The organism is Thermococcus kodakarensis KOD1 (assembly GCF_000009965.1).
Taxonomy (GTDB): Archaea; Methanobacteriota_B; Thermococci; order Thermococcales; family Thermococcaceae; genus Thermococcus; species Thermococcus kodakarensis.
On the sequence record NC_006624.1, the window covers coordinates 385,888 to 498,444 of the forward strand.

General features: G+C 51.4%; 117 protein-coding genes, 2 tRNA genes, 1 CRISPR repeat array and 1 riboswitch (2 of these 121 cut by a window edge). Of the genes, 73 read left to right on the top strand and 46 right to left on the bottom strand.

The annotated features are described in order from the left end of the window. From TK_RS02265 to TK_RS02295, 7 genes are all read right to left on the bottom strand, one after another. Positions 1-258 carry the 5' end (the start) of an AAA family ATPase gene (locus TK_RS02265; protein WP_011249414.1) on the bottom strand. Its footprint begins 852 nt before the window's first position, so only the first 258 of its 1,110 coding nucleotides appear in the window; the start codon lies at positions 256-258; the stop codon falls past the left edge of the window. Positions 259-318: 60 nt separating this feature from the next. Next, on the bottom strand, positions 319-2,541 hold the full coding sequence (locus tag TK_RS02270; protein ID WP_011249415.1) for a CRISPR-associated helicase/endonuclease Cas3: 2,223 nt from the start codon (positions 2,539-2,541) through the stop codon (positions 319-321). After that, complete coding sequence (cas5b, locus tag TK_RS02275) at positions 2,538-3,170, bottom strand: type I-B CRISPR-associated protein Cas5b (protein ID WP_011249416.1); 633 nt, start codon at positions 3,168-3,170, stop codon at positions 2,538-2,540. Before cas5b ends, TK_RS02270 begins: the two co-directional genes overlap by 4 nt. A 4-nt stretch (positions 3,171-3,174) precedes the next feature. Beyond that, a complete protein-coding gene (gene cas7i, locus TK_RS02280; RefSeq protein ID WP_011249417.1) occupies positions 3,175-4,251 on the bottom strand; it encodes a type I-B CRISPR-associated protein Cas7/Cst2/DevR in 1,077 nt (358 codons plus the stop codon). After that, entirely contained in the window at positions 4,248-5,720 is a 1,473-nt protein-coding gene (gene cas8a1, locus TK_RS02285; protein WP_011249418.1) for a type I-B CRISPR-associated protein Cas8b1/Cst1, read from the bottom strand. Before cas8a1 ends, cas7i begins: the two co-directional genes overlap by 4 nt. Next, positions 5,689-6,480 (bottom strand): CRISPR-associated endoribonuclease Cas6, encoded by a 792-nt coding sequence (gene cas6 / locus TK_RS02290; protein ID WP_011249419.1) that lies wholly within the window; start codon positions 6,478-6,480, stop codon positions 5,689-5,691. Before cas6 ends, cas8a1 begins: the two co-directional genes overlap by 32 nt. 252 nt (positions 6,481-6,732) lie before the next feature. After that, positions 6,733-7,431: an acetate--CoA ligase family protein gene (locus TK_RS02295; protein ID WP_011249420.1), complete on the bottom strand. Its 699-nt coding sequence runs from the start codon at positions 7,429-7,431 to the stop codon at positions 6,733-6,735. A gap of 145 nt (positions 7,432-7,576) precedes the next feature. Between TK_RS02295 and TK_RS02300 the strand changes: the two genes are divergently transcribed. Continuing rightward, positions 7,577-8,869 (top strand): DUF4139 domain-containing protein, encoded by a 1,293-nt coding sequence (locus TK_RS02300; RefSeq protein ID WP_048053663.1) that lies wholly within the window; start codon positions 7,577-7,579, stop codon positions 8,867-8,869. Positions 8,870-9,021: 152 nt separating this feature from the next. After that, positions 9,022-12,228 carry a lectin-like domain-containing protein gene (locus tag TK_RS02305; protein ID WP_011249422.1) on the top strand — a complete coding sequence of 1,069 codons (3,207 nt, stop codon included), beginning with the start codon at positions 9,022-9,024 and terminating at the stop codon, positions 12,226-12,228. 68 nt (positions 12,229-12,296) lie between these two features. Here TK_RS02305 and TK_RS02310 read toward each other — a convergent pair whose 3' ends face one another. Continuing rightward, positions 12,297-12,530 carry a hypothetical protein gene (locus tag TK_RS02310; protein WP_048053807.1) on the bottom strand — a complete coding sequence of 78 codons (234 nt, stop codon included), beginning with the start codon at positions 12,528-12,530 and terminating at the stop codon, positions 12,297-12,299. A 99-nt stretch (positions 12,531-12,629) separates the two neighbouring features. Between TK_RS02310 and TK_RS02315 the strand changes: the two genes are divergently transcribed. The 3 genes from TK_RS02315 to trmBL2 all read left to right on the top strand — a co-directional run bounded on the left by TK_RS02315 (position 12,630) and on the right by trmBL2 (position 19,409). Then, positions 12,630-13,130, top strand: a complete 501-nt coding sequence (locus tag TK_RS02315; RefSeq protein ID WP_048053664.1) for a hypothetical protein — start codon at positions 12,630-12,632, stop codon at positions 13,128-13,130. Positions 13,131-13,168: 38 nt separating this feature from the next. Next, the gene (gene rgy, locus TK_RS02320; RefSeq protein ID WP_011249425.1) at positions 13,169-18,304 is read left to right on the top strand and encodes a reverse gyrase; all 5,136 of its coding nucleotides are present in this window, start codon (positions 13,169-13,171) and stop codon (positions 18,302-18,304) included. Between the two features lie 310 nt (positions 18,305-18,614). After that, positions 18,615-19,409 carry an HTH-type transcriptional regulator TrmBL2 gene (gene trmBL2 / locus TK_RS02325; RefSeq protein ID WP_011249426.1) on the top strand — a complete coding sequence of 265 codons (795 nt, stop codon included), beginning with the start codon at positions 18,615-18,617 and terminating at the stop codon, positions 19,407-19,409. A gap of 128 nt (positions 19,410-19,537) precedes the next feature. Here the strand turns inward: trmBL2 and TK_RS02330 are convergent, their stop codons facing one another. The 3 genes from TK_RS02330 to TK_RS02340 are packed head-to-tail and all read right to left on the bottom strand — an operon-like array spanning position 19,538 to position 20,813. Beyond that, positions 19,538-19,750, bottom strand: coding sequence for a helix-turn-helix domain-containing protein (locus tag TK_RS02330; protein WP_011249427.1), 213 nt, complete (start codon positions 19,748-19,750; stop codon positions 19,538-19,540). Further along, positions 19,747-20,082, bottom strand: a complete 336-nt coding sequence (locus TK_RS02335) for an Sjogren's syndrome/scleroderma autoantigen 1 family protein (protein ID WP_011249428.1) — start codon at positions 20,080-20,082, stop codon at positions 19,747-19,749. Before TK_RS02335 ends, TK_RS02330 begins: the two co-directional genes overlap by 4 nt. Then, on the bottom strand, positions 20,079-20,813 hold the full coding sequence (locus TK_RS02340; protein WP_011249429.1) for an arginase family protein: 735 nt from the start codon (positions 20,811-20,813) through the stop codon (positions 20,079-20,081). The genes TK_RS02335 and TK_RS02340 overlap by 4 nt, the downstream gene beginning before the upstream one ends. 140 nt (positions 20,814-20,953) lie before the next feature. Between TK_RS02340 and hxlAB the strand changes: the two genes are divergently transcribed. The 19 genes from hxlAB to TK_RS02435 all read left to right on the top strand — a co-directional run bounded on the left by hxlAB (position 20,954) and on the right by TK_RS02435 (position 36,839). After that, complete coding sequence (gene hxlAB / locus TK_RS02345; protein WP_011249430.1) at positions 20,954-22,174, top strand: bifunctional 3-hexulose-6-phosphate synthase/6-phospho-3-hexuloisomerase; 1,221 nt, start codon at positions 20,954-20,956, stop codon at positions 22,172-22,174. Positions 22,175-22,182: 8 nt separating this feature from the next. Continuing rightward, positions 22,183-22,926, top strand: a complete 744-nt coding sequence (locus TK_RS02350; protein WP_011249431.1) for a hypothetical protein — start codon at positions 22,183-22,185, stop codon at positions 22,924-22,926. 1 nt (position 22,927) lies between these two features. Then, positions 22,928-23,581, top strand: a complete 654-nt coding sequence (locus TK_RS02355; protein ID WP_011249432.1) for an HAD family hydrolase — start codon at positions 22,928-22,930, stop codon at positions 23,579-23,581. Then, on the top strand, positions 23,578-23,766 hold the full coding sequence (locus TK_RS02360; RefSeq protein WP_011249433.1) for a hypothetical protein: 189 nt from the start codon (positions 23,578-23,580) through the stop codon (positions 23,764-23,766). The genes TK_RS02355 and TK_RS02360 overlap by 4 nt, the downstream gene beginning before the upstream one ends. Further along, positions 23,766-24,578 carry a DUF4392 domain-containing protein gene (locus TK_RS02365; protein ID WP_011249434.1) on the top strand — a complete coding sequence of 271 codons (813 nt, stop codon included), beginning with the start codon at positions 23,766-23,768 and terminating at the stop codon, positions 24,576-24,578. The genes TK_RS02360 and TK_RS02365 overlap by 1 nt, the downstream gene beginning before the upstream one ends. Next, on the top strand, positions 24,579-25,199 hold the full coding sequence (locus tag TK_RS02370; protein ID WP_011249435.1) for an HD domain-containing protein: 621 nt from the start codon (positions 24,579-24,581) through the stop codon (positions 25,197-25,199). It abuts the gene before it with no gap. 95 nt (positions 25,200-25,294) lie between these two features. After that, positions 25,295-25,807 carry a KH domain-containing protein gene (locus tag TK_RS02375; protein WP_011249436.1) on the top strand — a complete coding sequence of 171 codons (513 nt, stop codon included), beginning with the start codon at positions 25,295-25,297 and terminating at the stop codon, positions 25,805-25,807. A 189-nt stretch (positions 25,808-25,996) separates the two neighbouring features. After that, positions 25,997-27,412, top strand: a complete 1,416-nt coding sequence (locus tag TK_RS12190; protein ID WP_011249437.1) for a hypothetical protein — start codon at positions 25,997-25,999, stop codon at positions 27,410-27,412. A gap of 10 nt (positions 27,413-27,422) precedes the next feature. Continuing rightward, on the top strand, positions 27,423-28,034 hold the full coding sequence (locus tag TK_RS02385; protein ID WP_011249438.1) for a hypothetical protein: 612 nt from the start codon (positions 27,423-27,425) through the stop codon (positions 28,032-28,034). Positions 28,035-28,044: 10 nt separating this feature from the next. Beyond that, positions 28,045-28,371, top strand: a complete 327-nt coding sequence (locus TK_RS02390) for a hypothetical protein (protein WP_232500601.1) — start codon at positions 28,045-28,047, stop codon at positions 28,369-28,371. 5 nt (positions 28,372-28,376) lie between these two features. Then, positions 28,377-28,973: a hypothetical protein gene (locus TK_RS02395; RefSeq protein ID WP_011249440.1), complete on the top strand. Its 597-nt coding sequence runs from the start codon at positions 28,377-28,379 to the stop codon at positions 28,971-28,973. Positions 28,974-28,995: 22 nt separating this feature from the next. Further along, positions 28,996-29,328: a hypothetical protein gene (locus tag TK_RS02400; RefSeq protein ID WP_011249441.1), complete on the top strand. Its 333-nt coding sequence runs from the start codon at positions 28,996-28,998 to the stop codon at positions 29,326-29,328. Positions 29,329-29,338: 10 nt separating this feature from the next. Next, a complete protein-coding gene (locus TK_RS02405; RefSeq protein ID WP_011249442.1) occupies positions 29,339-29,989 on the top strand; it encodes a hypothetical protein in 651 nt (216 codons plus the stop codon). Positions 29,990-29,993: 4 nt separating this feature from the next. Then, entirely contained in the window at positions 29,994-30,614 is a 621-nt protein-coding gene (locus TK_RS02410; protein ID WP_011249443.1) for a hypothetical protein, read from the top strand. A 166-nt stretch (positions 30,615-30,780) separates the two neighbouring features. Continuing rightward, on the top strand, positions 30,781-31,389 hold the full coding sequence (locus tag TK_RS02415; RefSeq protein ID WP_011249444.1) for a hypothetical protein: 609 nt from the start codon (positions 30,781-30,783) through the stop codon (positions 31,387-31,389). Between the two features lie 20 nt (positions 31,390-31,409). Continuing rightward, positions 31,410-32,048: a hypothetical protein gene (locus TK_RS02420; RefSeq protein ID WP_011249445.1), complete on the top strand. Its 639-nt coding sequence runs from the start codon at positions 31,410-31,412 to the stop codon at positions 32,046-32,048. Between the two features lie 100 nt (positions 32,049-32,148). Then, positions 32,149-33,294: a hypothetical protein gene (locus TK_RS11625; RefSeq protein ID WP_143598664.1), complete on the top strand. Its 1,146-nt coding sequence runs from the start codon at positions 32,149-32,151 to the stop codon at positions 33,292-33,294. A 71-nt stretch (positions 33,295-33,365) separates the two neighbouring features. Beyond that, complete coding sequence (aspS, locus tag TK_RS02430) at positions 33,366-34,682, top strand: aspartate--tRNA(Asn) ligase (protein WP_011249447.1); 1,317 nt, start codon at positions 33,366-33,368, stop codon at positions 34,680-34,682. A 63-nt stretch (positions 34,683-34,745) separates the two neighbouring features. After that, positions 34,746-36,839, top strand: a complete 2,094-nt coding sequence (locus TK_RS02435; protein ID WP_011249448.1) for a BatD family protein — start codon at positions 34,746-34,748, stop codon at positions 36,837-36,839. A gap of 156 nt (positions 36,840-36,995) precedes the next feature. Here the strand turns inward: TK_RS02435 and TK_RS02440 are convergent, their stop codons facing one another. Continuing rightward, complete coding sequence (locus tag TK_RS02440) at positions 36,996-38,150, bottom strand: M20 metallopeptidase family protein (RefSeq protein WP_011249449.1); 1,155 nt, start codon at positions 38,148-38,150, stop codon at positions 36,996-36,998. A gap of 115 nt (positions 38,151-38,265) precedes the next feature. Here TK_RS02440 and TK_RS02445 point away from each other — a divergent pair. After that, positions 38,266-38,343 (top strand) — tRNA-Ala (locus TK_RS02445). A gap of 10 nt (positions 38,344-38,353) precedes the next feature. Next, positions 38,354-38,431: transfer RNA gene (locus TK_RS02450), tRNA-Val, on the top strand. Positions 38,432-39,112: 681 nt separating this feature from the next. On the opposite strand, the gene TK_RS02455 is transcribed toward TK_RS02450, so the two are convergent. Beyond that, entirely contained in the window at positions 39,113-40,375 is a 1,263-nt protein-coding gene (locus TK_RS02455; protein WP_011249450.1) for an RNA-guided endonuclease InsQ/TnpB family protein, read from the bottom strand. Between the two features lie 300 nt (positions 40,376-40,675). On the opposite strand from TK_RS02455, the gene TK_RS12000 reads away from it, so the two are divergent. Genes TK_RS12000 through TK_RS02465 form a run of 3 tightly spaced genes read left to right on the top strand, consistent with a single transcriptional unit; the run spans position 40,676 to position 43,184 of the window. Then, the gene (locus TK_RS12000) at positions 40,676-40,831 is read left to right on the top strand and encodes a hypothetical protein (protein ID WP_158298049.1); all 156 of its coding nucleotides are present in this window, start codon (positions 40,676-40,678) and stop codon (positions 40,829-40,831) included. A 35-nt stretch (positions 40,832-40,866) separates the two neighbouring features. Further along, on the top strand, positions 40,867-41,862 hold the full coding sequence (locus TK_RS02460) for a tRNA (guanine(37)-N1)-methyltransferase Trm5b (RefSeq protein WP_011249452.1): 996 nt from the start codon (positions 40,867-40,869) through the stop codon (positions 41,860-41,862). Between the two features lie 56 nt (positions 41,863-41,918). Further along, positions 41,919-43,184, top strand: a complete 1,266-nt coding sequence (locus TK_RS02465; RefSeq protein WP_011249453.1) for an ATP-binding protein — start codon at positions 41,919-41,921, stop codon at positions 43,182-43,184. Here TK_RS02465 and TK_RS02470 read toward each other — a convergent pair whose 3' ends face one another. From TK_RS02470 to TK_RS02485, 4 genes are read right to left on the bottom strand one after another with little or no spacing between them, the layout of a single operon-like run. Beyond that, positions 43,185-44,510 (bottom strand): TldD/PmbA family protein, encoded by a 1,326-nt coding sequence (locus TK_RS02470; protein WP_011249454.1) that lies wholly within the window; start codon positions 44,508-44,510, stop codon positions 43,185-43,187. Positions 44,511-44,513: 3 nt separating this feature from the next. Beyond that, positions 44,514-44,741 carry a DUF2283 domain-containing protein gene (locus tag TK_RS02475; protein WP_011249455.1) on the bottom strand — a complete coding sequence of 76 codons (228 nt, stop codon included), beginning with the start codon at positions 44,739-44,741 and terminating at the stop codon, positions 44,514-44,516. Then, positions 44,738-45,010: a DUF4258 domain-containing protein gene (locus TK_RS02480; RefSeq protein ID WP_011249456.1), complete on the bottom strand. Its 273-nt coding sequence runs from the start codon at positions 45,008-45,010 to the stop codon at positions 44,738-44,740. Before TK_RS02480 ends, TK_RS02475 begins: the two co-directional genes overlap by 4 nt. Further along, positions 45,003-46,370: a TldD/PmbA family protein gene (locus TK_RS02485; protein ID WP_011249457.1), complete on the bottom strand. Its 1,368-nt coding sequence runs from the start codon at positions 46,368-46,370 to the stop codon at positions 45,003-45,005. Before TK_RS02485 ends, TK_RS02480 begins: the two co-directional genes overlap by 8 nt. A gap of 146 nt (positions 46,371-46,516) precedes the next feature. Between TK_RS02485 and TK_RS02490 the strand changes: the two genes are divergently transcribed. Together TK_RS02490 and TK_RS02495 are read left to right on the top strand one after the other, a co-directional pair. Next, on the top strand, positions 46,517-46,858 hold the full coding sequence (locus tag TK_RS02490; RefSeq protein WP_011249458.1) for a cupin domain-containing protein: 342 nt from the start codon (positions 46,517-46,519) through the stop codon (positions 46,856-46,858). 12 nt (positions 46,859-46,870) lie between these two features. Next, entirely contained in the window at positions 46,871-47,569 is a 699-nt protein-coding gene (locus TK_RS02495; RefSeq protein WP_011249459.1) for an aspartate racemase, read from the top strand. Here TK_RS02495 and corA read toward each other — a convergent pair. Then, positions 47,566-48,543: a magnesium/cobalt transporter CorA gene (gene corA / locus TK_RS02500; protein ID WP_011249460.1), complete on the bottom strand. Its 978-nt coding sequence runs from the start codon at positions 48,541-48,543 to the stop codon at positions 47,566-47,568. The genes TK_RS02495 and corA overlap by 4 nt on opposite strands. Before the next feature lie 118 nt (positions 48,544-48,661). Between corA and TK_RS02505 the strand changes: the two genes are divergently transcribed. After that, positions 48,662-49,855, top strand: coding sequence for a redox-regulated ATPase YchF (locus TK_RS02505; RefSeq protein ID WP_011249461.1), 1,194 nt, complete (start codon positions 48,662-48,664; stop codon positions 49,853-49,855). 43 nt (positions 49,856-49,898) lie between these two features. Here TK_RS02505 and cyaB read toward each other — a convergent pair whose 3' ends face one another. The 3 genes from cyaB to TK_RS02520 are packed head-to-tail and all read right to left on the bottom strand — an operon-like array spanning position 49,899 to position 51,437. Beyond that, the gene (gene cyaB, locus TK_RS02510) at positions 49,899-50,420 is read right to left on the bottom strand and encodes a class IV adenylate cyclase (RefSeq protein ID WP_011249462.1); all 522 of its coding nucleotides are present in this window, start codon (positions 50,418-50,420) and stop codon (positions 49,899-49,901) included. After that, complete coding sequence (locus TK_RS02515) at positions 50,420-50,902, bottom strand: Lrp/AsnC family transcriptional regulator (protein ID WP_011249463.1); 483 nt, start codon at positions 50,900-50,902, stop codon at positions 50,420-50,422. The genes cyaB and TK_RS02515 overlap by 1 nt, the downstream gene beginning before the upstream one ends. Beyond that, positions 50,880-51,437: a UbiX family flavin prenyltransferase gene (locus TK_RS02520; protein ID WP_011249464.1), complete on the bottom strand. Its 558-nt coding sequence runs from the start codon at positions 51,435-51,437 to the stop codon at positions 50,880-50,882. The genes TK_RS02515 and TK_RS02520 overlap by 23 nt, the downstream gene beginning before the upstream one ends. Positions 51,438-51,528: 91 nt before the next feature. Between TK_RS02520 and TK_RS02525 the strand changes: the two genes are divergently transcribed. Continuing rightward, positions 51,529-52,329 (top strand): DNA integrity scanning protein DisA nucleotide-binding domain protein, encoded by an 801-nt coding sequence (locus TK_RS02525; protein WP_011249465.1) that lies wholly within the window; start codon positions 51,529-51,531, stop codon positions 52,327-52,329. A 12-nt stretch (positions 52,330-52,341) separates the two neighbouring features. Here the strand turns inward: TK_RS02525 and pyk are convergent, their stop codons facing one another. Together pyk and TK_RS02535 are read right to left on the bottom strand one after the other, a co-directional pair. Continuing rightward, complete coding sequence (pyk, locus tag TK_RS02530) at positions 52,342-53,778, bottom strand: pyruvate kinase (protein WP_011249466.1); 1,437 nt, start codon at positions 53,776-53,778, stop codon at positions 52,342-52,344. Between the two features lie 37 nt (positions 53,779-53,815). Continuing rightward, positions 53,816-54,523 (bottom strand): archaemetzincin, encoded by a 708-nt coding sequence (locus TK_RS02535; RefSeq protein WP_011249467.1) that lies wholly within the window; start codon positions 54,521-54,523, stop codon positions 53,816-53,818. 81 nt (positions 54,524-54,604) lie between these two features. Next, positions 54,605-54,680, top strand: a riboswitch (Fluoride riboswitch). Between the two features lie 17 nt (positions 54,681-54,697). Between TK_RS02535 and TK_RS02540 the strand changes: the two genes are divergently transcribed. From TK_RS02540 to TK_RS02570, 7 genes are all read left to right on the top strand, one after another. Beyond that, the gene (locus tag TK_RS02540; protein WP_011249468.1) at positions 54,698-55,564 is read left to right on the top strand and encodes a prenyltransferase/squalene oxidase repeat-containing protein; all 867 of its coding nucleotides are present in this window, start codon (positions 54,698-54,700) and stop codon (positions 55,562-55,564) included. 66 nt (positions 55,565-55,630) lie between these two features. Then, positions 55,631-56,002 carry a fluoride efflux transporter CrcB gene (gene crcB, locus TK_RS02545; RefSeq protein ID WP_011249469.1) on the top strand — a complete coding sequence of 124 codons (372 nt, stop codon included), beginning with the start codon at positions 55,631-55,633 and terminating at the stop codon, positions 56,000-56,002. Between the two features lie 4 nt (positions 56,003-56,006). Continuing rightward, the gene (locus TK_RS02550) at positions 56,007-56,387 is read left to right on the top strand and encodes a DUF190 domain-containing protein (protein ID WP_011249470.1); all 381 of its coding nucleotides are present in this window, start codon (positions 56,007-56,009) and stop codon (positions 56,385-56,387) included. Positions 56,388-56,477: 90 nt separating this feature from the next. Continuing rightward, positions 56,478-56,993: a hypothetical protein gene (locus tag TK_RS02555; protein ID WP_011249471.1), complete on the top strand. Its 516-nt coding sequence runs from the start codon at positions 56,478-56,480 to the stop codon at positions 56,991-56,993. 57 nt (positions 56,994-57,050) lie between these two features. Continuing rightward, the gene (gene coaBC / locus TK_RS02560; protein ID WP_011249472.1) at positions 57,051-58,262 is read left to right on the top strand and encodes a bifunctional phosphopantothenoylcysteine decarboxylase/phosphopantothenate--cysteine ligase CoaBC; all 1,212 of its coding nucleotides are present in this window, start codon (positions 57,051-57,053) and stop codon (positions 58,260-58,262) included. An 86-nt stretch (positions 58,263-58,348) separates the two neighbouring features. Beyond that, the gene (locus tag TK_RS02565) at positions 58,349-58,801 is read left to right on the top strand and encodes an HAD family hydrolase (protein WP_011249473.1); all 453 of its coding nucleotides are present in this window, start codon (positions 58,349-58,351) and stop codon (positions 58,799-58,801) included. Positions 58,802-58,812: 11 nt separating this feature from the next. Next, positions 58,813-59,430, top strand: a complete 618-nt coding sequence (locus TK_RS02570; RefSeq protein WP_011249474.1) for a YigZ family protein — start codon at positions 58,813-58,815, stop codon at positions 59,428-59,430. On the opposite strand, the gene TK_RS02575 is transcribed toward TK_RS02570, so the two are convergent. From TK_RS02575 to TK_RS02585, 3 genes are read right to left on the bottom strand one after another with little or no spacing between them, the layout of a single operon-like run. Further along, on the bottom strand, positions 59,414-60,265 hold the full coding sequence (locus TK_RS02575) for a hypothetical protein (protein WP_011249475.1): 852 nt from the start codon (positions 60,263-60,265) through the stop codon (positions 59,414-59,416). The genes TK_RS02570 and TK_RS02575 overlap by 17 nt on opposite strands. A 51-nt stretch (positions 60,266-60,316) precedes the next feature. After that, on the bottom strand, positions 60,317-63,019 hold the full coding sequence (locus TK_RS02580; RefSeq protein WP_011249476.1) for a DEAD/DEAH box helicase: 2,703 nt from the start codon (positions 63,017-63,019) through the stop codon (positions 60,317-60,319). Positions 63,020-63,064: 45 nt separating this feature from the next. Beyond that, positions 63,065-64,414: an alpha/beta hydrolase-fold protein gene (locus TK_RS02585; protein WP_011249477.1), complete on the bottom strand. Its 1,350-nt coding sequence runs from the start codon at positions 64,412-64,414 to the stop codon at positions 63,065-63,067. A 186-nt stretch (positions 64,415-64,600) separates the two neighbouring features. On the opposite strand from TK_RS02585, the gene TK_RS02590 reads away from it, so the two are divergent. The 3 genes from TK_RS02590 (at position 64,601) to TK_RS02600 (ending at position 65,717) form a co-directional block, all read left to right on the top strand. Then, positions 64,601-65,116, top strand: a complete 516-nt coding sequence (locus tag TK_RS02590; protein WP_011249478.1) for a rubrerythrin family protein — start codon at positions 64,601-64,603, stop codon at positions 65,114-65,116. Positions 65,117-65,196: 80 nt separating this feature from the next. After that, positions 65,197-65,358, top strand: coding sequence for a rubredoxin (rd, locus tag TK_RS02595; protein WP_011249479.1), 162 nt, complete (start codon positions 65,197-65,199; stop codon positions 65,356-65,358). 11 nt (positions 65,359-65,369) lie between these two features. Further along, complete coding sequence (locus tag TK_RS02600) at positions 65,370-65,717, top strand: class II SORL domain-containing protein (protein WP_011249480.1); 348 nt, start codon at positions 65,370-65,372, stop codon at positions 65,715-65,717. Between the two features lie 18 nt (positions 65,718-65,735). Here TK_RS02600 and TK_RS02605 read toward each other — a convergent pair whose 3' ends face one another. After that, the gene (locus TK_RS02605) at positions 65,736-66,731 is read right to left on the bottom strand and encodes a hypothetical protein (RefSeq protein WP_011249481.1); all 996 of its coding nucleotides are present in this window, start codon (positions 66,729-66,731) and stop codon (positions 65,736-65,738) included. A gap of 158 nt (positions 66,732-66,889) precedes the next feature. Here TK_RS02605 and TK_RS02610 point away from each other — a divergent pair, with 158 nt between their 5' ends. From TK_RS02610 to TK_RS02645, 11 genes are all read left to right on the top strand, one after another. Further along, positions 66,890-67,243: an iron-sulfur cluster assembly protein gene (locus TK_RS02610; RefSeq protein WP_011249482.1), complete on the top strand. Its 354-nt coding sequence runs from the start codon at positions 66,890-66,892 to the stop codon at positions 67,241-67,243. Positions 67,244-67,425: 182 nt separating this feature from the next. After that, on the top strand, positions 67,426-68,721 hold the full coding sequence (gene glyA, locus TK_RS02615) for a serine hydroxymethyltransferase (RefSeq protein ID WP_011249483.1): 1,296 nt from the start codon (positions 67,426-67,428) through the stop codon (positions 68,719-68,721). A gap of 284 nt (positions 68,722-69,005) precedes the next feature. Then, positions 69,006-69,461 (top strand): immunoglobulin-like domain-containing protein, encoded by a 456-nt coding sequence (locus TK_RS02620; RefSeq protein WP_048053666.1) that lies wholly within the window; start codon positions 69,006-69,008, stop codon positions 69,459-69,461. Further along, on the top strand, positions 69,458-69,622 hold the full coding sequence (locus TK_RS12005) for a hypothetical protein (protein ID WP_011249485.1): 165 nt from the start codon (positions 69,458-69,460) through the stop codon (positions 69,620-69,622). The genes TK_RS02620 and TK_RS12005 overlap by 4 nt, the downstream gene beginning before the upstream one ends. A 48-nt stretch (positions 69,623-69,670) precedes the next feature. Further along, on the top strand, positions 69,671-69,952 hold the full coding sequence (locus TK_RS11880; RefSeq protein WP_011249486.1) for an immunoglobulin-like domain-containing protein: 282 nt from the start codon (positions 69,671-69,673) through the stop codon (positions 69,950-69,952). Between the two features lie 5 nt (positions 69,953-69,957). Further along, a complete protein-coding gene (locus tag TK_RS02625; protein ID WP_011249487.1) occupies positions 69,958-70,386 on the top strand; it encodes an immunoglobulin-like domain-containing protein in 429 nt (142 codons plus the stop codon). A gap of 63 nt (positions 70,387-70,449) precedes the next feature. After that, the gene (locus TK_RS02630; protein WP_011249488.1) at positions 70,450-70,782 is read left to right on the top strand and encodes a transcription factor S; all 333 of its coding nucleotides are present in this window, start codon (positions 70,450-70,452) and stop codon (positions 70,780-70,782) included. Beyond that, the gene (locus TK_RS12105; RefSeq protein WP_011249489.1) at positions 70,779-70,955 is read left to right on the top strand and encodes a hypothetical protein; all 177 of its coding nucleotides are present in this window, start codon (positions 70,779-70,781) and stop codon (positions 70,953-70,955) included. Before TK_RS02630 ends, TK_RS12105 begins: the two co-directional genes overlap by 4 nt. 2 nt (positions 70,956-70,957) lie before the next feature. Beyond that, positions 70,958-71,707, top strand: a complete 750-nt coding sequence (locus TK_RS02635; RefSeq protein WP_011249490.1) for a DNA polymerase sliding clamp — start codon at positions 70,958-70,960, stop codon at positions 71,705-71,707. 30 nt (positions 71,708-71,737) lie between these two features. Beyond that, positions 71,738-72,304 (top strand): hypothetical protein, encoded by a 567-nt coding sequence (locus TK_RS02640; RefSeq protein WP_011249491.1) that lies wholly within the window; start codon positions 71,738-71,740, stop codon positions 72,302-72,304. A 291-nt stretch (positions 72,305-72,595) separates the two neighbouring features. Continuing rightward, entirely contained in the window at positions 72,596-73,246 is a 651-nt protein-coding gene (locus tag TK_RS02645; RefSeq protein ID WP_011249492.1) for a peroxiredoxin, read from the top strand. Between the two features lie 11 nt (positions 73,247-73,257). On the opposite strand, the gene TK_RS02650 is transcribed toward TK_RS02645, so the two are convergent. Continuing rightward, complete coding sequence (locus TK_RS02650; protein ID WP_011249493.1) at positions 73,258-73,791, bottom strand: GNAT family N-acetyltransferase; 534 nt, start codon at positions 73,789-73,791, stop codon at positions 73,258-73,260. Positions 73,792-73,837: 46 nt separating this feature from the next. Here TK_RS02650 and TK_RS02655 point away from each other — a divergent pair, with 46 nt between their 5' ends. Then, positions 73,838-74,794, top strand: coding sequence for a transcriptional regulator (locus TK_RS02655; protein WP_011249494.1), 957 nt, complete (start codon positions 73,838-73,840; stop codon positions 74,792-74,794). Here TK_RS02655 and TK_RS02660 read toward each other — a convergent pair. After that, a complete protein-coding gene (locus TK_RS02660) occupies positions 74,787-76,046 on the bottom strand; it encodes an HD domain-containing protein (protein WP_011249495.1) in 1,260 nt (419 codons plus the stop codon). The two genes, TK_RS02655 and TK_RS02660, sit on opposite strands and share 8 nt — an antisense overlap. Before the next feature lie 462 nt (positions 76,047-76,508). On the opposite strand from TK_RS02660, the gene TK_RS02665 reads away from it, so the two are divergent. Further along, a complete protein-coding gene (locus tag TK_RS02665) occupies positions 76,509-76,727 on the top strand; it encodes a hypothetical protein (protein ID WP_143598665.1) in 219 nt (72 codons plus the stop codon). A gap of 10 nt (positions 76,728-76,737) precedes the next feature. Here the strand turns inward: TK_RS02665 and glp are convergent, their stop codons facing one another. The 4 genes from glp to TK_RS02680 are packed head-to-tail and all read right to left on the bottom strand — an operon-like array spanning position 76,738 to position 79,092. Beyond that, a complete protein-coding gene (glp, locus tag TK_RS02670; protein ID WP_011249496.1) occupies positions 76,738-77,928 on the bottom strand; it encodes a molybdopterin molybdotransferase MoeA in 1,191 nt (396 codons plus the stop codon). A gap of 2 nt (positions 77,929-77,930) precedes the next feature. Continuing rightward, complete coding sequence (locus TK_RS02675) at positions 77,931-78,389, bottom strand: PIN domain-containing protein (RefSeq protein WP_011249497.1); 459 nt, start codon at positions 78,387-78,389, stop codon at positions 77,931-77,933. Beyond that, entirely contained in the window at positions 78,386-78,541 is a 156-nt protein-coding gene (locus TK_RS12010) for a hypothetical protein (protein ID WP_158298050.1), read from the bottom strand. Before TK_RS12010 ends, TK_RS02675 begins: the two co-directional genes overlap by 4 nt. Positions 78,542-78,579: 38 nt before the next feature. Then, positions 78,580-79,092 carry a MogA/MoaB family molybdenum cofactor biosynthesis protein gene (locus tag TK_RS02680; RefSeq protein ID WP_011249499.1) on the bottom strand — a complete coding sequence of 171 codons (513 nt, stop codon included), beginning with the start codon at positions 79,090-79,092 and terminating at the stop codon, positions 78,580-78,582. Positions 79,093-79,464: 372 nt separating this feature from the next. On the opposite strand from TK_RS02680, the gene TK_RS02685 reads away from it, so the two are divergent. Next, entirely contained in the window at positions 79,465-80,682 is a 1,218-nt protein-coding gene (locus TK_RS02685; protein ID WP_011249500.1) for a methionine adenosyltransferase, read from the top strand. Between the two features lie 69 nt (positions 80,683-80,751). Here the strand turns inward: TK_RS02685 and TK_RS02690 are convergent, their stop codons facing one another. Next, positions 80,752-80,967, bottom strand: coding sequence for a hypothetical protein (locus TK_RS02690; RefSeq protein ID WP_011249501.1), 216 nt, complete (start codon positions 80,965-80,967; stop codon positions 80,752-80,754). A gap of 127 nt (positions 80,968-81,094) precedes the next feature. On the opposite strand from TK_RS02690, the gene TK_RS02695 reads away from it, so the two are divergent. Then, complete coding sequence (locus TK_RS02695; protein WP_011249502.1) at positions 81,095-81,751, top strand: metallophosphoesterase; 657 nt, start codon at positions 81,095-81,097, stop codon at positions 81,749-81,751. On the opposite strand, the gene TK_RS02700 is transcribed toward TK_RS02695, so the two are convergent. The 3 genes from TK_RS02700 to proS all read right to left on the bottom strand — a co-directional run bounded on the left by TK_RS02700 (position 81,748) and on the right by proS (position 88,256). Further along, on the bottom strand, positions 81,748-82,917 hold the full coding sequence (locus TK_RS02700; RefSeq protein WP_011249503.1) for a pyridoxal phosphate-dependent aminotransferase: 1,170 nt from the start codon (positions 82,915-82,917) through the stop codon (positions 81,748-81,750). The genes TK_RS02695 and TK_RS02700 overlap by 4 nt on opposite strands. A 176-nt stretch (positions 82,918-83,093) precedes the next feature. Then, positions 83,094-84,679: a CRISPR direct-repeat array (repeat unit 29 nt; unit sequence TTTCAATTCTCTTAGAGTCTTATTGCAAC). Between the two features lie 458 nt (positions 84,680-85,137). Further along, positions 85,138-86,748: a carbamoyltransferase family protein gene (locus TK_RS02705; RefSeq protein WP_011249504.1), complete on the bottom strand. Its 1,611-nt coding sequence runs from the start codon at positions 86,746-86,748 to the stop codon at positions 85,138-85,140. A 62-nt stretch (positions 86,749-86,810) separates the two neighbouring features. Continuing rightward, the gene (gene proS, locus TK_RS02710; protein WP_011249505.1) at positions 86,811-88,256 is read right to left on the bottom strand and encodes a proline--tRNA ligase; all 1,446 of its coding nucleotides are present in this window, start codon (positions 88,254-88,256) and stop codon (positions 86,811-86,813) included. A 102-nt stretch (positions 88,257-88,358) separates the two neighbouring features. Here proS and TK_RS02715 point away from each other — a divergent pair, with 102 nt between their 5' ends. The 5 genes from TK_RS02715 to TK_RS02735 all read left to right on the top strand — a co-directional run bounded on the left by TK_RS02715 (position 88,359) and on the right by TK_RS02735 (position 92,151). Then, positions 88,359-89,360, top strand: a complete 1,002-nt coding sequence (locus tag TK_RS02715; RefSeq protein ID WP_011249506.1) for a 2-hydroxyacid dehydrogenase — start codon at positions 88,359-88,361, stop codon at positions 89,358-89,360. A 9-nt stretch (positions 89,361-89,369) separates the two neighbouring features. After that, on the top strand, positions 89,370-89,828 hold the full coding sequence (locus TK_RS02720; RefSeq protein WP_011249507.1) for a hypothetical protein: 459 nt from the start codon (positions 89,370-89,372) through the stop codon (positions 89,826-89,828). Positions 89,829-89,887: 59 nt separating this feature from the next. Then, on the top strand, positions 89,888-91,162 hold the full coding sequence (gene tiaS, locus TK_RS02725; protein ID WP_011249508.1) for a tRNA(Ile2) 2-agmatinylcytidine synthetase TiaS: 1,275 nt from the start codon (positions 89,888-89,890) through the stop codon (positions 91,160-91,162). Between the two features lie 18 nt (positions 91,163-91,180). Next, complete coding sequence (gene trmY / locus TK_RS02730; protein ID WP_011249509.1) at positions 91,181-91,777, top strand: tRNA (pseudouridine(54)-N(1))-methyltransferase TrmY; 597 nt, start codon at positions 91,181-91,183, stop codon at positions 91,775-91,777. Positions 91,778-91,857: 80 nt separating this feature from the next. After that, a complete protein-coding gene (locus TK_RS02735; RefSeq protein ID WP_011249510.1) occupies positions 91,858-92,151 on the top strand; it encodes a hypothetical protein in 294 nt (97 codons plus the stop codon). Here the strand turns inward: TK_RS02735 and mtnA are convergent. After that, positions 92,091-93,161, bottom strand: a complete 1,071-nt coding sequence (gene mtnA / locus TK_RS02740; RefSeq protein ID WP_011249511.1) for an S-methyl-5-thioribose-1-phosphate isomerase — start codon at positions 93,159-93,161, stop codon at positions 92,091-92,093. The genes TK_RS02735 and mtnA overlap by 61 nt on opposite strands. Positions 93,162-93,216: 55 nt before the next feature. Here mtnA and TK_RS02745 point away from each other — a divergent pair, with 55 nt between their 5' ends. Further along, complete coding sequence (locus TK_RS02745; RefSeq protein ID WP_011249512.1) at positions 93,217-93,759, top strand: NTPase; 543 nt, start codon at positions 93,217-93,219, stop codon at positions 93,757-93,759. On the opposite strand, the gene TK_RS02750 is transcribed toward TK_RS02745, so the two are convergent. The 3 genes from TK_RS02750 to albA all read right to left on the bottom strand — a co-directional run bounded on the left by TK_RS02750 (position 93,749) and on the right by albA (position 95,238). Further along, a complete protein-coding gene (locus TK_RS02750) occupies positions 93,749-94,282 on the bottom strand; it encodes a CBS domain-containing protein (RefSeq protein ID WP_011249513.1) in 534 nt (177 codons plus the stop codon). The two genes, TK_RS02745 and TK_RS02750, sit on opposite strands and share 11 nt — an antisense overlap. Positions 94,283-94,317: 35 nt before the next feature. Continuing rightward, positions 94,318-94,875 carry an ArsR/SmtB family transcription factor gene (locus TK_RS02755; protein WP_332370037.1) on the bottom strand — a complete coding sequence of 186 codons (558 nt, stop codon included), beginning with the start codon at positions 94,873-94,875 and terminating at the stop codon, positions 94,318-94,320. Between the two features lie 87 nt (positions 94,876-94,962). After that, complete coding sequence (albA, locus tag TK_RS02760) at positions 94,963-95,238, bottom strand: DNA-binding protein Alba (RefSeq protein ID WP_011249515.1); 276 nt, start codon at positions 95,236-95,238, stop codon at positions 94,963-94,965. Positions 95,239-95,434: 196 nt separating this feature from the next. On the opposite strand from albA, the gene purB reads away from it, so the two are divergent. Continuing rightward, positions 95,435-96,799, top strand: a complete 1,365-nt coding sequence (purB, locus tag TK_RS02765; RefSeq protein WP_011249516.1) for an adenylosuccinate lyase — start codon at positions 95,435-95,437, stop codon at positions 96,797-96,799. Positions 96,800-98,688: 1,889 nt separating this feature from the next. Here the strand turns inward: purB and TK_RS02770 are convergent. Then, positions 98,689-99,030, bottom strand: coding sequence for a DUF134 domain-containing protein (locus TK_RS02770; protein WP_011249517.1), 342 nt, complete (start codon positions 99,028-99,030; stop codon positions 98,689-98,691). Between the two features lie 70 nt (positions 99,031-99,100). On the opposite strand from TK_RS02770, the gene TK_RS02775 reads away from it, so the two are divergent. Further along, positions 99,101-99,565: a 6-carboxytetrahydropterin synthase gene (locus TK_RS02775; RefSeq protein ID WP_011249518.1), complete on the top strand. Its 465-nt coding sequence runs from the start codon at positions 99,101-99,103 to the stop codon at positions 99,563-99,565. Here the strand turns inward: TK_RS02775 and TK_RS02780 are convergent. Further along, positions 99,562-100,128: a hypothetical protein gene (locus TK_RS02780; protein ID WP_011249519.1), complete on the bottom strand. Its 567-nt coding sequence runs from the start codon at positions 100,126-100,128 to the stop codon at positions 99,562-99,564. The genes TK_RS02775 and TK_RS02780 overlap by 4 nt on opposite strands. Positions 100,129-100,184: 56 nt before the next feature. On the opposite strand from TK_RS02780, the gene TK_RS02785 reads away from it, so the two are divergent. After that, on the top strand, positions 100,185-100,604 hold the full coding sequence (locus TK_RS02785) for a PPC domain-containing DNA-binding protein (RefSeq protein ID WP_011249520.1): 420 nt from the start codon (positions 100,185-100,187) through the stop codon (positions 100,602-100,604). Here the strand turns inward: TK_RS02785 and TK_RS02790 are convergent. From TK_RS02790 to TK_RS02800, 3 genes are read right to left on the bottom strand one after another with little or no spacing between them, the layout of a single operon-like run. Further along, positions 100,601-103,099 (bottom strand): DEAD/DEAH box helicase, encoded by a 2,499-nt coding sequence (locus tag TK_RS02790; protein ID WP_011249521.1) that lies wholly within the window; start codon positions 103,097-103,099, stop codon positions 100,601-100,603. The two genes, TK_RS02785 and TK_RS02790, sit on opposite strands and share 4 nt — an antisense overlap. Before the next feature lie 3 nt (positions 103,100-103,102). Then, entirely contained in the window at positions 103,103-103,603 is a 501-nt protein-coding gene (locus tag TK_RS02795; RefSeq protein ID WP_011249522.1) for an Lrp/AsnC family transcriptional regulator, read from the bottom strand. Positions 103,604-103,636: 33 nt separating this feature from the next. Next, positions 103,637-104,764 (bottom strand): tyrosine--tRNA ligase, encoded by a 1,128-nt coding sequence (locus tag TK_RS02800; protein ID WP_011249523.1) that lies wholly within the window; start codon positions 104,762-104,764, stop codon positions 103,637-103,639. A 99-nt stretch (positions 104,765-104,863) separates the two neighbouring features. Between TK_RS02800 and TK_RS02805 the strand changes: the two genes are divergently transcribed. The 6 genes from TK_RS02805 to TK_RS02830 all read left to right on the top strand — a co-directional run. Next, entirely contained in the window at positions 104,864-105,964 is a 1,101-nt protein-coding gene (locus tag TK_RS02805) for a CGP-CTERM sorting domain-containing protein (RefSeq protein ID WP_232500602.1), read from the top strand. 77 nt (positions 105,965-106,041) lie between these two features. Continuing rightward, entirely contained in the window at positions 106,042-107,496 is a 1,455-nt protein-coding gene (locus tag TK_RS02810; protein ID WP_011249525.1) for an ABC transporter substrate-binding protein, read from the top strand. Positions 107,497-107,680: 184 nt separating this feature from the next. Beyond that, the gene (locus TK_RS02815) at positions 107,681-109,528 is read left to right on the top strand and encodes an ABC transporter permease (RefSeq protein ID WP_011249526.1); all 1,848 of its coding nucleotides are present in this window, start codon (positions 107,681-107,683) and stop codon (positions 109,526-109,528) included. A 10-nt stretch (positions 109,529-109,538) separates the two neighbouring features. Next, entirely contained in the window at positions 109,539-110,600 is a 1,062-nt protein-coding gene (locus tag TK_RS02820) for an ABC transporter ATP-binding protein (RefSeq protein WP_011249527.1), read from the top strand. 31 nt (positions 110,601-110,631) lie between these two features. After that, entirely contained in the window at positions 110,632-111,189 is a 558-nt protein-coding gene (locus tag TK_RS02825; protein ID WP_011249528.1) for a DUF447 domain-containing protein, read from the top strand. Positions 111,190-111,293: 104 nt separating this feature from the next. Beyond that, on the top strand, positions 111,294-112,557 hold the 5' portion of the coding sequence (locus TK_RS02830) for a CGP-CTERM sorting domain-containing protein (RefSeq protein ID WP_011249529.1). 749 nt of this gene lie beyond the right edge of the window; only the first 1,264 of its 2,013 coding nucleotides appear in the window; its start codon is at positions 111,294-111,296; its stop codon lies off the right edge, out of view.

Consider the following 112,557-nt stretch of genomic DNA (forward strand, 5'->3'; position numbering starts at 1 on the left):
CAGGGATTCAGAGGCTATCTTCTCCGCAAACTCCTTCTTTGTCAGCACGCCGTAGCAGTCTATCCAGAGGGGAACAATCCGGTCTCCTAGGGAGAGAATGGCGTTGTAAACGAGTGAGCTCTTCCCGAAACGCCTTGGGGAGTAAATTATCACGTTCTGGCCGCTCAGCATTTCCATTTTCAGCTCTTCAAGCTCCTTTTTTCTGTCCGCAAAGTCCTTACCGACGACCGGTTCGCCGTATCTGAAGGGGTTCTCCATTACAGTCTCACCTGTAACAGTTTATACTGTAATGATTTTTATAGTTTTGGCTGTAATCACTCAAATAATATCGCCCTCACTCAACGGGACTCTCTGGAGTCCTTTATTGGGATCGTACTCAAGCTCCGCAACAAGAATGTATTTCCCATAGCCCTTATCGGAGAGCCTGTGGAAGTTTTTCCGCTCAGCGTGATAGAACCACATAGGGATTGGAATAAGATATCTGTACAATTCCATACCCATTTTCTTATCAAGCAGTTCGCTGACCCTCCCTTGATAAACCCCAGGAACAGCTTCGAGACCGTTAAACATCTGATAGAACTTTTGTTCATCTTCACCTGTCCTCATAGGTTTCACATTGTTGAAGACATCTTGAGCTGTGTTTTGATAGTCGCGAACCTTTTCTACAAGCTCGTCGGAAACGGGTGCGTAAGCCTCACTTACTAGCTCAGGGATTAAGGATTCTCTTAGTTCTTTACCATCGAAGTCTTGGAGTATCTTTAAGCTCTCCTCAACAACATCATAGGGATTGTAAATCTTTCTATCAGCGTCTGCGCCTTTGGTTAGGACGTAGACGTCCTCAATCCGCCCCTCCTTCCAACCTTGCCTATTCACGCGTCCAAAGCGCTGTATTAACGCGTCTAGAGGTGCCGGCTCAGTTAGTATCGTCGAGAAGCTGAGGTCAAGGGAAACTTCCACAACCTGGGTGGCAACAACAAAGTCGTACTCGGACATCTTCTCAAGGAGTAACTTCTCCTTAGTCTCTCTATCGCCGTATGTAAACCGGCTGTGAAGAAGCAGAACTCTATAATCTTCACTCAGCTCTTTGTAGACTCTAACCGCTTGATCTACGCTATTGCATGCTACCAATCCAGGCCTTGAAGTTTCCTCGACCTTTTTGTGAATTCCAAGATCAGCTATTAGCTCCCCTACAGACTCCATTCCCCCATCGATAACATGAACCCTATGGCGGGTAAACTTGTCCGCTTCTTCTGCAGAGGTCTTGAGCTCTCTAAAATCAGCAGTATCCGTGATAAGTTCTTCAAGGAAGTCCGGTAAGGTAGCTGTCATTACCATTGTCTTTGCTTTCAGACCTTCGAGTTCTTTAAGCATTGCAAGGATTATGCCGAGAACGTTGGGCTCATAGGCGTGGATCTCGTCGAATATGATGAGGGATCCTGAAAGCTCGGTTTTCAGCATCTCGTGGAATCCAACCCCAAAGAAGGCCTTCATAAGCTGAAATGGCGTGGTGACCTTTAGCGGAGTGTAAATTTTATGGTACAGCGAGCTCAGTCGCTTGTACTCAAGGGCAGATGTGTAAAGATAAAAGCTCGCAGAGCTGTGTAGAACCCCCACCAAGGATGGGTCGGAAAATATATCCATCATTCTCTGGTGCATCGCGTTTATGCTGGCTTTGTAGGGCAGGACATAAAAAATTCTGCTCGTTATACCTTCCTTGTTTCTGAAAGCGTTCCTGTTAGCCCACAGGAGAGCCGCTTCGGTTTTTCCGTATCCTGTAGGTGCTCTTAGGAGCAGGTTTCCCTCCGAATTGGAAGCCGCAACCTGAAGAGGCCTGAGCTTCCTCATTGGGATTTTTAATTCAAGCCGCTCGACAATGTCGGGGAGGAGGAGTATTTCTGTTTCGCCCGCAGATGCAAGATGGTCTGACGCATTAAGGAGGCCGCGCATGAACGTCAATGTTCCTCTTTCAGCTTCGAGGTTGTTCTCATACCATTCAGTCAGCTTTTGGAAATCGAAATCTCTAAGCCGTTCTTTCCAGTCTGGCGGAAGGTTAAACCTTTTTGGCAGTTTTGTCGTACCAAAATAGTAAGCCTCAATGTTCGGAATCCGTGATATGAACGTCTTCTCTATGTACTCAGCTCGTTCAAGGAGTTCATCAAGCTTTTCGTCGAACTCGAGGGGACCTATGTTGTCAATACGAACTGGGAGAATCTCTTCAAGTTCATCCAGAGTTTTATGGTGGGTTAATATGGCGAGCGCTATCAGGTTGCGTTCCCTCTCCGAAAAGTCCAGAAACTGCACAAACGGAACCGAGAGTATCTCATGGCGGTAACCCCACTTGTTTTTCTTTTTCTGAAAGCCTGAAGCACACTTCCCGATATCATGGAGGAGAACGGCATAAAATGAACGTTCAAAGATGCCAGGCGAGAGCTCCTCAAGCCAGGGAAAGGAGTTCTTTATGCTCTTCAGCACGTTGATTGCATCGAGTGTGTGGCACTCAAGGTACTGGTGCGGATTGAATTTGGCGTAGCAGAGCTTCATCTGCTCCACCTGTGTAGGTAGACTCCAATCCCAAGCTCGCTGTCATAGAAACCTCTTGTGGTCTGTCTCCTTTTTTCTGCCGCTGTTTTTGGATACGGTAGTACTACAAATGGCTTCACGAGCTTTGCTCTTCGTGGAACTGTGGAGTAGTCGTATTCAACAACGAGCGCATGAACCATTCCAGGGACTCCAAGCTCGATAGGCACTACGGTTCCTCCAAGGGGTGCCTCTTTTTCGTCGAGTGAAATGTTTTCTTTGATCTCCTCGACAATCGCCAGGTCACTTGATCTGCCAAGCAGAAGCTGATAGCGAGGTCTTTTGAAATATTGCTTCCACTCATCTGGAAGATAAAGGTAGAGCTCCGCGTTGTAGTGAAACTCGCGCTTCATGATATCGGTCTCGACCTTTCCAAGGGCATAGATCTTTTCAAGATCCACTCCCTTTCCACTGCTTTTGAAGATATAGCCAACATATGGAAGCTGGGTGAGGTAGACTGGTTCCCCTTTTGCGGCCGAGAGTATGCCCTGAATAGTTGATGGCGGCGGAACTGGCAGAGTTGGCTGGTACCCCGACTGAAATGTTGGGAAGCGGAAAGATGCCGTCCACGCCCTTAGTTTCACCCGTATCATGGGCTCACCCGTAGTACGCCTCGACTTCTTTCACGAACTCCTCTATAGCTTCCTTCACTGTTCCGAGGAACACTTCAATACCGCTCTCCTCAAGCTTCTGGACGATATCGTTCATATCCCAGCCAAGGGACTTAACGAAGCCCTCGTCATAGCCAAGGTAGAGCTTTGCTCCCTCTGGAATGACATCCCTAAGGTCGCCCAGCCTCTTCGATAGAGCTTCTGCGTCAAACTTGATGTCTCCTTTGTCCTCGAAGACTACGTCGCTTATGAACGGATTTATTCCTGCTTCAACATTAAGGAGGAGCACAAACTTGGGTGTTATGTCCGTGTGGTACTGCGTCTGCTTAGCTCCACCCGAGAGGAGGCGAAGGGCTTTTATGGCTTCACTCGCGCGTTTCTTCCTTATCTCAGAGGGCATAACCCATTCTTTTTCGTTCATCTGGACTCCAAGCTCTTTAGCAAGCTTTTCCATTTCCTCGACTTCCTGGAATATCTCTTCGTTGTTTTTGTTTCTGTTCTTAGGGAGATCTTCTCTCGTGAGAAGGTTCTTGAAGCCCGCCTTGCTTATGATTGTGAAGCGCCCAACTGCATCTAAGTCTAATGAGAATGCACCCTTGAAGACCGTGGAATAGAACTCTTGGCTATAGGGAACGGGATCGCCCTCGTGTCTTGAAGCATAGCCTTCGTCAACTGTTAGGGAGTTCCTGTCAGGGAGAACCGAAATGAGTGGGGTGTTCTTAAGCGGAGAGACTCTTGTGACTGTTACGTTAACGCCGCCTTTCTTGAAGGCCCTCATATAGCCAAAAACGTCATCGTCAGGGTACTTGAGTGGGTTTGCTGCCGTAAACACCTGCTTCTGCTCCCTGTAAAGCGGTGAAAGCTCCCAGTTGAAGTGCTCTTTCAGAGTGGAACGCCACCAGTAGCGCCAGGCCTGCGAGGAGACGTAGGGATAGCGCTTTCCGCCGCGTTTAAAGGTTTTGACCCTCGTAACGTTCCTGTCCGCGAGGCTTTCATCTATGCCAAGCATGTTCAGCGCCGAGTGGGGTGCGTCTATCAAAACCAGCCCTGTTGCGAACCTCATTCTTCACCACCCTCCTCAAATTCTTCTTCGTTCTCTTCGGCTTCGACCTCCTCAGCGGAGGCCTTCATGAGCCTGTCATGGAGCTTTTCATAGATGCGGAAAAGGAGAAGATTCTTAACGGTCTTCCAGGAGACGTTCAGATCTTCGCCGTAGCTGGTCAATATTCTTGCAAAGTCATCAAAGCTCATCAGAGCCTCGGGAATGCCAAGCTCCTGCCGATCTTTTTCGACTCTTATGAAGAAGCTTTCGAACTGGTAGAGCTTCTCTGCCCTCTCAAGCTCCCTGATGCGCCTTGAGAGCTTGTTATCGGGTAATTTCTCGACAGTTTCCACAATCCTGTCGGCAATCCCTTTAATAAACTCCAAGGCTTCTCTATCCAAACCCAACACCTCCGAGCAGTAAAATGAGAGGAGCCTCCAACTTGCATTGACCTTGCGGTTTTGGAAATCGATGAAGTAGGGTAGAATGCTCCCGCCTGAAAGAAGTTTTGAGTAGACATCATTAGAACAAGACTTAGGAATTTCCTCTGGTTTCTTAGAGAGCCTTTTGGCACATCCTTTGTTCCATCCCATTGAGACTATCTTCTTCCATCCTGCCCTGTCCACTCTGGCCGCAAAGGCGACGAAGCGGAGAACTGGGTTGGGGATGTATATTACTTCCATTTCTTGGCTCTGATTGTTGTTAACGAAGTAGTAGAGCGTAATCGAGGCATTTTCGAGTTTACCGATTTCGAACTTCGTTCCTATCTCTGTGAGTTTCTCAAACAGGAAGTTTTCAGGCCTCTTGAAGTCCCGGGCAGTAGAAGCAAGTTCGCTCTTTTTGATGTCTTCTATAGCCTCCTTGTGGAACTCAAGCATCAGCTGGTATGGATATGCATGAATTATAAGAACCCTAGAGAGCCTATATGCAACTAATGGCATCATCTGGGCTAGGAATAAGCAGTGGGAGCAGATGTTTGCCCCATCTTTCCCAGAGGGGAAATAGTTCGGAACTCCTCCAGTGCCTACAAGTGGAAAGTCGGAGCGATATACGGGCTTAATCCTAGCGTGCCTTCTTCCACAAATCTCACATATTGGGGCTCTTGGGTCTTCTTTCTCATTGAGCAAACTGAGGAGATTCTTTTTAATTGCTTCTGGTGTTCTTTTCTTGGCCATACTGGGGTTTGCCATAAGAATTCCACTGTTTGGGAGCATCATTGCGTGTATGTACCCTGAACTCCATTCTTTTCGAGCATATAACCTAGAAGCAAAATTTACAACATTTTCAATGTCCTCTTTACTCAGCTCTTCGGGCTTTTTCTTCCCACTTAAAAGCAACAGTGCAACAAGTCCTGCGTCAGTAAATGGATGTCCTGTCCACGTGAAAAGCGATGATGTAGTTGTCGTATCTGTATCTTTGCTCTGAGTTTTTTGCTCCTCGGATTTTGTCAGGAACTTATCAAGCCTCTTTTCCTTTCTGATGGTCCGCACCTCCTTTCCATTTCTTCTTCACCCTCTCCTTCCGCGCATCAACCTTCACCATCCCAAACCCTATCGAGTTCTTCTCGCCGAAGCCAGCAAGATAGCCCGTCCTCAACAAGCCTTCGTCCCCGTAGGCCCTGAACACGAGATGCCACGCTATCTGGAAGATTCCCGGCTTGACCTCGAAGCGCTTCGGCTTGGCGTTGAGGACTCTCATTTCAAAGTCTTCAGGCGGTTTCGACCCATAGATGAGGACGTACTTCTCCCGCAGGTTTTCCCTGACAAGTTCGTAGAACTCGGGTTCTCTGGGTGATAGGTCGTAGCTCCTCGGCTTCCCGAACTGGATTCTCTTCGTCGTCACGGCTATCGGCGAGAGAGTCACGAACTTCTTCCCGCTCAGCCTCTCGGGCTCAGCCAAGGCCTTGACCTCTTCCACCGTGAACTTCTCCCGCCACAGCTCGACCTCAGGGTTTTGAAGGAGCCCCCCTATGAATGCCTCCGCAATTTCTGGAACGACGGTAGAGAAGTAGAAGAAGCCCTTTCCGCGGCCGAGCAGAGAACTCTTATCCTCGGCAAGCTCTCTCCTCTCCCCCATGAAGAGAGAGTACGTAAATAGTTTTGGAACTTTAGGGTTGTGTAATCTCAGGCTCAGGTCGGGATTAACGCGCTGAATGCGGCGGTATATCAGCCCTTGTAAGTAGTGCTGGTGGCTGAATGGTATGCGGAACGGCTCATTCTCAGGATGAAGTCTTATTAGGAACCTGACCATTGCTACCCCTCGGAGAGCTTTAATGGCACAGGAGGTACATTCTCGAACCTTATAAGCTTTTCTCTGGTATGAAGTAGAAAACGTAATGAGCATTATGTTTAATGTCGGCTGAGTTATTGTCGGTAATCCTGGAATTTGGATGTACATATTTGTCATGACCGTAGCATCGTCGTAAACTATGAGATAGCGCAGAAAAGAATCTTCCACGGGAACAGCACAATAAGATGGGAAGTAGAAAAGGGCCAAAAGCCCTCAGAGAAGCATCCTCGCGTCAACGGCAACGGCGCCGTCCTCGTAGGCGAAGATCGGGTTGATGTCGAGCTCTCTGATCTCCGGAAGCTCGAGGGCGAGCTCGCCGACCTTGACGATGATGTCAGCGAGGGCCTCGATGTCGACGGGCTTCTCGCCACGCGCTCCGGCGAGGATCGGGTAGGCCTTGATCTCCTTTATCATCTCAAGGGCCTCGTCCTTGCTTATCGGGGCAACGCGGAAGCTGACGTCCTTGAGTATCTCGACGAAGATTCCACCGAGACCAAACATAATGGCCGGGCCGAACTGCGGGTCGCGGATCATACCGACTATAACTTCTTTGCCGAGCGGGAGCATCCTGTAGATGATGACGCCCCAGAGGTCAGCATCGGGCTTGTAGTTCCTCGCGTTCTCCATGATGGTCCTGAAGGCCTGTCTAGCTTCTTCATCGTTCTTGATGTTGACCTTGACACCACCGGCGTCGCTCTTGTGGATGATCTGCGGAGAAACGATCTTCATAACGACCGGGTAGCCGATTTCGCGAGCGAACTTTACAGCTTCTTCCTCGTTGGTGGCGACCTTGAAGTCCGGAACCGGGACGCCGTAGAGCCTGAGAATTTCCTTCGCCTCCGGCTCAACGAGCGGCCTGTTTTCGGCCTTGGCCTTCTCAATTATCTCCCTAGCCTTTGCGATCCTGTCCATACCAATCACCTCATCAGCTTGACATTCCTCAATCAGAGCGGACGGTTAAAAGGGTTTCCATTTGCAAACCTTTGGGTTCGGCCTGGATTGAACCGATGGTGGGGGTATAAATAGTTTGAAGACGATTCCTATTGAGGTGAAAATTATGGAGAAAAAGTGGGTTCTTGCCGCTGGCGCCGTTGTGATTCTTCTGCTGGCAGTCTTCTCGTTTCAGGGTGAAAGGGCAGTCGAGGGCACGACAGCGGTCGCCCTTTACAACTCCGTGGGTATAGGAGTCGTTGAAAAAACGCTGACCCTTGAGTTGAACGAGGGCCTAAACAACGTTCCCCTAAAGGAGCTGGAAGGGCTCAACGTTGCGGAAGTCACGATTATGCCCCCTGAGGGGGTTGAAGTCCTCGGAATATTCAGCAGGGGAACAAACGAAGATGCCTACAGCGCCAACGTTGGAATGGACGTTGAGGTAAAGCTGGACACCGGGGAAACAATCCAGGGAAAGTTCTACGGCCTCAAAGACGGAAAGCTGGTGGTCGAGGGTGAGGACTACTACCTGATCGACCCGGCAAAGGTCGTTTACTTTAAGGCCTCAACCCTTGACGAGTCAAGTGTCTACGCCGTTCTCCGTGCCGAGAAAAAGGGCGAGTACAACGTCACCTTAATCTACCGCGTTGAGGGGATGAACTGGAAGAGCAGGTACAAGCTTTACATAGGAGAGAGAGCGAAACTCCAGGGATACGTCGTCATAACCAACCCGACGGCGGTTGGGCTTGAAAGCGCGGACGTTCTCCTCGTTGCGGGCGATGTTCAGCTCTACCAGACCCTACCAGGGCCGAGGGTAGTTTACTCCCTCGACGAAAAGGCATCCCAGGCCACCGTCGGAGAACCTCAGAAGCTCGAAGCGTTCTACGTCTATGCACTTGGAACGGCCAACATAAACCCGTCGAGCACGATGGTTTATCCCTACGTATCAATGGAAGTCCCGTTCCAGAGGGAGTACCTCTACGAGAGCTGGGTAGCCGACGGAGAGCGGCCGGTTTACGAGTCGATCTCCTTCAAAACGGACAAAGTCCTCCCGGCGGGCATCGTGGAAGTCTACCGCGAAAGCGAAGGAAGAGCCCTACTGATCGGTGAGATGAGCATAGAGCACACGCCGAGGGATGACGTTGTGAGAATAGGCATCGGCAGGGACTACGACCTGAAGGGAAGGACGACCGTGCTGGACGTCCAGCGGAGTGATGACAGGACGTATTACAAGATAAAGATAGAGGTCGAGAACTTTGGAAACGATACGAAAACCGTTATTATTAGACACCACAAGAGCGGGAATCTCCTAAGCTCGAGCGTTGAACCCATTGACGAAACTGCCAGCTACGTGGAGTTCAGCCTCACCGTGAACCCTGGAGAAAAGAAGGAAGTAGTCTTTGAGTACAGTTATAAATGAGATTTTTTTCTCTCTGTTTTTAGATTTAGGTATTCTTAATCCCTAGCACTTAAACATTATTTACAACTTAATGATTTTCAATATGACAGATCATAAACTTTAAATTGATACCTAGATTTATAGAGTGCCGACAAACTCCGGAGGTGGCTACAATGACCACAAGAAAACGTGCTAGCGTTCTGTTAGTGATGATGTTGTTCTTGGCAATTGTGCCATATAAAGCATCCGCAGGCAACAGCATCCAAGGTTACTTTACTACAATAAAGAGTACGGTGAAAACATTCTTCGGGGGAGATTACAACGGGTGGAACCCACAACTTAAGATAGTTCCCGGGTCAGAGGTCAGGATTTCAAGAGACGAGATACGAGTCGGTGCAGACTTCTTCAAAGAAGAGTATTCTGGCGTTAAAGGTGGTAAAGGATATTACCTAATCGCTTATGGCACCGTGAAGAGCTATCTAGACAGTATTGCCACAAACTGGCCCGGAGATGACAGAAGTCCTCTCTGGCACATGAACATCCAGACATACGACTCGGACTATTCAACAGATCTGTTCAGTGAGATCCTTGCAATCGAGATTCTAAGAACTCTGCTCCCGGAATACAACGGAGTTGATCTAAAGGCCGTGGCCAATGGTAGGTTTGAAGATATAAACTCGAAGTACTCAACCCTCGGCAAATCTGATGTCATGAAATGGATTCAGAAAATATCAAACCCCCAAGTTATGCAAGTGATCGCCCGCAGGATGAATGATTTTGCTGGCGGGATACCTAATAGGAATCTATCTACAATCCCCGACATCTATGGTGCTCCATACAGAACGGCAGTTTTGGTGGCTCTAGTTGAAGAAGTAGATCCTCAGCTTTCAGAAGAGGTTCCATTTGATATTCCCGGGGAAATTCTCGAACTAGCCAGAGTGTATGTTGGACAGAATCGGGGCTGGGACTACCTTAATCGTGCAACCATGGCACTTCCCATACTTCCCATAAAGCACCTAAGCATTACTATCCTTGGCACCAATTACACCATAGGAAACGGGATCGATGTTCTCATGATAGACACCACAAATAGAGAATACCTTCTTGGCCTCTGGAACGGGACTGACTACTCGGTTATCCTGAAGATAAAATACCTGAACGCAACTAACCTAGCAATAACACCCGTAAAATATGCAGAAAGAGCTGGGGCTATTCTCCATGCAGGAGAATACCCTGTCACACTAACTCCAAGTTCAATTGGCAGGACTATAAAGACCCCCCTCGCAGGATTCCCCTGGGAATTAAGTGAAGTTGTTATGTACTGGACAGGTAACCCAACCAGTTATCTGAACTACAACATCAAGAAAGAGGGGAACTCCTACGTTTATGAAGGCGATCCAGGAGGTCTCAGGATAACACCCCTTGCAGAAGGCTCGTTCCTTGTGACATTCACGAACAGGGATGGCTTTACATTCATATTTGGAAACGCCGCAATTAACGTAACAGGGGACATGAAAGGAAAGACGTACCTTGTATATCCAAGAGAAGGGGCCATAATCCAGTGGAACTCTATTCAGATGCCCACAACGGCTTTGATAAGTGCAAACTCCTTTGATAACTGGCATGTTGTGGGCAACGCATATGTGGATCCAACCATTAACGCCATCGTGTTAACTCCAGATCAGGGATACAAAGCGGGAGCAACGTGGTATCTGATCCCAGTAGATCTAACGATGACCTTCCAAGCTAGGGCAAAGTTCTATTCAGGTCGCTGTGGAGGGGGAGATGGCATTTGGGTTGGATTCCAGAACGCTGGTACTAATGTTGTTGGCGGAACCGGCAGTGGTGTTGGTATTAGTGGTATTTGGCCAGCAGTAGGATTTAGAATATGGGAAATCGGAAGAAGCGTTGATCTCTATCTAAACGGCAACTTCCAAGAGATTACAAGCGGTGTTTGCTTCGCAGACGAAAAAGAACATGATATGTTGTTCTATTGGGACCCCGATACAGAGACACTTGGCATCAAAATTGATAACACTTATGAATACACTAAGAACATAGACCTGATATCCGAACTGGGACAGACCGCATACTTTGGATTCACCGGTGGTACTGGCGGTGCCCGTAATCTGCACTACGTAAAGCCAATATTCGTTGGAGTATCTCTGGAAGACCTCAAAGACCTCATTGAAAGCACTCGCGAATTCCTTCAGAATGTCTCCTCCCTTGGTGTTGATGTCAGCGATCTCATGACAACGCTCAGCTCAGCGGAGGAATCTCTTCAAGGTGTTGATCCTTCAGACACACGTACGATTTCAAAGATTTCTAAAGAAGTAGCAGGAATACAGACCGAAGCTATAACAAGGCTCGCCAACAAAGTTGCAGATCTGTATTACAAAGTCTCTCTCGCCAGATCAGTTGGTCTGAGCGATATCTCATTGGATGTTAACTTTGAGTCAGGTAAGAATTCAATGATATCCGGTGACTTAACCAATGCATTAAAGTACCTTAACGATGCATTTAATGAAGCAAATTCAATGGCCAAAGAGTCCCTCGATGAGATAGAGCAGAACATAACATCGTTGATGTCAGAGGCCATCAAGTACGGAGTAGCTATAGGCGACCTTAAGGATAGACAAAAAATCATTGAGGCTTCGAAGTCTCAAGGAGACTACGTATCCGCGTACGTCGAAGCAATGAAAATATATAAGCAACTCTCAAAGAAAGTTGAAATTGCAAAGCAGAAGACCACAGAACAAACAACCACAACACAATCGAATAATAAAACTCTAGAACAGAAAACAGAAGAGACAACAACCACTCAAAGAACCTCTGAGAGTTCTCCTGAAAGCGCTACCACCGAGTATCCACTTAAAGTTGGAGACTGGGCAAAGTACAAACTCAAGTTCGAAGCATCAGGAGACAACGAGAAGATCTCGGGATCAATAGAGTACAAAGTCGTCGTCATAAATGTGGATGATCAGGGGTTCACCATTAGGTTTGAAGACGTCAAAGGAGATCTGGACAAATACAAGAAGTTATGGGGCGATGAAGGAAAAATCAAAGAAGGTGATACCCTAACCATTCCGTGGGATGTGGAACCAGGAGATAACAACATTTACGCAGACCCCAAAAAATTGCCAGAGGACGGAAAAGTTAAGAATATGATAGAAACATGGGAATATGATACGAGAACAGGCTTGCTAAAGAGTTACAAGGGATCAGTAGATCTATTCGGTGTAAAGATCAGCGAGGAGATTCATCTGGAATCATCCAACGCTGTCAAAGGTGGCAGTTCCGGCAGTGGAGGAATATGTGGGCCCGCAATGTTCATTACTCTAGCGCTAGTTCCTCTAATCCTCAGAAAAAAGCGATTTTGAATTTTTTCTCTTATTGCCTTTTTTCTCGATCCTCTTAACTAAAGGTATAGGGGTTAAGTAAATAGAGGTTAGCTCTTCCTCAGTATTATCTCAAAGCTCCTGTCTCCTTTCGTTATTTCCATTACAAGGCTCTTGTCGTAGTCTATGAACTTGGTGCTCACGATAGAATAGCCGTTCTGCTTGAGGAAGTCCGCCATCTGGAGGCCGAGATCTTCGAACATCTCAGCCGCCATTGTGGCGAGACTCGGTTCCTTTACCCCAAGTTCGTCGTGATAGCGCCGGGCGAGTTCAAAAACGTCCACCATGTTCACCACCAGGAATAATAAGTCATCAGAGCCTATAAACCTTCCCTCCGAAACCATTTTAAACGCCCTCTCCAATAACCAGCCTCAGTGGTAAAAATGGGAAGCGTCCTGTGGGTTCTGAAGAGCGGGAAAAAGATCCACGGCAAGGTGCTGGGCCTGTACCCGTACTACGTCGAGATTGACCTGTCCACCGGTGAAGGCCTCTGCACCTGTTCGAAGGGCGGCAACTGCGAACACGTTGAAGCCGTTAGGAGGGCGTACGAAAACGGTGCATACTTTTCAGAGAACTCCAAACTGGCCGAGGTTAACCCTGAGGCCGTTGTCTGGGAATTTCTAATTGAAGTGCCGACTCTCGCCGTCGAAGTTTCGGTGAAGGAGCTGATATCAGCCCTGAAGCGCGACGAGAGTGGAAGCGAAACGGCGAGGCTTTTCTTCAGGACTATGAAACTCATTGAGCTTTCCGGGCGGGAGGAATACCTCCACGTTTTGGAAGAGGCCTTTGAGGAGTTCGCGCGGGTGTTCCCTGATTACCCCCTGACTGAAAAGATCGAGAAAGAACTTGAAGCCCTGAAAGGCAGAACCAGAAAAGCCTTATAAATTCTCCTTTTCCAGAGAAAGACTTAGAGGGTGGGGCCATGAAAGCCGTATACAGGGAGATGTGCCCAAACTGCTGGGGGAGAATATCCGACGAAAGGCTCGTAATGAGGAACCCGTGTGAAGAATGCCTCGACGAACCCGTTCACGCTGACTCCTACTTCCAGCTCGTTTCTGCGGTGAGGAATGCGCTTAAACTCAGGGGCACTCTCAAGGAGTGGGAGAAAATATACCAGCTTGAGAACCAGACGAGGGAGATAGAGGAGTTCTTCAAGAAAGCCACAGGCTTTACGTTCTGGAGCGCCCAGAGGACTTGGGTAAAGAGGCTTCTCAAGGGGAGGAGCTTCTCCATCATAGCGCCTACTGGAATGGGTAAGAGCACCTTTGGCGCCTTCATGGCCGTCTGGCACGCTCTAAAGGGCAAGAAGAGCTACATAGTAGTCCCAACAACTCCTCTCGTCATCCAGACCGTCAGGAAGATAGAGGGTATAATGGAGAACGCGAACGCCGACGTCAGGCTCGCCTACTACCACGGGAACCTCAGGAAGAAGGAAAAAGAGGAGATGCTTGAGAGAATCAAAAACGAGGACTACGACATCCTTGTAACCAGCGCCCAGTGGCTGGCCAGGAACTACGAAGAGGTTCTGAAGGGCAGGCACTTCGACTTCATATTCGTTGACGATGTTGACGCTTTCCTTAAGGCGAGCAAGAACATAGACCGCTCCCTTTATCTCCTCGGCTTTACGGATGAGATAATCCAGAAGGCCTGGGAAATAATCAGGCTGAAGAAGCAGATGTCAAGATACCTGAACGGGAACTCAGAGGACAGAAATGAGAAGCTGAACGGGCTTAACAGGGAAATAGAAAAGCTTCAGAGGGAGATAGAAAAGTTCAAGCGGAAGAACAAGATTGGAATAATGATAATCGCATCTGCCACGGGTTCCGCGAGGGGCGACAGGATAAAGCTCTACCGCGAGCTTCTGGGCTTTGAAGTCGGAAGCGGAAGGAGCGCCCTTAGGAATGTCGTTGACAGCTACCTCAAGCCAACTAAAGACATTAAGGAGCACGTTGAGGAGCTTCTCACAAGGCTCGGAAAGGGCGGCCTGATATTCGTCCCAGTTGATCAGGGTCTTGGCTACGCTGAGGAATTAGCTAATTATCTCAGCGAGAAGGGCTTTAAGATAGAGCTCGTCTCGTCCAAGAACAAGAAGGCCCTTGAGAAATTCGAGAACGGCGAGGCGGACTACCTGATAGGTTCTGCCACCTATTACGGCTCCCTCGTCAGGGGTATTGACCTACCGCACCTCATACGCTACGCCGTCTTCACGGGCGTTCCGAAGTTCCGCTTTAGTATAGACCTTGAGAGACCAACCATATATCGTGCCCTAGGCCTGCTCAGCGAGATAATGGACTTCCTCAGTGAGGAAGACAGGAGGCAAGCCGAAAAGCTCCACGCCCGCTTGAGGAGGCTCATAAGGAACATCCCGCAGTTCGAGCTCCTAAAGATTGAAGAGGCCCTTGCCGAGGGTCTCCCGATAGAAAACGAGTTCCACAACCACGTCCTCGGCGTTTTCCGCGAGCTGGTGGAGTTCCTGAGGAGGGTTCTCAGAGACGAGGAAGTCCTTAGAAAGCTCGCCGAAGATCCGTTCATAAGCCTGGTCAAGGAAGAGGGCAAGTGGTACATTGAGATACCCGACGTCAGAACCTACATCCAGGCAACGGGAAGGACGAGCAGGCTCTTCGCGGGAGGAATCACGAAGGGTCTGAGCGTCCTCATAGTGGACAACGAGAAGGTCTTCAACGGCCTCGTCAGGCAGATGCGCTGGCGTTTCCAGGAGTTCAAGATGGTTCCATTCGAGGAGCTTGACCTCGATGAGATTCTCAGGCAGATAGACGAGGACAGAGAGAAGGTCAGGCTCGTTATGGAGGGCAAAATAAGCGCCAAAGTCAAAGACCTCGTCAGGTCTGCCCTCATGATAGTCGAGAGCCCGAACAAGGCCAGAACTATAGCGAACTTCTTCGGTCAGCCGAGCAAGACGAGGATAGGGGACCTGGTCGCCTACGAGATAAGCGTTGGGGACAGGATGCTGACGATTCTGGCCAGCGGAGGTCATATGTTCGACCTCGTCACGAACGAGGGCTATCACGGCGTTCTAATCCAGAACGAGGGTGACATGCTGAAGTTCATTCCCGTTTACGACACCCTCAAGAGATGCCGTGACTGCGGCCACCAGTTCGTGGACTGGGAGAAGAAAGGGGTGTGCCCGCGCTGTGGCTCTACTAATGTCAGGGACGCCCTTGAGAACGTCATTGCTATGCGCGAGATAGCACAGGAAGTTGATGAAATCCTCATAGCGACCGACCCCGATACCGAGGGTGAGAAGATAGCCTGGGACATCAGGAACGTCCTCGCCCCGTACACGCCCAACATAAAGCGCATAGAGTTCCACGAGGTAACGAGGCCGGCCATAATGAAGGCCATCCAGGAGGCGAGAGATGTCAACGAGAACCGCGTCAACGCGCAGATCGTTAGGAGAATCGAGGACAGATGGATAGGCTTCGAGCTGAGCCAGGAGCTCCAGAGGGTCTTTGAGAGCTACAACCTGTCAGCAGGAAGAGTTCAGACACCGGTTCTCGGCTGGATAATCGAGCGCTATAAGGAGTTCACGGAGAGCGAAGTTTACTTCCTCGGCCTGACCCTTGAGAACGGCTTACAGGTAACTATTGAACTCGGAAAAGACGGCAAAGACGTAGAGCCGCCTGAATACGTCACCGTCGAGGAAGTCCAGCTCGAGGAGAGGGAACTCAACCCAGCTCCACCATATACTACGGACGCGATGCTGAAAGATGCTTCGACCTTCCTGAAGCTTTCGGCTCCCGAAACGATGAGGCTCGCACAGGATCTCTTCGAGGCAGGTCTCTGCGTCACACCCGATACTCTCGTTAGCCTTGCCGACGGAAGGATCATGGAGATAAAGGATGCGGTGGAGAAGTCCGAGGGGAATCTGCTCTCAGTGAACGGCCTTAAGCCAAAAGAAGCAAAAGCCCTCAAGTTCTGGGAGATTGACTGGAACGGGCCTCTTAAGGTCATCAAGCTCAAAAACGGACACGAAATTAAGGCAACTCCCGACCATGGTCTCCTCGTGATGAGAGAGGGCAAGCTCGGCTGGGTCTCCGCCAAGAACGTCAGGGAAGGAGACTACGTTGCCTTCGCCTACAACACCGGCCACCGTGGAAGAGATGAATACACGCTCCTCAAACTCATGATAAAGCTCGGAATAACCGACGTGATGGTCGAGCTGGACGAGGAGTATTTCAACGAGAAGGTAGCTCCAATCGTCAGGGAGAGGATCTCAACGAGCACCAAGTACAAGTATCTCCGCAGGCGTGTCCTTCCCCTCTACCTTCTCCAGGAATGGGGGCTTGATGACTACGAGGCCCACGTGAAGTCCCTCTACCGCCAAAGGGCAGGCTCAAAGCCCATACCCAACTTCAAACTTGACGGGAGGTTCTGGTACGTCTTCGGCCTCGTCCTTGGCGATGGAACCCTAAGGGACAGCAAGGTCTTGATTTCCCAGACTCCCCTGAAGGACGTTAAATCCGTACTCGAAGATGTTTTCCCGTTCCTCCGTGTCTTTGAAACGACGAACCAGGTTGGCTTCTCGAACTCAATCATCGCCGAGGTCTTCAGGAGACTTGGAGCGAGAAAAGGAAAGCTCCACCCGCTCGTGTTTGGACTCCGTGAGGAGTACATCAACGCAATGATCGCAGGCTATTTTGACACGGATGGAACTTTCTCCATCCTCAACGACAGGAAAGGGCCGAACTTCAGGGGGATCCTGACTTCAAAGAGGGGCGACGTCCTCAGAATGCTCAGCGTTTACCTCTACCAGATCGGCATCATGAACTACCTCAGACGGGACGAGCGCACTGGGGTTTGGGACTTGATAATAAGCAACAGGAGCCTCGAAAAGTTCAGGGAGAAAATATACCCGTACCTTAGAATTAGAAGGGCGCAGTTTGACGAGGCGTATTCCGTTTACAGGGCATCGCGGAGGGCCTTTGAGGGTGACCTGCTCCCGGTCGCTCCCGTCTTCGGAAAGCTGAAGTTCAAAAACGGCACCAAGAACAGGATCCTGAAGGAAACTGGAATCGACGTTTGGAACTGGCTCAAACGTCCGGAGGGAGAGATTCCACGGGACAAACTCTCAAAGGTGCTTGAGTACGCAGAGGAAAGCCCAGAGAAGGAGTTCCTCAAGTCCCTCGTCGAGGCGGGGGTTACCTGGGTTAAAGTGAAGGGGGTTGAAGAAGAACTTTACACCGGAAAGCTCTATGACTTCACGACGACCACTGAGAACTTCCTCTCCAACGGTGCCGTCTCCCACAACTGTACCTACCACAGAACTGACAGTACACACGTCAGCAACACCGGAATAGAGGTCGCGAAGGAATACATAACCCAGGAACTCGGCGAAAAGTACTTCAAACCCAGGCCGTGGGGAGAGGAGGGAGCACACGAGGCCATAAGACCCACTAGACCGATAGACACCGGCAGGTTGATGCAGCTCATCCGCGATGGAATAATCCAGCTCCCGAGGAACCTTACAAGGAATCACTACAGGCTCTACGACATGATATTCAGGCGCTTCATGACGAGCCAGATGACCCCAGCGAAGATACTCTACGAGAAGGCCGTAATCAACGCTGGCGTCGGAAAGGCCGAGCTTGAAGGCTACGTTGAGATAATCGAGGACGGCTGGACAAGACTGCGCTCGCCGCCGCTCAGGGAGCTTCCAAAGCTTGAGAAGGGAATGAAGCTCAAGGTGGTTGAGGCAAAGAAGTGGAAGGCTCCAAAGGTTTCCCTCTACACTCAGGGAGACATAATAGCCCTGATGAAGGAGAGGAAGATAGGAAGACCGTCAACGTACGCCAAGATCGTTGAAACGCTCATGAGAAGAGGTTACGTCGTGGAAACAAAGGGAAGAAAGAAGCTCCTTCCAACGGAAAAAGGCATCAAAGTCTACCACTACCTCGTCAGCAAGTACAGGGACCTTGTGAGCGAGGAGAGAACGAGGGAACTTGAGGAAATAATGGACCGCATAGAAGAAGGGATTGAGGATTACATAAAGGTTCTCGGGGAGCTTTATTCGGAAATTCAAAGATACGTTTCGGGTTGATGGTGTTTTAATCGCTTGCCACTATCTTTTTATGCTGTCCCATTCTGTCTTTTTGAATGCTTGAGCCTTAGGGTATGTTTACCGTAAATAATCCATTATGTTATCTTGTTCTCTCTTGAGGTTCTGATTTCCAAAAACTTTAAAACCCCAGCTGTGGTAACCTGGTTGTATCCCCATACAACCAGAGTATAATCTAAGTAAGTTATCCAATCCAACTATGTCCGACACATGCCATGAACTTCCCCTGGGAGGAAAAGATTTATATTGGTTGGGACCCAATTTAGAAATAGAAAATTAGGTGGTGGTAAAGATGGTCAAGGACAGGATGGTGGAGCTCCTTCAGGAGCACTTTGAGTTGAACCTCTACGAGGCAAGGGCGTACGTGGCCCTGGTCGGTTTTGGTGTTCTTACACCGGCCGAGCTTGCCAGCGTCTCAGAGGTTCCGGCTCCAAGAACTTACGACGTCCTCAGGAGCCTTGAGAAGAAGGGATTCGCCATCAGCCAGCCGGGCAAGGTCAACAAGTACAGGCCGGTGCACCCGGAGAACATCCTCGAGAAGTTCATCGAGGAGTGGCAGGAGCGCGTTAAGGAAGAGCTCGAGGCCAAGAAGAAGGCCAAGGAGGAGCTCATCGAGCTCATGAAGCCGCTCATCGAGACCGAGATTCCGAAGTACGGCGTTGAGAGGGTCTGGGTTGTCAGGGGCATAAGGAACGCCACCCTCAAGACCAAGGAGATGTTCGAGGAAGTCAAGGAGAAGATCCTCCTCGCCGACGACGGTTACATCGCCATAAACCTCGAGAACGACCTCATTAAGGCCATCGACAACGGCGCCAAGGCCAAGATCATCGTGAGCAAGTCCCTCCTCAAGAGGCTTGAGGGCTCAAAGATCATGGAGTACGCCAAGAAGGGCAAGCTCGAGCTCAGGGCCCTTGACAAGTTCGAGCTCCCGATGCTCATCTGCGACGACGAGGTCTTCTTCGCCCTTGAGGACATGGCTGCAAGGTACTTCAACTACGAGACCCAGGTCTGGATCAAGGACTTCAGGGTCAGGGACCTCTTCGAGGCAAAGTTCAACGAGTACTGGGAGAAGGCCGAGAAGGTCTGATCCCTTCTCTCTGTTCTTGCTTTTACTGTTCTTTTCTTCGGTTGTTCAGAGAAACATTGTGCTACCTATCATAGGCGTTCAATCCCATACTGGGCCGAGAAGTCAAAAGTGGAGAGAATAGAGGTTAGTCAAACGTACTTGAACTCCTCTTCCTCCTCTCTCTTTTCCCGGATTTTCCAGAAGATTTTTCCTTCCCTCTGGAAGCTCTCCACCTTGCCCTGCTCGGCGAACCTTAGGAGGTAGCGCCTTACCTCCATCGGGCTGATTCCAGTCTCCTTGGCTATCTCATCAACGGTCTTCGGGCCGCTTTCAAGGGCCTTCAAAACCCTCTGGTTCTTCATTCAGATCCCTCCAGTCGTTTATACCTCTCCAACAGGTCGATTATCTTCTCCATCACCCTTAAATGTTTCTCAAGTTCTTCAATGTCCTCTGGAAGGGAGTTCGCAAGCTGGGTCAGCTTCTCCCTCAGCCTCTCTTCGACGTCTTTGACCTCCTCCTTCATTTCGGCCTTCCTTTTTCTTTCCCTGTACTCGCATACTGGACAGAAAACCCTACCGTCCTTCTCAAAGAGGGGCGAACCGCACCTCGGACAGTGTCTATCGAGCATCTTAGCGCCGGAAAGCATCAGAGGCATTATCACGTTCCTGATTTCTTCTTCGGTTGGCCCCTTCACTCCAATCCCTCCGTCAGGAGCTGGAAGACCTCAAAGAGTGCCCGCTTTCCAAGACGGGAGTGCCTTATTCTGTCCGAAATTTCGGCAATGTCAAACGCAACAACGTTGAACTCCCGCTTTATCGCCTCAAGTATCTCGATTAGCTCATCGAGAGTCAGCTCACCGTGCTGGAATCGAGCTATTTTGTACTCCGGCCTGAGAACGTCCATATCGACTGTGAGGTATATTTCATCGCCGAGGTACTTCTTTGCATCGGCTATTATGTCCTCAATGGAGTTCGTCTGGAAGTTCTTATAAGCCCTCCACTTTCCACCCCGTTTTCTGCTCCTCAACAGGGCTGGATATATCTTGACTCGCCTCGTCCAGAGCTGGGTTCTGTCGGTTGTCGGTATCATCAAGACCGGAGCCATCACGGCGGCCCTCTCAACGAGCCTGTTCTCAAGGGCATAGGCCAGCCACGAGCCGTGATCAAGGTAGTCGTGCATCAAATCTGTGTGAGCATCAACGCTGATCAGGGATTTTGGCCTCAGCCTGTCGATTATCCCGTAGGTTGCGAGGTGTTCACCGACCACATAGGCCCTGTCCTGGGGAATTCGCTCTGATAGAAGGTCAATCCTGCTGGCCTCGACGATGACGTAGTCATCAATGAGCTTGTTCCTTTTTAGGAGCTGGAGGGTGTAGAGAACTCCATCGCGGTTGGGCTTCTCTCCAAAGGGTATGAAAGTTACCATTCCTTCCACCAGCACAACATTGGGAACTTTTTTTAAAAGCGTTGGGAGGAATAATAGGCATTTTTATGTCAATCTTCACGGCCAAACCTTTAAAAACTCGACCCAAAACCTTCAACTGAAAAATCTCCGGAGGTCGTGTCATGATACTCCAGGTCGCTCTTGACCTTACCGATATTGAGCAGGCCATTTCTATAGCTGAGAAGGCCGCCCGCGGCGGGGCCCACTGGCTTGAAGTAGGCACTCCCCTCATCAAGAAAGAAGGAATGAGGGCAGTAGAGCTCATGAAGAGGCGCTTCCCGGACAGGAAGATAGTCGCGGATCTCAAGACAATGGACACCGGTGCCCTCGAGGTCGAGATGGCCGCGAGGCACGGCGCTGATGTTGTTTCTATTCTGGGCGTTGCAGACGACAAGACCATCAAGGATGCAGTTGAGGTCGCGAGGAGGTATGGAATAAGGGTTATGGTTGACCTGATCGGCGTCAAGGACAAGGTTAAGAGGGCAAAAGAGCTTGAGAAGATGGGCGTCCACTACATCCTCGTCCACACTGGAATTGACGAGCAGGCCCAGGGCAAGAACCCACTTGAGGACCTTGAGAAGGTCGTAAAGGCCGTCAAAGTTCCGGTTGCAGTCGCTGGGGGCCTGAATCTCGATACGATACCTAAGGTCATAGAGCTCGGCGCCACGATAATCATCGTGGGAAGCGCCATAACCAAGGCCAAAGACCCTGAAGAAGTCACCAGAAGGATAATAGACCTCTTCTGGGGCGAGTACATGATGACGATAAGAAAGGCCATGTTCGACATAACGGACCACATAAGGAGCGTCGCCGAAAACCTCAAGCTCGAACAGGTTAGAGGCCTCGTGGATGCCATGATAGGGGCCAACAAGATATTCATCTACGGCGCCGGAAGGAGCGGGCTCGTCGGCAAGGCCTTCGCGATGAGGCTCATGCACCTCGACTTCAACGTCTACGTCGTCGGTGAGACAATCACGCCAGCATTCGAGGCAGGGGATTTACTCATAGCCATAAGTGGTTCGGGTGAAACAAAGAGCATAGTGGATGCCGCTCAGATAGCAAAGGAGCAGGGCGGAAAGGTCGTCGGCATAACCTCGTACGCGGACTCGACACTCGGAAAACTCGCTGACGTTGTCGTTGAAATCCCGGGAAGGACAAAGGCAGACGTCCCCACTGACTACATAGCCAGGCAGATGCTCACCCAGTACAAATGGATAGCCCCTATGGGAACTCTTTTCGAGGACTCCACTATGGTCTTCCTTGACGGCATTATAGCACTCCTCATGGCGACCTTCCAGAAGACCGAAAAGGATATGAAGAGGAAGCACGCGACCCTTGAGTGAGGGTCGCGATGTTCTCCTTTACCCATATTTTTGCTGGAATTGGTAGCAATGGTTCAAGGATAGTCAATGGAATTGAAACGGACTCCGTGGTAAAGGTATCCTTGAATCCAGCCAGGTACATTCTGCGGCCTAAGGAATACCGGGAAAGGATTGTGAACTTCTTCTCTAACGTTCCCGAAAACAGCTTTGTGTGGCTCGTCTTTGATGACACAAAGACAAACAGGGAAATTATGGAGATAATCCTTGAAGCACTCCCCTCGGATTCTATAAGGCTCGCTTATGTACTCACGCCTAAAGTTGAGCTGATCAACCAGAAACCCGAATGGGCGGATAAGTTCGAGACGGTGTTCTACGACTCCCTCTGGGACTTCTTAAAGGAGGACGTGCCCCTTGGAAAGGCTTTTGAGGAAGCTTCAAAGAACATTTCTGATATGTTCTCAAAGCTCTACCGTTACCTTGAAAGTGAGATGCTCGTGAACATAGACTACGCGGACCTGTTCAGCATGATACGGGGAGGAAACGTCGGCATAATGCGCCTTCTCCGCGAGGTTGACTTCAGCTGGCACTGGGGCATCTGGGAGCGCGGGCTTGTTGGAATACTTGTCGGTGAAGACTTCCCGCTGAGCGGTGCTCACAGAATACTCTCCAAGTTTCAGGAGATACTCTCTGAGAAGGACATAATCTGGGGTGTGATCACCGACAAAAACGTTAAAGGCTCGGAAGTCCTCGCCCTGCTTGTGAAGAGGTGGTGATATGGGCAGGATAAAGGCCGTTCTCTTTGACATCGATGGCACACTGCTAACTGAAATGCCCCTTATTCAGCTCTTTCTCCCGCAGGTGTACGAAAAGCTGGCAAAAAAGCTGGAAACTACCAAGGAAGAGGCCAGGAACGTGTTTCTGTCCGAGATATTCTCAAGGCGAGACACCTACGACTGGCACGACTGGAACTTTTTCTTTGAGCTTTTTGGCCTCAATATGCGGTATGAAGACCTTCTGAGGAGGTACCCACACAAGCTCCACGTTTATCCGGACACCATTCCGACCCTTGAGTGGCTTAAAGGATCTGGATACCCTCTGGGAGTTGTCACGAGCGGGCCCGAATACCAGCGCCTTAAGCTCAAGCTGACTGGGCTCGAAGGGTACTTCGATGTCATCGTGACCAGGGAGGATGTTAAGGCGATAAAACCCGAGCCAAAGATATTTCTCTACGCCCTTGAAAAACTCGGAGTTGAACCAAAAGAGGCCGCTTTCGTTGGGGATTCCCTGAGCCAGGACGTTTATGGGGCGAAGCACGTTGGCATGCTCTCAATATGGATAAACCGTGAGGGCGAACCCGGGCATCACTTAGCGGACTATGAAATCAGGACGCTCCACGAGCTTAGAAAAATACTGGGGGTGGTAGAATGAAGAAGGTGTTCGAAGGGGAAGGGACGTTTGTTGAATACGAGGAGAAGAAGGTAAAGCTTGAGAACGGCCACGAGCTGACCCACAGGCGCGAAAACCCGACTGAGCTCTGGTGGAAGTTAAAGGAAGCCATCAAAGGCAGGAAAGTTAAGATCGTGGCCTACGAGCTGGAGGAGAGCGAAGACTGATGATCGCCCACCTTGTAAACACCGACGTTGGAAGCAGGGGAATAGGAAGGCTGTATCTTGACTACCGCACCAGAAACTTCCATTTTTTGGAGGACGCCGCTGAGACGTTTCTCAACAACCTTGAGAGAACTCTTATAGTAACCGGCTTCCCGATTCCGCCTTCTATGACTCCTGAAACCGACGGCCCACCCGGGGCATTGGCAGTCGCAAAAGCCGTAGAAAAGCTCGGGGGAAGGGCGGAAGTCCTCAGCTATCCGGAGGTAATGGGAGCATTGAGGCCGTTTGGCGTCACTTTTGCAAGGGACGGTGATGTCTCGGAATACTCGCTGGTCGTCGCCATTGAGACTCCCGGAAGGGCAGTTGACGGCAGGTATTACTCCATGAGCGGCATGGAGATAACGAGGGAGGCCTTTGACGGGCTGGTAATTGAGGCGAGAGAATATGGAATCCCAACAATAGCGGTTGGTGACGGCGGAAACGAAGCCGGGATGGGCAACGTCAGGGACCTAATTGAGCTGTACATTCCCCTTGGAGAAAAGATAGCCAGCGTTGTTGAGGTTGATCACCTTATAACGGCTGGAGTGTCGAACTGGGGTTCCTACGGGCTGGTGGCACATGCCTCGATCTTAGCCGGCACAAATCTCCTTGCAGACTGGGATGAAGAGAGGGCAGTAAAAGCCCTAACAAGCGCCGGGTTGATAGATGGGGTTAGAAAGAAATCCAGCGAGAGCGTGGACGGGATCGGCCTCGAAGTCCATAAGGAAGTCGTTGAGCTTTTAAAGGCACTAATTAATGATGCCCTAGGTGGTTGAATGAAGCTTGAGGAGTTCATATCTGACCCGAAGTCAAGGGAGCTGATAGAGACCGTCAGGGAGTTCGCCAAAAGCTTCTTCGACAGGGAGGGCACGCACGGCTTCAGCCACGTTGAGAGGGTCTTCAACCTCTGCATGCATATCGGGAAAGAAGAGGGGGCTGATTTAGAAGTCCTCGCCCTGGCGGCGCTTCTCCACGATATTGCCCGCCCGCTGGAGGATTCAGGGAAAGTCGAGGACCATGCCCTTGAGGGGGCAAGGATAGCGAGGAGGTACCTGAGGAGCCTCGGTTATCCCGAAGACAAGGTTGAAGCCGTTGCCCACGCGATAGAGGCCCACCGCTTCTCACGTGGGCCTGAACCGGCAACACTTGAGGCAAAGATCCTGAGCGATGCCGATAAGCTCGACGCAATAGGGGCCGTGGGGATAGCGAGGGTCTTCATGTACTCGGGGGAGCATGGGAGGGGCATAGACGCCTCAATAAAGCACTTTGAGGAGAAGATACTGAAGCTGAAAGACCTGATGTACACAGAAACCGCGAGAAAGATGGCCGAAGAGAGACACCGCTTTACCGAGGAGTTTATTGAGCGGCTCAGGCGTGAGATAGAGGGTGAAATCTGACCTTTTGGAGGAGAGCTTTTCTCCATAATAACCTTTTTAAATGCCTTCCTGAATTATGGGGTAGTCTGCTCAGGGTCATTCTGGGGGGTGAGAACGTGAAGGCGCCGATCTGTGAGGTGTGCTTGAAGACGGATGGTATTCTCTGTCCCGCCGATGAGAAAAAACTCCAGGAGGGTATAATCTCCGAGCTTGACGTTAAGGTCGCGAGGCTTCTCTACAAGCTTCTCGGTGACGCTGATATCGAGTTCAAGAATGCCGTCGAAGCTGGAGATCTCGTTGTCATCGTCGTTGGGGAAGGAGACGTGCCCGTGGTCATAGGTAAGGGTGGAAAGAACATCAAAGCCCTGATAAGGGAGCTTGGAAAGCGCGTTAGGGTTATCGAGGGTATGAAAGCGGAAAACCCGAACGAGCTGAAGAAGCTGGCCTCTGACCTGTTCTATCCTGCTGGAGTCTTTGGCGTTAACGTGGTCTACAAGGCCGGAGGAGAGAGGGACTACAAGATCCTCGTCTTTGGAAGGGACAGAAAGAAGCTCCCTGAGAAGCCAGAAGTTCTTGAGAGCATTCTCAGCCAGATAACCGGCAAAGACGTTAGGATATCCTTTGTTTGATGCTCTTTTCTGTTCTCATCCTGTTTTTGGCACTTTGCTTTTGAGTTTCTTCCCTCGATGTGAGACGATTCTGGTGGCATTATCCCGCATCACATAGCGACTTCTACTTTTGTTTCCAACTTTAAGTTTACGAAATTCTTTTAAAGCTGGATTATTCGTCCATAGTTGAAACCATCTGGAGGTGAGCGGATGAGCCGCCAGATGGTTGGAGCGCTGGTTCTCCTGCTCTTGCTGACGCTGCCCGGAGTCTCCGCCGTTTCCCTGCCGTGGTCAGGGCTTTCCATCTTTGGAGCAAGCTCAGGGGCCTACCCAATCCGCCTCGACGGCGTTGAACAGACCGGCAACATCGCGGTCGTAACATGGGACGTCCCGCCCAACTGCCTCTCCGGCTACGGCACCGTGTTCATCAGCAGGGATGGAAGAACCATCACAGAGCGCGTCAGCCTCGGCCGGCTGAAGCCCTGGGGCAAGAAGGTAGCGGTTTTCCTCAACGTCAGGGAGCCGGTTTACGTCAAACTGCGCATCACCTCTGGAAACGGAATCTTCATGAGCTCGTGGGTGAAGTTGAGGCCCCAATCCGTACCGAGAGTCTTCTCGACAGGCTATACGACCACTTATTCCTGGGGAGACGGGGAGATAAGGCCGCAGTTCGTCCCAATTCCAGCCATCATCGGGGCAATAATCTCGGTGGGCTTTGCGCTCTGGGACGCCTACGATGCCTATAATGCGTGTTCCGACTACGGGGAGGACTCAATAAAGTGCACCGTCGCCGCTGGTTCGGTGTTCGTTTTCAGCCTGGCTATGGAGGGCGATGAGCTGGTCGGCGTGCTCAGGCACGGTGATGAACTCGTTGAGGTTCCTGGAAAGCTATACAGCACGCTGAAGCGCCTCGACCTCGTTGAGGAGGTTGGTGATGGAGTCGTCAGGGCCAAGGAGAGGTTCGCCCACATATTCGACGACATAGTAAAGCACGGCGACGATGCCGCAAAGGCCCTCGACGACCTCGTCAGGGCTGGAGTTTCAAAGGAGGCCGTCGAGGAGACAGTCAAGCACGGCGCGACGATAAAGGAGATAAAGGAAGGAATTGAACGGTCGGAGAGGGCATTAGAAAGGATAGCAGGTGGAGCGGAAGGAAAACATGTCCTCGGAAAAGTACGGACGTACGACGTGGCCATAGAGAAAGGGAACGAAAAGGAGGGGCTCATTCACATGCTCCTCAGGCACGTGTGGGGATACGACATGGAAAACGTGGGAAAAACATCCTTCTGGCCGATGGGCCAGAAGATCATCGTGAGCGGTCAGGAGAAGCAGCTTCCCAGGGTTTTCAGGGATGAGGGGGAGCTGATGGAGTTCCTGAAGGAAGTTGTGGAGAGGGTGAGCAAGGATCCAGAGTACATATCTGAGAAATTCTTTAAGAATGGGGTGCCCAACAGGAACTTTGGGATTCCAGTGGATCTTAAGAAGCTTGGAATGCGTGTTGATGGGATTGATGTTGTTCAGCTGGAGTTTAGGTTCGAGAAGGGTGAATTCGTCCTGAAGACGGCGTATCCTGTTGATGGTTGGGCTGTTGAGACGTTTATTCCTGGTAAGGGTGGCTGGCAGTGAGGTGATACGAATGTGGGCCACCATACAAGGAAAACACTTGACGATAAAAATAGACCTAGATAGGTACATTCCATCTCCAGATCCTTTCTTTTCGATTTTTACGATAGGTGACCATTTACTCGTGGGGGCCTGCTGGAAGGGAAAACTCGAAGGAGATGAAAGTGATGTCTACAGAGTTTTTGAGAACTTGTTGACTGCTTGTTATTACTTTTTACAGCCAGAGCATCCGCACGTTCAGAAACTAACCAGGTTTGAGAAAAAGAATGTGGAAGAGGCAGGATTCAGATTAAAAGGGGAGGAGGTTGTTGTGTATCAGGGTGTTGAGAGGAACAGTATTTACTACGCTTGCTCTACAGGGAAGACCGCGAGAATTTACTATCACAATGGACTCCTTGAATTCACTGATTGTCCAGAATACAAGGGCAAGCACAAGGGTGTCGTTGAGCTCCCGCTTAGAGAGTTCATTGAAGACGTTCTGAAAGTCAGCAAGGAGTACTTGGAAAAATACGCTCCAATTATTGAGAAAATCAGGCTGGAGCATGGGGAAAAGCCTGACGACTATGACTTCCTCCAAAAGTTCTATCTGGAAGTTGAGAGACTGTATAAGGAGAAGTTTGGGTAAGAGGATCATCGTGAACGGTCAGGAGAAGCGGTTGCCAAAAGTCTTCAAGAACGAGAAAGAGCCCAGAGAGTTCCTTGATGAAGTGTTGAAGAGGGCACTTCAGGAGGAAGAGTACTACACAGAATTTAGGGGACAGAGCTTTGTGAAGCTAAGGGTAAACTTGGATAAGCTTGGGGTGCATATAGACGGGATAGATGCGGTAGAGTTCCAGTTCTCGTATAACCAAGCTAAGGGTGCCTATCAACTTATCACAGCGTATCCCTCAAAGGGTAAGAATGTTTTAGGGTACGTGTGGGACAGAGAAAAACAATCTGGTAAATGGATACGCATGGGGTGACTTCAATGAGGTGCAAACTTCGTGGAAAATTTATTGAGGTTGAAATAGATTTGGAATCCTTTGAGCCAGACCCATTTCCCGGCCGTTTTCCTATTCTTTTTTTGGTGGCTGGGCACGAAGTAGGTGGATACCACAATGAGGGATGGCTTGGCGACTCATATGGCCTCTTTCAGGATCTACTCCTCTGTACGAGAGATCTCCTAAAGTGCCCTGAAAGTTGTTTTAACAAAAGGAAAAACGCTGAGAGCGATGGTTTTAAGTTGTTACCTGATAGCTATGTCTGCGGACCAATACTTGACTTAGATTTTAACACGTATTATCTTGAAAGAAAGGGAGAATTGTTGCGTTTTCATTTCATAAATGAAGCTCCCAAGTATATTTCTTCGAAGAATTCCCTTCAGGGCACTATCGAACTACCGTTTGGGGCCTTTGTCGCCGATATTCTCAAAATAAGCGAGGAGTACCTTGAAAAATGTTTCCCAATAGAAATGGAGACTAAAGCCATGCAATATAACAGATTTACCGAGGAAATTTCTCGGCTTAGGCAATACTTAGAAAACCTCATACAGGAAATTAAAACAGAACTGGATTTTGGGCATTAATTGGGAAACATCCTTCTGGCTGATGGGCCAGAAGATCATCGTGAACGGTCAGGAGAAGCAGTTGCCCAGGGTTTTCAGGGATGAGGGGGAGCTGATGGAGTTCCTGAAGGAAGTCGTGGAAAGAGCTCTCAAGGACCCAGATTATCAAAAAGAATTCTTTAATAGACTTGGAGCACCGAAATCAAGCTTTGGGATTCCAGTGGATCTTAAGAAGCTTGGAATGCGTGTTGATGGGGTTGATGTTGTTAGGTTGGAGTTCAGGTTCGAGGATGGGAAGTTTGTCCTGGAGACGGCGTATCCTGTTGATGGTTGGGCTGTTGAGACGTTTATTCCTGGGAGAGGTGGCTGGCAGTGAGGTGATACGAATGTGGATCACCATACAAGGAAAACACTTGACGATAAAAATAGACCTAGATAGGTACATTCCATCTCCAGATCCTTTCTTTTCGATTTTTACGATAGATGACCACATACTCGTGGGAGCCTGCTGGAAGGGAAAACTCGAAGGAGATGAAAGTGATGTCTACAGAGTTTTTGAGAACTTGTTAGATGCGTGTTCTTGTCTTTTAGACCCGGAGCATCCGCATGTTCGGGCACTAACCAGGTTTGAGAGAAAGAATGCAGAAGAGGCAGGATTCCGGTTAAAAGGGGATGAGGTTGTGGTGTATCGGGGGGTTGAGAGGAACAGTATTTACTATGCTTGCTCTACCGGACGGATTGCGAGAATTTATTATCACAATGAGCTCCTTGAATTCACAGATTGCCCAGAATACAAGGGCAAGCATAAGGGCGTTGTTGAGCTTTCACTTAAGGAGTTCGTTGAGGACGTTCTGAAAATCAGCAGGGAATACTTGGAAAAATACGCTTCGATTATTGATAGGATTTTGATCGAGAATGAACACAATCCCGGTGATGACTATGAATACCTTTTGAACTTTTATCAGGAGGTTAAGAAAATGTACGAGAAACCCAGTTGCGGGAGCTCTAGCTTAAGCAAAAAAGAACATTGGGCGTGATCCCATGAACACGCTCAAATTATCTGGCAAGCACATCTACATAGAGGCTGACTTAGGGAAATTCTATGGGGGAGCATATCCCTTTCCCCTCATCATGTTACTGGATGACCATGTCATCGTGGGCATGTGCTGGAAAAAATGGAGTTCAGGGAAGCTGGTTGGGTCGCCAGGGGACCCATATGGAGTTGTGCAGGATTTACTGGACAGTGTGAGGTTCTTTATGGTGGCGAAGCCAAGACGGCTCGTTGGTGTTAAGCCGGACACTGTTAGAGAGTACGGATTTCAGGTTGGGGAGGACTCTTCGATTTACTCTGCAACATCGGTAGCGGACTCAGTCTTCATTTTTCTTGAAAGAAAGAATGATGTAGTGAAAATACATTACTATAACCAGCTTCTCTACGAAACAGATTGCCCGGAATTCAAGGGAATGGGCAGGGGTACAATTGAATTGCCTTTCTTGGAATTTGTTAATGATGTGCTCGAGATTTCGGAGGGATACCTCAAAAACTATGCAGGTGTCATAGAACGGATTATGAGAGAGTATGAGGAGGAACCGTATGACCATGATATCCTCTGGAGATGGTATCTGGAAATCAAGGAGGAAATTACAGGCAGGAGGATATGAATACATTGTCACTAGCTTGGAATACACGTTGATGGGATTGATGTTGTTCAGCTGGAGTTTAGGTTCGAGAAGGGTGAATTCGTCCTGAAGACGGCGTATCCTGTTGATGGTTGGGCTGTTGAGACGTTTATTCCTGGTAAGGGTGGCTGGCAGTGAGGTGATACGAATGTGGATCACCATACAAGGAAAACACTTGACGATAAAAATAGACCTAGATAGGTATATTCCCTCTCCTTATCCATTTTTTCTGATCTTTGGGATAAAAGATAACCTGATTGTAGGAGCCTGTTGGAAGGGTAAGCTTGAAGGAGCAGAAACAAACGTTTATGGGGTTCTCCAAGAGCTCCTTATAGCGTGCATTCAGATGCTTAACCCAAAGAGTAGCACTTCAAATTTTGCCAGAAAGGAAGCGAAGTGGCATGGGTTTGTTCTTAACGAGAACAATCCGTCTTATGAGCTCATTACGTCATCAAATCCATCTAGCATTCTTTACTTTGAAGCAGATGGGAATATCCTAAAAGTTTACTATTATAATGATCTGCTTGCATATACCAACTGTCGTGAATATGAGAACAGACATAGGGGTGTCGTTGAACTCCCGCTTAGAGAGTTCGTGGAGGATGTTCTGAAAATCAGCAGAGAGTACTTAGAAAAGTACGCTTCGATTATTGAGAAAATCAGGCTGGAGCATGGGGAAGAACCTGACGACTACGATTCCCTCAGGGGGCTCTATCGCGAGGTTGAAAGGTTGTATAGAGAGTCAGGATTCCGCTGAGGAGCTCTGGGGGTGATTCTGTGAGCTGGTGGCTCGGAAGTTTAAAGCCCATGAGGCTCGTTGGGAAGCACATAGAAATTGACGTGGACCCCAACGCCCCCACGTGCTTTCCATCTCCTATCCCGACCCTGATGAGAATTGACAGAAGGCTGATCATCGGCGGAATATTCAAATCCTCGGGATGCACTCCCTTGATGATGGATACAAACCTCCACGGCATGTTCCAGGACCTTCTCGACCTCTGCATCTCCTTTCTCGACCCCGACTTCGACGAGCAGGGGGAGATGGCGTATCCCAGAAGGGAGGCAAGAAAGTTGGGCTTTAAAATAGGGGACAGCACAAAGCTCTACCAGACGAGCCTCTTTGTGGACCAAGGGGTTACCACCGTGTTTTTTGAGCTCGTCGGGGAAAGGCTGAGGATTCACTACCTCAACGAGCTTCTCGGATGGAGCGACTGCGAGGATGCCAGGAAAACACACAGGGGGACATTCGAGGTTCCCTTTTTGGAGTTCGCGGAGGACGTTTTAGTGCTCTCTAGGAGGTTCCTAACGGAGGTAGCACCCATTATTGAGGAGGTCTGTCCCGAGCTTGACGATCCCGAGTACCTGTGGAAGCTGTACCTTGAACTGAACGCAAGGTTGGTGGGGGAGGATGATTAAGTGGGCGAAAACCTACTGGAAGGGCGGAGTGGCATCTATCTCCCTCACACGGGGCGGAGACATGATTGCTGCGGGGGTGGCGGAAAAGGAGCTGCATTTCTTGGCAGAATATGGCCCACGCAGGGTAATCCTCAGTGGGGGCTTCGTGGCAAGGCTCGGGAGAGATGGAAGCCTCAAGTGGTTTAGAATCATCCCGAAGGTGACCATAACCGATGCTGAAGTTACTGGTAACGGGGAAGTGGTATTGGTGGGGGTAACGAGGGAACCCCGCTCCATGATGCTGGGGGTGATCCTCAAATTCGATGGTAATGGAAACTTCCTGTGGGGCAGGAGGTTTAACGGAGGTGTGCTTGATAGCTTCAATGCCCTCACGACGACAAGAGACGGTGGAACTGTAGTTGTCGGCGAAACAAGAAGCTTCGGCGCGGGGGTCAGCGACGCCCTGGTCCTAAGGCTCGACGGAGATGGAAACTTTGTCTGGTGGGGAACCTACGGCGGCAAGCTGTGGGACGGGGCAGAGTCCGTAGCTATCGACAGAGAAGGGAGGATAGTGGTTGCGGGCTACACATACAGCTTCAGTGAAGGCCCATCGAACGCGTGGCTCCTCTGGCTCGATAACGAGGGTGATGTTCTTCTGGGGAAGACGTACGGAACGGAGAGCCTGGAAAAGGCCGTTAAAATCGCGCTGACTCCTGAGGGTGACCCCGTGGTGGTCGGGAAAACCTACGTTCCAATAAAGTCCCGCCACGATGCCTGGGCCATCCGCCTGGACGGCGAGGGGGAACCTGAGTGGGGGCTGAGATTTCCTGGGATGGAAGCCGTCGACATTGCGGTAAGCCCCAGCGGTGATCTGGTTGTCGCCATGGAAGATTTTGAGCTGGCCGGAATTGGCTCCACAGGAGAACCCTTGTGGGGAGAAAGGCTAAAGCTGAAAATGGACGGTGGACTGAGAACAGTTTTGGCGGATGAACACGTTCTCGTGGGAGGTGGAGCTCTCTGGGGAATCGGAGAAGCGTTCATCGCATCAATTCAGCCCGAAGGGGAACCTCCTGCTGTCCTTGACTGGAATCCTGAGGTGAAAGAAAGCGAGTGCACGGTTTTCAGGGCGTACGCTAACGGCGAGGCCTGCTTTAAGGCCACTCCCGTCGGAAGGTTCACCGAAGTGAGGCTAAAACCCGTGGAGTTCAAGCCAGATGTATTCAGCAGCTTCGAGGAGTTCGCAGAAAGCAGTTACGTTCGTCGTTGAAATGTCTGCGTTTCCATATTCCCTCACGAATACCTTTAAAAGGTGCCCGCGACTCTTTCTGGGGGGTTGCCATGTACAGGACGCACTACTCAAGCGAAATTACGGAGGAGTTGAACGGCCAGAAGGTTAAAGTCGCTGGCTGGGTCTGGGAAGTCAAAGACCTCGGCGGCATAAAGTTTCTCTGGATACGGGACAGGGATGGAATCGTCCAGATAACCGCTCCTAAGAAGAAGGTCGACCCGGAACTCTTCAAGCTCATTCCAAAGCTCAGGAGCGAGGATGTGGTTGCAGTTGAGGGAGTAGTTAACTTCACTCCAAAGGCCAAGCTGGGTTTCGAGATTCTGCCCGAGAAGATCGTTGTGCTGAACAGGGCCGAAACGCCTCTTCCGCTCGACCCGACAGGTAAGGTCAAGGCTGAGCTCGACACCAGGCTTGACAACCGCTTCATGGACTTAAGAAGGCCCGAGGTCATGGCCATATTCAAGATACGCTCAAGCGTCTTCAAAGCTGTGAGGGACTTCTTCCACGAGAACGGCTTCATTGAGATTCACACGCCCAAGATAATCGCTACCGCCACCGAGGGTGGGACGGAGCTCTTCCCGATGAAGTACTTCGAGGAGGACGCTTTCCTCGCTCAGAGTCCCCAGCTCTACAAGCAGATAATGATGGCCAGCGGTCTCGACAGGGTCTACGAGATAGCGCCGATATTCAGGGCAGAGGAGCACAACACAACGCGCCACTTAAACGAAGCATGGAGCATTGACAGCGAGATGGCCTTCATAGAGGACGAGGAGGAAGTCATGAGCTTCCTTGAGAGGCTTGTCGCCCACGCAATAAACTACGTCCGCGAGCACAACGCCAAGGAGCTCGATATACTCAACTTTGAACTTGAGGAACCCAAACTTCCCTTCCCGCGCGTGAGCTACGATAAGGCCCTTGAAATCCTCGGGGACCTTGGAAAGGAGATTCCCTGGGGAGAGGACATAGACACTGAAGGGGAGAGGCTTCTCGGAAAGTACATGATGGAGAACGAGAACGCTCCGCTCTACTTCCTCTACCAGTACCCGAGCGAAGCAAAGCCGTTCTATATAATGAAGTATGATAACAAGCCCGAGATATGCAGAGCCTTCGACCTCGAGTACAGAGGAGTTGAGATAAGCTCCGGCGGCCAGAGGGAGCACAGGCACGACATCCTTGTTGAGCAGATCAAGGAGAAGGGCCTCAACCCAGAAAGCTTTGAATTCTACCTTAAGGCCTTCCGCTACGGCATGCCGCCCCACGGTGGCTTTGGACTCGGCGCCGAGAGGCTGATAAAACAGATGCTCGACCTTCCGAACATCAGGGAGGTCATCCTGTTCCCGAGGGACAGGAGGAGGCTGACACCGTAAGGCCTTTATACTTTTCACCATTTAAACTGATAGCCAGCAACATAAACCTGCGGAGGTTGGAAAATGAGGAAACTCCTGGCTTTAATTTTGGGGATTGTTTTAATGGTTTCAGGTGGAATTACGTCTAATAAGGGCATTGTCCGCGCTGAAGAAACTAATTATGCAACCGTTGGGCCGTCCGTTCAGCTTAATCTAGGAGATTCTGTAACCCTTGGTGAGTACACTATCAAGTTCTCGGACATCAGCGTTGATTATAGCCAGGTTTCTCTGACGATTCAGGGGCCGACAGGGGCACCTTCAACTATAATAGTTCCCGAGGGCTCTAACGCGTACTATCCCAACAGCAAGAACCCCAAGCTAGTATTTGGAGCGGCTGTATGGACCAAAGACAAAAAGCCGCTCCTGTACCTTGACATAAAGTCCCCACTCAAAAAGGTAAACGGCGACCCGTTGATACTTTCCGCAGGAAAGAGCTACACCCTCCCAGTGGGTACAATAAAAGTCTATAAAGTCACTTCCACAGAGGTAACTTTCACGATTTACCTCCCGAACAATCCATCTAAGAGCATCACCCTCAAGGAAGGTGAAAGTGGGGGAGTTGCCTACGCATTCCCGAACACGGACTTCAAGTACTACGACTTCGTCTATGTTGAGCTCCTTGACATTACACCTGGAAAATCAGCGAAGTTCAACGTCTACATGCCGGCAGTTCCCGCTACAAAGATATCAGTGAGCCGCGCGGGGGGCTCGAGCTCAAGCTCGGGCTCGGGAACATCAACAACCCAAACCCTCATATCCCTGTACGATGGTCTCCTCTACACGAACGAAAAGCTGACCATCACCCAGAACAAGACCAAGTACGAGCTACAGCTCGTTTCGGCCGTCTCCACGAAGGCCAGTATAAAGGTCTACAAGGACGGCAAGGCACTAGACACTTACATAATCAGCATAGGTGCCATTAAGGACATCCCAAACACTCCCCTGAAAGTTTTGATATCGAAATCTGAACCGCAGTATGGAAGGGTGTCCCTAACGGTATATGGCCCGGAGGACGCAAAGGCGACGCCGATTCTTAGGCCGGCAACCATAGTGGCCTCGATAGACACCGTTCCAAAGACCGTCATGGTTGGACAGGACATGGTTATCATAGTAACGGTCGAGAACAAAGGCAAAGGCGATGCCTACGATGTTAACGTCGCAGCCCCAGTTCCGAACGGCTTCAAACTCGTTAGCTCAGTCAAGAGCTGGACGTTTAAGAGCTTTCCTGCATTCACAAAGATGCCCGCTTTAATATACGTTCTCCAGCCCACAAAGGTCGGAAAGTTCGATATTGGAAGGGTGATGGTAACCTACTACGATGATCAGAGCCTTGAAACTGGCAAGCAGAAGACCATATACTCCCAGCCCCTCAGCGGCATCATCGTGTACGGACTACCTGAGATAAAGGTCTCTGCGGTTGCCTCGAACGGTACTCATGAGGGCAACTACGTTCACACAGAGGCAGGCAAAAAGGTTCTCCTGAAGTTCAACGTAAGCGCCTCTGAGGGAGACCCCAACTACGAGTTCATAAAGAACGCGACGCTCCAGTTAGTATTCCCTGAGGGCATCAGCGGTGAAGCCGTTATTCCAGTCGGCGACCTTAAGGCAGGTTCATCAAAGCTCATACAGGCTTCCGTCACTGTTACGGAAAACGGCACCTTCCCGATTGGAGCAGAACTCGTTTACCAGGACCCGCTTGGTCGGGAACACCGGCTTGAAATCGGCAACGTAGTGCTGATTGACAGCATCCCACCGACGATCATTACAAAAGAGGTTAAGATCAAACTATGGCCGACCCCTGAGGAGCTTCCAGAATACATAAACAAGACACTCGCCAGCATGAACAACGCAACCCCACTAGCGGAGCAGATTCTCAACGTTTCCAAGGCATACCTACCACCTGAAGAGAAGAAAGGCAACCCGTGGAAACCTGCGGCAATAGTATTCCTGCTCGTTGCGCTCGTGGCAGGCGCTCTAGCAATCAATTACTGGAACGAGGCCAACAGACTCAAGGAGCAGCTGATGAAGAAGAAGCAGAGACGCCCAGGAGGACTTCCAAAGAAGGAAGAAGAGACCGAGGAGGATATCTCCAAATCTGAGGAGAAAAAAGTTATCTGAGCTTTTTCCATTGTTTCTTTTCTTACTTCATGCCAAGTTCATTCTTCTGAAGGGCATTTAACCCCTGTTGATCTCCTTCCCGCCGTAAACGGCGAGGCTTTCAAAGAAAAAAGTAACGATCAAAATAAAACCAAAAGCAAAAAAGAAGCTCGACGATCACTCGCTCAAAAACTCGAAGGCCAGGGCAACTTCCATTGCCGTTCCAATGTAGAGGACATCCTCATCCACGTCGAACTTCGGGTGGTGGTGAGGATAAATGATTCCCTTCTCCTCGTTTCGGATTCCGAGGGCAAGGAAAGCCCCGGGAACTTTCTGAAGATAGAAGGCAAAGTCCTCTGCGCCCATTGTTGGTCTAACCTCACCGTACTTCAGGCCATACTTCTCGGCAACTTTTCTGGCAAAATCAGCCATCTCTTTGGTGTTTATAGTTGGGGGTGTCAGCTCCTCTATGCTGAGCTCATACCTTGCTCTATGGGCCTTTGTTATACCATCGAGGATTTCTCTCATCCTCATCTGGATTAGTTCCCCAACTTCGGGCTTGAAAAAGCGGAAGGTCCCCTTGAACTCAACCTCCTCAGGGATGACGTTGAAGGCTGTCCCGCCGTGGACTGAGGTGACGCTGACAACACCAGTTTCAATTGGCTCGATGTTTCTGCTGACTATCGTCTGGAAAGCGAGAACGGTCTCGGCAGCAATTGGGATTGGATCAACTGTCTCGTGCGGAGAAGCCCCATGGCCTCCCTTGCCAATAATCTTTCCGTTGAATATGCCAGCCCCGGCAAGAAAAGGCCCGTCTCTGATACCGATAATACCGCTCGGCAAATCCATCCAAACGTGGAAGCCGAAGATAGCGTCCACTCCCTCCAAGGCGCCGCCTTCAATCATTTTAACCGCGCCGTTTCCACCTTCTTCAGCTGGCTGGAAGATAAGTCTGACCCGACCCTTCAGCTCATCTCTGTGTTCTGCTATTATCTTCGCCGCTCCGAGTAGCATAGCGGTGTGGGCGTCGTGACCGCAGGCGTGCATCTTTCCTGGAACTTTTGACTTGTAGGGAACCTCGTTCTCCTCCTGGATGGGCAGGGCGTCCATGTCCGCCCTGAGGGCTATCGTTTTTTCACCTTCGCCAATGTCCGCTATTATTCCAGTCCCAACACGCTTTATTGAGTACCCCCACTCGCGCAGGTGCTCCTCGACTATCCTGGAAGTTCTCTCCTCTTCGTACCCAAGTTCCGGGTGCATGTGGAAGTCCCTACGCCAGGATACGATCAGACTCCCTATCCTCTTCGCCTCGGAAACTGGGTCAAAGTTCATGGTCTCACCGAGAGTATTTGCAATAAAGGACGATATCAACTTTTTGATTCACATCTGGGCGAACCGTAAAATTTATAAACCCACCCAGATAGGTGATTACGGCGTCGATGGAAGTGGGCCGGTAGCTCAGCCTGGTATGAGCGCCGCCTTGGCAAGGCGGAGGCCCCGGGTTCAAATCCCGGCCGGTCCACCATCCTTGGGTTGGGCCCGTGGTCTAGACTGGTTATGACGCCACCCTGACAAGGTGGAGGTCCGGGGTTCGAATCCCCGCGGGCCCACCACAACAGCCCTTTCTTGCGAAAGCGCTGGCGGAAGAGGAGTATGCGCTTTTAAGCAGGCTTATTTTATGGGGGTTTACTTTCAATTGGCCAATTCAAAGGATTTTTCTCACCGTATAGTGCCCGAAGAGCGCTAAAAAAGAAAGTTCGAAATCACAATTACCAAGAGATTTTGAAAGTAAACCCGCGTGAAGTTGCTTTCTGGTAGGGCATACACTCTTTGACAGGAAAGTCAAAAGAAAGGGAGCACTTTTGGTCAAGCTTTTTCCAAAAGCTTCCTGCACGACGTTGAAGCGGAGCTTCAACGCACGGAACGATAGTTCCATTGAGTTTGATCAAGGCTCGCGGTTCCTTTTGAACTTGCCTTTTGAGACACCAGCAGAATGTCTTTTTGGACTATTAAGCCCCCTATCCCCGACTATTTTATCATGCAGGCCACAAAAGGTTTAATAAAATATATCTCTGCGCTCCATAATTGAAGTCATGAGAGCCCAGGGGGGTGAGTGCTTGGATTGGAGAGACTTCTTAATGTCACTAGACGATGGTATCAAAATAGTGTTCTCTGAGACGGGGTTGCTAGTAAGCAGTTTATTTTTTAGCGTTATTCTGACCTCCTCCCCGCCGTGAACGGCGAGGGTTCCAACGAGTCAACCCCTTGCCAATGACGGAGAGGTTTGAGGGGTCTCATTGAACCCAACTTTCAGCCAGGTTTTCAACCCCTCTGGCTCGGGCCTTGAGCCAGTTACCCCTCCCTTGGGCATACAAACCGCCCAAGTTCGGGGTTATGGTTTTGACAGCCTTCTTCAAGATGTTGAAAGCTCCAACTAAGTCGGCGTTGAAAATAAGCCCCGTTGCGGGACACTTAAACAATCCTCTAACAAAGCGAGCCCCTTCGTGAGGCTTCCCGCAAACGGGACAAGTCCTCGAAGTGAAAGCCTCATCAACCACCAAAACCTGAATACCATACTCTTCGGCGACTTCCTTGAGCCGTTTTATCACTGTGTTAAACCGCCAAACGTGAGAGAGAAGGTAATTTTGCTTTCTACCCTTGTTCGAGTTCCTCGCTATTCCCTTCGGATAACCGACCACAATTCTGGAAACTCCGCGGTGATAAAGCTTCTCAACGGTTTGTCTCACCGCCGTGTTAATGTAGTGCTTCGCCTGAAGCTTGGCCTTCTGGTGCATTCTTGCGAGTTTCTTGCTACTTTTAGCACCGCTTTTGTTAAGTTTGGACTGATACTCGGCAATCCTCTTCTGCCAGTAGAAATCAATGCTCTTGAGCGGTCTTCCATTGACTAAGAAGCTTTCACCATTCTCCACATAAACGGCCATTAAGTTGTTCACTCCCAAGTCAATTCCAGCGGAGAGGTTGCCCAAGGGTTGCCTTGGGAGTTCAACCCACTCACCATTGATTAGTTTCTCTTCCACCGTGTATGAAATATGAGCATACCACTTCCGCCTTATTGGGTTGTAAGTTATTTCTAACCGCCCTTGCTTGCCCTTCAAGTGAATTCTCCCCTCGAACTGGACTTCTAAGCGTTTAAACTTCCCAAGGCCTTTTAGGATTAACTTGTTCCCTTCAATTCTGTATTGGTCTTTTCTTAGAACGATTAAGCCTCTCTCCTTGATGTAGTTTGGAGGTTTGGGTTTGAACCATTTTGGTAGTTCTCCGTTCCGTTTGTTCCTGATGAGTGAGAAGAATGAACGCCAGCTTTCGGCGTTCTTTCTCGCTATTTGCTGGACTGTTGCCGAGCCTATCTCAGCCTTAAACTCTTCATAAACTATTTTCTCGGTTTTGTTAAAGTCTATTGGTTTGCCGTCAAAGAATTCTTGTCTCCTCAGATAGTTCACTTTGTTCCAAACTTTTGAACTGATTAGAGCTAACTCTTTGAGGATTTTCTCTTGGGCTTTTGAAGGTTGTAGCTTAATGGTTACTGAACGCTTCATTTCAAAGCATGGTATGTTTTTTAGGCTTTAAAATAGTTTTGCTTTCCTGCTCTCAGGCTGGTCTTTCGATTACTGCATCCCCGCCCTGAAGGGCGAGGCTTTCAAAAGAAAAAAGTAATGCTGTGGCGTAACAAGGATATTAACTGGATTATATCCTATTGGTCCGTTATTCTAACTACAGTGGGCTTTTTCGTTGGGCTGTTTATTGTTCTCCACAGTGTACGGAACTCGTACGAGCATGCCCGCAACGTAGTCTTAAGGGGAATAAAAAGCATATCAGGACTGCTGCTGGTGACATCAATGATAATAATACTAGGTCCCCTCTCATTAAGGACATTTATAATAACACTAGGCCCCATTAAAATAGGGGGTATAATTTTATCAATACTGGCCCTTGGTTTAATATCAGTTCCGTTTTACAGAGTATTTAAGAATCAAAATACAGGCGATTCATAAAAAATCTTTTAACTTCCTTCCCAATCTCCCCTCCGATGCTCGCCGTTAAAGTTCCAAAACGTGAAGCAGAAAAAATCAGAAGAAAGCTCATCGAGCTTGGAGTCTTAGCTAAAGGGTACTCCCCGAAACGAGAGGGAAATTTCGTGCTCTTTCCCGTTGAAATGCCCGTGGAGGGATTCGAGTTAGTTGAAGCGGAGTTCGAAAAAACTGAAAGGCGACCCCACAGCTACCGTGAGGTCGTTGAAGTCCCAGATGAGATTAAACCACTCCTGCCAAGCTCCTTTGACATCATAGGCGACATTGCGATAATCGAGCTTCCCGAAGAGCTCATGGACTATGGAAAGGCCATTGGAGAGGCTATTCTCAAAGTCCACCGCCACATAAAAGCAGTATTTGCGAAGGGTAGCAAGGTTTCTGGGGAATACCGCATAAGAGAGCTTATCCACCTCGCTGGTGAAAAGAGGACTGAAACCCTCCACCGTGAGAACGGAATAAGGCTGAAGCTCGACATCGCGAGGGTTTACTACACCCCTCGGCTCGCCACAGAGAGAATGAGGGTCTTTGAGAGAACCCAGCCGGGGGAAATCGTCTTCGACATGTTCGCGGGCGTTGGGCCATACTCGATACTCCTCGCCAAAAAGGCAAAGCTGGTCTTCGCCTGCGACATAAACCCCTGGGCGGTAAGGTACCTTGAAGAAAACAAGAAGCTCAATAAAACGCCCAACGTCATTCCCATCCTCGGAGATGTACGGAAGGTAGCTGGTCAGATTAAGGCTGACCGAGTGATCATGAACCTCCCCAAGTTCGCGGACAGGTTTTTGAAGGAGGCCATGATGAGCGTCAAATCCGGTGGAATAGTTCACTACTACGGCTTTGGTCCGGAGGAAGACCTGTTCTCCGAGCACGAGCAGAAGATAAAGGCCGTCGCGAGGGAACTGGGCTTTAAGGTCGAGCTTCTAGATGAGAGGAGAGTCCGTCCCTACGCGCCGAGGCAGTTCAACATAGCGATAGACTTCAGGGTTTGGAAATGAAGGCTTGTTTTGTGTGGAAAACAATGTTTATAAGGATAATGTTTTATCCATAAAACATGATTGAACAGAGGGTCTGGGAAGAGGTCATAGGCGATAACCTTGAACTCCGGGTGAAGTACGTAGAGCGCAACGTGAAGGTTATTTTTCCAAAAAGCCGAGCCCTGGCGGTTGTCGGACCGAGGAGGGCGGGAAAAACATACTTCCTCTTTCAGCTGTGGGATGCGATTGACAGCGAGAGGAAGAAAAGTCTTTACGTGAACTTTGAAGACCCGAGGTTAATTGGGGTAACTTCCAGTGACCTCATGGAGATGCTCAGGGTTTACTACTCCCTTCTGAACCACCCCAAAGGAACAAAGCTCACCCTCCTGCTCGATGAGGTGCAGGTGGTCGAGGGCTGGGAGAAGTTCGTCCGCTACCTCCTCGACAGGGGACACAGGGTAGTGGTGACGGGCTCCTCCTCAAAGCTCCTTTCTAAAGAAGTGGCAACTGTCCTCAGGGGAAGGGCAGTGACCCTAAACCTTTACCCCTTCTCCCTTCCAGAGGTTCTCATGGTCAAGGGGCTAAAAGGGGAGCTTCCAAGCCTGGAGACAAGGGGGAAAATTCGAGGGGTTCTGCGGGAGTGTCTCGAATGGGGCTCGTATCCTGAGACCGTCCTCCAGCCGGAGCTGAGGCGGGAAATTTTAAGGGAAATACTGGAGGTCACCATCTACCGGGACGTGGTCGAGAGGTGGAGGGTAGACAACCTCAAGGCGCTCCGCTTCCTCTTCAAGCTTCTGGCCTCTTCGAGCCATGCAACGATAACCAAGCTTCATTCCACCATGAAAAGCCTGGGAATAGCGGTTGGAAAGCCCACCCTTGCTAACTACCTCGAATACCTGAACGACGCCCTCGTGGTGTTTCCGCTCAGGGCGTACGTGAAGTCGGAGAAGAAGAGGGAGCTCCTTGGCTTCAAGCCGTATTTCGTGGATAACGGGCTACTCGCGGTGCTGGGCGTGAGAGACTGGAGCAGGTTGCTGGAGAACCTCGTTTTCACGGAGCTCCTAAAGCGCGGCCTTGAGCCGAACAGGGACCTGTTCTATTACGTTACCCAGGAGGGCAGGGAGGTGGACTTCATACTCCCCGGGGAGGAGCTTATTCAGGTCTCGTGGGAGCTCCACCCCGGAAACGAGAAGCGTGAGCTCTCCCCATTGGTGAACGCCGCGAATGAAACGGGAATTGAAAAGATGACGCTGGTCACTTGGGAGAGGTACCCGGCAGAGGGCATAAAAATTGGAGAAAAAAGCATCAGAGTTGTCCCGCTCGAAGAGTGGGCACTGTGGTGATCACTTGCCCGCTATCTTCACGTTCTCGAACTTTATGTGCGGCGTTATCATGGTGTTCATGAAGGGCATTACAGTCTGCTCTTTTGAGACCTCGCTTGCCTGCTGGAGAAGCTCGTAGACGTTGCCCGCTATGAGGAAGACCGCTGAACCCTTCACTTCGCCGTCCTCGATGAGGAACGCTGGATTGGCCGTTACCGCGAAGTTTCCGTTGTCCGGGTTGCTCGAATGCGCACCCTGGAGGCCGTCCACGAGGTATCCCCTGTCTATCTCCCCTATGATGTCCTCAAGGGAGCGCTTTCCGTTCTCGATGACAACGCTGTGGAAGCCTATGTTTATTCCGCCGCTCCTTATATCCCTCTTCCCGTTTCCTGTGCTCTCGGTGCCGTAAATCTTCGCCCAGTAGTTGTCCCAGACAAACCCCTTGAAGGCCCCGTTTTCAATGAGGACGTTCTTCCTAGTCGGGACGCCTTCATCGTCGGCTATTGTTGGCCTGAGGGAGAGCGGATGGAACGGGTCGTCATAGAGCGTTATGACCTCGCTCGCTATCTTCTCACCAACCTTTCCGGCGAGCGGCGTGGTCTCCTTAACAAGGCGCTCGCCGCTGAAGGCCGGGAGGAGGGTGTAGCTGAAGAGCCCAGCAATCGCCCACGGGCCGAATATTAGCGGAACTTCCTCATTCTTGCTTGGGACGACGTTGTAAGCCCACTGGACCTTCTGGACGGCTCTCTCCACGATCCCCTCAACGTCGAGGTTGAGGTCTCTGCGCGCGTCGAAGTCGAAGATTCCTGGTGTAACTACGCTTCCCTTCCTTCCAACAATCTCAAGGTACATGTACGCCGCTCCACCTTCCTGGAAGACGTCAAGACCGTGTGAGTTGAGGACGTGCCTCTCTTCCCATGAAACTCCTCCGGCTCCTCCAGCCACTACGGCGTTCTTGTCCTTCTCGCGGGCGAGCTTTATCCCCTTGACAAGCTTCTCGACCAGAATATCAGGAGAAGCCTCCTTGAGCTCGTAGTTCGGCTTCGGCTTTTCCCTGTACTTGCCCGGCTCCGGCAGGGAAACCCACTTCTCGTCGGGTGAGTTCAGCTTCGCCATCTTTGCTGCCTGTTCTATGGCCTCCTTCACCTTCTCCGGCTCGTCGCTGTCGACTATCGCTAGCCCGAGGCGCTTGTCCTTTATCCCGCGGATTATCGTCAAAGCCCCGCTTCTCGTCGAGGCCATCGAAATCTCGTTGAGCTCCACCGAGGCCTCGATATCCCTTGAGCGGTAAACGGCTATCTCAAGCTCGTCAAAAAACTTCTCGCCGAAGCGTATGAGGTTCTCCATACTTCAACCCTCCACCTCTGCGGTCTTAAGATCAAGACCAAGCTCCTTTATCTTCCTAAACATCTCCCCGAGGAGAACTTCCCGGGCACGCCATATTTCGATGCCGACGATGTTTCCTTTCTCGTCGTAATCCACCAAAAGGTCGTCGTCAATTTCCACAGTCTCAGCGGCCTTTCCGCTGGATACCTCAATGTAAAGTATGTCCCCGCGCGGGTCGTACCTGACCTTCATACTTCCACCCACCTACCTTTTTTGATGCGTCTCTCTATTTGAGTCTTTCTTGAGACCTCGTAAACTGTTACCACTTCAATGCCCTCGTGCGCCGCATCATAAACAACGACCAGCCAGCGGCCATTTTTCTTCACTGCTATGAAATGGCCCGTCAGCATGTCCACTGCCCTTATGTCGGGGTTCTGGAGTGCTGAGATAACGTCCTCCCCAGCTATTTCCCTTTTCCTGAGCGCTTCTACGGCGTGCCCAGTAAAGCGGACTTCAACCAATGATTATTCCTCCATCAAAGCGCATGTGCGGGCCGCCCGAGCTTACGAAGGCCGTCTGTCCCTTGCCGCAGAACCCTACTTCAAGGCCGAAGTCCTTGCCAACTGCTGAAATCTTCTTGAGGGCCTCGATAGCGACTCCCGTAATCGAGGTGTCCCTTATCGGTTCGGCTATCTCACCGTTCCTGATGACGTAGCCCTCCTGGATTCCAACCTGGAAGGCCGAGTTGAGCTGGGCCTGTCCACCGCGGAAGTCGACGACGTAGTAACCGAACTTGATGTCCTCTATGAGCTCCTCGAAGGAGTGGTCGCCTGGCTCGAAGATGGTGTTTCTCATCCTGATTATCGGTGGGTAGCGGTAGCTCTCCGCTCTTGCGTGTCCGTTCGGCTCCATGCCCCATTTGGCCGCGTATTCCCTGTTCAGCATTATCTCCTTGAGGATTCCGTTCTCAATGATGTGGATGTCCTTGACGGGAACGCCCTCGTCGTCGTACTTGTCGTTTCCAAAGCCGCCCTCAACAATCCTCTCGCTCATCGTGACGAACTCCGGAGCTATCTGCTTGCCGATTAAGTCCTTGAAGGGCGAGTTTATCGTCAGGTCAGCCTCAGCTAAATGTCCAAGGGCCTCGTGGGCTATGATGCCGACGACTATCGGTCCAGCCACGATGGGCCACTCGCCGCGCTTTGGAGCAACTCCCTTGAGCTGGCTCCACATCTTTCTCTTGAGCCTCTCGGCGACCTTCTCGTTCGGCTCCCTCTTAGTCATCAGCTCCCAGCCGTAGTCAACCGCGCCGATGCTGTCCCTCGCCATCGCGAGCTTTCCGTCGGCCTTTCCTGTGACGTAGGCTCCCTGGTAGAGGTAGTTGTAGTCCCACTCTATCCTCGTCCCTTCATTGGTCAGCAGGAGCTTTTTACCGCCACCGTCCTCGTAGCGTATCTGGACGCTCTTTACGGCTTCGTCCTCCTTGAGGATCTTCTCCAGCTCGCGGAGGTGGGAGACCTTCTCCTCAATGTCAACTTCCCTCGGCTTGATCTTCATCTTGCTCTTCACAAAGTCCTCAACGGGCTTTATCTCCGCCAGCTCTATCTTCTCCTTCTTCGTCTGGGCCGCGGCCTTGGCTAGCTTGTAGGCTTCCTCAATCTTCTTCTCGAGGTTGGTGAGGTCACTGGTTGAAGCAAAACCCCACGCTCCGTCAGCCAGAACCCTTATGGCGACGCCCCTGTGAAGCTTTCCAGTGAAGCTGGTAAAAACGCCGTCCTTGAGGCCGAGCGTTGTCTTTCTCAGGTCTTCATAGCGGAGCTCTATGTACTCCGCATTCAGGTTGTTCTCCGCCCACTTAAGGGCCCTCTCAAGCTCTTCCATGGCCATCACCGTTGATGTTTGTCCAGTATGGGTTCTCAACGAGATATAAAAGTCTTTTGAGGTAGATTGAACATTTCGATGAAATTCGAAAGCGAAGATTTTTTCAATACTGGAGATAATTATACCACGGGAGGGGTGGAGATAATATGAAGGCCGAAATCAAAAACCTCATAGACAGAGGCACTTATAGAAAGCTCCCACTCTTCGAGGGTGAGCTACCTGAGGGGAGCTACGCTCAGATAGTTGAAGTCAAGCCAAAGCAGACCGTCAAGAAGCATTACCATGAGCGCCAATACGAGCTCTTTTACATCATAAGCGGCGAGGCGAGGTTAGGCATAGGTGATACAGAATACCAGGCGAAACCTGGAGACATCTTCCTTGTAAAGCCGAAGACCGTTCACTGGGTAGTCAACGAAAAAGATGAACCCTTCAGGCTCTTCGTCGTTAAGCTGAACTATCACGGCGATGACTCAGTGTGGCTTGAATGAGCGGGTGGGAATATGCCCGAGAGGGTAATCGGAATCCTCGGTGGGATGGGCCCGCTGGCAACGGCAGACCTCTTCAGGCGAATAGTCGAGAGGACGCCAGCCAGGAGAGATCAGGATCACCCGAGAATAATAATCTACAACAACCCCAAGATACCTGACAGAACGGCCTTTATCCTTGGAAACGGCCCAGATCCGAGGCCCGAACTTATAGCCAGCGCAAAGAAACTCGAAAGCTGGGGCGCGGACTTCATAATAATGCCCTGCAATACCGCCCACTTCTTCGCCGAGACAATTCAGAGGGCGATAAACATCCCCCTAGTAAGCATGATAGAAGAAACTGCAAAGAAGATTGAATCAATGGGCCTCAGGAAGGTTGGCCTCCTTGCCACCGACGGAACGATAAAGGGAATGGTCTACCACAGGGCGCTCCTTAAGAGGGGCATCCACATAGCAGTGCCAAACAAAAAGGATCAGGGGCTCGTCATGAAAGCGATCTATGAAGGCGTTAAGGCTGGAAACCTCGAACTCGGCAGGGAGCTTCTCTTAAAGGTTGCGAAGAAACTTGAGAGGAGGAGTGAGGGAATAATAGCCGGTTGCACGGAGGTAAGTGTCGTCCTGAAGTCGGAAGACTTGAACGTCCCCCTGATAGACCCGATGGACGTAATAGCCGAGAGGGCTGTAAAGCTAGCACTTGGTGCCGAGGACTTCTAAATCCACCCCTTTCTTCTAAAGTAGAGGAGCATGCCTACCGCTATCACGAGCATCGTTGTTAGGACTGCAGGATAACCGTAGCGCCACTGGAGTTCGGGCATATACCTAAAGTTCATGCCGTAGAGGCCCGTAATAAAAGTCAGCGGAATGAATATCGTCGAAACAACCGTTAGGATTCTAATTATGTCGTTAGTTCTCATCGAGATCGTGGAGTAGTAGAGGTCTATCAGGCTGTTGGCGAGCTCACGCTGGCCCTCTAGGATTTCCAGAACCTCACGAACATGGTCGTGGAGCTCGTCAAGAAAAGGCCGTGTACCTTCACTGAAAAACCTTGACCCCTCAATTTCGAGCCGTCTGAACGCCTCAAGGAGCGGAAAAACAGTTCTCCGCATGAAGAGGATGTCCTGCCGTATGCGGTGTATCTTTCTAAGGGTTCTTGTGTCGCTTCTCGAAAGTATCTCGTTCTCAAGTCCCTCGATTTTGGAGCTTATGGCCTCAATTATCGGGACGTAGTTCTCCACTATTGCCTCTAGGAGAGCAAAGAGAAGGTAATCCGCCCCCTGTTCTCTGAAAAGGCCCTCTCCCTCGCGGATACCTTCCCTTATGGGGTCAAAAACGTCCCCGGGTATCTCCTGAATTGTTATCAGGAAGTTGTCTCTCAGGATGATGCCGACTCTCTCCCTTTTTAAGCCTCCCTCGCTCTCGTAAACCTGGTGGACGATGAGAAACAGATATTCTGGAAACACGAAGACTCTAACACGGGAGGTCTGTCTTTGAAGAGCCCTTATGGGCCTCTCGTGGATTTTAAAAACGTCCCTTAGCTGCTCCCCCAAAGAAAGACCGTCAACGTTGATCCAGACAACCCGATAATCTTGGAATCCAAGGGCCTCTTCTAGGTTTGAGAGTTTCCTGCTAACGAATTTGTCCTTTGAGTAAGCTATCGCAGTAATCTTAGACTCTTCCTGTTTTTTCATTTCTCTTCCTCCGTTCAACGGCACGGACAATTGGTAGAGAATAGTAAAAGAAGAAATTATAGTTTTCGGCCGAAAGGACTTAAAAGCCAGTGGCGAATTTGGGCTGGTGGTGGAGAACATGGAGATAGGCCTCGTTGGAAAGCCAAACGTTGGAAAGTCCACATTCTTCTCGGCGGCAACTCTCGTTGATGTGGACATCGCTAACTATCCGTTCACGACGATAGACGCTAACGTTGGGGTTACCTATGCGATAGCAGAGCACCCGTGCAAGGAACTCGGATGCACGCCGAACCCCCAGAACTATGAGTACAAGGATGGAAAGGCGCTGATCCCGATAAAGATGATAGACGTTGCGGGTCTCGTTCCCGGGGCGCACGAGGGGCGCGGCCTTGGAAACAAGTTTCTTGATGATCTCAGAATGGCGTCAGCGCTGATCCATGTCGTCGATGCTACCGGAAAGACCGACGCAGAGGGCCAGCCAACGGACTACCACGACCCGGTTGAGGACATCGAGTTCCTTGAGAGGGAGATAGACTACTGGATACTCGGGATACTCAAGAAGGGCTGGGAGAAGTTTGCCAAGAGGATAAAGCTCCAGCATATGAAGCTTGAGGGGGCGATAGCCGACCACCTCTCCGGAATCAGCGTGAGCGAGGAGGACGTGTGGGAAGCCATTCACAGGCTCGGCCTCAGCGACGACCCAACGAAGTGGACTGATGAAGACCTGTTCAACTTCGTCCGCGAGCTCAGAAAGGTGAACAAGCCGATAATCATAGCAGCCAACAAGGCGGATGCCGCAAGCGATGAGCAGCTAGAGAGGCTGAAGAAAGAGGGTGAAAAGAGGGGATACATAGTAATCCCGACCTCGGCGGCGGCCGAGCTAACGCTGAGGAAAGCCGCCAAGGCGGGCTTTATAGACTATGTCCCTGGAAGCTCAGACTTCAAGGTTCTCAAAAAACTGAGTCCAAAACAGGAGAAGGCCCTTGAGCTAATAAGGGAGAAGGTTCTCCAGCGCTTCGGTTCGACGGGTGTGCAGGAGGTAATAAACAGGGCGACCTTTGAGCTCCTCAAGCTGATCCCCGTCTATCCCGTCCAGGACGAAAACAAGCTCACAGACCAGTTTGGGAACGTCCTCCCGCACGTCTACCTGCTCCCGAAGGGCTCAACGCCAAAAGACCTGGCCTACAAGGTGCATACTGACCTTGGAAAGACCTTCCTCTATGCCGTCAACGCGAGAACAAAGAGGCGCGTTGGTGATGATTACGAGCTCCAGTTCAACGACATAATAAAGATAGTGGCAACGGCGAAGTGAGCTGCCGTTTTGGGTCAGTTTCCCCTTTTTCAATCAGCTTTTATCAGCTGGAGCTCGTCTGAATCTTTTCCTTCAGGAGCTCCTGGTAGAGCCTGGGTTCAACGTCCTTCTCACTGAGCCCGAGCTTTTCTGCAATCTCCCATATCCTTCTTTTGGCGTATTCAACGTCCTTACTCATGACTTCGATATCGAGAAAAGCGCCCAATCCTTCAACATCGCTCAGCTCGAATGTCACATCGTCAAGTTTGTAAACGAGCCTCCTCTTCCTTATCCAAACGTCTTCCTCAAACCCTAGTCTTTTGAGTATTTCAACTGTAGTCTCGAAGTCGGAGACCTCGACCTCAAGCTCGTCGAACTCCTCGTTTCTGCCAGGATCCTGTATGGACTTATACGTCAGAAAAGCCTTCCCAAGGTTGGGGATTTTTCTAACGCGGAGGAGGTTGGGGAGGGGAAGGGAAAAATAGAGGTCTTCCTGGACTTCTTCCCTGATGAATGATGCTCCAAGCCCTTCAATTTTTCTCCTGATGTCTTCAAACTCAACTCTGAACTTTATTTCAATCTCCATCAGACGTCCACCAGGAAGCCTATGACGTCTTCACCCTTTACGATGTTGGTGAACGGAAATACTTCTACCTTTCTGAGGCTCGGAAGGGTTCTTATCGTATCGTCGACGAACTTCTCTATCTGCTCCTCTGTTTCCCCGCCGATGAGGGCTATAATTCCGTTTCTGCCGCTCCTTGCAACTGCCAGAACGTTCGGGAGCATTGAGAGTGTTTTTGTGATGTGATTGATGTACTTCTCAAGGAAGTCCTCTATCACGGGAATCTCCGTCTCAATGTACACTGCAACTACGGATTTTGGCTTCAGCGGCTCTCCAAGGATTATTGTGTACCTATCGATTACACCTTTTTCAATAAGCTTTTTGATTCTAAAGTGGATCGTGGATTCCGGTCTATTTAACCTCTCTGCTAGCTCTGATATCGTTAGTCGGGCATCTTGTTTTAACAGCTTGAGTATAGCCCTATCAAGGTCGTCCAGCTGTACCATGGATCGTCCCCCAACGTTTGTATAATTCATGAGGTATTCCAAGAATATCTAAGATTCTGCCAATTATAAAGTTTATCATATCATCCACAGTTTTAGGTCTTGTATAAAATCCAGGGGATGCGGGCATAATCACAGCCCCCGCCCTGGCGGCCTTCATCATGTTTTCAATATGAATCATGTTGAGTGGAGTCTCTCTGACGAGCAGAATCAGTTTTCGTTTTTCCTTGAGGGCTACATCGGCTGCCCTCGTTATTAAGTTGTCGGCATAGCCGTTGGCTATCGCCGAGAGCGTCTTCATTGAGCAGGGGGCGACAACCATGGCATCGAAAGGATGAGAACCTGACGCGACCGGGGCGAATAGGTCTTTTTCGTCATAGTCGGGCTTTAACTTGATTCCAAGCTCGTGATATGTGACTGCTATTCCTGTCCTTGAAGCAAGAACAACAACCTCATGCCCAAGCTCTTTCAAAACTTCTACCAGCTTCACACCATAAACGGCCCCGCTTGCCCCCGTTATTGCGACAATGACTTTCATCCAATCACCTAACGTTCGCTAGGGACGCTTGTTTTAAACTTTTCCGGCAGATTTTTATACTATTTCAGGTTACTATCCTCGGTTGAGGGAGATGAGCGAAGTCATAAGAGTGCTTTTAGAGGAGGCAACAAAGGTAGCGGAGAAAATTGGGGCAAAGGCATTGGTCATTATGGAGGAGCTTCCTGAAGAGGAAATCCCTGACGTTGGCATTACCGTTGTTATAGTTGGCTCTACGTTTGATGTTGAAAAAGATAATGTCAAGAGGATATCAATTCCCCAGAACCTCGACCTCAACAACCTTCTCAACCTCATTTCGGCTTTTCTGCTTGAGCATGGAATCCTGTCAGAGGGCGACTCATTTGTCTACGTAACGGAGAACCTGATCGGCGTTCGTACAATAAAGAGGTCAATCGTTGCCATGAAGAGCTTCTTCGCCCAGAACCAGAACGTCCTTCAAAGGATGCTGGAGATTGCGATAGAGCTGAGTATAGAGGGGAGAGAGGGAAATCCCGTGGGGACGATATTCGTCATAGGCGACACGAGGAGGGTTCTTAAACATTCGAGACAGCTCATTCCAAACCCGTTCAAAGGGCACAGGATAAACGTGCTGGACAAGGAGAGCAAGGAAATAATAAAGGAGTTCGCCCAGCTGGACGGAGCTTTTCTCATCAGGGAAGACGGCAGGATAGTGGCCGCTGGAAGGTATCTTGAGGTAGAGCCGAGGGTTATAGACCTGATGCTTCCCCCCGGGCTGGGAAGCAGGCACATAGCAGCCGCTGGAATAACAAAGATAACCAGCGCGATGGCAATAAGCCTCTCGGAGAGCGGAACTATAAGGATATTCAAGAACGGGCTGATGCTCCTCGAATACAACCCGAGACTGAAATACTGATAAAAGAAGAGATCAAACGTTGAAGATGCGGATGGTGTTCGTCCCCGCGGTCTTTCCTATGGGCGTTCCCTTCGTCAGAAGTACCGTATCGCCCTCATCTACCAGTCCGAGCCCGGTTATCACGCGCAGTATCTCCTCTTCGCTGGTGTCCTCAACGAGGAACGGATAAACGCCGTAGGAGAACATCAGAGTGTTTTTGACCCATTCATCAGTTACAAATGCCAGTACCCACTGCTTTGGCTTAAAACGGGCTATTAGCCTCGCAGTTTGTCCCATCCTGGTCGGTGTTAGTATGTATTTAATGTCTATGGAGTTCAGGGCCTCTATTATACTCCTCGTTATTGCGTCCTTTATGGTACCCTTTGTCGGCCGTGTACCCCTCAACTCACTCATCTTCCATTCGACGGTTCTTTCAGCCCATTTGGAGTCCCTGTATGCCTCGGTAGTCTTCGCTATCCTGGCCATCATTTTGACGGTCTCAACCGGGTACTTTCCGACCGCCGTCTCCTCGGAGAGCATCACGGCGTCGGTTCCATCAAGGATTGCGTTCGCAACATCGGTGACCTCAGCCCTCGTTGGGAGCTTCTCGTGGGTCATGCTCTCTAGCATCTGAGTCGCTGTTATCACGGGCTTTCCCGCACAGTTTGCCTTTTGGATAAGCTTTTTCTGGAGAATCGGGAGCTTTTCTATGGGCATCTCCACTCCGAGGTCTCCCCTGGCTACCATGACCCCGTCCGCCGCCCTGAGAATCTCGTCGAAGTTTCTCACCGCGTCGGGCCTTTCTATTTTGGCTATCAGGAACAGCTTGCCGTTCCTTTCCTCGACGAATCGCCTTGCCTTTAGAACGTCGTAGGCGGAACCGACGAAGCTTATGCCGACGGCGTCAACTCCGTGCTCCAGAGAGAACTCCAGGAATTCTAAATCCTTCTCGGTTATTGCTTCGATAGCCAGGCGAGCCTTGGGAATGTTGATTCCTTTGCGGGAGAAGAGAGTTCCTCCGACGAGCACCTTACAGATGACATCCTGGTCCCTGACGTCTTCAACCCTTAGCGCTATGAAACCGTCGCTGAGATAGATGACGTCCCCCTTCGAGACGAGCCTTGGAAAGTCCTTGAACTCAACGGGTATAACGGCCTCGTTGCCGATTACGTCCCTCGTGGTAAGGGTTACCGTCTGCCAGCGTCTCAGCGTCACTGAGCCGCCCTCAATCTCACCAACGCGGATCTTCACTCCGGGCAGGTCTCCGAGAATTGCAACGGGCCTGTTGAGCCTCTCAGAGACCTTTCTCACGAGTTTTATCGACTTCTCGTGCTGTTTCAGATCACCGTGGGCGAAGTTTATCCTTGCAACACTCATCCCCGCTCGAACCATTGCCGTTATGGTCTTTTCGTTGAGAGACGCAGGACCTAGGGTGGCTATTATCTTGGTTTTCTGTCCTGGGAGCCGCATGATACCACCTAAGAAGAGATTATGGCAACATCTTAAATTAATCTTTCCCCTTGGTATCTGCTAAAAGGTTCCGTTCAAGCTTCCTGCGGCAAGAGTCGCAGTAGCCCAGAAACCTTGAGTCCCACTCCTCAAGCGTCTGTGGTGGGTTCATTACACAGTCGTTGGGACAGTGTTCCAGCCCGAAAGAGTGCCCAATCTCGTGGAGCATGCCCTTGATAAGCCGCGTCTTGAACGCAGGAAGCTCTCTAGAGAGGACTCTCTCCGCTAAGCTCCTTAGGTCATCATCGGCCAGGGGATTATCGAGTATCTTCAGGGCCATCCTCATGGAATCGGACTCAAATGGGCGCATGGAGAGGAGCATTACTCTCCTGCCAAGCCTCTCTGTTTGGAATCCCAGAAATTTTTCATAGAATCCAAAGTACTTATCCCTGGAAGCTAGGGGAAAGCTTGTTATCCCGAATATCTTATTCATGTTGAGCCCGTCGTTCTTTTCAAGTTCTACCTTAAGCCGGTAGTCCATAAAATCCACCAGGACGTCTAGCGGGAACAGCCTGACCTTTCCTTCTGGTGTTTCAAGGGTTATTAAGTACCCGGGCTCCAGAATAAGCTTGTCTAAATACACGAGGCGAATAGGAAGCCTCCACTCCTCTAAGAGCCTGTTTACGTCGTTGTATGCCTCGAAGAGAGCTTCCTCAACCCTTTCGGATACGAAGTTCGAGACGTATGTGAAGCCTATGTACTCCATTTTACTGCCCAGGGGATTTTGGGAGGAGCCTTATAAAGTTTTTAGGGGCGAACCGTGAAATTTTTAAACGACTTCATATAATTCAGCGCGGGCGATGGCGTCCGCCCGGGGCTTCGAGCCCGAACCGCTCGAAAGGGCTGATGACGCCTGTTCTACTCCATAGGAGGCGGTAGAATGGGCTCGAAGCTTGATGAGTTTGCACGCTTTGTTGATGTGCACAAAGCACTTGAGTACGTCGAGAAGAGAAGGCACGAAGACGGCGGCTACTGCTTCGTCAGCGTCCTGAACGACACCAACGTGAACGACACCTACTATGCAGTCAAGATGTACGACCTGCTCGGCCTCGGAGTCCCTGAGAAGGAGAAGACGATAGAGTTCCTTGAGAGGGCAATTCAGCCCCAGACGGCCGTTGTAGCCATAGCAATGGCCCTCGAAGGCCTTGCGATACTTGGAGCGAAGGACATCGCGAGGGAGCACGTGGGCATCGTCTATACCAAGTACAACCCCCTCGAAGATAAGTTTGCCGTTGGTCTTGGCGGCAGTGAGGAGTTCGGAACTGCGACGCCCCTTGAGGCAACATACTGGGTCGTTAAGGCTTTCAAGGCAATTGGACAGCCAATAAGCGAAAAGGAAAGGGAGAAGATACGGGCCTTCGTGATGAGGTTCAGGATGAGAAACGGCTTCGGCGTCAAGCAGCCGACAACGACGATGACCTATCAGGCCCTCTACACCCTCTACGCGCTTGGTTACCACCCACCCAGAAGTCCTCACTTCCGGAACTGTGAGCTCTGCGGCGACTGGGGCGGCTTTACGGAGGTTCCGTACAGCCTGCCACCCTATCTTGAGCCGACGTTCTACGCAACAAGGGGGCTTGAGCTCCAGGGAGAGACCCTAACCTGCCCGAGGAGGCACATCTGGTTTATCCGCCAGCTTCAAAACTCCAACGGCGGCTTCAGGAGAAGTCTTGAGCTTGGAATTTCAAACTTCCAGAACACATACAGGGCGCTTGCAGTGGTAGATGCCATGATGAGATATCTGTAAATCTTTTAAACAATCCATCCTTTCGAAAGCTCCTGTGTGTAGGACTAACGTGCGGGAGGAAGTACCATGAACCTCAGAATAGCGATGGCGATAGCACTGGGAGGCGCGTTTGGAGCAGTTGCAAGGTTCTACATCTCGGGCCTGCTCCCCGTCTACCGGGACTTCCCGGTTGGAACCCTGATGGTGAACAGCATAGCTAGCCTTATCCTCGGATACCTCTACGGACTCCTGTTCTGGGGCTTTGATGTTCCGCCTGATTGGAGGGCCTTTTTCGGAACGGGCTTCTGTGGGGCGTTGAGCACTTTTTCAACGTTCTCCTATGAGACCTTCTCGCTCCTGCGCGAGCGTGAGTACCTTATAGCGACCCTCAACATTTTGGCAAACGTTATAATCACAATCGCGTTAGTATTTGCGGGCTTTATGCTGGCCCGGAGGTGAAAACATGGTCGAAGTTGAGCACTGGAACACGCTCCGTCTCAAGATTTACATCGGCGAGAACGACCGCTGGGAGGGGAAGCCCCTGTACAAAGCAATAGTGGAAAAGCTTCGTGAAATGGGGATGGCAGGGGCTACTGTCTATCGCGGCATCTACGGCTTTGGAAAAAAGAGCCGCGTCCACTCAAGCGACGTTATGAGGCTTTCAACGGACCTTCCAGTGGTTGTGGAGGTCGTGGATAGGGGGCATAAGATAGAGAAGGCGATATGCGAGATAAAACCTATGATAAAGGATGGGATGATAACGGTCGAACCCGTCATAGTGGTGTGGGTCGGCACTAAGGAAGAGATCGAAAAGTTCGAGGAAGACGCCGTTAGAGAAACTTAGAGTGCTAATTTTTGGACATTAATCAAAAACTTAATAAACTCCTAAAGACGATGGCCTTATAAGACTCCATATAATCAGGGGTGGTCATAAATGATGTCCCTTGAATTCGAGGTTCCCCTTGATCTCCTCAACGATGTCATGGACTTCATCATCGAGGAGGATGCAAAGCTCCAGTGGGTTCGCTACTCAAAGAGAACGAATTCCGTGGTAATAAGGGTTTTAATCTCCGCCGAGGTTATTGAGCAGTTTCTCCTTAGACTTGCGAGGGTCGTTGGTATTCCCCTCGAAGTTACCATAGTAGAAGAAAAAATCGGTGAAAAGCTGATTCACGAGGCGTTTCTGTTTAGTGTTGAGGTCTCCTCTGGCACTTATCCCGTGTTCGTGCTCCTCTACTACAACGTCAGCAAGTTCTATCCCGACAGAATAGTAGTTGGGACGCTGGCAGATGCCCCCCAGGAGCTCGTGGACGCCGTGTTCTCAAGGACGGTTGGCAAGCTCAGACTCCTGGACACTGAGAAGGCCAAAAGTACCGTGGAAAACGGGATGCTTTTAATATACCTACGAGCCAACCCGCCCTCGGGACAGCTCGGAGTTAGTTCCGCTTAACTGGTTGTTTTAGGCAAGGTCTTTAACCCCTTTTTCTAACTACCTACGGTGATTCAGATGCTCCATCACGTCAAGCTTATCTACGCGACCAAGAGCAGGAAGCTTGTTGGGAAGAAGATTGTGCTGGCTATTCCAGGAAGCATAGCGGCGGTTGAATGCGTTAAGCTGGCCAGGGAGCTGATAAGGCACGGCGCAGAGGTTCACGCGGTAATGAGCGAAAACGCCACGAAGATAATTCATCCCTATGCCATGGAGTTCGCGACAGGAAACCCTGTAGTTACTGAAATTACTGGCTTCATCGAGCACGTTGAACTTGCTGGAGAGCACGAGAACAAAGCCGATCTCGTTCTCGTCTGCCCTGCGACAGCTAACACCATATCAAAGATAGCCTGCGGAATTGACGATACTCCCGTTACAACGGTCGTGACAACGGCTTTTGCCCACACCCCCATAATGATAGCTCCAGCCATGCACTCAACGATGTACGACCACCCGATAGTTAAGGAAAACATCGAGAAGCTGAAGAAGCTTGGAGTGGAGTTCATAGAGCCGCGCTTTGAGGAGGGCAAGGCAAAAGTCGCTTCAATAGAGGAAATAGTTTACCGTGTAATCAGGAAGCTTCATCCCAAGAGCCTCGAAGGAAAGCGCGTCCTCGTCACCGCAGGTGCGACAAGGGAGTACATTGACCCGATCCGCTACATAACCAACGCGAGCAGCGGAAAAATGGGAGTGGCGATTGCGGAAGAGGCGGAGTTCAGGGGCGCCGAGGTAACGCTCATACGTACCAAGAGCAGCGTTCCGAGCTTCGTGGAGAACCAGATAGAGGTAGAGACCGTCGAGGAGATGCTTGAAGCGATAGAGAGTGAGCTGAAGGGCAAAAAGTACGACGTCGTTGTCCTGGCCGCTGCAGTCAGCGACTTCCGGGTGAAGAACAAAGCGGACGTGAAGATAAAGAGCGGGCAACCGCTCGTTCTCGAGCTTGAGCCGACGCCGAAGATAATAGACCGCGTTAAGGAACTCCAGCCCGGGGTTTTCCTCGTGGGTTTCAAGGCCGAGACCGGTCTCAGCGAGGAAGAGCTCATCAGCGCCGCCAGGAAGCAGATTGAGCGCGCTGGAAGTGACCTGGTTGTAGCAAACACCCTCAAGGCCTTTGGAAGCGAGGAGAACGAGGTTGTCCTGGTCGGAAGGGACTTCGCAAAGAAACTCCCCAGAATGACCAAGCGCGAGCTGGCGGAGAGGCTCTGGGACGAGATAGAGAAGATGCTTTAGCCCGGTTTTATCTTTTATCGCTTATTCTCAAAACGTGAACGGGAAGTTTTTTAGCGACACTTCTTGAACTTCCATCGGTGTGTAAAATGAAAGTGGAAATACCTAACTACGGAGAAGTCCAGATAGACTCTGTTATTTTCGACCTCAACGGCACCCTGGGGGAGAGCGGGAGAGTCGATGAGGAAGTTAAGCACCTCCTTGAGAGGCTGGCGGATAAGTACACCGTCGTCGTGATAAGCTCTGACACCTTTGGCACGCTGGAAGAAGAGCTTGGAGGTCTTCCAGTACGAATCGCGAGGGCCTCAAACGCCTCTGAAAAGGTCGAGATAGCTAGGGGCTACGCTCCCTATGCAGCAGTTGGCAACGGAAACAACGACGTTGCTATGCTGGAGGGAGCGGAGCTTACTTTCTGCGTCATTGGGAAGGAAGGGGCTACCGTTGATGCCCTCCTGGCGAGCGACGTCGTTGTCACCGACGTGAGGGATGCCATAGCGATGCTCCTCGACGAGAAGAAGCTCATCGCGACGCTGAGAGGGTGAGGTGATAGCGTTTGGAGTACAAGACGCTGAAGGGCCTCGGCACTGCCCAGCTAATAATCAAGAAGTCCGTCTTCATAGGCTACGCCTCGCCTGCCAGCACTGAGGAGGAGGCGAAGGAGTTCATAGCGAGGATAAAAGCACACCACAGCGACGCGACGCACAACGTCTCTGCCTATCTCATCAACGACGGAAAGAACTTCGCGGTCAGATATGACGACGACGGCGAGCCAAAAGGCTCGGCCGGAAAGCCCGTACTCAAAGTCATCCAGAACAAGGGGCTGAGCAACGTTGTGGTCGTGGTTACGCGCTACTTCGGCGGGATAAAGCTCGGCTACGGTGGTCTGGTGAAGGCCTACAGCGATGCGGCGAGCTTGGCAATAGAGAACGCAGGAATCGTTGAGGTGCATGAAACGGAGCGCTTCGAGGTGACTTTTCCCTACAACCTCTTTCACACAGTCAGGAGCACGATAGAGGAGAACGGCGGCAGGGTTGTGGGAGAGGAGTACGGCGAGCTTGTAAAGTTCACGGTAGAGACTAGGAAAGGGGAAGCGGAGCCGCTGATGGAGCTTTTAACTGAGAGGACAAGGGGAAGAGTTAGGCTGAGGCCGCTGTTTATGAGGAGCGTTTAGATAGCACTCTCCTAGCTTTGTCCAGGAGGAAGAGGAGGATGGCCAATGTTATCGGTCTCCTCACAGCGTAGAACTGAACACCTTCTTCCGTTTTTACGGCTTTGAGCTTGTAGAGGTAGGGGTTAACACCCCTGGAGCGCAGGAGCTCCCTTTCGTGCTCTTTGTATGCATGTATAAGATCGTTCAGCGGATCTCCATTTTTTAAATCTTCCAACATACGTTTTCTGATCTCAATGAACTCCTCGCAGTCGGGGACGGGCTCTCCCTCCTTCAGGTCAAGCACATCAGCTACGAGCTCACGTCTTCCCCCCTCGTCGAGGAGTTCGCATATCCTCCTGACAGACTCCCAGTCCTCTAAATCCTCCGCCTTCCAGTAAAGCCACTCGAAGGCATCGTAGCGGTAGGTCCGTTTGTGGATCCTCCTCGTCCACTCGATCCCGAGTCTGAGAGCTATTCTTGCCAGTTCGGGCTCCTTACGCCCCAGAACTCCCGCGATCCGCCCCAAGATTTCAGCCTTATTATCGGGATCAGGAATGAAGTAATGAAGCTCAAAGGCCTTTTTTGCCCTCTCGGCGCTCTCATCTTCCCAGAGGTAGACCCAAAACGCCCTGTAAACCGCCCATTCGAAGCCTTCGCCATCGAGGAGGTAAGCCACTCCCAGGGCCTTTTCAAGGTCTCCAGTCTTGGCGAAGTGCTCCACGGTTTTAACCACATACCATTTCAGCTCTCCGTTCAGCGTATCCTCCGGCAGGGTTTTGAAGAACTCATGAGCCTCATCGAACATTCCCGATCTAATAAAGTGTTCGGCCGATTCTGCGGGGTTCTCCGGTTGCATGGAATCTTTCTCTAGAGTCAAGTTTAAAAATTTACCGAATGGGGAGTAAGGTCAAAACGGGTCTTGTGCATCCGCTTTATTTCCCTTCAAAATCCTCTCCCAAACCTTTATTGCGGCCCACTTGTCCAGAAACTCGTTGAAGGTTCCGCACTTCGGCGAGAGAACGCAGACGGGACAGCCATCCTGGCATTTACACGATTTCAGGTGCTCAAGGCTCTTTTCCATCAGCTTCTCGGCGTTCTCGTAGATTATCCCGGCTAGACCAGCGCCGCCCTCGTTGCCGTCGTAGATGAAAACGACCGGCTTTCCAAAATAGGGCGTCCCCGGAAAGCTCTCGTAGCTGTAGCCGCCGAGCTCCCTGCTGTCCACGTAGGTGAATATCGGCGCTATCTTTATCATGTTGTGCTCTATCGCGTGGAGCGCGCTTCCAATTCCGTCCTTGCTGTCCACCATCTTCTTCACGGCGAAGGCGAGTTCCTCATTCTGAATCCCAGCCTTCTGGAGGGCATCACCTATTGCCTTCCTTATTATGAAGCTCGTGGCACCGAGGTAGAGCGGGAAGAGCTTTCTTCTATCAAGGCTCTCGTATATCTGGAACGCCAAATCCTCAAACCCCTTCTCGGTCGCCCTGCCAAAGAACTCCCTGAACTCCTCTTCCGTTAGTTCTCGTATCTCCTCCGGGAAGACGAGCCATATTCCTTCGGTCTCGAACTCCCTGACGTAGGGCTCCTCGAATTCCACTTTCGCGAACTTCTCCCAGTTGAGTATCGAGAAGTCTTCCTCCGTCTCAACTCTCTCGCCCGTCGCTGGAGAGGAGATTTCGCCTTTGAGTATGCCAGCTTCCTTCAGCCGTACCAGTTCCTCCACGTAGTTTCCAGTATCGAGCCCCTTCACGGCGAAGCCGGTGTAGACGTGCCTGACGCGGAGCCTTCCGAGACCTATCTCCACGCCTTTGTAGGCCTTCTTTGCCCTCTCTTCCAGTATCTCGACTTCTTCCAGCTTCCTCGCGAAGGTCTCAACGTCCCAGAGGCGGTTTAGTTGCTTCGCAAATACGAAGTGGAACTTTCCGATGCTGAGCCGCTCCATCGCCATGTAGAGCTCTCCCCTTGAGAAGTAGGCCATTCCGGGTAAGAGCGAGCGGTGGTATTCGTCCTCATCGACTTCTTCAATGATGTGGCCCTTCATCTTGAGCCAGTTTATGAAGTTTAGGAGCTCTCGGAGAGAGGACTTTTCCATCAGCTTCGCCCTTATCCACGGCTCGTCCTTCACGAGGAAGAAGCTCTCGTCACTGGCAGTTCTCAGCGAGGAGTACTCGAAGGCCGGTCTTCTAACCCTGACCTCAAGCTTCCCTGTCAGCGGGTTCTTCTTGAGGTCGGCCTTCCTCTCGACCACGAGCTTTTCGGCTATTCTCCTCTCGAACTCGTCCAGCTCGTCCCAGTCAACTATTCCAAGCTCGGTGAGGAGGTAGTGGAGGTGCTTCTCCGCTATGCGCTCGTTGTCGGTCTTGACCGGCATGTACTCGATGATGCCCTTCTCAAGCCTCTCGACGAGCTCATTGAAGTGCTCGCGGTAGTAGTAATCGAGGCCGTTCTTCCTCAAAACAACGCCGTTCAGGGCTTCCCTGTCGGCGCTCCTTCCAGCCCTCCCAAAGCGCTGGATGAGGGAGAACAGCCCGTCAGGGGGAATGCCGTAGTTTATCACGGCATCGAGGTCACCTATGTCTATCCCGAGTTCGAGGGCGTTCGTAGTCAGGAGGGCAAGCAATTTCCCATCCCTGAAGTCCCTCTCAACTTCCCATCGGACGTTCTTCGGCAGGGTGCCCTTGTAGGTGGTCACCTTTGAAAAGACCGGAGAGTTGAGGAGGAAGCGTAGGGTCTTCTCGGTGCCCTTCCTGCTGTCGAAAAAGACGAGGGTCTTTATCCTCTTACTCACGAGCCTCTCGATTACGGCCCTTAGGAGCTGTTTATCGCCAAGGTTCTTCGGCTCAAAGAGAACGAGATACCTCCGCGGGAACGGATTGGTTGCATGGGTTATTGGCTCAAACTCCGTTCTAAAGAGCTTCTCCGCGAACTCCTTTGGGTTCCTCAGCGTGGCGGAGAGGGCTATTATCTGCGGCTTCACTCCAAGGCGCTTGAGCCTGAAGGACAGACGCCTGAAGAGCCACGCGGCATTGCTCCCAAAGACCCCGCGGTAGACGTGGAGCTCATCGACGACGAGGTATCGAAGGTTCCTGAGGAGCCACTCGTACTCTCTCCATCTTCGTAGGATGTTGTAGTGGAGCATGTCCGGGGTAGTGAAGACCACCCTCGGCCTCTCGCGGAGGAGCCTTCTTCTCTCTTCCCAAGGGACGTCCCCCGTTAGAATCTTCGCAGGTACGAGCTTTCCAGTTATGCGGTAGAATGAAAGGTTCGCCCTCTGGAACTTCTCGAGCTGGTTGTTTATGAGCGCCCGCGTGGGGTAAACGAGGAGGTAGGTCTTCCGCGGATCTAGGAGGTAGGAGTCGAAGATAGCCAGGCGGAAGATTTCGCTCTTCCCGCTGGCCGTTGGCGTTGTAACGACGATATTTTTTCCAGCGTAGAGCTTTTCCAGGGCCTCAACCTGGTGACGGTAGAGAGAAAAGCCCAGCTCCTCAACGAGGGCGTTTATTTCTGGGTTTTTGAACGCGAATTCTCCAAACTCACCTTCTCTCGGAGGAAAAACGTGGACTCTCGCGATCTCTGACTTCAGGGGTTTGAGGACTTCAAAGAGGGACATGGGTTAGAATTGGAACCGCGGTTAAAAAATAAAGCGGTCGGGAAGTCACCCCTCAAAGAGCCACAGGACGGCATCTGGGAACCTCTTGCCCCAGTAGTACTCGTTGTGCTGGGCGCCCTCGTCTATCACGACCTTGAGGTTCACTCCTTCAACATAGCCCTTCTCCTTCAGGATGCTCACCATCTCCTCGTTGCTCCTGGAGAACGCTCCTGGATCGCTCCCCTCCATAGTGCCCCAGTCGATGTAGATTTTCTCGGGCCCTTTCTCTGCGTTCCTGACGAAGTCGTATATCTCAGGATTGAACCAGAACGCCGAGCTCATGGCTCCAACGTAGCGGAAGACCTCCGGATATGCAAAGCCTGCATAGACTGCCATCAGCCCGCCGAGGGAAGAGCCCATTATTCCCGTTTCGTTGGGAACTGTGCGGTAGTGGGAGTCTATGTAGGGCTTTAGCGTCTCGACTATGAAGCGCACCATGGCGTCGCCCTCGCCGCCCCTTCCGTACTCCTCGTTCACCCAGGGGGCATACTCGTCTATCCTTTTGTCCCCACCGTTGTCGATTCCAACCACTATTATCGAGAATCCCCTCTCGGTGTAGAGCTTTTCAAGGGCCTCGTCAACACCCCACTCGCCCGCGAAGGAAGTTGCGCTGTCGAAGAGGTTCTGCCCGTCGAACATGTAGAGGACTGGATAGCTCCTGTTGGTAGTCCCGTAGTCCGGGGGCAGGTAGATCCATATCCTCCTCGTCCGGTTGAGCTGGGGGATGACCATCTTGAAGGTCGTTACGTTGCCCGTTATCGTGTGTTCGCCCACTCCGACCTCCTCGACGTAGTCGCGCCAGTGGTAAACGGTGAACTCGTAAGTCCCGCTATCTTTGAATACAAACTGCCTGTTGGGGATTTCCTCCCCGTTTGGGCCTTTTTCAACGGTCTCCCACGAGCCACGGGTGAACTTAAACTCGATGACCTTTCCGTAGGGGAACGTCAGGTTTATTGCCCACCTGCCGTCGGGGAGCTTCGTGAGCCTGTAGTTTTCGTCTCCTGGGTTCCAGCCGTTGAAGTCGCCCGCTATGTAAACTGCATCGTCTTCGGGGGTGTAACCTGGAACCGAGACGATGAAGGTAACTGTTATCTCCCTGGATTCTGTTTTTGTTGATGTGCCCCTGGGTGTGGTAGATGTTTCGGAAGAGGAAGAACTGGTAGTTTGAGATTGTGTTGAGGATGTTTGACTGGTTTGGTCACCCTGAGTTATGTCAGATCCAGCCCCTTTTTCGGCGGAAGAGGTTGGTGGGCCCTGAGAGCCTGTTTGTGCTGTACTTGAGTTCTGGCCTACGCATCCGGCTGAAGCTACCATGAGCAGAAAAATCAGAAGGAAGCCTGCAACTTTCATGCTCATTTGATCACCTGAAAGGGTTGCCTGCGTAGGTTTTATCTTTTTCCACTGCTCCCCTCTAACGGCGGTTCGGGAAGTTTTGAGGCAGTGTAAAAACAGAGCGTCAATAAAACTAAACTCGACAATTACGCAATATTTTTATACATCAAAGTACAAATTTGTTGTGACGACTTTTTCAGGTGTCTGCCAATGGTAGTGAAGAGGGAAATGACCCGGAAGTTTTTGGAGGATGCTTTCGCAGGCGAAAGCATGGCCCACATGAGGTACCTTATCTTCGCCGAGCAGGCCGAGAGGGAAGGACTTCACAACATAGCCAAGCTCTTCAGGGCTATAGCTCATGCCGAGTTCGTCCACGCTAAGAACCACTTCATAGCCCTCGGCAAGCTTGGGAAGACTCCCGAGAACCTGCAGATGGGAATAGAGGGCGAGACCTTCGAGGTAGAGGAGATGTATCCTGTTTACAAGAACTCCGCCGAGTTCCAGGAGGAGAAGGACGCGGTGAGGACGACCCACTACGCCCTTGAGGCTGAGAAGATACACGCAGAGCTCTACAAGAAGGCCAAGGAGAAGGCCGAGAAGGGAGAGGACATCGAGATAAAGAGGGTCTACATCTGCCCGGTCTGCGGCTACACGGCCGTTGATGAGGCCCCCGAGTACTGCCCCGTCTGCGGCGCCCCGAGGGACAAGTTCGTGGTGTTCGAGTGAATCTTTCGATTTTCCTTTTCACAGGTTTGAGACGCAAACCTTATAAGGTATGACTAATAACATTAAAGCGGTGAAAGAAAATGGCGAAGTGGAAGTGCATAGTCTGTGGATACATCTACGATGAGGATGAGGGCGACCCCGACAGCGGGATAGCCCCGGGAACCAAGTTCGAAGACCTTCCGGATGACTGGGTCTGCCCGCTCTGTGGCGCTCCCAAGGATATGTTTGAGAAGATTGAGTGAGGTGATGGAAGATGCTTAGCCAGACCATAAAGAGTGGAGACTGGAAGGGTGAGAAGCACGTCCCCGTTATAGAGTACGAGAAGGAGGGCGACCTCGTCAAGGTCGAGGTCTCTGTTGGAAAGGAGATACCGCACCCGAACACCCCCGAGCACCACATAGCTTGGATACAGCTCTGGTTCCACCCGGAGGATGGAGCCTTCCCGATACTCGTCGGTAAGGTTGAGTTCAGCAACCACACCGACCCGCTCACCGAGCCGAGGGCGGTATTCTTCTTCAGGACACAGAAGAAGGGCAAGCTCTACGCGCTCAGCTACTGCAACATCCACGGCCTCTGGGAGAACGAGGTCACACTTGAGTGATCTTTTCCGTTTTTATCTTTATCCATGTCTTGGAATCTGGAAGGTTACGTTCTCACCTTCAAAGGATACAACGACAGTACTGGCATTTTTCGGTGCCAAAAACGTCTTCTTTATCGAAACAACACCGTGAGTGTAAAACAGGTTTTCTAGTACTCCCTTTATCTCCTGAATCTGATAATCTGGGGAATATATTTCTCGTCCATCAACGTAGATTTTAACGTTGCATGGATGTCTTGAATCCACGAGAAGAAGGCTTCCGTCTGGTCTAGGTTTGTATTTCACGTCTCCACACGTTCTAGGGACATACACAAGCTCAAGTTCTATGCCATGGTCATAAAAGTTTCCATAGAGTGCAACTTTTTGATCTTTCTTTATGATCTCAAAGTCGTAATCGGGCTTGATGAAATAATAGAGCGTTCCTCCAAGCACCAGCGTGACGAGGGCTATTCCTGCTATTTTTTTCAGTGAGACAAAGGGTAAACCCTCGGTTCTAGTGCCTACCAGGGGAACTTTCCAGAGGCTGAAGAACTCAACGAGCTTCCCTATGTTGTATAGGGGGATTCCGATAAGTAGGGGGAGCAGAAGAGCGCCGATGAGAGCCAAGTTACCCGCAAGGTTGAAATTGAGTTCCCCAGTTTCTTCGGCAAAAAGGCCCATTCTGATCCGATAGAGAACGGCGGAGGCTACTATGAAGGGGTAAAGCACCAAGAGTGATAAGACGAGAGTTTTGAACCCCAAGACCGGCGAGAGTTCCATACGATACACCAGCATATTGAGCACCAAGGCACCTGCGGCTATCAAAGCAGTCTCCCCCACGAAGAGTAGCAATGGTCTTGAGTCAACATCAATGCTCCAGAAGTACAGCCCAGCGGCGTACAGGAGCCCTCCAACGATAAAAATCGGGAGGCCTATTACCCCAAAAAGACCGCTTATCATTGTTATAACAGTCCCGATAAGCATGAACTCCTTTCCGTTTAATAGAACTGTTCGACCCTCGCCCACTTCAACACCCATGGCATATTTTAACGCCAAGTATTTAAGCTTTTTTTAAATTTATGTCGAAAACTACAGAGCTATCAAATGAAAAAGCTTAGTTCTTTAAGAGAATTGACCAGAACTGCCCAGGAAGGCTTATAACTGTTCAAACAAAATCCCACTTAGGTGGGAGGAAAATGAAAGTTTACATGCCCGACCGTGAGTGGCCCGAACACTACAGGGCCGTTCTGGAGGAGCTTGCAAAGATAACTGACCCAATAACCGGGGGAGACATCCTCGACTCGGGTGTCGTCGCCGGCTTGGAGGTCACGGAAGATACTCTCAAGGTCTGGCTCAACTTCGAGAGCCACGCCGAGTACAATATAACAGGCGAGAGCGCCATAGCGTATTCTAAGATAATCGGCGACATAATGGAGCGCTTTGCCCTAGTCAAGTTTGAGAACGTCTACGTCTATGACCTCAAGAACAACCCCGTTGGGGTCTTCGAGAACAGGGGAAGGTACAGGGCCGAAGACCTTGAGGGCGATTGAATAAGCTCCTTAGAGTTTTCAAAGGCTTGGGTATAGTGTGCCATATACTATGAAGAAAAATGATGAAAACGGCCCTTACACCTCAAAAATTTCTGCGAACCCTAATGTACATCTCAGGACACATGCACACTTTAGGTAAAATTTATATCCCCCCCGTTCAAACAACCATCGAGGTGTTCCCAATGGCTGAAGGATATAGAGAGTACAGAGACAAGGTTCTTGGCTTTATTGAAGACCACGAGAACTGGAGGAAGCACACGATAAACCTCATCGCGAGCGAAAACGTGACTTCTCCGAGCGTTACCAGGGCCGTTGCCTCAGGTTTTATGCACAAGTACGCCGAGGGCTGGCCGAAGCAGAGGTACTATCAGGGCTGCAAGTACGTTGACGAGGTTGAGCTCATCGGTGTTGAGCTCTTCACCAAGCTCTTCGGAAGCGACTTCGCCGACCTGAGACCGATTTCTGGAACAAACGCCAACCAGGCGGTCTTCTTCGGGCTCACCCAGCCGGGCGACAAGGCGATAGTTCTTCACACCAGCCACGGCGGACACATAAGCCACATGCCCTTCGGTGCCGCCGGAATGAGGGGTCTTGAAGTCCACACCTGGCCCTTCGACAACGAGGAGTTCAACATCGATGTCGACAAGGCCGAGAAGCTCATCCGCGAGGTCGAACCCAAGATAGTCGTCTTCGGCGGTTCGCTCTTCCCGTTCCCGCACCCTGTCAAGGAGCTCGCTCCGGTCGCCAAAGAGGTTGGCGCCTACGTCATGTACGACGGTGCCCACGTCCTCGGTCTCATAGCTGGAAAGCAGTTCCAGGACCCGCTCCGCGAGGGAGCCGACATAATCACGGCCTCAACTCACAAGACCTTCCCTGGGCCGCAGGGCGGTGTCATCATTTACAAGCGCTTCGGCGAGACGGAAGAGATAGCCAAGCTCCAGTGGGCCATCTTCCCGGGTGTCCTCAGCAACCACCACCTCCACCACATGGCGGGTAAGGTAATCACCGCCGCCGAGATGCTCGAGTACGGTGAGAAGTACGCGGCCCAGATAGTCAAGAACGCCAAGGCCCTTGCCGAAGCCCTGGCGGAGGAAGGCTTCAAGGTCATCGGCGAGGACAAGGGCTACACCGAGAGCCACCAGGTCATCGTTGACGTTTCAGACCTCCACCCTGCAGCTGGAGGATGGGCGGCCCCGCTGCTTGAAGAGGCCGGCATAATCCTCAACAAGAACCTCCTCCCGTGGGACCCGCTTGAGAAGGTCAACGAGCCGAGCGGCCTTAGGATTGGAGTCCAGGAGATGACCAGGGTTGGAATGATGGAGGATGAGATGAAGGAGATAGCAAGGTTCATCAGGCGCGTCCTCATAGACAAGGAAGACCCTGCCAAGGTCAGGAGAGACGTCTACGGCTTCCGCGCCGAGTACCAGAAGGTTTACTACTCCTTCGACCACGGGCTCCCGCTCAGGCTCAGGGAGTAAATTGGAACTTTTCCACATTTTTATTTCTAATTTCAATCGTATCCAGGTGGAAAGCCTTCTTGCTGGATTTTTTTGAAGAAAACGTTATAAACAACCTTTTCTAGCCCTTTCCAGCGGTACCACACCTTCATTAGCCACGCGCCCCCGGTACCGCTAACTTCCCCCGAAACGGGATAAAATAAGGGGCTCAAATCCAGTGGTTCAAATTACCAAACGTTTCGAAACTCCTTGAAGTGAACGAAAGGATTATTATTCTGGAAGTTCAAAAACCTCTGGTGAAATCAATGAGGAAGGCGCTTGTGATAGGGATAGCAGTTGTTGTTTTGGTTGTAGCAGGATACGGAGCCCTCAGCTGGGATGGGAAAGAGGCCAGCGGTTCGCCGCAGGACAGCCACGCGAAGTTCGTCAAAATGGAGCTTGACAAGTCCACCTACAGTCCTTCCGATACCATGATTATCAGGCTTATCAACGAGGGCGAGACAAAGGCAACTACCAGCTACCACTTCAGGCTCTACCGAGAAGAAAACGGAGAGTGGGAGGAAGTTCCCGTTAACCTCATGTTCATAGAGATCGCCGTTTCGATAGAACCTGGAAAGAGCTGGGAGCAGAAGGTCAATCTCGCGGATCTGAAGCTTTCCCCGGGACACTACAAGATCGTCAAGAAAGTCATTCTAACTTCACAGGGGACTGAAAACGCTGCCAGCTACGAGGTCAGTGCGGAGTTCGAGGTAAAGGGATGAGTCCGATGAAGTGGCCCCTAGTGTTCATCGTTGTTTTTCTTCTCCTTTCCGGCGTTTTTTACGTGGAACTTTGCAAAAACCGCGAGATAACCGAGAACAATGCAGCCTGTACGGCCGGGACTGCCGTTATGGACCTCGAAAAGGAGGCATACAAAGTTTGAGACAACCTTACCCTGACCATAACCAACACGGGGAGCGAGACGATAATAGTGGGCGCACCTTACAGATTATACCTGCTGGAAAACGGAAGCTGGAAAGAGATAGAAACTGGTTTCACGTTCACAAGTATCGGGTGGCAGATACCGCCGGGCGGCAACTGGACGCAAACCGTGCCCTTGGTCATACGCGTCCCTGACGGAGCCTTCGGAAAGCTCAAACCACTTCCGCCATGTAGATACAAAATAGAGAAAACAGTTCTCATTGATCGAGACAAATGTGAAAGCAGGAGTAACGAAATAACTCTATCGGCCGAGTTTGAGATTGTCAGGTGATCCCAATGAGGGGGAAGACAGGGGCGGCCTGCACCCTCATAATACTCCTTGTCTGGGGCCTTACCGGACCTCACTTCTACGTGGGGCTTGACAAGAGTGGCTATCATCCCGGAGAAGAGCCAGTTTTAAGGACATGCAACATTGGGTTGACGCCAATCTCATTCGGAGAGGGCTACCATCTCTACCGCTTAGAAAACGGAACGTTGGCCCCGGTTAGAACTGGCCTTATCTTTCCTGCGGTACTCCACTGGCTCATGCCCTTTCAGTCCTGGGAGCAGAAAGTCAGTTTGAAGTATCTGCTGGAAAATGAATCCGTCGGAGGGGCCCCTTCACTCCGGGACCTGCCACCGGGAAGATACAGGATTGTTAAGGAGATCTGCGGCTGGCCAAGGGGCTGTGTAAACGCCAGCTTGGAGTTTGATCTGCTGTCATAATCGGAGCAAAACTTTTTATCCTCTTTCAACATACCGAACCCTCGGCTAAAGGGGTGGTGAGAGATGAAGTTCTGTCCGAAATGCGGGAACCTGATGCTCCCAGACAGGAAGAGGAAGGTCTGGGTCTGCCGCTCATGTGGCTATGAAGAGCCCTTCGACGAGGAGAAAGACAGAGAGAAAACGAAGATCACCAAGAAAGTCGAGCACAAGCCGGACGAGGAGATCATAGTGGTGGAGCAGGACCTCAAGACCCTGCCCACGACAAAGGTCACATGCCCCAAGTGCGGCAACGACACAGCTTACTGGTGGGAAATGCAGACGAGGGCTGGAGACGAGCCGAGCACGATCTTCTACAAGTGTACCAAGTGCGGCTATACCTGGAGGGCCTACGAGTGAACGAGGTCGAGCTTGAAACCCTGAGAAAGCTCGCCCAGAAGGCCCTCAAGGAGCTTGAGGAGGCCTACCTCCGCTTACCCGACACGGACAATGGAAAGACTTATTTATTCCGTGGAAAAGAAAGGGTTAGGCTCATGCTTCAGATATTAGAGTCAGCTAAAAAGGAGGGATAAAAATGCCGTTCGAAGTTGTTTTTGACGGGGCCAAGGAGTTTGCAGACCTGATAGCGACCGCAAGCAACCTCATCGACGAGGCCGCCTTTAAGTTCACTGAGGAAGGCATAAGCATGCGCGCAATGGACCCGAGCAGGGTCGTTCTCATTGACCTCAACCTGCCCGAAAGCATCTTCTCCAAGTACGAGGTCGAAGAGCCCGAGACAATCGGCATCAACATGGACCAGTTCAAGAAAATCCTCAAGCGCGGCAAGGCGAAAGACACCCTCATACTCAGGAAGGGCGACGAGAACTTCCTTGAGATAACTTTTGAGGGAACCGCCAAGAGGACATTCAGGCTCCCTCTGATAGATGTGGAAGAGCTTGAGCTGGAGCTTCCCGAGCTCCCGTTCACGGCTAAGGTAGTCCTCCTCGGTGAGGTTCTCAAGGAGGGCATAAAGGACGCTTCCCTCGTCAGCGACGCCATCAAGTTCATAGCAAAGGAGAACGAGTTCACAATGAAGGCCGAGGGCGAGACCAACGAGGTCGAGATAAGGCTTACCCTTGAGGACGAGGGCCTTCTCGACCTTGAAGTCGAGGAAGAGACCAAGAGTGCCTACGGCATAAGATACCTCAGCGACATGGTCAAGGGCATCGGGAAGGCCGACGAAGTTATCCTCCGCTTCGGCAACGAGATGCCGCTCCAGATGGAGTACATGATCAGAGACGAGGGCAGACTGACCTTCCTGCTCGCTCCGCGCGTTGAGGAGTGACCTCCCTCAACTCTTTTTTGAGGTGGGAACGTGGATATAGTGAAGCTCAGGGAACTCCTGGAGGCAGAGCTCTCAAGTACGGATTTAAACGAACTTGACGAAGACTTCTACGTTGAGTTCGACAGCCTGATAAAGGCCCTAAAGCTAAGCGCAGAGAGCTCCAGGGAACGCGGAGAAGACGTCGAGGAAAGGCTTTACCTCGCCCAGCTCAAGATAGCGGAGTCCCTCATGAAGGAGATCATCAAGCTCAGACTCCATAAGATAGTTGATCTCGCAGTCGAGGGTAAAATCGCGGAGATGACAGCCGAGGAAAAGAGGCTCTTCAACGTCATAAGAGCATTTATCGAGAGGGAAGAGCTCCCGGAAATTTCAGAGGAAGTCCAACCGCAGGAAGAGAGCGAAGCCGAGGCAGAGTACAGGTCCAAGGAGGTTCCAAAGGAAGCTTACATTATCCAGATAGACCTCCCAGCCGTTCTTGGCCCGGACATGAAAGAGTATGGGCCGTTTATGGCCGGAGATATGGCCATTATCCCCACCGTTATTGGGCGAGCCCTCGTTGAGAGAGAGGCCGCACGAAGAGTAAGGATATTCCTCTAAAGTAAGTCCTTTTAAGTTGCTCCAGTTTTTATTCTCTAAAGCAATCCTCCAAATGAATGGATGTTGAGGTCTATCAATGGCCACATTTTTTGAAATTATGCCCACAATCTAGGTAGAACTGACCAATTATGACAATCTAAGAATCCAGATTTAGACGTTTATAAAACAGATGTTCACGTTGATTTGTCTTTCCGTCAAATTTGTTCCCGAAACCAAACCGAAAGCTTTATATATTCGAACCAACCAGGTTTATAGTGAAGACGACACACAAAAAGAAAGAGGTGATGTAAGATGGTCGTCATAGGAGAAAAGTTCCCAGAGGTTGAGGTCAAGACCACCCACGGCGTGATAAAGCTCCCGGACTACTTCGCCGAGCAGGGCAAGTGGTTCGTGCTGTTCAGCCACCCGGCTGACTTCACCCCGGTCTGTACGACCGAGTTCTACGCCATGCAGAAGAGGGTTGACCAGTTCAGGGAGCTCGGCGTCGAGCCCATCGGACTCAGCGTTGACCAGGTCTTCAGCCACATCAAGTGGATGGAGTGGATCAAGGAGAACCTCGGCGAGGAGATAACCTTCCCGGTCATAGCCGACGACCGCGGTGAGCTCGCCGACAAGCTCGGCATGATACCCAGCGGCGCCACCATAACCGCTAGGGCTGTCTTCATCGTCGACGACAAGGGCATCATAAGGGCCATCGTCTACTACCCGGCCGAGGTCGGCAGGGACTGGGACGAGATCCTCAGGCTCGTCAAGGCCCTCAAGGTCAGCGACGAGAAGGGAGTCGCCCTTCCGCACAAGTGGCCGAACAACGAGCTCATCGGCGATAAGGCCATCGTCCCGCCTGCCAGCACCGTCGACGAGGTCAAGCAGCGCGAAGAGGCCAAGGCCAAGGGCGAGATCGAGTGCTACGACTGGTGGTTCTGCTACAAGAAGCTCGAGTGAGCTTCTTTCCCTTATTCTTCTCTGAACTTCTCGAATATCAGCTCATCCACGAACCCGTAGCCAGGTATGTGGGAGTGCTTCTTCATCCTGCCCACAAGCTCGAAGCCGTTCTTTTCCAGGACGCGGATTGATGCTGTATTTGGCTCATAGACCCGGGCGTAGACCTTTCTGAGATTCAGCCATTCAAAGGCGTATTTTAGGGCCAGTCCAACCGCCTCGGTGGCGTAGCCCCTGTTCCAGTACTCCTTCGCTATGAAGTATCCCAGCTCGGCGTGACCGTCTTTGTGGTTTATCCTGTGCAGGCCTACAAAGCCAACCGGGCTTTTGGACGAGTTTTCTAAAACAGTAAAGACCCTGTTTTCGCGCTTTCCTCTCCGCATAGCCTCGTACCACTCAAGCTCGTCCTCAAAAAAGAACAGCCCATCCGGATCGCTTAAAAACCTCCTCACATCGCGGTCGTTGTACCAGAGCCAGGCCCTCCTCACATCGTCTTTGGTTGGGACAGCCAGCGAGACCAGTTTTCCCTTTACCACCACGGGACGCATCGACCACACCTTAAATTTATTAAGGTGTTATGGGTATTTAAAAACGATGGAAAGGGAGAGGCTCATAAAGACCGTTGAAGCGATACTTAGAGGCGCAGGGTACCGCGTTGCCAGGTTAGACCTTAAAGGGTCGTGCTTTGACCTAGTGGCGAGCAGGCTCTTTCTCCTGCTTTTTATAAAGGCTACCGTGAACATCGACACGATAACAGAAGAGCAGGCGGAGGACTTAAAGCGCCTCGCCAAGTTCTTCAAGGCTTCTCCGCTTATTGTTGGGCTAAGGAGCAAGAGCGGCGAGCTTGAAGAGGGTGTGGTGTACGAGCGCTTTGGAATTTATGCCCTCCGCCCCGAGACCCTCTACGATGCTCTCCTGAACAACGAACTGCCCGCTGTTTTCGCGGAGCGCGGTGGTCTGTACGTCAGGATAAACGGAGAGCTGTTGAGAGAACTCAGGGAAAAGCACGGCTATTCTGTAAATGAACTGGCACAGCTGCTCGGCGTGTCTAGAAAGAGCCTGCTCAACTACGAGCGCGGCGAACAGGCAGTTTCGCTTGATGTTGCCATCCAGCTTGAAGAGATATTTGATGAGGCCCTCGCGGAGCCGATAGACATCCTGAGGGCCAAAGTTGAAGCCGACCTCAACGTTAAGCCTGAAACGCCGCTCGAGCGCGAGGTCTTTGAGAGGCTCAAGAAACTCGGCCTGGGCCTTGTGAAGGTGAAGAAAGCGCCCTTCAACGCGATTTCAACTGAAGACGACATACGCCTTCTCACGGGTATAGATGAAAGGAAGACACGCTCCACCATAAAACGCGCCGAGATGGTGGCGGAGGTCGGCAGAATAGTTAACAGCGGGGGCGTTTTCATACTGGAGAAGACTAAGGCTGAAGTCGTTTCAGAAGTTCCGCTCATCCCCAAGGAGAGCCTTGAGGAAGTTAAAGACGCAGATGAGCTTATAGAACTCATCGACAAGCTGAAGAAGGAGATAAAGGAAAAGCTCTTCAGCTGAAGATAACCCTTCTCCAGACTTCCCTCAGTCTGTCCACGTACTTCTCGGGCGAAGCTATCATGACCGCCCACCTGGGAGTCTGCCTCCTCTTGAGTGCATTCGCCAGAGGCGTTACCTTCGTCAGGGGCTGAATTTCGCCGTTATCAAGGAGAACGTTTATCCCAGTTTCCTTGAGCCTCGGCTCGCTCAGCATGAGGTCTGCGATGCTGAACTCCAGGATAACCTCGCCCTCACTCGCTCCGACGGCATCCGCCAGGTTCCTTTCGATCTCCTGCCTCTTCTTGACGTTTCTGTAGGCGTTGAGAAGCTCCCGCTTCTCTTCAGTGCTAAGTTCCTCGGCCGTTATCAAAACGGCCGCCTTGTAGAGCTTTCTGTGGAGAACACGTTTTGTGAGCTCCGCAGGGAGGCCCTCAAGGTCTTCAAGTTCCACCAGAACCCTGCAGTCTGTCATCCGCCAGAAGTCCCATAAATGCCCCTCGTCGAGGGCGAACTCAAGGGCCCTCGTAAGCATTCCTTCCGCTATCTTAACCGTGTGGTGGAAGTAGACCCTTGAGTACATGAGCGCCCTGGCAACCATCATTCCCTCAACTGCCTCGATGCCTTTCTCGTCAACAACGAGCTGACCATCGTGAATCTTCATAACCTTGAGGAGTCTTTCCAGGTCTATTATACCGTGGGCGACGCCGGTGTAGTGGGCATCCCTTACCAGGTAGTCGAGCTGGTCAACATCGACGCCCCCGTGGAGCATCTGGCCGAGATAGGGCTTCTCAGAGCGGCCGAGAATTATGTCGGCGACGGCCTTTGGGTCTATCCCGTGTTTCTCAAGTATTTCGGGTATTCTCCCCCCATCTTCGTCGCCCGTTATGTTGATGTTGCCGAGGATTATGTCCTGACCGAGGCGCATGTGGTCGCGCTCCTTCACGTAGTGCTTGTAGATGCCCTCAAAGGTGTGGCTGAGCGGCCCGTGGCCGATGTCGTGGAGGAGCGCACCCACCTGAAGTAGTTCAGACTCCTCTTTTGGAAGACCAACTTCCTCAGAAAGGCGTTTGGCCAGGTGCCAGGCTCCGAGCGAGTGTTCAAAGCGCGAGTGATTGGCACCGGGATAAACGAGGTACGCAAGCCCGAGTTGCTTTATCTGCCTTAACCTCTGGAACTCTGGTGTTTTTACGAGGTCGAGGATGACTCCAGAGACCTTCATGCTACCATGAATACCGTCGTGGATGATTTTATAGCCGTCGTGTCCGTCACTCATTTTCATCACCGGCCGAAAATCTGTGAAACTCCTTAAATAATTTTTCGGCAATATGACGAAAAATATCCCGCTGATGGAAGCGATTGCAGACCATCAATTTATAAACCTGTCAGTGGAGAATAAAATGCCCCTGCGCGAGGACCCCGGGGAGAATGAACCGGGGGGCGATGCGGGGGCAACAGCCCGGCCTCAGCGAGGTCCCCGCGGGAGGGCCTTCCGCGTCCCGGAGCACGATGACCGCGGGAAACCCAGGCCGGGCACAGTTCTGGCCCGCCAGGGTTAGCCCGCCCAAGGGTGGCGTACGCCTTCGATGAGGGCGGGAGTTACCGGCGGGCCATATTCTCAATGAATTCTGGGTCATGGCGTAGAGAGTTACACTCTTTCCAGATTTTAAAGACCATCAGCAATAGTATGCAAATTATGAATAAAAAAGGTTATTAATGCTGAAGGCTAGGTATGAATATGAACCCAGAGAAAAAATCAAAAGAGATCGTATTAACTGAAGTCCCCTGGCTTGCCGAAGATTACCAAAGCTATCTAAGGAGAATACTTGAGGAAAAGGAAAGAGAACGGAAAGAAGTTATTAGGTGTTTAAAGGAATTAACAGCAAGTGCGCGGAAGATCCTGCCCAAGGAGCTCGTGGATATTATCCCTTTTTCTAGTGAGTGTATAAACGAATGAAAAATAGAGCTCAGTACAACACAACCTCCACCTCTTCTCCCTCCAGGTAACCCTCGCTGTCCTCTGGAATCGTTATGTATCCGTTGCTCTCCACAAGCGAGCTTATTATGCCACTGCCCTTCTTCTTTATCGGTCTTGCCGTACCGTTTTCGTACCAGACCTTGACGAACTCGTAGCGGCCGAGCTGGCTCGGAACCCTTTCGGTAAGCCTTGCCCTGACCCGGGTTTCGTAGTTTCTTGCCCCCACAAGCTTCGCAAGCGCGTGCTTGACGTAGAGGTGGAACTGAGTGAAGACCGCAACCGGATAGCCGCTCATTACAAAGACTCTCTCCCCGTATCCTATTGGCCTTCCTGGTTTTATCGTCGTCCCGTGGAAGAGAAGGTTCACAAAGCGGTGGGCAAAGTCCATATCGCCGAAAGCTGAGCCGCCCGTGACAAGGACGAGGTCGTTCTCGGAGCGTGCTTTCCTTATTGCCTCTCCGATTTTCTCCTCGTCATCCGGAATTACCCCATAGAACCTCGGCTCCCCAAAGTACTGCCTGACTAGGCCTTTCAGCATAACCGAGTTGCTCTCAAGTATCTTTCCATGGTTCAGGGCTTCTTCATCAAACTCCTCGATGAGCTCGCTTCCTGTAACTATTATACCAACCCTGGGCTTTCTCCTGACTCGAACAGTCTTGAAGCCTATGCTTTTGAGGATTGCCAGGTCCTGAGGCCTTAGAATCTGGCCCTTTTTAAGGACAACCTGTCCCTTTCTGACGTCCTCACCCTTCATTGCAACGTTCTGACCGGGAGCAACGGGGCGGAGAACCCTTATAACGTCCCCCTCGCGCTCGGCCATCTCCTGCATCAGAACGGCGTTTGCTCCCTCCGGGATCTTGGCCCCGGTCAGGAGCTTAACTGCAGTTCCGGGCTCAACGGTCTTTTTACTCTCTCCGCCGGCGGGAATTTCGTCTATTACCCTGAGCTCCACCGGGCTGTACTCCCTCGCCTGAAACGTATCCTCGGCGCGGAGTGCATAGCCATCAACGGCAGACCTGTCAAAGGGTGGACTGTCTATGGGCGATACGACGTCCTCGGCCAGGACTCTCCCAAGAGCCTCATCGAGAGGAACTTCCTCAACTTCTTGGATCTCGCTCAGATCGTTGAGGAGAAGGCCCAGGGCCTCTTTATAGGGCGTGAGCTTCTTGAACTCCCTCATTTTTACACCCCCAGAGTTTTAAGCCACTTCACTCTTTTAAAGTCCGAGTCAAAGGTAGCAATGTGCTTAACGTTATGATTCCGGCAGGCAAGCACTATTTGTGCATCGGAGGGCATCAGGTTGTACTCTTTCATGGTATCATAGAGTTCTTCCCGCCTGAACGAATCGGGGACTATGATGACCCCAAGCTCATCAAGAAGCCCGTTAAGAGAGGTCACCACATCGGAAAATGGCCCCCATCCCTTTCGAGCCACGAACTTCCTCAGGCTGTATTTTCCCTTTATTCCGAATTTTTCTCTCCCAATGATAAGAGCTAGAGCACCAATGGCTTCTCTATAGACTGTGGGAGACGTTAGAAATGCCCAGGGTCCCAACAGTATTTCCTCGGCAATTCCTGCCTTTTCACCGTCCACGAGGTACTCAACGAGGACGCTGGTGTCGAGAAACAGGAAGTCGCTCAAAGCTCTTCAGCCTCCTTAATCGCCCATAGTATAGTCTCCTCACTTGCCTTACCGAGTATTCCCCTGAATTTCCTTATTTTCTGTTTTTTGGCTAAAGTGAGCTTACTGCCCTCCTCAGCCGTGGTGATGTTTGAACTCCCGACTTTCTCCATGTTTTCACCCATTATGTCTTGTGTGCTTTCCCTTAAAACTATTCACGACCGTGCTTTAGCACGTGACCAGCCTCGGCCAGTATGAGCTTTACCCCAGTTTTGGCGGCACCAAGGCTTCCCGGAAGGCAGAAGACTGCCATTGCCCTGCCCGAGCTCCTTATTATCCCTCCTGTGGCCCTCGTCATTATCGCGGCGGTCCCTATCTCCTCGTAGCTGACGAGCCTGAATATATCTCCAAACGAAAGCTCCTTGTCAAAGAGCGGTCTGAGGCTCTCTATTGTCACGTCTCTGCTCGATATCCCCGTTCCTCCGGATGTTACAACCACATCCGCTCCCGCGCGGAACGCATCAACGACCGCCCCGATGATTTCCATCTTCTCATCCGGCACAACCTTGTAGAGAACCCTCTCGTGGCCGGCCTTCTCAAGCTCCTCAACCAGAAACTTTCCGCTCTTATCCTCTTTCTCTCCCCTGCTCGCAGTGTCGCTGACCGTTATAACGGCAAACCTAAACTTCCGCGGGGCCTTCTCCTTGTGATCCTTAACGCCCATGATACCACCCAGTTAAACTGCTCTTTGGTCTTAATAACCTTTCAGAAAACAATACTGCTTAACAGAAACCAATCGGTGTGGGCCCGGCTGATCCCCCGCTCTCATTGACGGCCAGAGACCCCCTCCAGCGGTCCGGAGACCGGGCCCTGTCCGCCCGGCATCGTCTCATCCCTTCACTGTGGGCCTCGGCCCCCTCCGGGACACGGGCCACCGGGCGGGACCGTCGTAGAAAATTCTTCGGAAGGCATTTTAACGTTTTCGAATTATATAACCTGCAGGAATAGGAACATTTTGGATTCATGCCGAAAAGTATATAAGACGATGCACAGACCCGACCACTGCACTGATTAAGTCGAAGAGAAGGTGATGCTCATGGCTGGAAAGGTCAGGAACATAGTCGTTGAGGAGCTCGTCAGGACCCCAGTTGAGATGCAGAAGGTTGAGCTCGTTGAGAGGAAGGGTATCGGTCACCCCGACAGCATAGCCGACGGTATAGCCGAGGCCGTCAGCAGGGCGCTCTCCAGGGAGTACGTGAAGAGGTACGGCATCATTCTCCACCACAACACCGACCAGGTCGAGGTTGTCGGCGGAAGGGCCTACCCGCAGTTCGGCGGCGGTGAGGTCATCAAGCCGATCTACATCCTCCTCTCCGGAAGGGCCGTCGAGATGGTTGACAGGGAGTTCTTCCCCGTCCATGAGATAGCACTTAAGGCCGCAAAGGACTACCTCAGGAAGGCCGTCAGGCACCTCGACCTCGAGCACCACGTCATCATAGACTCCCGCATCGGACAGGGAAGCGTTGACCTCGTTGGAGTCTTCAACAAGGCTAAAAAGAACCCAATCCCGCTCGCCAACGACACCTCCTTTGGTGTCGGCTACGCCCCGCTCAGCGAGACCGAGAAGATCGTCCTTGAGACCGAGAAGTACCTCAACAGCGACGAGTTCAAGAAGAAGTACCCCGCCGTCGGTGAGGACATCAAGGTTATGGGTCTCAGGAAGGGAGACGAGATAGACCTCACCATCGCCGCTGCCATCGTTGACAGCGAGGTTGACAACCCCGACGATTACATGGCCGTGAAGGAGGCCATCTACGAGGCCGCCAAGGGGATCGTCGAGTCCCACACAGAGAGGCCGACCAACATCTACGTGAACACCGCCGATGATCCGAAGGAGGGCATCTACTACATAACCGTCACAGGAACTAGCGCCGAGGCCGGCGACGACGGTTCCGTCGGAAGGGGCAACAGGGTTAACGGCCTCATCACCCCCAACAGGCACATGAGCATGGAGGCAGCGGCGGGTAAGAACCCGGTGAGCCACGTCGGTAAGATCTACAACATCCTCTCAATGCTCATAGCGAACGACATAGCCGAGCAGGTCGAGGGCGTTGAGGAGGTCTACGTTAGAATCCTCAGCCAGATTGGAAAGCCGATAGACGAGCCTCTCGTTGCCAGCGTGCAGATAATCCCGAAGAAGGGCTACTCAATCGACGTCCTCCAGAAGCCGGCCTACGAGATAGCCGACGAGTGGCTGGCCAACATAACGAAGATACAGAAGATGATCCTCGAGGACAAGGTAAACGTCTTCTGAAGTCCTCGCTTTTCTCTTCTACCCTTTTGATGGCTTCCTTGCATTAGTAGGGAACAGAAAAGTTAGAGATCAGACTGCGGGAGCGCTCTGCTTGAGCGCCCTGAGGACTTTTGCTTCTTCTGCCATAAGGGCGAGCTTTTCCTTCTTAACCTTGGCAAGAACCATTGCAACGTCCCTCTTCTGGCGGGCAAGCCTTATGAGCCTGGCCTCCTCGCGGAGAACGGCTTCCTTTCTCCTCCTCACAACCTCAAGGCGCCTCTCGAGCACGGACTTAACCTTCTCCATATTGTATCACCTGATAAATGAGGGCCCCCGATCCTTATAAGATTTTCGGTGAACGCTTAAGTCAATATCGCTTTTTGTCGAAAAAACTTCTTAAGGGCAAACGCTGAATTCCCTCGGAGGTGACAGAATGAGAATAGTAGCGGTCACTGACATTCACGGAAAGCTCGAAAAGGTGAAGAGGCTCGCGGGGGTTCTCGAGGAAGAAAGGCCAGACCTTATCCTCATAGCCGGGGACATAACGAACTTCAGCGGAGCGGAAGTTGCCAGAACAGTCCTTGAGCCGCTCATGGCTCTCGACGTTCCCATCTTGGCCGTCCACGGAAACTGCGACGGCAGGGATGTTCCAGAACTGCTGGAGGAACTCGGGATATCACTCCACAACAAGAGAAAGGAAGTGAACGGCACCGGCTTTGTAGGAGTAGGCGGCTCGAACATAACACCCTTCAACACCATCTGGGAGCTCACGGAGGACGAGATAATGGAAATCTTGAGGAAGAATTACAGGCCAGGGGACATAATCCTCTCCCACGCTCCTCCGAAGGACACTAAAGCTGACAGAGTCCACTCCGGCCTCCACGTCGGGAGCACAGCTCTCAGGGAATTCATAGAGAAGAACCAGCCGCCGCTCGTTGTTACGGGGCATATCCACGAGGCGAGAAGCGTTGACGAGCTTGGAGAAACGATAATAGTGAACCCCGGCCCGCTCTTCAGGGGGTATTACGCTGTTATAGACTTCGACGAAAAGGAAAAAGTTGTGAAAAACATTGAGCTAAGGGAGCTTTAAACGAGCTTTTTCTCCTTCAGGACTTTTTCCATCCTGTCCATCGCTTCTTCAAGCTTCTCGTAGGCCGTGGCGTAGCTTATCCTGATGTAGCCTTCTCCGGCTTTCCCGAAGGCAGAGCCGGGAACCACTGCAACCCTGGCCTCCTTGAGCATAAGCTCGCTGAACTGGTGATCTGTGAGACCTGTATCCCTGATGCGCGGGAAGATGTAGAACGCTCCCTTCGGTTTTACAGTCGGAAGGCCCATCTCATTTAAGCGCTTCCAGACGAGGTTCCTCCTCCTGTCGTACTCCTTCCTCATCTCCTCCACGGCCTTCCAGCTCCTCGGGTCTTCAAGGGCCTTAGCGGCCGCGTACTGGGCGAAGGTGACCGGACAGGTGGAGTTGTACATCTGGAAGCGCGTCATCTTCTCGATTACCCAAGCTGGAGCGGCGACGAAGCCGAGCCGCCAGCCGGTCATGGCGAATGTCTTGGAGAAGCCGTTTACCGTGATGGTTCTCTCGAACATGCCGTCGAGCGAAGCGATGCTGTGGTTCTTGACACCATCGTAGACGAAGTGCTCGTAAACTTCATCGCTAATTACCATAAGGTCGTGCTCAACGGCGAAGTCGGCTATCTCCTCGATGTCCTTCTTGGTCAGAACGGAGCCGGTCGGGTTGCTGGGGGTGTTTATGATGAGCGCCCTCGTTTTGTCGGTGACGTGCTTCTCAAGGTCGTCAACTGAAAGCCTGAACTCGTTTTCCTCGTAGGTTGGAACCTCAACGGGCTTTCCTCCTGCCAGAATGACCGCAGGGGCGTAGCTCACGAACATTGGAGAGGGAATGAGGACTTCCTCACCATCCTTAAGAAACGTTGCCAGACCCATGAGGAACGCCTGGTTGGCTCCGGTTAGGATCATAACTTCAGTTTTTGGATCGGCCTCTATGCCGTTCTGCTCCTTGAGTTTTTTGGCAACGGCCTCCCTTAGCATTGGAAGGCCCGCGTTCGGACCGTAGTGGGTATACCCTTTGTCGAGGGCCTCTTTTGCGTATCCTTTGATATGCTCAGGGGTGTCAAAATCGGGCTCACCGATGCCGAGTGAGATAACATCCTGCATCCCAGCGGCGAGGTCGAAAAGCTTCCTAATCTCAGAAGGGTTAACGAGGTCAAGCCTGTCGCTCAGCGCCATTACCATCACCGCTCTCCCTTCTCAGCGATGTTTATAACGTTACCTCAATGAAAAAATAGACATCAAAGTATTAAAATGCTCATTAAAATTCAAGAACACCCACATCCTTTGAGCGGTTTGGTCTCAATTCGCAACTAAAACTCACAACTAAATAGTATTTAGTTGGGATCTGGTTCATTTTAATTCTCCTAAAGTCTTATTGCAACAAGCCAGGTCGAGAGCCTCGAAGTTGACGCGGCCAAGTTTCAATTCTCTTAGAGTCTTATTGCAACGGTGAGAAAATCGTAAAGGCGTTCAGAGAGCCGGCTCTATTTCAATTCTCTTAGAGTCTTATTGCAACAAACTTTCCACACCTTGACTTTCACGTCGACGTCGGTATTTCAATTCTCTTAGAGTCTTATTGCAACTCCTCGTCGAGGAAGCCCATGCCAATGGCTCTGCGGAATTTCAATTCTCTTAGAGTCTTATTGCAACGCGCTGGAAGGCCCTCCAGAAAATTGCAGAAATCCTATTTCAATTCTCTTAGAGTCTTATTGCAACTTTGAAGTCTTCAGGAAAGAGGGCATTCATGGAAAACTGTTTCAATTCTCTTAGAGTCTTATTGCAACATGGCCGGGTTCACCTGAACGTCATAGGTCGCGACCGTTTCAATTCTCTTAGAGTCTTATTGCAACAGCACGAAGAACGCATCAACACCGCCCCACTTGTAGTTGTTTCAATTCTCTTAGAGTCTTATTGCAACGCGTAGCATAGTTGGGTAGTGCGGCCGCCTCGTGAGGTTTCAATTCTCTTAGAGTCTTATTGCAACGACGTGGGGACAGCCATTAAAGAACTGGGCGAAGACCGTTTCAATTCTCTTAGAGTCTTATTGCAACCCTCTCCTTGATAACATCCAGCACGGCGCGCGTGGAGTTTCAATTCTCTTAGAGTCTTATTGCAACGCCCTCACTCAGGGCTGCCCCTCACCACTCCCCAAAGTCGTTTCAATTCTCTTAGAGTCTTATTGCAACGTCCGGGCTTTTGATTGTGGGCAATTCCTCCCAGGCCCGTTTCAATTCTCTTAGAGTCTTATTGCAACGTTAGAGATCAAAAGAAGGTCAAGGCGGGTGGTTCTCCCGTTTCAATTCTCTTAGAGTCTTATTGCAACTTGCGCAACACCCACCACCGTCACCCACCACCCACCTTTTTGTTTCAATTCTCTTAGAGTCTTATTGCAACTTCTTGCTCGAAGGCCTCATCAGCGATGGGCTTGACGAGTTTCAATTCTCTTAGAGTCTTATTGCAACTATTGACCCGCCGAAAAGCCCAGATTACGCCGATAGTTGTTTCAATTCTCTTAGAGTCTTATTGCAACTCCCCGAATTTCCCGGATTTTCCCTATATTTCCCTATAGTTTCAATTCTCTTAGAGTCTTATTGCAACAGGTCTCTGTCGTGGAGAGAAATGCAGACGGCAAGCTTGGTTTCAATTCTCTTAGAGTCTTATTGCAACCTGAGCCAAGGCTAGATGTTGAGCCTGAGCCAGAAGCGGGGTTTCAATTCTCTTAGAGTCTTATTGCAACTGTGGCCCAGATAAGGGCTGTGGCATAGGTTTACGTTTCAATTCTCTTAGAGTCTTATTGCAACCAGTCTTCCCCGACTTCGGCGCGAGCATGATCTACGGGTTTCAATTCTCTTAGAGTCTTATTGCAACTAGGTCTTGCTCATAATCGCGTCGTGGCTCTCAAGGTTGAGTTTCAATTCTCTTAGAGTCTTATTGCAACAGGGCGGTTTTTTCCTCCTTTCGCCCTACAAACTACTAAGAACGCTCCAATCTTATAAGCTTTTCCGCAAAGGGTACTTTGAAAAGCCCTCAAAAGCCCCCAATCTAGGAGTTGTGGGCGGATTTTTCAAGCAGAAAAGGTTTCTCCTCCTTCCGTTGAAAGCATGCACAACAATGTTCAGAAGACCTCCCGGGCATTTTAAGGGCATTAAACTCGAATTATTCCACTCTAACGCCTTCTTACGATAAAACACTCAATTGCCATTGGGATAATATATAAAAGGACTTCTCAAGTATCATCGTTCAAAACTTCGAAAAAATTTCGTCATATAAATCGGGATAAAATGTAACTTTTTGTTTGATAATAACCAAACGTTACTAAAGACTTTCCAACCTTCGACACAGGCCTATTTTCAATAAAAACCCACGAAAAAGGAGAACGATCAAAAACAAAGCTTCTCAGCGCGATACGACGAATTTGCCGATGACAAGGACATCAAGCTTGGCCTCTCTAAACGTCTTCACAGCATCGGCAGGCGAACAGACTATCGGCTCCCCGTGCATGTTGAAGCTCGTGTTGAGCACCGCACCGATTCCCGCTTTTTTATGGAATTCAGCAATTGTTGAATAGTACAATTCGTTGATTTCTTTCCTCACAGCCTGCGGTCTTGTCGTCCCGTCAACGTGAACAACGGCGGGAGCCACACCCCTAAACTCCTCGCTCGCGGTGTAGCTCATCGTCATGAACTCGTTGGGCCTTCCGTTCAGGTCTTCGAGATATTCCTCTGCCTTCTCCCAGAGCATTGAAGGCGCGAATGGCTGGAAGACGTCCCTCTTCAGGGCGACGTTAAGCTTTTCCTTCACGCTTTCATCCCTCGGGTCCGCTAAGATTGAGCGGTTGCCCAAAGCCCTCGGCCCGTACTCCATCCTCCCCTGGAAAAGTCCGACGAGCTTGCCATCAAAGAGGGCATCGGCGACGAAACCCGGGACGTCGCTTATCTCCTCGTATTGGACGCCTTCTTCCCTGAGGGTGCTCTCGATGTCTTCATCAGAGTACTCAGGCCCGAGATAGACGTGTTCCAGCCTGAACGGCCTCCACTTTCCATCGAGCCTCTCCAGTTGGGCCTTGACGAAAATAGCAGCCCCAAAGGCCAGGCCGCCGTCGTCCATAGCTGGAAAGACCCAGATGTTTTCGTCTCCAAAAACGTGCCTTAAAACAGCGTTGGCCTTGACGTTCTGAGCAACTCCTCCAGCGTAGGCCACCGGAAGGGAGTAGCCTTTGAGCCTGAGGCCGAGCTCCTCAACGAGCTTCTCAAGGTGAGCCTGGGCGCTGGCCGCTATTTCTATTGCCTTCTTCTGGAGCTTGCCGTCGAGCTTCCCGCGCTTCATCTGCATCGCTATCTCCTTCGCGTGCTTCAGCGGGTACTTGAACAGCTCCGCGAGCCTTCTCGTCGCCTCGATGCCAACAACCTTGAGGTGGTTCTCGAAGGTCAGGCCGTTGAGCTCGATTATCGAGCTTAAATCGTAGGTGGGCTTCCCGTAGGCCGCTAGGCTCATCACCTTACCCTCGTGCCTCATCGGCTTGAAGCCAAGCAGTTCGGTTACAGATGCATAGAAGTCGCCGAGTGAGTCGAGATACGTGCTCTGGGCTATCCTTATCATCTCGCCGTCTCTCGCGACGTAGATGGACGAGCTAAGCCCGTCGCCAGCCGCGTCTATGCTCAGGGCTATTGCATCCCTCCAGCCGGAGGTGTAGTATGCTGAAGCAGAGTGGGCCAGATGGTGCTCGACGAAGAGGACTTTCCTCTTGAAGTCTTTACCAAAGATTGCCTTTAGATTCTCCTCAAGCTCAATTAAACGGCTCTGCTTCCGGAATATTCCGGCAACGGCTATGACCTCAACGTCCTCCGGACTGGCGCCGGCCATCTCAAGGACTTTCCTAATGCTCAGCTCAGGAAAGCCGCGGTACTTTTTAACGCGGTTCAGCCTCTCCTCGTTAACCGCGAATATCCTCTCGCCGTCTATCAGAACAGCCCCAGCGTCGTGGCCGTCGTGGACTCCGAGTATCATTCCTTCCACCGTGAAAAATTTTGAAACGAAATAATATTATCGTGATTCAAAAATGGGAGAAGTCAGTAAGTCCTCGCGAACCTCGCGATGAACTTGGCTTCCCTGCCGCAGACCGGGCACTTCTTGCCCTCTGGAGCCTTCGCCTTCTCCTCGGGATACGGGATTCCGAGCATCTTGGCGTCGAGCTCTTCCTCCATCCTGAGGCCGCACTCCTCCTCACCGCACCAGGGAATCTCGACGATTCCGCGCCTGTCCTCAAAGACGGCTTTTGCCTCCTCGATCGTGTCAACGCGCTTGATGTGGCTCTCAAGGAACTCCTTAGCCCTCTGATAGAGGTTCTCATGAATTGCATCGAGGGTCTTTCTGACCTCCTCGACGATGTTATCCCTCTCAACGGTTATCTTTTCGAGGGTGTCTCTTCTAGCTAAGACAGCCTTCTTTCCTTCCACGTCCCTCGGGCCGACCTCTATCCTGAGCGGGACGCCCTTGAGCTCCCAGTCGTAGTACTTCCTTCCGGGCCTTATGTCGCGCTCGTCAACGTGGACCCTGATTCCGGCCGTTCTGAGCTCCTCGGCTATCTCACGAGCATAGGCGAAAACGTCGGCCTCGCTGTCCTTTTTGGGTATCGGGACTATGACGACCTGTATCGGAGCTATGGTCGGCGGGAGAACCATTCCCCTGTCGTCGCCGTGGATCGCTATGACAGCAGCCAGCAGCCTCTCGCTCATTCCAAAGGTTGTCTGGTGGACGTACTCGTGGTCACCCGTCTCGGTCTCGTACTGGATGTTGTAGGCCTTTGCGAAGTTCTGGCGGTAGTTGTGCATCGTGCCTATCTGGAGCGTCCTGCCGTCGGGCATCATGACCTCGGCGCCGAGTGAGTAGTAAGCTCCCGGGAACTTGTCCCACTCCGGGCGCTTTGAGATGATGTAGGGCAGAGCGAGGAACCTCGCGAGGTTGTCAAATATCTCAAGGTCTTCCTTTATCTGCCTCTCGGCATCTTCGTAGCTGTCGTGGGCGGTGTGGGCCTCAAAGAACCTGCTGATTTCTCTAACCCTGATGAGCGGCCTCGTGTGCTTGGTCTCGTAGCGGTAAACGTTGACGATCTGGTATATCTTGAACGGTAAATCAGCGTGAGACCTTATCCAGAGTGAGAACATCGAGTACATTGCCGTCTCGCTCGTCGGCCTGAGTATGAGCCTGACGTCGAGCGGTTCGAGACCAGCGTGGGTGACCCAGTAGACCTCTCCCTCAAAGCCCTTTATGTGCTCGGCCTCCTTCTGGAACTCGGTTTCGGGGATGAGGGCCGGGAAGAGAACCTCATCGTGACCGGTTCTCTCCATCTCAGCGTGTATAAAGCGCTCTATGTTGCGCATAATCTTGAGGCCGTAGGGGAGCCAGACGTTCATACCCTTGACCGGGTAGCGCTTGTCCTGGATTCCAGCAGTTTCAATCAGCTCGTTGTACCACTCGCTGAAATTCTCGCTCCACTTCTTTCTCTCAACCGCCATCTCGACCACCTACACGAGAGAGTGCCGTTTTATTTTTAAGCTTTCCCGGTTTCTCCAAAAGCCTTATTAGGTTCGTTTCGATGTATATCTTAAGGTGATAACATGAGGCCGAGAGTTCTTGTGACATTTAAGATGAAGAGCAAGCCCGTCGAGGAGCTGAAGAAGTACGCCGACGTTGATTTTCTGCTATATCCCAGCGTTGAAGAGCTGGCTGAGAAGATCAAGGACTACGACGGGCTTATTGTCTCCCCGCTGAACAGGGTTCCGCGGGAAGTAATTGAACGGGCCGAGAGGCTCAAGGTCATAAGCTGTCATTCAGCCGGCTATGACCATGTTGATGTGGAAGCCGCGACCAAGAAGGGGATCTACGTCACCAAAGTTTCAGGGGTTCTGAGCGAGGCTGTGGCAGAGTTCGCCGTTGGCCTGACGATAGCCCTTCTCAGGAAGTTCGTTTACACCGACAAGCTCATCAGGAGGGGTGAATGGGACAGCCACGCCAAGATATGGAGCACCTTCAAGGACATTGAAACCGTCTATGGCAAGAAGGTTGGAATCCTCGGCATGGGGGCCATCGGAAAGGCCATAGCGAGGAGAATGAAGGCCATGGGAACGGAGATACTCTACTGGTCGCGCTCGAGAAAAGAAGACATCGAAGCTGAGGTCGGGGCGAAGTACCTCCCGCTCGACGAAGTCCTGAGGGAGAGCGACATCGTCATCTTAGCCCTTCCCGCAACTCCAGAAACCTACCATATCATCAACGAGGAAAGAATTAAGCTCCTTGAGGGCAAGTACCTCGTCAACATAGGCAGGGGAACCCTCGTGGACGAGAAGGCCGTCGTTAAGGCCATTGAAGAGGGCAGGCTGAAGGGCTACGCGACGGATGTCTTTGAGAAGGAGCCTGTAACTGAGCACCCGCTCTTCAAGTACGAGTGGGAGACTGTATTAACACCACACCACGCGGGCCTTTCGAAGGAAGCTATGGAAGACATGGGCTTTCAGGCGGTAATGAACCTCCTCGCCGTCCTTAGAGGAGAAATACCAAAAGACCTCGTGAACAGGGAAGTCGTGAAGGTTCGCCCGCCGGAAGAAGTTAAGATGCTGTGAGGTGGGAGCATGTGGCGGGAAGAGATTAAGAAACTCCTCGAACCCTACGGTCTTCCAGTTAATACGGAAAGGGGAGTGTACATCGAACTGATTGACGACGAAGGAGAAGTCTACGACCGGCTGGCATTCTACGTCGAGAACCCCGAGGAAGAGTGGCCCCTTGTAAAGGCCCTCGTCGAGGCGATAGCGGACTTAACCGACCACGACATTCCGGGGAGGAATGTTTTTGCTTTCGGATTTAGGCCCGATTTCGGTGGAATTGTGATCAAGCTGTCCTTCTTTGATGCTGAAGCTGGCAAGGGGGCCGTCATTGGAGAGGTTCCGGAGAGGATCCTGAAGATAGCCGAGAAGAACGCCATTCCGATATCGCGGGCAGAGGGAGATGGCATTGGCCTTCCAAGAGAATACACAGGGGAGGACTTTGAGGCCCTCGTCAAGCTCGTGGAAGCGGTAACCTTTGAGTGGTGACGAACTTTAAAACTCATCGCAAGCGGTTGATTTTTAAACTCCCTCACTATCCCCCTCCGATGATAATCCACATTGGAATTGACGATACGGACTCTCCAAATGGTATGTGCACCACATACCTGGGTGCCATCCTCTACCGCGAGCTCTCAAGGTTAGCCGAGCCCTTGGACCTGCCCAGGCTGATCCGCCTGAACCCGAACATCCCCTACAAGACGCGCGGAAACGGTGCAGTCGCGATGACTTTCGAGGCCAGTGAGGACATTATCCCCGAAATCAAGGACACGGTTCTTTTCTACGTTTCGCAGCTGGCGGATTTTGAACACGAGAACACAAACCCCGGCGTTGTCTTCCTTGAGGGAGATGTTCCTAACGAGCTGAGAAAGTTCTCGCTGAGAGCACTGAGGGAGCACGTGACCATAGGGGAAGCCGAGGAAGTTGCGAGAAAGGTTGGGGCTGAATACTTCAAGTTCAAGCTCGGGAGGGGGGTAATCGGGTCCCTCGCGGCAATTGGCTACCCCCTTGAGAGGTTTACCTATGAGCTTCTGGCCTACCGGGAGCGGGAGTACTGGGGGACGCCGAGAAGGGTAAACGAGGAGAGCGTCTTTCTGGCGGATAAATGGGCTTATCCCTTCAGCTACGACAACGTGGACCCCTACAAGCGTGTTGTTCTGATAACACCCCACGGAAAAGACCCTGTCCTTGTGGGAATCCGCGGGATTGACAAGGGCAAAGTTCTCCAGGTCTTTGAAATGGTGGAGTTCGAGGAACCAGTGGCTTTCTACCAGCTCTACAAGACGAACCAGAACACCGACGACCACCTCACCCCCAAGAGGATCGGCGAGCTAAAGCTCTACGACAGCGCGGTCGTTAGGGGGTGGGTTGCTTCGCCATACTGGGAGCGTGGAAGGCACGTGTTCTTCGAGCTTGAGGACGAGACAGGGAAGATTCGCGTGGCGGCGTTCGAGCCGACCAAGAAGTTCCGCAACTGGGTGCGCAAGCTCCTCCCCGGCGATGAAATCATAGCCGCTGGCGGCGTCAAGGAGCACGAGGGCATCCTAACCCTTAACCTCGAAAAGTTCTACCCGGTCGAGCTGGTTCCGAAGGTTGAGTACAGAAAACCAAAATGCCCGGTCTGCGGTGGGACCATGAAGAGCAAGGGCGACTACCTGAAGTGCAAGCGCTGTGGATACAAAATGCCGAAAAGGCTAATCCCCGTTGAAGTCCCCCGAGATCTGGAGAGAAAGATCTACGAGGTTCCCCCCGATGCCAGGAAGCACCTCTCAAGGCCGCTTGTCCTTCCCGGTGGGGAAGAGCGGCTGATGGAACTACTGTAAAAGACCGTGGTGGGCAAAATGAGGACGTTCATCCTCAAGGCGAACACCGCCGTGACTTCTCCGGACTTCTCGCTCAAAGACCTGCCTGGAACTGGGGGACGAATTGACCTGCTATGCAGGTTCCTCAACAGCGCCTTCCTCCTCTCGCACGGGATAAGGAAGGATGTGAGAGTCTTCATGACGCTCTACGGCAGGCCCAACCCTCCGAAGACGATTCACTTCGAGGGTCCTAAGCTGAAGGTCAGGCTCAACCCGGACGAGAGGAGCACTGCCTTAATCCTGAAGAAGGCCCTTAAGATCGGAGAAGACCTCAGGGAGCCCACGAAGGAAGTTGAGGTCTTTCCGGGTGTTTACGTCAGCAACATGACGTTTGAGGACGTCGTGAGAAGGGTCATGAAGGACTCGACGCTCTACTACCTCGTCGAGGACGGGAAGCCGATAACCGAAATCGAGTTCCCTCAGAATCCAGCCTTCGTCCTCGGAGACCATCTCGGCCTCAGCAAAGAGGATGAGCGCTTTCTTGAGGGCATAGCGAAGAAGGTCAGGATTGGAAGGAGGAGCTACCTTGCTTCTCACGTTGTTGCCTTCGTGAACATCTGGCTGGACGGGATGTGAAAAATCCTGAAATTATAACCAACCGTTCCCAACCTTCCGTTTAAGAAACCCTTTAATTCCTGCCAGCTTTTGGGCTATTGATGATCGTGAGGGGCAGAATCCTCGGGGCTGGAGTTGTTGCTCCCTTTGAGGTCAGAAAAGACGAAAGAGGGCTTTATGTTAGGGTGGAGCTTCCGGACAAACTTTTTGAGCACTCAATAGACTGCCCCTGCCTTGAACCCCTTGAGTTTCTCGGACTTCTTCTCCCGGCGCTCGAGGAGGAGCTCGGCGAGGTTAAGGGTGTTTTCGTGGAAAAAGTTGAGAAAGAAAAGCATCACTCCCTCTTGAAGAGCTTCTTGAGGTTCCTCTCGAAAGGCGGCCACACGACGCCCTGATCCGTGATTATTCCGGTCAGGTACTTGTGGGGCGTCACATCGAAGGCCGGGTTGTAGACGTCAACGTCCGGCGCTATCTTACAGCCGCCGCAGGTGAGGACTTCCTCCGGCTTGCGCTCCTCTATGGGTATCTCCTTCCCGCTCTTCAGGCTCATGTCTATCGTCGAGAGCGGCGCGACTGTGAAGAAGGGTATCCCGTGCTCCTTTGCAAGGACTGCAAGGGTGTAGGTTCCAATCTTGTTGGCGAAGTCCCCGTTGGCGACTATCCTGTCGGCACCGACTATTATCGCGTCGACCTTACCCTGCTGCATCACAAAGCCCGCCATGTTGTCGCTTATGAGCTTGAGAGGAATGCCGTCGTAGTGGTACTCCCAAGCTGAAAGCCTGGCTCCCTGGAGAACGGGCCTCGTCTCGTCCACCCACAGGAGCTTGAGGGTTCCGTCCCTGTGCATGACCCTTAAAACGGCACCAACCGTTCCGAGCTGAACCGTTGCCAAACTTCCCGCGTTGCAGTGGGTTAGAACGTTACCCTCTGGAAGAACCTCGGCACCGTAGTGTCCCATCCTCAGGTTGGCCTCCACATCTTCGTTCGCTATCTTCTGCGCCTCGGCAACGATGAGCCTCTTTATCTCGTCAAGAGGGTCTTCGAGGTGTTCCTCAACCAGGCTCTTCACCCTGTTGAGCGCCCAGAAGAGGTTAACGGCTGTTGGGCGGGTGTTCTTGAGCCTCTCGTAAGCCCTTTCAAAGCCATCCATGAACTCCTCCTTGGTTCTGGCATTGGAGGTGTCCGCGTAGAGAGCTAAACCAAAGGCGGCAGCGGCCCCTATCGCGGGAGCACCGCGCACCTTCATGGTGATGATGGCCTCAGCCACTTCATCAACAGTCCTTAGCTCTATCTCCCTGAACTCCCTCGGGAGGAGGGTCTGGTCTATCATGGTTACCCTTCCCGGCTCGTACCTAACGCTCCTTGGAAGCCTCGTGAGTTCCTCTGGCTTGTACCTTATCTCCATGAGAACCACCCCAAAGGGTTTAAGGGAGGAACTTAAAGCTCCTTCGGTGAGTGAAATGGCTTTGAGGATATTCGTGACAGGGCCGGCTGGGGTCGGCAAGACAACGCTCGTGGAGAGAGTAGCCAGGGAAGTTGACCGCTGGGGCTACATAGTTGGTGGAGTGATAACCAGAGAAGTGCGCAGGGGAGGAAGGCGCATCGGGTTTAAGATAACTGCCCTTGACACGGGCGAGGAGGGAACCCTCGCAAGCCTAAGGGGAACTTCCCACCTCCCAGGGGTTCCCTTTGGAAAGTACGTCGTCCACGTAGATGAGATAGAAAGGGTGGCCGTTCCGGCGATAAGGAGAGCGATCGTCGAAGCAGACCTGATAGTGATAGACGAAATCGGCCCTATGGAGTACACAAGCAACGAGTTCATCAGGGCAGTTGGGGAAGTCCTGAAGTCAGAGAAACCGCTCCTAGCGGTTGTTCACAGAAAGTTCATCGACAGGTTCAGACCCCTTGGAGAAGTCCATACCCTAAGCTTCGAGAACAGGAACGCGGAGTTCGGAATAATCCTGGACAGGGTAATGAAAGAGCTGAAGGGGATCAGAGGTTGAGCTCATCCTTACAGCTCTCGCAGACCCACTTTTCGCCGCCTTCAATGTAGACTTTGTAGAGTGGACCGTACTGGCCGCAGACCTCGCAGATGCCGTAGACCTCGGTCTCCTCCTCGACTTCTTCCTCTTCCTCGCTGTTCATGCTGTTGAGCGCGGCCAGGAGGTCGGCGGCAGTAACGAAGCCTATCGGCTTCCCGACCCTCGTGACTAGGAGCCTTCTGATTCCCTTGTCCATCATCTTGTCTATGGCATCCTGGATAGTATAGTCATCCTCTATGGTGACAGGCTTCGTGGTCATGACATCTTTGACGAGAACCTTCTTGGGATCCTTCCCCTTGGCAACGACCTTGTCGAGGATGTCGCGGTCGGTTATTATTCCAACTATCTCCTCGTTCTCATCAACGACCACAGCACTGCCCACCTTGTTGCGGGCCAGTATTCTAGCGACCTTGTGTATGGTATCGTCCGGCCTAACGAGCACTGCCTTCCTCTTGACAACCTGTCCTACGGTAATCTCTGCCATGTTACCACCTCTCAAGCGGAAATCCTCACGGTATCTTAAAAACGTTTCCGGAAACGATACTCTAAAACACCAAATACAAGAATAAACGTTAAGATTGCAATAATAACGGCAATCCAGTCGAGGGAGCTTTTGGAAGCTTCCTTGGCAGTTTTAACGGTTAGAGTCCTAACGGTTTCGGACTGTTCTTCGCTCCCTCCCATCAAAAGCTTAACCGCAAAGTACATCCCAGTAGAAGCCACGGCACTCACAGCGAGGTTTATGACGCGAAGCTTTTCCCACGTCCTATGCTTCTTCTTACCTCCCGGAAGAATCAGTATCGGCTTGCTTGAAGCCCTGTACAGCTTTACCTCCTGGAGGCGCTTTCCGTACTTCTTTCCAGCGACTTCCACGAGCCCGACTTTGAGCATGCGGTCTATGTGGTATGAGACTGTCGATATAGGAATCCCAAGCTCCCGAGAAATCTCGCTTATTGAACGGGGTCTCTCCTCTATTAACTTGAGTATCGAGAGTGCCTTCTCGTTTGAAAGTATCTGGGCAAGCTCCTTAGCGCGCTCGTCGTGAATGTCGATGACCTCGTAATCCAAAAGGTCCACCGTGGAGAATCCGAAGGGAAGGTTATAAGAATTTCCAGAGCTTCAAGAAAAACTGAAGCGTTTGAAGGAAAAGGAAAGGAATCAAATTCACGGCTTCTCAAGGATGATCTCGATGGTTGAGGTGTTGGCAGTCCTGCCGTCGGCAGTCGGGAGCTCCTCGGTACCGATCTTGATCTCCTTAACCCTGACCTCTGGGAGGAACCTGTTCCTGACGATCTCGGCGACGTCAACGGCCCTGCTGATAGCCCTACCGCGAGCCCTGATGCTGACCTCCTTGGCGCCCTCGTTGAACTGGGTTATCACAGCGAGGACGTAGTTCATAACCGGCTTCTTTCCAATGTAGACGACGTGCTCCTCAGCCATTTCTGGCACCTCCGGAAGTTTTGTCGTTAGGCTATCGCCGAGATGGGGTTAAATACTTTTCGGTCGTCTTCACCAAGCGGGAAACAAATTTGACACCTCCAAGGGGCTTTGCGAGCTTCACGAGATTAAGTTCTTACAAAATTATGGCAACATAAACATTTTAAGGCGCAAAAATTGACTTAAACGTGGTGATAAAATGGCCGTTCACCCGATTGACTACCGCTACGGGAGCGAGGAGATGAGGAGAATCTGGGACGAGGAGAACAAGTTGCAGAAGCTCCTCGACGTTGAAGCGGCGCTTGCAAGGGCGCACGCAAAGGTCGGCAACATTCCGGAAGAGAGCGCGCGCGTAATATCCGAGAGAGCGAACACGAAGTGGGTGAAGCTTGAAAGGGTTAAAGAGATTGAAGCGGAGATACACCACGACATAATGGCAGTTGTCAAGGCGTTAAGCGAGGTGTGCGGCGAGCACGGGAAGTACGTTCACCTTGGAGCGACTTCAAACGATATAATAGACACCGCAAACGCGCTCCTCATAAAGGAAAGCCTCGCGATAGTTGAGAGGGATCTGAAAGAGCTCCGCTCCGTTCTCAAGCGTCTCGCGATGGAGCACAAGTACACCGTTTGCATCGGAAGAACTCACGGTCAGCACGCGGTACCCACAACCTACGGCATGAAGTTCGCGATATGGCTGGACGAGGTACAGAGGCATATAGACAGGATCAACCAGCTCAAGGAGAGAGTTCTCGTTGGTCAGATGAGCGGCGCGGTTGGAACAATGGCCAGCTTCGGGGAGAGAGGCCTTGAAATACAGAGGTTAGTCATGGAAGGCCTCGGCCTCAAGCCCGCTAGAATAACCAACCAGATAATCCAGAGGGACGTTTATGCAGAACTCATGATGGTTCTCGCCTTAATAGCCTCAACCCTCGACAAGATAGCCCTAGAAATCAGAAACCTCCAGCGGACGGAAATACTTGAGGTAAGCGAGCCCTTTGGGAAGAAGCAGGTGGGCTCGTCAACCATGCCGCACAAGAGGAACCCGATAAGGAGCGAGAAGGTGAGCGGTTTAGCCAGGGTTCTCTACTCAAACGTGATTCCCGCGTTGTTGAACAATCCTCTCTGGCATGAGAGAGACCTCACGAACTCCTCTGTCGAGCGCGTCATCCTCCCGGAGAGCTTCGTTCTCCTCGACGAGATGCTGAAGACTACGATAAAGGTGCTTTCGGGCCTTGAGTTCTTCCCCGAGAACATTAAGAGAAACCTTTACCTTACCAACAACCTCATAATGGCCGAGCCGCTGATGTTGAAGCTGACGGAGAAGGGTATGGGGAGACAGGAGGCCCACGAACTCGTTAGGCAGCTGGCCATGAAGGCGTTCCACGAAAAGAGAGACCTTCTTGAGGTCGTTAGGGAGAGCGAAGAGGCCATGAAGTACCTTACAGAGGAAGACCTTGAGTCCCTTAAGCCGGAGAACTACATCGGGCTTGCACCACAGATTGTGGACAATGTAATAGCGTTTATAGGGGAAAAAGAGAGGGAAGAAGCTTTTATGGGTCGCTAAATTCTTTTTTGAGCCTTTTAATACCTTTTTCTTTGCATGTTCTCTTATGATCATCGTCTCAATGTATCTCTCGGATTTTTAGGTGAATTGTTACGTTTTATACTCTTAAATCTAGAAATTTGTTTGCGTTTAATTTCATTTATTTAAATAAGACGCTTATATATTTCTATTTAACTTTTTATTTTAGCTAATATTAAAGTTTATCCAATATGCTTAGAAAATTTGAAGTTTTTTAGAAACTATTACCAATAGTAAAAAATGACAAATTAGTACTACTTCCTGGCGTTAAATAGACAAAGACGAACATTTAATTCCTAGAAATGGTCGAATGTCAAGAATGCTAATTATTCACTTGAGAAGCCCGCTATCACAAGACCAGTTTTTCATTACGATGAAAGATATTATCGACCGATGAGATTAGCAAGATTCTAATCTAAAAGACCTTCACTATCATGTTGATCGACCCCTTTTGAAATACCGACAACCCAAAAGTAGTCATTTCCAATGCTTCTATGAGAGATATTGTCTCACTCCAAAATCTTATTTGAGAGTGCCCTGCCTCTGGAGACAAGCGAGAAAGCTGGATGTGATTCAAGCGATAAAAACTCCGTTTCTTATAAGATTAAGCGGGAGAGTCTTTGAGAATATCCTCTGGGATGATGTTAAACACGTTGCCGTTAATGATTCCATGTGGTCACTTTTAGGGCAGGTAGTTTACTTGGCTTCACATTATTTGAATAAGCACCCCACAATAACGAGACCAGCGATGAAGGTCGGCTTATTGGAGAAACTGGTTCCCATAAGAAGTTCCTGATGAATAAATCCTGCCACGGGTTAAGTAGAACACTGTGCTAGCTACCAGCTGAAGCTATATATGTCTTGCTCTTTTGGTTAACTATGATGTAAGTGCCCATTTTTGTACTGCAGTTTTTGATATAATGTACCTTATATGACAAACTAATGAACAATAGCGAGCATAGAAAAGAGAAAAATTGGGGGATTATGCTTACATCTTGGTGGGGAATAAAGAGGGGCCCAACTCTCTACTTGTGGTGCATGTCTAACGCTCCTATGCCAGACCGGGATTAGTCCAGAGCTATTGCCTGTTGCCCCCCCTGTTCTATTTTTCGCAGACTCGTATTTGCGTCGTTCGAGAGCCCGCTCTTTTTTGGCCTTCTGGAAAAGGTAGTATACTCTTCGTGGTTTATGAGGATATATCCGGCCTATAGAAACCCTTAAGCTTACTTCTCATATCTTGGAAAGGGCCTAGGCAGGTACTTTTTGTGAATTCCTGGCTTTCGAGTAGTTTGTGAGTAGGCCTTCTCCACTGGGAGGGGTAGTATAGGTGACTGTGGGCTCAGCTTCTATCTCTTTCCAGCTTCCTCTTCACGTTGATCCATAACCACCTTTAATTGTAACTGGAATTTGGTTGTGTGATAGCTGGCTTATTTATGCAACTTTCCCTGTTTTGAGTGCATGTTTTGAGCGGACCTGCTAATTCATTCATTGCTCCTTGTCGCTGGTAGCTCAGCCTTTTCTGCTGGCCCTCTATTGACTATAGTTTTGCCCCTTTAACAACTTGGTATTGTAAAAACTTGTGATTTTATACACAATTAAAACGTAATTTTATTACCCATTTTATTTAAAACATATTCAAATTTCTTTGTTTTGTATTTATATCACGAGCTTTTTATATAAATTTTATGAAATTGATATTTATCAGTTTATTTACGCTATATTAAAGTAACAACTCACCCAAAAATCTGAGAGATAACTCTGCAGGGAAATTTTAGGCTGCCCTAACAAAATTCAAAAGGGCTTTAGATGCCGAGAACACCTAAGAAAAGACACAAGATGCCAAATCTGGCGAATAAAAACTTGTTAAGGCTTCACTCGTCTGCTCCCCTTGGAACCTCATTTCCCCCGGGGAGAATTATAAGCTCCCTGCCCTCGACGAGCATCTGTGCAACCTTTTTCCTTGCAGAGGTCAACGCCCTCCATACTGTGCCCCTTGAGACACCCATCCTCTGACCGGCCTCTTCCTGAGTTAAGCCTTCATAATCTACAAGTCTTAGTGCCTCGAACTCCTCATAAGTCATGAAAATCGGGGGTTTTGGTTGAAACACTGGTGGCTGGGCAGGATAGAAATGCCTGACCTGTGGAATAAACCCTATCATCCTCATCTTTCGTCTTCTTCCCCTTCCTCTGCCCCAGCCCATACCCCTCGGCATTCCAACACCTTCCCAGCTTTGGCCAGCAAGGGTTATAACTTTATTGCCTCCTTTAGCTTACGGTGAGAAAATGAGTGGAAACTTCAGGGTAGTTGAGAGAAAGATAAGCTGGAACAAGGACTTCGACAGCTCCCACTTCCTTGCACTGCCGTACGAGAGCAAGTGCCTCAGGATTCACGGCCACACTTACCACGTTGATGTGGAGATATGGGGCGAGCTAAATGAGAGCGGCATGATATTTGACTTCAACCACCTGAGCAACCTTGTCAAGCTCCTCGACCACCGAATCCTCGTAAGCGAAAACTGGGTAAAAGAGCGCAGAGATGGAGCTGTCATAATTGAGAAGAACGACAAGCGGCTTGAACTGCCCGAAAGCGAGGCGGTAATCCTCAACAAGCCCAACGTGACGGCCGAGTACATCGCCGAATGGTTCGCAGAGAGGGTTGCGGAAAAGGCAGGGGACAACGTGAGGAAGATAAGGGTAAGAATATGGGAGGACCCAAGAAGCTATGCTGAGGTAACCCTCGAACGTTAACAGCCCTTTCCTTTTTCCACCATTGCGACATCTGTTCCGCATTTTTCTCTCAGTTCATCAAGTATTCCATTGGCCGCTTTGAACAGTTCATCGTAGTACTCATCGTTGAACTTCTCCATGGCCTCCCTGGCCAGCTTTGCTATGACAACTGCGTAGGCTCCAGTGGTCTCGCAGTCCTCGTTCTCCACGATCATCGGCATCATGCTCACTAGGTAGCCAACGAATGACGCCAGGAGCTTTTCCCAGTCCCTTTCAAAGCCGTTTTCGTTGAGCCATCCCTTCAGGGTTATGAAGACCTTGACCACCGGCTTGACAACCGCGTACTCGTTGAAGCGGCGGTAGCGGATGAGGAGGTACTGAAGGAGCGACACCAGAAAGCTCCTGACGACCTCCTTTCCAAGCCCATTTTCCTCAACGAACTTCTGGAATTCGACTAAGCCTTCCCTTCCAGATTTCTCAAAGGCGTCTATAACTCCGGGATAAGGCGGGTTGAACTGAGAGAAGTCAACATCTCTCATCCCCTCGATCTGCGGCAGGATTTTCATGACGGTTTCAGCTTTCATTTCCTTACACCCAAAGCGTTAAAGCTTCCTAGGTTTATTAGGGTTGAGGTGAGAGCATGGAATTTAAAGCTGGACGGACCTTCCTCTTCAGGGTTCCCGCGGGGGAAGACCTTCTGGAGGCCATAAACCGCTCTGCTGAGAGTAGGGGCATTAAGACCGGAGTCGTCATGGGTATTGGCTCCCTAAGGAATCCTGTGGTGGGATACTACTCTGAGGAAGAGAAGAGGTACAGGAGCATCGAGCTCAGCGGAACTTTTGAGCTCCTCTCCTTGAACGGCAACATAAGCCTTAAAGATGGAAAGCCCTTTGCACACCTTCACGTGACCCTCGGCGATGAAGAGGGGAGAGTTTTTGGCGGCCATCTTATCAGAGGAGAAGTCTTCGTTGCTGAAGTCTACATAGAGGAGCTAATTGGGAAACCACTTGAAAGAAAAGATATGGGAAACAACCTCTGGCTCTGGGAGACTGAGCGTTAGCGTATCATCCTCCCTTCTTCTATCTCCCTCTTCAGTATCTTCGCCCCCTCCTCGGTCTTTCTCACGCGGAAGACCCTCGCTATCCTCTCGATGGCTTCGAGCTTCCTAACTATGCCGTCGAGCCACGTGAAGACGTCGCCCGGATAGACTATCAGCCCATAGACCTTCCTGAAGTGCTCCGCTATCTGGGTCGGGTGCTTTCCGCTCCTCCTGAGCTCAATTATCAGGTTGCTCACCCTCTCCATGGCATATTCGGTGCAGTCCTCCTCAGGGCACATGAAGAACTCCTGATAGATGGTGAACAGCCTCTCAGCGGCATTTGGGCTCAGCTCGGGGATAACCTTATCGAGTTCTTCAAGGATCGAGGCGAAGCTCGGTGAGAAAACGTTGGCGCTCAGTCTTCCTCTAACTGCCCCCTCAAGCTCTCTCTGGAGAGTTCCGCTGAGGTAGATGTTCTCGAACGGAAGGAGCTTGACCGCTATCCACCTGGCTTCCCTCTTTCCAAGGTTTCCCCTGATGAAGGTTGCCTCCTTCGGCAGGAGGAAGCTCATGCTGACTGCCCTTCCGTAGGGGGTAACCTCAACGATCGGCCGCTTCATCTTCACGAAGTCGAACTCCTCGAGCTTTTCAAGGACTTTTTCTGCGCTCTGGTTCGCCCCTAAGCACATAGATTGGACTTCTTCGATGACGTCCAGTCTATTGAAGACGCAGGAGTGAGCTAAGACGTTGTCCTGCTCAAGCTCGTCACTCCACTCCACCTGGACTGGCTCGATGGGTGCAGTCAGAAGCTTGAAGGCGACCTCATCTTCAGTTCCTTCCATCTGGGCTGAATACTTCCTTCCGGGTTCGACGAGAAGGTAGACTTTACCCTTCTCGTGGTAGAGCGGCCTTCCGGCCCTTCCCAGCATCTGGTGGAACTCCCTAACGCTGAGCCACTTGTTGCCCATCGCGAGACTCTCAAAGATTACCTGGGAAGCGGGAAAGTCCACTCCTGCTCCGAGCGCCGCCGTCGTAACCACGACGTCGAGCCTTTGAGCCAAAAACTCCATTTCCGTGAGCTTCCTCTGCTTGTAGGGAAGGCCGGAATGGTAGGGCTTCGCCTTCAGCCCCTTGCTCGTCAGATAAGCGGCCAGCTCGTGCGTCCTCTTTCTGGAGAATGTAAAGACTATGCTCTGTCCCTTGTAGCCCTGCTTAGACTTTCTCATGGCCTCGGCCCTGCACAGGTTAGCTATGTGCCTCCACTTCTCGCTCTCGTTCCTCACTATGATTATGTGCCTCTCCAGGTCAACGGGCCTCTCGTCGTAGAGCACTAGTTTTAATCCGAGCTCCTTAGCCAGCTCGTCCGGGTTGCCGACAGTTGCAGAGAGCCCTATGAACTGGGCCTTTGGATAGAGCTTCCTCAGCCTCGCTATAAGGCCGTCCAGCCTTGGTCCGCGTTCCTCGTCGTCGAGCGTGTGTATCTCATCTATCACTATGGTTCCGACGTTTCCTATCTTTCTCCCGGCGCGGAGGAGGTAGTCTATGCCTTCGTATGTTCCGACGATGATGTCAGCATCTATCCCCGTATCAACGACCACGAGCTCGTCCTTGGTCTTTATCCTGCTCATGCCAACTCTTATCGCCACCCTGAGGCCGAGCTTAGAGTAGCGCCTTTTGAAGTCCTCGTACTTCTGGTTGGCCAAAGCTACCAGCGGGACTAGAAAGAGGAGCTTTTTACCCTGCATGGCCTTCGGTACTCCCGCCAGTTCGCCTATTAGGGTCTTCCCGCTGGCCGTTGCGGAAACAACCAGGAGGTTCTCTCCATCGAGGAGACCGTTTTTGACGGCGAGGCTTTGGACCGGGAGGAGTTCTCTTACGCCCTCAGACTTCAGAACTTCCTTGAACTTCTCGGGGACTGGAAGCTCGTCCACCTTGATCTTCTCGACTTTAACGTGCTTGGCCTTGAGCTCGTCCCACTTGGTTATCTCCGGGTGTTTAGTCGGGTCAAAGCGCGGGTCGAAGGCGTAGAGGACTTTATCAAGGTCGCGAAAACGTTCAAGAAGCTTTTTGGCCTGGTCAAACATGGCTATGCTTTTGAAGCGGAAGCGGAGCTCTCTCTTCAGCTCGTCCTCGGCACAGCGTTCGCAGATGTACTCGTTGTGGTACTTTATGCGGTTGCCCTCAGTCAGGACGGTTATCCTGCCCTCCAGCAAACAGAGGCGGCACAGCTCGGCTTTCTCGACTCGCTTGTTCTGGAGCCTCCTCTTGAAGTAGTCCTCCCACTCGTCGGCGTTGACGAGCACGATTCTGGATTGGCGGAGAAGCTTCTCTATCTCCTTCGGATTCCGGTACTGACTTCCCTCAAGTACTTTGAAAAGCCTCCCCTCTCTCATTATGAAGCGGTAAATCCGGTCAGCTTTAAGGTTCTGCATTTGGGATAGCTTTTCGGGCTCGTTCTCGATGAAGAACGCCTCAAGCTCGTTCTTCTTCCTTCCCGGTCTCACGACGAAGAGCATCTTTCACCGCCTCGAAGGGAAGTTTTCGCTCCTTCTTCTCTCGCCAGTGAGAGACACCCAGCAGTTTTTAAGTTCTTCCAGAACGAGCGTCGCCTCCACGAACGTCAGGTTCAATCCAAAAATGGCCTTCAGCCTTTCAATAAAACGTCTGAGTTCATCGGTATCGGCGACGTTTACCTTCATGATGACCTGACTCTCCCCTGTTCTCACATACAAGAATTCGATGTTCTCCATCTTGGAAAGTCTTGAAAGGTACGGTCTCAAGGAATCATCGAACTCTTTGAAGTGTAGCTCTAAGATTGCTGACACGAACTCATCAAGAAACGCATGATCAACAACGGCCGAATATCCCTTTATCGCGCCGAGCCTCTCCAGTTTATCCAGTCGGTTCTTGACGCTCGCAGGGGAGAGGCCTACCCTCCTCCCAAGCTCGGTAAGAGTAATCCTGCCCTCTTTGCGGAGTATCCTGAGGATTTCTCTGTCCTTTTCATCTACGCCTGCCATCTTCTTCACCGGGAACAGAAAAGAGAGGAAAAATCACCGGGTTATCTTTATCTCCCTCATCAGTTCAAGGGGCTCGGGGTGTTTCTCGAAGTACTCCCTGACCGGCTTGAGGAGCTCGATGAGGTATTCGGCGACCGCGTTCTTGAGGTCAAGCGGGTGGAGCTTTCCTTCCGCGAAGTCCTTCTTTAGCTCCTCGAAGGTGGTGTATGTGACGTCGCCGCCGAACTTAGCCGGCCTGTGGATGGTGAACTCAGTCGGTTCTTCCCTGAAGATTATGTACTCGGCCCAGTCAAGGACGGGGTTGTACTTGACCTCCCTAGCCGGGCAGAAGGCTTTCCTGAGCTTCTGCTTTATCTCCTCCGGGCTGTCGTGGATGAAGACAGCGGAGTAGGGCTTGCTCTTGCTCATCTTCATCTGGGTCTTGAGCTCCTTGAACTGCTCCTCGCTCTCTATCGGCCAGACAGGCGGCTCCTGCAGGCCGAGGAGAAGGTGGTGGTGGAGGGCTACCGGCTTTAGCTTCTCGCCCTTCCACTCAAGCGGGTGGTACTTGAGCTTCTGGGCGACCTCTATGGCAATAACGTGGGCCTTCCTCTGATCCATTCCGGCGTGGGCAATAGTGACGCCCTGGTAGAATATATCCGCCACCTGCATGGCTGGGTATATGAGCTTGGCGAAGTCTATGGCCTCCCCCATCTGGCGTCCCATGATGGTTATGGAGCGGAGCATTCTGGCAAGCGTAACGTTCTTGGAGATGTCTATGACCGTCTGCCAGTAGTCGCCCTTATCAAGTATCTCGCTCGCTAAGACGAACTCGACCTTGTCCGGGTCGCCGCCCATGACCTTTATGCTCTGCTTCATCCCCTCCTTGAAGTACGTAAGCGCAACCTTCTGGATAACTTCAAGGTCTCCACCGAGCTTGTCGTTTATCCAGCTATGCCAGTCGGCGAGGAAAATTCTCGTCTTCACGCCGGCCTTCTGGAGATCTGCTATCTTGGCGCCGGCCATCAGTCCGGTTCCGAGGTGAATGTAACCGCTTATCTCGAAGCCTATGTAGTGCTGAAGCGGAGCGCCGACCTCAAGCAGGTGTCTCAGGTTTTCCTCCGTTAAAAGCTCCTCCGTGGGTTTTTTCTTGATGAGCTCTATCTTCCTTTCTATGTCCATTCTATCACCACCGCTTGGAAAAAGGTGGGGTCCTTTAAGGACTTTGCGGAAGTTTTTCAGGCCTGTTAAAGTTCAGGCGATAAGATTTATAACTTAATCATGATTAAATCAAACGGTGATACCATGAAGAAGGCTGCAATAATACTGGCGGCTGTTGTGTTGCTGTCTGTTTTTGGAGTTGTTGGAATGCCGAAGGTCAGCGCCGCTGGGGAGGTCGTTATAGCGGTCGACCTCGCCCACGGCGAGAACCCGAAGGGGCTGACTGACGTTACTTACGAGAACGAGACCCTGACCGAAGGAATGCTCAAGGTTCTGACTGACTACACCTTTGTCTACTTCGGCGACTCTAAGTACGAGGCAGACCTCGGCATTAAGAACATTGGCGACAAGATAACCTACGAGGCCCTCAAAGAGAACAACGTTACAATATTGATCATTGGCCAGCCTAGGAGCCCGTTCTACCCGGAGGAGGTTGAGGCCATCAAGAAGTGGCTTGAGGAGGGCGGCCACGCCCTCTGGATTGCCGGCGATTCTGACTATGGAACCAGTGGTGTTAACACCATCAACTTCGTTGACAGCGTCCTCAACCAGCTCAACATGACTAACCTCAGACTGGACCAGGCTTCAGTTGAAGACCCCGTCAGCAACGCCGGAGCTCCCTACCGTGTCGTTGCCTACGCCGACCCGTGGGGGGACACACCCAAGAGGGACATCATCGTCCAGGGCTTCGAACACGATGGAGCAGTCCTCGCCCACGGTCCTGGTGTCGTTGCCTGGGTTGACGGTGTCGATGGTAGTGGTGACTGGCACAAGCTTACACCGGAGGAGAAGCCCGAGAACACTTACGTGCTGATTCGCAGTACCGGTGACTCTGTCATAAAAGAGAACGAGGATCCCGCCGCGAACGCTTACACTGCCGGTGAGCAGGGTGAGTTCCCCATTGCGGCTGCCCAGATTATCGAGCTTGAGGGCAAGAACCCAAGCGTGATCATCGTCAGCGGCGAGACCCCAATCGGCGGCTACGAGCCCATGTGGACCAGCGTTTACTACCAGAAGCCGCTCGACGGGCCAAAGGTCGTCTCCAACATATTCAAGTGGAGCGTTGAGATCACCAAGGGTGAAAGCGGAAAGAGCACTTGCGGTCCGGCGTTCCTCGTCGGCCTTGCCGTCGTGCCGCTCCTCCTCAGGAGGAGGAAGTGACTTCCTTCCCTTCTTTTTGTTTCATTCAACCGACATCCTTTTATTTGGTTCACTAAAGTTCTAACGGGGATGGTACCATGAGGCGCTTTATTGGGATTCTCTTGATAATCGTTCTTGGCTTAAGCGTAGTCGCCAGCGGCTGTATAGGGGGAAACGAAGGCAGCAGCGCCGGATCTTCGGGCAAGGGAATAACACTGACCATCGTCACAAGGCATGATGCAACGATCCAGTATAAGGTGAAGCAGCTCTTCCTACAGAGCGACATCGCTAAGCAGTATAATATCGAGGACATCAAGTTCATAGGCGTTCCCGAATCCCTCTGGCCGAGCTACATCGAGAAGGGTGCCGATGTCGGCTGGGGCGGAGGGCCAACGCTCTTCGACAACATGTACAGGATGGGCTACCTCGCCCCGATAACAGACCAGAAGATACTCGACCTCATAGGCAATCAGATTCCGGAGGAGCTTGCGGGAATGCCGATGGTCAGGAAAAACGGGAGCCAGGTTTACTGGATAGCGGCGGCGCTTTCATCGTTCGGTTTCACAGTGAACAAGGAGGTTCTCAACAAGCAGGGACTTCCTTTCCCGAATAAGTGGGAGGACATAGCTTCTCCTGACTGGGCCAGGGATCCGCAGATGTACGGCATAGCTGACCCGACGAGGAGCACCTCCAACACGAGGATATACCAGATTATCCTCCAGGCCTTTGGCTGGGACGAGGGATGGAGGATAATGACGCTCATAGCGGCCAACTCCAAGGTCTATGAGGCCAGCGACGCCGTCAGGGATGCGGTCATCAACGGTGAGATAGCGGCTGGAAACACGATCGACTTCTACGGCTACACGGCGATGAAGCAGAACCCGAACTGTGTCTATGTCATCCCAGCCGGAGAGAGTATAATCAACGGCGACCCGATAGCCCTGCTCAAGTACAGCAAGCATCCGGAGGCTGCTCAGGCCTTCATCTACTGGGTTCTCACAGAGGGACAAGCCGTATGGATGAGCCCCGAGATAAACAGGCTCCCGATCAACGCAGAGGTGTTCAACAAGACCATAACTGAGGACGAGGCTAAGATACTCTTCAAGGGCGAAAACGCGGGGAAGACCTACTCTGAGGCGGTGCCGGCGCTGGTAAAGGCGTACGAGCTCACGATATCCAGTGAGGGTATTCCCTTCGACGATGCCAGAGCGCTCAAGACCGTCAACTCCCTCCAGTACTACTTCAAGGCGACCCTCGTCGATGTGAACGGCCCGCTCCACCAGGCCTGGATGGCCCTGGTCAACGCTTACAAGGAAGGAAAGATTACTCAGGAGCAGTTTGAGAAGCTCAAAGACGAGCTTACCGCACCGATAGAGTTCAAGGACCCTGAGACCGGACAGATGGTCACCTTCACCGAGGAGTATGCCGCCAAGATTAACGACAGGATCGCAACCGACGCGGGCTTCCAGAGCCAGCTCATGGACGAGTGGCGCAGTGCCGCCCAGGAGAAGTACAACAAGGTTCTTGAGGAGCTGAAAAAGATTACGGGTTGAAGTCTTTTATTTCTTTTCTCCTTATGTTTTGAGGAGTTGGCCCACACTTGTTTCCACTTGGACGTCTAATTTTGTCGCTTGAAGTACAGAATGTTCCTGGAATCACGACCAGAAACATTTAAAACACGCTTATAGACCCCTCTCTGTTGGAACATACTGTAACTCAGCGAGAGGTGGTTGTCCGATGAAGGTCAATAAGTGGAGCGAAAGGCTGTTCGGGACGCCGCTACCAGATGGCGTCGTCATAACGTCGTTCCTATTCCCTCTGCTCTACCTCGTGGCGTTTCTCATCATACCCACGTTCGTGATGCTAGCGACGGCGTTTGAGTACAACGGCCATATCTCTGCCCACTGGTTCAGCAGCATCTTCAGGTCTGCCTATTACTTCAACCCGCTGCATCCTGATGGGTACCTCGTAAAGACGCTGACTTACGGCGGGAAGGAGGTCTATCACTTCTACGGCTGGGACTTCGGCGTTGTCATTAACTCCATACTGGTATCAATAGCAGTGATGATACTGACGACGATCCTCGGAACGGTCTTCGCGTTCATAATGGCGCGCTACGACTTTCCAGGCAAGAACATAATGAGGGTTCTCCTCTTCATCCCGCTCCTGGTTACACCCTTCGTCAACGTGGTCGTCGTCAAGAAGATGTTCCTCCCCGACGGAATCATAAACTGGATATTCTACGAGCACCTCCACATCTTCCCGAAGCCCATCTGGATAGACGGGCTGGTCGGTGTCATCATCGCCCAGACCATAACTTACTACCCGATAGTTTACCTCAACGCCTACGCGAGCTTCATCAACATTGACCCTTCTCTCGAGGAGCAGGCTGAAAACCTCGGAAGCAAGGGGTTCCACCTCTTCAGGACGGTTACCTTCCCGCTCGCCCTTCCGGGAATTATGAGCGGTGCAATACTCGTTGGAATATTCAGCCTTGAAGACCTCGCCGCGCCGATAGTCTTCCAGGGAAGCCCGATAGCGAAGAAGCTCATGTCCTACCAGATTTACAGCTCCTTCGTTTCGGGGTTCGCCATAGGCAACCCGCAGATGGCGGCTTTGGCCCTGGTGATGCTCGTCCTGGCAGTTATAATGTTCCTCGCGGTCAGGTGGTACGTCGGCCTCAGGCAGTACGCCATGCTCAGCAAGGGCGGAAGGTGGAACCCGAGGGTTGCAAAGCCCAAGTGGTGGCAGGCACTCCTTATAGCCTTTGTCGCAGTTCCGGTGCTCCTCATTACGGTGTTCCCGCAGATAGGCGTTCTCCTCCTGGCGTTCTCCAAGAGCTGGTACGGAACCTGGCCAAGCGGCTTCACGCTTGACAATATGAAAGCGATAATAACACAGCCGGACATTGAGAGGGTTATCATAAACAGCCTTATGTACTCAACCGCCGCAGTCTTCATCATAATCCTGCTCTCCCTTACCTCAGCTTATGCCTCCAACAGGTTCAAGAAGGCCAGGCTCGCCCCGATAATAGACAGCCTCGCCACGATACCGATAGCGGTCCCTGGTATCGTCATAGCGATGAGCTATTTCTTCTTCTTCTCGACGGTGCCGCCGTTTAAGGGAAGCAGCCTCGACCCCACCAACCTGCTGGAGTTCTTCCCTGGAGCGGCGCTGATACTGGCCTACTCGATCAGGCGTCTGCCCTTCGCCGCACGTTCAATCTCCGCTGGCTTACAGCAGGTTCACGTCTCCCTTGAGGAAGCGGCAATGAACTTGGGAGCTGGAAGGTGGAAGGCCCTCACCAGCGTCATAATACCGATGATATACCTCAACCTCTTCGGAGGTGCAATGCTCAGCTTCGTCTACTGTATGAGCGAGACAAGCGTTGGCATCACCCTCGGTTCGATAAACTCGACCTGGTACCCGATAACTGCAAAGATGAAGGAACTCATCATCGGTGCAGTTGGAAGCGCAAACCTTGCCGCGGCCCTTGGTGTCTTCCTTATGGCCGTCCAGATAACGGCCATAGTCATAGCCAACCTGATAACCAAACAGAGGTACTCCTTCATAGGCCTAACCTGAGGTGATGATAATGGTCGATGTCAGGCTTGAAAACGTGGTTAAGGAGTTTGACGGCGTTCAGGCCGTCAAGGGGATAAACCTCCACATAAAGCACGGTGAGCTGTTTACACTGCTCGGCCCGAGCGGCTGTGGAAAGACCACAACACTGAGAATGATCGCCGGCCTAGACTATCCGACGAGCGGGAAGATATACTTCGGCGACCAAGAGGTCACTTACCTTCCCTCCTACGAGCGTGGTGCGGTCCTTGTCTTCCAGAACTACGCCCTCTGGCCACACATGACGGTCTTTGACAACGTCGCATACGGCCTCAAACTGAAAAAAGTGCCGAAAGAGGAGATAAAGAAGAAGGTCGAATGGGCGCTCGAGCTGGTCAAGCTCAAGGGCTTTGAGAACCGCTATCCGACCCAGCTCTCGGGCGGCCAGCAGCAGCGTGTCGCAATAGCCAGGGCTTTAGTGGTTGAGCCAAAGGTTCTCCTCCTTGACGAGCCCCTCAGCAACCTCGACGCCAAGCTCAGGCTCGAGATGCGCTCCGAGATAAGGAGAATCCAGCGCGAGCTCGGAATAACCGTTATCTACGTCACCCACGACCAGGAAGAGGCCATGGCGATAAGCGACAGGATAGCGGTCATGAACGTCGGAACGGTAGAGCAGGTGGGAACGCCGAGGGACATCTACGAGAGGCCCCAGAGCGAGTTCGTGGCAAGCTTCATGGGCAAGACCAACGTCATTCCGGCCAAAGTCGTTGAAAGGGATGGGAACAAGGTTACGGTCGAGTTCGAGAGCTTCCGCCTCGACGGCCTTTACTACGACGGCGACAAAGATGACGTCGTCCTCGTCATAAGACCGGAGAGAATAAAACTTCACCCGGTTGAGAACGCGGTCTCCATCGAGGGTACCGTTGACCTCGTTGAGTACTACGGCTTCTTCACGGAGGTCGTCGGTCTCTTTGGAGATACTAGGATCATCGCGAGGACGATAAGCGACAGGGAAGTCCAGGGACTTCGCCCGACCCAGCCCGTTACCTTCTACATCAACCGTGAGGACATAATCGTCCTGCCCAAGCAGCTTTGAGCTCTTCTCTCTTCTTTTTGAGGTGAACACGATGTTAGAGCTGATGAGGGAAGGTCAGGTTTACGAGCTCCTTCTAGTCTCAAAGTCCAACGTCACCCCCGTTGGCGTCGTAAGAAGGGGAGCGACGCTCCATTTCAAGCTCTTCCCTGGAAAAAGCTTTAGAGATTTGCTGGAAAACAACCGGATCGCCCTTCAGATGACCTGGGACGCCGAGCTCCTCGTGAAGACAGCCCTTAACCTCGACGTGGAGCTTTCCTTTGAGTCTCATGATCAGTATCGATGGATACAAGGACTCCCTGGCTGGCTGGGAGAAGCCCGGTGCAGAAGAGATGTCTGGACGGACGGGCTCGGGACTACAGAGGTTCTTAAATGTGAATTCTTCCCCGAGAAGAGGCTGGTAGGAAATGCCCGGCCAATTCCCTTTAGCAGGGCAGACTGCGTTCTTGTGGAGATGGCGGTTCTCTTCACAAGATACCTTGTCAAACCTACCTTGGAGCTTAAGAACAGAATCCTTGACCTTTACGCCCTCTACAGGCATCTCGGTGGAAACTCTGAGGCGGCAGAATACATCGTTGGACATCTCGATTGAACCTGAATTCTGCGACTGCCGTGTTTTTCTTCTCCCCTGGTTCGAAAATAGCATCCAGAGGAAACGTTTTAAGCGGTGTGGATTTCTTATTACCCGGTGATACCATGCTGAGGAAAGTCCTCTCCATGCTGCTTGCTATAACTGCCGTTTTGGCTGCCGCCGGCTACGTCTCGGCGGAAGAGTACTCCTACACCTACAGCGACTACCTCTACCAGCCGGCTCCCGTTGTTCCAGCGTTTGCACTCCCAGGAGAGAGCTTCGAGCTCTACGTTAAGGAGGGAGTCTCAGTAAGCTCAATAGAGGCCGTCTCAGTCCTTCACGGCCCGTACCAGCTGGAAATCCAGGGAACATCGCCGGGAGAAGACGGAATGACTGTAGTGAAGGTCAAGACACCGGACGACATAGCTCCTGACACATACTTCCTGCTCATAAAGACCGACAAGGGCACTCTCGTCCTCCCCAACGGCCTGAAGGTGTTCAAGGAGTGGCCGAAGGAGCTTAAGCTAGCCTGGACGAGCGACACCCACGTCACCACGGGTGCAAAAATCGGCTACGTCTGCGGCGACTACTTCCAGAGCAACATCTACAAGCTTGAGGAGATGTGCTCAAACCCGATTCCACTTCACAGCGTCGTCGCTACCTACAGCGCCTACCTTTACTGGGGAATGAATGGAGCGACCCTGATGATAAACACTGGAGATGAAGTTGACACCAGCGGCGACATGGTCGGTTACAAGATTATGTTTGACATAACCAAGGACACTTCCGCCGCCGACATGCCCGTTGTCGGAATCAAGGGAAACCACGATGACCCGCCGACGGTTTACACCCAGCTCCTCGGTCCGAAGTACTTCTACGTAACCATCGGCAAGTTCATCATAATTGGCCTCGACACCGGCGGTGACCAGGGATACCCGACGGAGGATCAGCTCGATTGGATGGAGAAGGTTCTCGAAGAGCACAAGGACTACACGCCGATAATCCTGTACCACCACCCGTACTTCTTCGATCCGCGCTGGAACTACCTCGGTGGAGTTCTCAAGGGCCTTGACCCAGATGCCGACTGGGATCAGATTAAGGGACACCTCCGCAGGAGCTGGTCATCACAGGAAGAAATCTCCAAGCGCTTCCTTGAGGACATAGTCAAGTACAACGTGCCACTCACCATGAGCGGTCACATCCACCACGATATGTACTGGCTCTACATTGACAAGAACGGCAACAAGCACTACTTCCTAACCCTAACATCAACCGGTGCCCCTGACAAGGAGCCCAACCCACCTGCAAACCCGAAGCACAGTCCGACATGGTATGGAAGCAACCTGGTTGTCATCAAGGAGGACGGAAGCGTTGAAATGCCCTATGTCA

Excerpts from the sequence above, each read along its gene's own strand:
- TK_RS02270 (WP_011249415.1), bottom strand. The coding sequence starts at position 2,541 with ATGAAGCTCTGCTACGCCAAATTCAATCCGCACCAGTACCTTGAGTGC.
- cas5b (WP_011249416.1), bottom strand. The coding sequence starts at position 3,170 with ATGATACGGGTGAAACTAAGGGCGTGGACGGCATCTTTCCGCTTCCCA.
- cas7i (WP_011249417.1), bottom strand. The coding sequence starts at position 4,251 with ATGAGGTTCGCAACAGGGCTGGTTTTGATAGACGCACCCCACTCGGCG.
- cas6 (WP_011249419.1), bottom strand. The coding sequence starts at position 6,480 with ATGGTCAGGTTCCTAATAAGACTTCATCCTGAGAATGAGCCGTTCCGC.
- TK_RS02295 (WP_011249420.1), bottom strand. The coding sequence starts at position 7,431 with ATGGACAGGATCGCAAAGGCTAGGGAGATAATTGAGAAGGCCAAGGCC.
- TK_RS02300 (WP_048053663.1), top strand. The coding sequence starts at position 7,577 with ATGGAGAAAAAGTGGGTTCTTGCCGCTGGCGCCGTTGTGATTCTTCTG.
- TK_RS02305 (WP_011249422.1), top strand. The coding sequence starts at position 9,022 with ATGACCACAAGAAAACGTGCTAGCGTTCTGTTAGTGATGATGTTGTTC.
- TK_RS02315 (WP_048053664.1), top strand. The coding sequence starts at position 12,630 with ATGGGAAGCGTCCTGTGGGTTCTGAAGAGCGGGAAAAAGATCCACGGC.
- rgy (WP_011249425.1), top strand. The coding sequence starts at position 13,169 with ATGAAAGCCGTATACAGGGAGATGTGCCCAAACTGCTGGGGGAGAATA.
- trmBL2 (WP_011249426.1), top strand. The coding sequence starts at position 18,615 with ATGGTCAAGGACAGGATGGTGGAGCTCCTTCAGGAGCACTTTGAGTTG.
- TK_RS02330 (WP_011249427.1), bottom strand. The coding sequence starts at position 19,750 with ATGAAGAACCAGAGGGTTTTGAAGGCCCTTGAAAGCGGCCCGAAGACC.
- TK_RS02340 (WP_011249429.1), bottom strand. The coding sequence starts at position 20,813 with ATGGTAACTTTCATACCCTTTGGAGAGAAGCCCAACCGCGATGGAGTT.
- hxlAB (WP_011249430.1), top strand. The coding sequence starts at position 20,954 with ATGATACTCCAGGTCGCTCTTGACCTTACCGATATTGAGCAGGCCATT.
- TK_RS02350 (WP_011249431.1), top strand. The coding sequence starts at position 22,183 with ATGTTCTCCTTTACCCATATTTTTGCTGGAATTGGTAGCAATGGTTCA.
- TK_RS02355 (WP_011249432.1), top strand. The coding sequence starts at position 22,928 with ATGGGCAGGATAAAGGCCGTTCTCTTTGACATCGATGGCACACTGCTA.
- TK_RS02360 (WP_011249433.1), top strand. The coding sequence starts at position 23,578 with ATGAAGAAGGTGTTCGAAGGGGAAGGGACGTTTGTTGAATACGAGGAG.
- TK_RS02365 (WP_011249434.1), top strand. The coding sequence starts at position 23,766 with ATGATCGCCCACCTTGTAAACACCGACGTTGGAAGCAGGGGAATAGGA.
- TK_RS02370 (WP_011249435.1), top strand. The coding sequence starts at position 24,579 with ATGAAGCTTGAGGAGTTCATATCTGACCCGAAGTCAAGGGAGCTGATA.
- TK_RS12190 (WP_011249437.1), top strand. The coding sequence starts at position 25,997 with ATGAGCCGCCAGATGGTTGGAGCGCTGGTTCTCCTGCTCTTGCTGACG.
- TK_RS02385 (WP_011249438.1), top strand. The coding sequence starts at position 27,423 with ATGTGGGCCACCATACAAGGAAAACACTTGACGATAAAAATAGACCTA.
- TK_RS02395 (WP_011249440.1), top strand. The coding sequence starts at position 28,377 with ATGAGGTGCAAACTTCGTGGAAAATTTATTGAGGTTGAAATAGATTTG.
- TK_RS02400 (WP_011249441.1), top strand. The coding sequence starts at position 28,996 with ATGGGCCAGAAGATCATCGTGAACGGTCAGGAGAAGCAGTTGCCCAGG.
- TK_RS02405 (WP_011249442.1), top strand. The coding sequence starts at position 29,339 with ATGTGGATCACCATACAAGGAAAACACTTGACGATAAAAATAGACCTA.
- TK_RS02410 (WP_011249443.1), top strand. The coding sequence starts at position 29,994 with ATGAACACGCTCAAATTATCTGGCAAGCACATCTACATAGAGGCTGAC.
- TK_RS02415 (WP_011249444.1), top strand. The coding sequence starts at position 30,781 with ATGTGGATCACCATACAAGGAAAACACTTGACGATAAAAATAGACCTA.
- aspS (WP_011249447.1), top strand. The coding sequence starts at position 33,366 with ATGTACAGGACGCACTACTCAAGCGAAATTACGGAGGAGTTGAACGGC.
- TK_RS02435 (WP_011249448.1), top strand. The coding sequence starts at position 34,746 with ATGAGGAAACTCCTGGCTTTAATTTTGGGGATTGTTTTAATGGTTTCA.
- TK_RS02440 (WP_011249449.1), bottom strand. The coding sequence starts at position 38,150 with ATGAACTTTGACCCAGTTTCCGAGGCGAAGAGGATAGGGAGTCTGATC.
- TK_RS02455 (WP_011249450.1), bottom strand. The coding sequence starts at position 40,375 with ATGAAGCGTTCAGTAACCATTAAGCTACAACCTTCAAAAGCCCAAGAG.
- TK_RS12000 (WP_158298049.1), top strand. The coding sequence starts at position 40,676 with ATGATAATAATACTAGGTCCCCTCTCATTAAGGACATTTATAATAACA.
- TK_RS02460 (WP_011249452.1), top strand. The coding sequence starts at position 40,867 with ATGCTCGCCGTTAAAGTTCCAAAACGTGAAGCAGAAAAAATCAGAAGA.
- TK_RS02465 (WP_011249453.1), top strand. The coding sequence starts at position 41,919 with ATGATTGAACAGAGGGTCTGGGAAGAGGTCATAGGCGATAACCTTGAA.
- TK_RS02470 (WP_011249454.1), bottom strand. The coding sequence starts at position 44,510 with ATGGAGAACCTCATACGCTTCGGCGAGAAGTTTTTTGACGAGCTTGAG.
- TK_RS02475 (WP_011249455.1), bottom strand. The coding sequence starts at position 44,741 with ATGAAGGTCAGGTACGACCCGCGCGGGGACATACTTTACATTGAGGTA.
- TK_RS02485 (WP_011249457.1), bottom strand. The coding sequence starts at position 46,370 with ATGGAAGAGCTTGAGAGGGCCCTTAAGTGGGCGGAGAACAACCTGAAT.
- TK_RS02490 (WP_011249458.1), top strand. The coding sequence starts at position 46,517 with ATGAAGGCCGAAATCAAAAACCTCATAGACAGAGGCACTTATAGAAAG.
- TK_RS02495 (WP_011249459.1), top strand. The coding sequence starts at position 46,871 with ATGCCCGAGAGGGTAATCGGAATCCTCGGTGGGATGGGCCCGCTGGCA.
- corA (WP_011249460.1), bottom strand. The coding sequence starts at position 48,543 with ATGAAAAAACAGGAAGAGTCTAAGATTACTGCGATAGCTTACTCAAAG.
- TK_RS02505 (WP_011249461.1), top strand. The coding sequence starts at position 48,662 with ATGGAGATAGGCCTCGTTGGAAAGCCAAACGTTGGAAAGTCCACATTC.
- cyaB (WP_011249462.1), bottom strand. The coding sequence starts at position 50,420 with ATGGAGATTGAAATAAAGTTCAGAGTTGAGTTTGAAGACATCAGGAGA.
- TK_RS02515 (WP_011249463.1), bottom strand. The coding sequence starts at position 50,902 with ATGGTACAGCTGGACGACCTTGATAGGGCTATACTCAAGCTGTTAAAA.
- TK_RS02520 (WP_011249464.1), bottom strand. The coding sequence starts at position 51,437 with ATGAAAGTCATTGTCGCAATAACGGGGGCAAGCGGGGCCGTTTATGGT.
- TK_RS02525 (WP_011249465.1), top strand. The coding sequence starts at position 51,529 with ATGAGCGAAGTCATAAGAGTGCTTTTAGAGGAGGCAACAAAGGTAGCG.
- pyk (WP_011249466.1), bottom strand. The coding sequence starts at position 53,778 with ATGCGGCTCCCAGGACAGAAAACCAAGATAATAGCCACCCTAGGTCCT.
- TK_RS02535 (WP_011249467.1), bottom strand. The coding sequence starts at position 54,523 with ATGGAGTACATAGGCTTCACATACGTCTCGAACTTCGTATCCGAAAGG.
- TK_RS02540 (WP_011249468.1), top strand. The coding sequence starts at position 54,698 with ATGGGCTCGAAGCTTGATGAGTTTGCACGCTTTGTTGATGTGCACAAA.
- crcB (WP_011249469.1), top strand. The coding sequence starts at position 55,631 with ATGAACCTCAGAATAGCGATGGCGATAGCACTGGGAGGCGCGTTTGGA.
- TK_RS02550 (WP_011249470.1), top strand. The coding sequence starts at position 56,007 with ATGGTCGAAGTTGAGCACTGGAACACGCTCCGTCTCAAGATTTACATC.
- TK_RS02555 (WP_011249471.1), top strand. The coding sequence starts at position 56,478 with ATGATGTCCCTTGAATTCGAGGTTCCCCTTGATCTCCTCAACGATGTC.
- coaBC (WP_011249472.1), top strand. The coding sequence starts at position 57,051 with ATGCTCCATCACGTCAAGCTTATCTACGCGACCAAGAGCAGGAAGCTT.
- TK_RS02565 (WP_011249473.1), top strand. The coding sequence starts at position 58,349 with ATGAAAGTGGAAATACCTAACTACGGAGAAGTCCAGATAGACTCTGTT.
- TK_RS02575 (WP_011249475.1), bottom strand. The coding sequence starts at position 60,265 with ATGCAACCGGAGAACCCCGCAGAATCGGCCGAACACTTTATTAGATCG.
- TK_RS02580 (WP_011249476.1), bottom strand. The coding sequence starts at position 63,019 with ATGTCCCTCTTTGAAGTCCTCAAACCCCTGAAGTCAGAGATCGCGAGA.
- TK_RS02585 (WP_011249477.1), bottom strand. The coding sequence starts at position 64,414 with ATGAGCATGAAAGTTGCAGGCTTCCTTCTGATTTTTCTGCTCATGGTA.
- TK_RS02590 (WP_011249478.1), top strand. The coding sequence starts at position 64,601 with ATGGTAGTGAAGAGGGAAATGACCCGGAAGTTTTTGGAGGATGCTTTC.
- rd (WP_011249479.1), top strand. The coding sequence starts at position 65,197 with ATGGCGAAGTGGAAGTGCATAGTCTGTGGATACATCTACGATGAGGAT.
- TK_RS02600 (WP_011249480.1), top strand. The coding sequence starts at position 65,370 with ATGCTTAGCCAGACCATAAAGAGTGGAGACTGGAAGGGTGAGAAGCAC.
- TK_RS02605 (WP_011249481.1), bottom strand. The coding sequence starts at position 66,731 with ATGGGTGTTGAAGTGGGCGAGGGTCGAACAGTTCTATTAAACGGAAAG.
- TK_RS02610 (WP_011249482.1), top strand. The coding sequence starts at position 66,890 with ATGAAAGTTTACATGCCCGACCGTGAGTGGCCCGAACACTACAGGGCC.
- glyA (WP_011249483.1), top strand. The coding sequence starts at position 67,426 with ATGGCTGAAGGATATAGAGAGTACAGAGACAAGGTTCTTGGCTTTATT.
- TK_RS02620 (WP_048053666.1), top strand. The coding sequence starts at position 69,006 with ATGAGGAAGGCGCTTGTGATAGGGATAGCAGTTGTTGTTTTGGTTGTA.
- TK_RS12005 (WP_011249485.1), top strand. The coding sequence starts at position 69,458 with ATGAGTCCGATGAAGTGGCCCCTAGTGTTCATCGTTGTTTTTCTTCTC.
- TK_RS02625 (WP_011249487.1), top strand. The coding sequence starts at position 69,958 with ATGAGGGGGAAGACAGGGGCGGCCTGCACCCTCATAATACTCCTTGTC.
- TK_RS02630 (WP_011249488.1), top strand. The coding sequence starts at position 70,450 with ATGAAGTTCTGTCCGAAATGCGGGAACCTGATGCTCCCAGACAGGAAG.
- TK_RS02635 (WP_011249490.1), top strand. The coding sequence starts at position 70,958 with ATGCCGTTCGAAGTTGTTTTTGACGGGGCCAAGGAGTTTGCAGACCTG.
- TK_RS02645 (WP_011249492.1), top strand. The coding sequence starts at position 72,596 with ATGGTCGTCATAGGAGAAAAGTTCCCAGAGGTTGAGGTCAAGACCACC.
- TK_RS02650 (WP_011249493.1), bottom strand. The coding sequence starts at position 73,791 with ATGCGTCCCGTGGTGGTAAAGGGAAAACTGGTCTCGCTGGCTGTCCCA.
- TK_RS02655 (WP_011249494.1), top strand. The coding sequence starts at position 73,838 with ATGGAAAGGGAGAGGCTCATAAAGACCGTTGAAGCGATACTTAGAGGC.
- TK_RS02660 (WP_011249495.1), bottom strand. The coding sequence starts at position 76,046 with ATGAGTGACGGACACGACGGCTATAAAATCATCCACGACGGTATTCAT.
- TK_RS02665 (WP_143598665.1), top strand. The coding sequence starts at position 76,509 with ATGAACCCAGAGAAAAAATCAAAAGAGATCGTATTAACTGAAGTCCCC.
- glp (WP_011249496.1), bottom strand. The coding sequence starts at position 77,928 with ATGAGGGAGTTCAAGAAGCTCACGCCCTATAAAGAGGCCCTGGGCCTT.
- TK_RS12010 (WP_158298050.1), bottom strand. The coding sequence starts at position 78,541 with ATGGAGAAAGTCGGGAGTTCAAACATCACCACGGCTGAGGAGGGCAGT.
- TK_RS02680 (WP_011249499.1), bottom strand. The coding sequence starts at position 79,092 with ATGGGCGTTAAGGATCACAAGGAGAAGGCCCCGCGGAAGTTTAGGTTT.
- TK_RS02685 (WP_011249500.1), top strand. The coding sequence starts at position 79,465 with ATGGCTGGAAAGGTCAGGAACATAGTCGTTGAGGAGCTCGTCAGGACC.
- TK_RS02690 (WP_011249501.1), bottom strand. The coding sequence starts at position 80,967 with ATGGAGAAGGTTAAGTCCGTGCTCGAGAGGCGCCTTGAGGTTGTGAGG.
- TK_RS02695 (WP_011249502.1), top strand. The coding sequence starts at position 81,095 with ATGAGAATAGTAGCGGTCACTGACATTCACGGAAAGCTCGAAAAGGTG.
- TK_RS02700 (WP_011249503.1), bottom strand. The coding sequence starts at position 82,917 with ATGGCGCTGAGCGACAGGCTTGACCTCGTTAACCCTTCTGAGATTAGG.
- TK_RS02705 (WP_011249504.1), bottom strand. The coding sequence starts at position 86,748 with ATGATACTCGGAGTCCACGACGGCCACGACGCTGGGGCTGTTCTGATA.
- proS (WP_011249505.1), bottom strand. The coding sequence starts at position 88,256 with ATGGCGGTTGAGAGAAAGAAGTGGAGCGAGAATTTCAGCGAGTGGTAC.
- TK_RS02715 (WP_011249506.1), top strand. The coding sequence starts at position 88,359 with ATGAGGCCGAGAGTTCTTGTGACATTTAAGATGAAGAGCAAGCCCGTC.
- TK_RS02720 (WP_011249507.1), top strand. The coding sequence starts at position 89,370 with ATGTGGCGGGAAGAGATTAAGAAACTCCTCGAACCCTACGGTCTTCCA.
- tiaS (WP_011249508.1), top strand. The coding sequence starts at position 89,888 with ATGATAATCCACATTGGAATTGACGATACGGACTCTCCAAATGGTATG.
- trmY (WP_011249509.1), top strand. The coding sequence starts at position 91,181 with ATGAGGACGTTCATCCTCAAGGCGAACACCGCCGTGACTTCTCCGGAC.
- TK_RS02735 (WP_011249510.1), top strand. The coding sequence starts at position 91,858 with ATGATCGTGAGGGGCAGAATCCTCGGGGCTGGAGTTGTTGCTCCCTTT.
- mtnA (WP_011249511.1), bottom strand. The coding sequence starts at position 93,161 with ATGGAGATAAGGTACAAGCCAGAGGAACTCACGAGGCTTCCAAGGAGC.
- TK_RS02745 (WP_011249512.1), top strand. The coding sequence starts at position 93,217 with ATGGCTTTGAGGATATTCGTGACAGGGCCGGCTGGGGTCGGCAAGACA.
- TK_RS02750 (WP_011249513.1), bottom strand. The coding sequence starts at position 94,282 with ATGGCAGAGATTACCGTAGGACAGGTTGTCAAGAGGAAGGCAGTGCTC.
- albA (WP_011249515.1), bottom strand. The coding sequence starts at position 95,238 with ATGGCTGAGGAGCACGTCGTCTACATTGGAAAGAAGCCGGTTATGAAC.
- purB (WP_011249516.1), top strand. The coding sequence starts at position 95,435 with ATGGCCGTTCACCCGATTGACTACCGCTACGGGAGCGAGGAGATGAGG.
- TK_RS02770 (WP_011249517.1), bottom strand. The coding sequence starts at position 99,030 with ATGCCGAGGGGTATGGGCTGGGGCAGAGGAAGGGGAAGAAGACGAAAG.
- TK_RS02775 (WP_011249518.1), top strand. The coding sequence starts at position 99,101 with ATGAGTGGAAACTTCAGGGTAGTTGAGAGAAAGATAAGCTGGAACAAG.
- TK_RS02780 (WP_011249519.1), bottom strand. The coding sequence starts at position 100,128 with ATGAAAGCTGAAACCGTCATGAAAATCCTGCCGCAGATCGAGGGGATG.
- TK_RS02785 (WP_011249520.1), top strand. The coding sequence starts at position 100,185 with ATGGAATTTAAAGCTGGACGGACCTTCCTCTTCAGGGTTCCCGCGGGG.
- TK_RS02790 (WP_011249521.1), bottom strand. The coding sequence starts at position 103,099 with ATGCTCTTCGTCGTGAGACCGGGAAGGAAGAAGAACGAGCTTGAGGCG.
- TK_RS02795 (WP_011249522.1), bottom strand. The coding sequence starts at position 103,603 with ATGGCAGGCGTAGATGAAAAGGACAGAGAAATCCTCAGGATACTCCGC.
- TK_RS02800 (WP_011249523.1), bottom strand. The coding sequence starts at position 104,764 with ATGGACATAGAAAGGAAGATAGAGCTCATCAAGAAAAAACCCACGGAG.
- TK_RS02805 (WP_232500602.1), top strand. The coding sequence starts at position 104,864 with ATGATTAAATCAAACGGTGATACCATGAAGAAGGCTGCAATAATACTG.
- TK_RS02810 (WP_011249525.1), top strand. The coding sequence starts at position 106,042 with ATGAGGCGCTTTATTGGGATTCTCTTGATAATCGTTCTTGGCTTAAGC.
- TK_RS02815 (WP_011249526.1), top strand. The coding sequence starts at position 107,681 with ATGAAGGTCAATAAGTGGAGCGAAAGGCTGTTCGGGACGCCGCTACCA.
- TK_RS02820 (WP_011249527.1), top strand. The coding sequence starts at position 109,539 with ATGGTCGATGTCAGGCTTGAAAACGTGGTTAAGGAGTTTGACGGCGTT.
- TK_RS02825 (WP_011249528.1), top strand. The coding sequence starts at position 110,632 with ATGTTAGAGCTGATGAGGGAAGGTCAGGTTTACGAGCTCCTTCTAGTC.